At 46.2% G+C, this 115343-nt stretch carries 117 protein-coding genes, 1 tRNA gene and 1 other RNA gene (2 of these 119 cut by a window edge); 39 read left to right on the top strand and 80 right to left on the bottom strand.

All coding sequences use genetic code 11. The features are described 5' to 3' along the window. The 8 genes from ligA to AC5EF3_RS03590 all read right to left on the bottom strand — a co-directional run. A protein-coding gene (gene ligA, locus AC5EF3_RS03625; RefSeq protein WP_493547054.1) for an NAD-dependent DNA ligase LigA crosses the window boundary here: on the bottom strand, nt 1-845 show its 5' portion. The gene continues 1525 nt to the left of window position 1, outside the view; the window shows 845 of its 2370 coding nt (coding positions 1-845); the start codon lies at nt 843-845; the stop codon falls past the left edge of the window. A 21-nt stretch (nt 846-866) separates the two neighbouring features. Then, nucleotides 867-2570 (bottom strand): DNA repair protein RecN, encoded by a 1704-nt coding sequence (gene recN, locus AC5EF3_RS03620; protein WP_493547053.1) that lies wholly within the window; start codon nt 2568-2570, stop codon nt 867-869. Nucleotides 2571-2649: 79 nt separating this feature from the next. Beyond that, complete coding sequence (locus AC5EF3_RS03615) at nt 2650-3432, bottom strand: outer membrane protein assembly factor BamD (protein WP_015826260.1); 783 nt, start codon at nt 3430-3432, stop codon at nt 2650-2652. A 138-nt stretch (nt 3433-3570) separates the two neighbouring features. Next, the gene (gene lpxC / locus AC5EF3_RS03610) at nt 3571-4527 is read right to left on the bottom strand and encodes a UDP-3-O-acyl-N-acetylglucosamine deacetylase (RefSeq protein WP_493547052.1); all 957 of its coding nucleotides are present in this window, start codon (nt 4525-4527) and stop codon (nt 3571-3573) included. A gap of 213 nt (nt 4528-4740) precedes the next feature. Beyond that, nucleotides 4741-6147, bottom strand: a complete 1407-nt coding sequence (gene ftsZ / locus AC5EF3_RS03605; protein ID WP_015826258.1) for a cell division protein FtsZ — start codon at nt 6145-6147, stop codon at nt 4741-4743. A gap of 222 nt (nt 6148-6369) precedes the next feature. After that, nucleotides 6370-7665 (bottom strand): cell division protein FtsA, encoded by a 1296-nt coding sequence (gene ftsA, locus AC5EF3_RS03600; RefSeq protein ID WP_015826257.1) that lies wholly within the window; start codon nt 7663-7665, stop codon nt 6370-6372. 2 nt (nt 7666-7667) lie between these two features. Next, entirely contained in the window at nt 7668-8549 is an 882-nt protein-coding gene (locus tag AC5EF3_RS03595) for a cell division protein FtsQ/DivIB (protein WP_015826256.1), read from the bottom strand. After that, nucleotides 8537-9445 carry a D-alanine--D-alanine ligase gene (locus tag AC5EF3_RS03590; RefSeq protein WP_015826255.1) on the bottom strand — a complete coding sequence of 303 codons (909 nt, stop codon included), beginning with the start codon at nt 9443-9445 and terminating at the stop codon, nt 8537-8539. Before AC5EF3_RS03590 ends, AC5EF3_RS03595 begins: the two co-directional genes overlap by 13 nt. A 412-nt stretch (nt 9446-9857) precedes the next feature. On the opposite strand from AC5EF3_RS03590, the gene AC5EF3_RS03585 reads away from it, so the two are divergent. Continuing rightward, nucleotides 9858-11909, top strand: coding sequence for a TonB-dependent receptor (locus AC5EF3_RS03585; protein WP_493547051.1), 2052 nt, complete (start codon nt 9858-9860; stop codon nt 11907-11909). Between the two features lie 213 nt (nt 11910-12122). Next, entirely contained in the window at nt 12123-12584 is a 462-nt protein-coding gene (locus AC5EF3_RS03580; protein WP_493547050.1) for a glyoxalase superfamily protein, read from the top strand. Between the two features lie 21 nt (nt 12585-12605). Here the strand turns inward: AC5EF3_RS03580 and murB are convergent, their stop codons facing one another. Continuing rightward, complete coding sequence (murB, locus tag AC5EF3_RS03575; protein ID WP_493547049.1) at nt 12606-13523, bottom strand: UDP-N-acetylmuramate dehydrogenase; 918 nt, start codon at nt 13521-13523, stop codon at nt 12606-12608. A 332-nt stretch (nt 13524-13855) separates the two neighbouring features. Between murB and rsgA the strand changes: the two genes are divergently transcribed. After that, entirely contained in the window at nt 13856-14932 is a 1077-nt protein-coding gene (gene rsgA / locus AC5EF3_RS03570; protein ID WP_493547048.1) for a ribosome small subunit-dependent GTPase A, read from the top strand. Nucleotides 14933-14999: 67 nt separating this feature from the next. Here rsgA and AC5EF3_RS03565 read toward each other — a convergent pair whose 3' ends face one another. Beyond that, nucleotides 15000-15560, bottom strand: a complete 561-nt coding sequence (locus AC5EF3_RS03565) for a carboxymuconolactone decarboxylase family protein (protein ID WP_493547047.1) — start codon at nt 15558-15560, stop codon at nt 15000-15002. A 162-nt stretch (nt 15561-15722) separates the two neighbouring features. Here AC5EF3_RS03565 and AC5EF3_RS03560 point away from each other — a divergent pair, with 162 nt between their 5' ends. Beyond that, nucleotides 15723-16166 (top strand): hypothetical protein, encoded by a 444-nt coding sequence (locus AC5EF3_RS03560; RefSeq protein ID WP_493547046.1) that lies wholly within the window; start codon nt 15723-15725, stop codon nt 16164-16166. Nucleotides 16167-16172: 6 nt separating this feature from the next. Here the strand turns inward: AC5EF3_RS03560 and AC5EF3_RS03555 are convergent, their stop codons facing one another. The 27 genes from AC5EF3_RS03555 to AC5EF3_RS03425 form a co-directional block, all read right to left on the bottom strand. Then, the gene (locus AC5EF3_RS03555) at nt 16173-17114 is read right to left on the bottom strand and encodes a hypothetical protein (RefSeq protein ID WP_493547045.1); all 942 of its coding nucleotides are present in this window, start codon (nt 17112-17114) and stop codon (nt 16173-16175) included. Nucleotides 17115-17188: 74 nt separating this feature from the next. Continuing rightward, on the bottom strand, nt 17189-17749 hold the full coding sequence (locus AC5EF3_RS03550; RefSeq protein WP_493547044.1) for a GNAT family N-acetyltransferase: 561 nt from the start codon (nt 17747-17749) through the stop codon (nt 17189-17191). 38 nt (nt 17750-17787) lie between these two features. Continuing rightward, nucleotides 17788-19212, bottom strand: a complete 1425-nt coding sequence (gene murC / locus AC5EF3_RS03545; RefSeq protein WP_015826246.1) for a UDP-N-acetylmuramate--L-alanine ligase — start codon at nt 19210-19212, stop codon at nt 17788-17790. A gap of 73 nt (nt 19213-19285) precedes the next feature. Further along, nucleotides 19286-20404, bottom strand: coding sequence for an undecaprenyldiphospho-muramoylpentapeptide beta-N-acetylglucosaminyltransferase (gene murG, locus AC5EF3_RS03540; protein ID WP_493547043.1), 1119 nt, complete (start codon nt 20402-20404; stop codon nt 19286-19288). Next, nucleotides 20404-21540: an FtsW/RodA/SpoVE family cell cycle protein gene (locus AC5EF3_RS03535; protein ID WP_015826244.1), complete on the bottom strand. Its 1137-nt coding sequence runs from the start codon at nt 21538-21540 to the stop codon at nt 20404-20406. The genes murG and AC5EF3_RS03535 overlap by 1 nt, the downstream gene beginning before the upstream one ends. A 32-nt stretch (nt 21541-21572) precedes the next feature. Beyond that, on the bottom strand, nt 21573-22997 hold the full coding sequence (gene murD / locus AC5EF3_RS03530; protein ID WP_015826243.1) for a UDP-N-acetylmuramoyl-L-alanine--D-glutamate ligase: 1425 nt from the start codon (nt 22995-22997) through the stop codon (nt 21573-21575). A gap of 7 nt (nt 22998-23004) precedes the next feature. Beyond that, a complete protein-coding gene (mraY, locus tag AC5EF3_RS03525) occupies nt 23005-24207 on the bottom strand; it encodes a phospho-N-acetylmuramoyl-pentapeptide-transferase (RefSeq protein WP_493547042.1) in 1203 nt (400 codons plus the stop codon). Beyond that, complete coding sequence (locus AC5EF3_RS03520; RefSeq protein ID WP_493547041.1) at nt 24207-25643, bottom strand: UDP-N-acetylmuramoyl-tripeptide--D-alanyl-D-alanine ligase; 1437 nt, start codon at nt 25641-25643, stop codon at nt 24207-24209. The genes mraY and AC5EF3_RS03520 overlap by 1 nt, the downstream gene beginning before the upstream one ends. Then, nucleotides 25640-27091: a UDP-N-acetylmuramoyl-L-alanyl-D-glutamate--2,6-diaminopimelate ligase gene (locus tag AC5EF3_RS03515; protein ID WP_493547040.1), complete on the bottom strand. Its 1452-nt coding sequence runs from the start codon at nt 27089-27091 to the stop codon at nt 25640-25642. Before AC5EF3_RS03515 ends, AC5EF3_RS03520 begins: the two co-directional genes overlap by 4 nt. Continuing rightward, a complete protein-coding gene (locus tag AC5EF3_RS03510; RefSeq protein WP_493547039.1) occupies nt 27088-28767 on the bottom strand; it encodes a peptidoglycan D,D-transpeptidase FtsI family protein in 1680 nt (559 codons plus the stop codon). The genes AC5EF3_RS03515 and AC5EF3_RS03510 overlap by 4 nt, the downstream gene beginning before the upstream one ends. Continuing rightward, complete coding sequence (gene ftsL, locus AC5EF3_RS03505; RefSeq protein ID WP_493547038.1) at nt 28754-29086, bottom strand: cell division protein FtsL; 333 nt, start codon at nt 29084-29086, stop codon at nt 28754-28756. The genes AC5EF3_RS03510 and ftsL overlap by 14 nt, the downstream gene beginning before the upstream one ends. Beyond that, on the bottom strand, nt 29083-30093 hold the full coding sequence (gene rsmH / locus AC5EF3_RS03500) for a 16S rRNA (cytosine(1402)-N(4))-methyltransferase RsmH (RefSeq protein ID WP_493547037.1): 1011 nt from the start codon (nt 30091-30093) through the stop codon (nt 29083-29085). Before rsmH ends, ftsL begins: the two co-directional genes overlap by 4 nt. Then, on the bottom strand, nt 30090-30569 hold the full coding sequence (locus tag AC5EF3_RS03495) for a division/cell wall cluster transcriptional repressor MraZ (protein ID WP_015826236.1): 480 nt from the start codon (nt 30567-30569) through the stop codon (nt 30090-30092). Before AC5EF3_RS03495 ends, rsmH begins: the two co-directional genes overlap by 4 nt. A 599-nt stretch (nt 30570-31168) precedes the next feature. Next, an RNA gene (gene rnpB / locus AC5EF3_RS03490) (RNase P RNA component class A) lies at nt 31169-31574 on the bottom strand. A gap of 40 nt (nt 31575-31614) precedes the next feature. Beyond that, on the bottom strand, nt 31615-32325 hold the full coding sequence (locus tag AC5EF3_RS03485; RefSeq protein WP_493547036.1) for an N-acetylmuramoyl-L-alanine amidase: 711 nt from the start codon (nt 32323-32325) through the stop codon (nt 31615-31617). Nucleotides 32326-32346: 21 nt separating this feature from the next. After that, a complete protein-coding gene (locus AC5EF3_RS03480) occupies nt 32347-32700 on the bottom strand; it encodes a hypothetical protein (protein WP_493547035.1) in 354 nt (117 codons plus the stop codon). A gap of 53 nt (nt 32701-32753) precedes the next feature. Continuing rightward, complete coding sequence (locus AC5EF3_RS03475) at nt 32754-33533, bottom strand: TerB family tellurite resistance protein (RefSeq protein ID WP_493547034.1); 780 nt, start codon at nt 33531-33533, stop codon at nt 32754-32756. A 95-nt stretch (nt 33534-33628) separates the two neighbouring features. Then, nucleotides 33629-34534: an ion transporter gene (locus tag AC5EF3_RS03470; protein ID WP_493547033.1), complete on the bottom strand. Its 906-nt coding sequence runs from the start codon at nt 34532-34534 to the stop codon at nt 33629-33631. Nucleotides 34535-34545: 11 nt separating this feature from the next. Beyond that, nucleotides 34546-34824, bottom strand: a complete 279-nt coding sequence (locus tag AC5EF3_RS03465; RefSeq protein ID WP_015826231.1) for a putative quinol monooxygenase — start codon at nt 34822-34824, stop codon at nt 34546-34548. 63 nt (nt 34825-34887) lie between these two features. Next, nucleotides 34888-35382: a DUF4440 domain-containing protein gene (locus tag AC5EF3_RS03460; protein WP_493547032.1), complete on the bottom strand. Its 495-nt coding sequence runs from the start codon at nt 35380-35382 to the stop codon at nt 34888-34890. Nucleotides 35383-35519: 137 nt separating this feature from the next. Continuing rightward, complete coding sequence (locus tag AC5EF3_RS03455) at nt 35520-36254, bottom strand: hypothetical protein (protein ID WP_493547031.1); 735 nt, start codon at nt 36252-36254, stop codon at nt 35520-35522. Nucleotides 36255-36261: 7 nt separating this feature from the next. Continuing rightward, nucleotides 36262-37005: a hypothetical protein gene (locus AC5EF3_RS03450; protein ID WP_015826228.1), complete on the bottom strand. Its 744-nt coding sequence runs from the start codon at nt 37003-37005 to the stop codon at nt 36262-36264. Between the two features lie 86 nt (nt 37006-37091). Beyond that, nucleotides 37092-39746 (bottom strand): methionine synthase, encoded by a 2655-nt coding sequence (metH, locus tag AC5EF3_RS03445; RefSeq protein WP_493547030.1) that lies wholly within the window; start codon nt 39744-39746, stop codon nt 37092-37094. 2 nt (nt 39747-39748) lie between these two features. After that, nucleotides 39749-40021, bottom strand: a complete 273-nt coding sequence (locus tag AC5EF3_RS03440; protein ID WP_493547029.1) for a hypothetical protein — start codon at nt 40019-40021, stop codon at nt 39749-39751. Between the two features lie 12 nt (nt 40022-40033). After that, complete coding sequence (locus tag AC5EF3_RS03435) at nt 40034-41086, bottom strand: homocysteine S-methyltransferase family protein (RefSeq protein ID WP_493547028.1); 1053 nt, start codon at nt 41084-41086, stop codon at nt 40034-40036. Then, entirely contained in the window at nt 41083-41955 is an 873-nt protein-coding gene (gene metF, locus AC5EF3_RS03430; RefSeq protein ID WP_015826224.1) for a methylenetetrahydrofolate reductase [NAD(P)H], read from the bottom strand. The genes AC5EF3_RS03435 and metF overlap by 4 nt, the downstream gene beginning before the upstream one ends. After that, the gene (locus AC5EF3_RS03425; protein ID WP_493547027.1) at nt 41952-42980 is read right to left on the bottom strand and encodes an ArsR/SmtB family transcription factor; all 1029 of its coding nucleotides are present in this window, start codon (nt 42978-42980) and stop codon (nt 41952-41954) included. The genes metF and AC5EF3_RS03425 overlap by 4 nt, the downstream gene beginning before the upstream one ends. A 230-nt stretch (nt 42981-43210) precedes the next feature. Here AC5EF3_RS03425 and AC5EF3_RS03420 point away from each other — a divergent pair, with 230 nt between their 5' ends. After that, on the top strand, nt 43211-43951 hold the full coding sequence (locus AC5EF3_RS03420) for an MlaA family lipoprotein (protein WP_015826222.1): 741 nt from the start codon (nt 43211-43213) through the stop codon (nt 43949-43951). A gap of 36 nt (nt 43952-43987) precedes the next feature. Next, nucleotides 43988-44659 carry an MlaC/ttg2D family ABC transporter substrate-binding protein gene (locus tag AC5EF3_RS03415; RefSeq protein WP_015826221.1) on the top strand — a complete coding sequence of 224 codons (672 nt, stop codon included), beginning with the start codon at nt 43988-43990 and terminating at the stop codon, nt 44657-44659. 91 nt (nt 44660-44750) lie between these two features. Here the strand turns inward: AC5EF3_RS03415 and AC5EF3_RS03410 are convergent, their stop codons facing one another. Both AC5EF3_RS03410 and AC5EF3_RS03405 read right to left on the bottom strand, forming a co-directional pair. After that, nucleotides 44751-45608: a response regulator gene (locus AC5EF3_RS03410; RefSeq protein WP_015826220.1), complete on the bottom strand. Its 858-nt coding sequence runs from the start codon at nt 45606-45608 to the stop codon at nt 44751-44753. A 184-nt stretch (nt 45609-45792) separates the two neighbouring features. Next, nucleotides 45793-46395: a glutathione S-transferase family protein gene (locus tag AC5EF3_RS03405; RefSeq protein ID WP_493547026.1), complete on the bottom strand. Its 603-nt coding sequence runs from the start codon at nt 46393-46395 to the stop codon at nt 45793-45795. A 224-nt stretch (nt 46396-46619) separates the two neighbouring features. Between AC5EF3_RS03405 and AC5EF3_RS03400 the strand changes: the two genes are divergently transcribed. Further along, entirely contained in the window at nt 46620-48374 is a 1755-nt protein-coding gene (locus AC5EF3_RS03400; protein WP_015826218.1) for a cation:proton antiporter domain-containing protein, read from the top strand. Continuing rightward, on the top strand, nt 48371-48865 hold the full coding sequence (locus AC5EF3_RS03395; RefSeq protein WP_493547025.1) for a DUF6841 family protein: 495 nt from the start codon (nt 48371-48373) through the stop codon (nt 48863-48865). Before AC5EF3_RS03400 ends, AC5EF3_RS03395 begins: the two co-directional genes overlap by 4 nt. Before the next feature lie 22 nt (nt 48866-48887). Here the strand turns inward: AC5EF3_RS03395 and AC5EF3_RS03390 are convergent, their stop codons facing one another. The 3 genes from AC5EF3_RS03390 to AC5EF3_RS03380 all read right to left on the bottom strand — a co-directional run bounded on the left by AC5EF3_RS03390 (nt 48888) and on the right by AC5EF3_RS03380 (nt 52052). Continuing rightward, nucleotides 48888-49766: an aldose 1-epimerase family protein gene (locus tag AC5EF3_RS03390; protein WP_493547024.1), complete on the bottom strand. Its 879-nt coding sequence runs from the start codon at nt 49764-49766 to the stop codon at nt 48888-48890. Between the two features lie 74 nt (nt 49767-49840). Next, on the bottom strand, nt 49841-51505 hold the full coding sequence (gene ettA / locus AC5EF3_RS03385; protein ID WP_493547023.1) for an energy-dependent translational throttle protein EttA: 1665 nt from the start codon (nt 51503-51505) through the stop codon (nt 49841-49843). Between the two features lie 79 nt (nt 51506-51584). Next, a complete protein-coding gene (locus AC5EF3_RS03380; protein ID WP_493547022.1) occupies nt 51585-52052 on the bottom strand; it encodes a hypothetical protein in 468 nt (155 codons plus the stop codon). 176 nt (nt 52053-52228) lie between these two features. On the opposite strand from AC5EF3_RS03380, the gene AC5EF3_RS03375 reads away from it, so the two are divergent. Continuing rightward, nucleotides 52229-52657 carry a hypothetical protein gene (locus AC5EF3_RS03375; protein WP_493547021.1) on the top strand — a complete coding sequence of 143 codons (429 nt, stop codon included), beginning with the start codon at nt 52229-52231 and terminating at the stop codon, nt 52655-52657. Nucleotides 52658-52666: 9 nt separating this feature from the next. On the opposite strand, the gene AC5EF3_RS03370 is transcribed toward AC5EF3_RS03375, so the two are convergent. Continuing rightward, a complete protein-coding gene (locus tag AC5EF3_RS03370; RefSeq protein WP_493547020.1) occupies nt 52667-53122 on the bottom strand; it encodes a thioredoxin domain-containing protein in 456 nt (151 codons plus the stop codon). A 203-nt stretch (nt 53123-53325) separates the two neighbouring features. On the opposite strand from AC5EF3_RS03370, the gene AC5EF3_RS03365 reads away from it, so the two are divergent. Continuing rightward, a complete protein-coding gene (locus AC5EF3_RS03365) occupies nt 53326-55647 on the top strand; it encodes a S9 family peptidase (protein ID WP_493547019.1) in 2322 nt (773 codons plus the stop codon). A 281-nt stretch (nt 55648-55928) separates the two neighbouring features. Here the strand turns inward: AC5EF3_RS03365 and AC5EF3_RS03360 are convergent, their stop codons facing one another. Both AC5EF3_RS03360 and AC5EF3_RS03355 read right to left on the bottom strand, forming a co-directional pair. After that, nucleotides 55929-57020: a YqiA/YcfP family alpha/beta fold hydrolase gene (locus AC5EF3_RS03360; protein WP_493547018.1), complete on the bottom strand. Its 1092-nt coding sequence runs from the start codon at nt 57018-57020 to the stop codon at nt 55929-55931. An 18-nt stretch (nt 57021-57038) separates the two neighbouring features. After that, nucleotides 57039-57533: a GAF domain-containing protein gene (locus AC5EF3_RS03355; protein ID WP_493547017.1), complete on the bottom strand. Its 495-nt coding sequence runs from the start codon at nt 57531-57533 to the stop codon at nt 57039-57041. Nucleotides 57534-57689: 156 nt separating this feature from the next. On the opposite strand from AC5EF3_RS03355, the gene AC5EF3_RS03350 reads away from it, so the two are divergent. Beyond that, nucleotides 57690-58208, top strand: coding sequence for an SPOR domain-containing protein (locus AC5EF3_RS03350; protein ID WP_493547016.1), 519 nt, complete (start codon nt 57690-57692; stop codon nt 58206-58208). A gap of 13 nt (nt 58209-58221) precedes the next feature. Here the strand turns inward: AC5EF3_RS03350 and AC5EF3_RS03345 are convergent, their stop codons facing one another. Continuing rightward, nucleotides 58222-58629: a MarR family winged helix-turn-helix transcriptional regulator gene (locus AC5EF3_RS03345; RefSeq protein ID WP_493547015.1), complete on the bottom strand. Its 408-nt coding sequence runs from the start codon at nt 58627-58629 to the stop codon at nt 58222-58224. Between the two features lie 137 nt (nt 58630-58766). Here AC5EF3_RS03345 and AC5EF3_RS03340 point away from each other — a divergent pair, with 137 nt between their 5' ends. Further along, nucleotides 58767-59711 (top strand): radical SAM protein, encoded by a 945-nt coding sequence (locus AC5EF3_RS03340; protein WP_493547014.1) that lies wholly within the window; start codon nt 58767-58769, stop codon nt 59709-59711. Between the two features lie 25 nt (nt 59712-59736). Here AC5EF3_RS03340 and AC5EF3_RS03335 read toward each other — a convergent pair whose 3' ends face one another. The 4 genes from AC5EF3_RS03335 to AC5EF3_RS03320 all read right to left on the bottom strand — a co-directional run bounded on the left by AC5EF3_RS03335 (nt 59737) and on the right by AC5EF3_RS03320 (nt 61926). Beyond that, a complete protein-coding gene (locus AC5EF3_RS03335) occupies nt 59737-59955 on the bottom strand; it encodes a helix-turn-helix transcriptional regulator (RefSeq protein ID WP_015826205.1) in 219 nt (72 codons plus the stop codon). Between the two features lie 5 nt (nt 59956-59960). Further along, nucleotides 59961-60404: a hypothetical protein gene (locus AC5EF3_RS03330; protein ID WP_493547013.1), complete on the bottom strand. Its 444-nt coding sequence runs from the start codon at nt 60402-60404 to the stop codon at nt 59961-59963. 1 nt (nt 60405) lies between these two features. Then, a complete protein-coding gene (locus AC5EF3_RS03325) occupies nt 60406-60816 on the bottom strand; it encodes a hypothetical protein (protein WP_015826203.1) in 411 nt (136 codons plus the stop codon). 72 nt (nt 60817-60888) lie between these two features. Beyond that, nucleotides 60889-61926 (bottom strand): 2'-deoxycytidine 5'-triphosphate deaminase, encoded by a 1038-nt coding sequence (locus tag AC5EF3_RS03320; protein WP_015826202.1) that lies wholly within the window; start codon nt 61924-61926, stop codon nt 60889-60891. A gap of 63 nt (nt 61927-61989) precedes the next feature. On the opposite strand from AC5EF3_RS03320, the gene metZ reads away from it, so the two are divergent. The 3 genes from metZ to AC5EF3_RS03305 all read left to right on the top strand — a co-directional run bounded on the left by metZ (nt 61990) and on the right by AC5EF3_RS03305 (nt 65182). Further along, nucleotides 61990-63195 (top strand): O-succinylhomoserine sulfhydrylase, encoded by a 1206-nt coding sequence (metZ, locus tag AC5EF3_RS03315; RefSeq protein ID WP_493547012.1) that lies wholly within the window; start codon nt 61990-61992, stop codon nt 63193-63195. A gap of 115 nt (nt 63196-63310) precedes the next feature. Beyond that, entirely contained in the window at nt 63311-63718 is a 408-nt protein-coding gene (apaG, locus tag AC5EF3_RS03310; protein ID WP_012778208.1) for a Co2+/Mg2+ efflux facilitator ApaG/CorD, read from the top strand. Nucleotides 63719-63733: 15 nt separating this feature from the next. After that, nucleotides 63734-65182, top strand: coding sequence for a TrkH family potassium uptake protein (locus tag AC5EF3_RS03305; RefSeq protein ID WP_012778207.1), 1449 nt, complete (start codon nt 63734-63736; stop codon nt 65180-65182). Here the strand turns inward: AC5EF3_RS03305 and hslO are convergent. The 5 genes from hslO to AC5EF3_RS03280 all read right to left on the bottom strand — a co-directional run bounded on the left by hslO (nt 65179) and on the right by AC5EF3_RS03280 (nt 70436). Continuing rightward, nucleotides 65179-66129, bottom strand: coding sequence for an Hsp33 family molecular chaperone HslO (gene hslO, locus AC5EF3_RS03300; protein ID WP_493547011.1), 951 nt, complete (start codon nt 66127-66129; stop codon nt 65179-65181). The two genes, AC5EF3_RS03305 and hslO, sit on opposite strands and share 4 nt — an antisense overlap. 65 nt (nt 66130-66194) lie before the next feature. After that, nucleotides 66195-67184: a cysteine synthase A gene (cysK, locus tag AC5EF3_RS03295; RefSeq protein WP_012778205.1), complete on the bottom strand. Its 990-nt coding sequence runs from the start codon at nt 67182-67184 to the stop codon at nt 66195-66197. A 169-nt stretch (nt 67185-67353) separates the two neighbouring features. Next, nucleotides 67354-68280, bottom strand: coding sequence for an ornithine carbamoyltransferase (argF, locus tag AC5EF3_RS03290; protein WP_012778204.1), 927 nt, complete (start codon nt 68278-68280; stop codon nt 67354-67356). Then, entirely contained in the window at nt 68277-69476 is a 1200-nt protein-coding gene (locus tag AC5EF3_RS03285; RefSeq protein WP_493547010.1) for an aspartate aminotransferase family protein, read from the bottom strand. The genes argF and AC5EF3_RS03285 overlap by 4 nt, the downstream gene beginning before the upstream one ends. Nucleotides 69477-69575: 99 nt before the next feature. Continuing rightward, nucleotides 69576-70436 carry an ABC transporter permease gene (locus AC5EF3_RS03280; RefSeq protein ID WP_012778202.1) on the bottom strand — a complete coding sequence of 287 codons (861 nt, stop codon included), beginning with the start codon at nt 70434-70436 and terminating at the stop codon, nt 69576-69578. A 258-nt stretch (nt 70437-70694) separates the two neighbouring features. On the opposite strand from AC5EF3_RS03280, the gene AC5EF3_RS03275 reads away from it, so the two are divergent. Then, nucleotides 70695-71228 (top strand): GcrA family cell cycle regulator, encoded by a 534-nt coding sequence (locus tag AC5EF3_RS03275; protein ID WP_012778201.1) that lies wholly within the window; start codon nt 70695-70697, stop codon nt 71226-71228. A gap of 119 nt (nt 71229-71347) precedes the next feature. Here AC5EF3_RS03275 and phoB read toward each other — a convergent pair whose 3' ends face one another. From phoB to AC5EF3_RS03260, 3 genes are all read right to left on the bottom strand, one after another. After that, nucleotides 71348-72094: a phosphate regulon transcriptional regulator PhoB gene (phoB, locus tag AC5EF3_RS03270; protein WP_493547009.1), complete on the bottom strand. Its 747-nt coding sequence runs from the start codon at nt 72092-72094 to the stop codon at nt 71348-71350. Beyond that, a complete protein-coding gene (gene phoU / locus AC5EF3_RS03265; RefSeq protein WP_012778199.1) occupies nt 72084-72767 on the bottom strand; it encodes a phosphate signaling complex protein PhoU in 684 nt (227 codons plus the stop codon). The genes phoB and phoU overlap by 11 nt, the downstream gene beginning before the upstream one ends. Nucleotides 72768-73024: 257 nt before the next feature. Beyond that, on the bottom strand, nt 73025-74437 hold the full coding sequence (locus tag AC5EF3_RS03260; protein ID WP_012778198.1) for a sensor histidine kinase: 1413 nt from the start codon (nt 74435-74437) through the stop codon (nt 73025-73027). A 333-nt stretch (nt 74438-74770) separates the two neighbouring features. On the opposite strand from AC5EF3_RS03260, the gene AC5EF3_RS03255 reads away from it, so the two are divergent. From AC5EF3_RS03255 to AC5EF3_RS03220, 8 genes are all read left to right on the top strand, one after another. Further along, a complete protein-coding gene (locus AC5EF3_RS03255; RefSeq protein ID WP_493547008.1) occupies nt 74771-76162 on the top strand; it encodes an efflux transporter outer membrane subunit in 1392 nt (463 codons plus the stop codon). A gap of 4 nt (nt 76163-76166) precedes the next feature. Then, nucleotides 76167-77669: an efflux RND transporter periplasmic adaptor subunit gene (locus tag AC5EF3_RS03250; protein WP_493547007.1), complete on the top strand. Its 1503-nt coding sequence runs from the start codon at nt 76167-76169 to the stop codon at nt 77667-77669. Further along, nucleotides 77669-80878 carry an efflux RND transporter permease subunit gene (locus AC5EF3_RS03245; RefSeq protein WP_493547006.1) on the top strand — a complete coding sequence of 1070 codons (3210 nt, stop codon included), beginning with the start codon at nt 77669-77671 and terminating at the stop codon, nt 80876-80878. The genes AC5EF3_RS03250 and AC5EF3_RS03245 overlap by 1 nt, the downstream gene beginning before the upstream one ends. Before the next feature lie 96 nt (nt 80879-80974). Beyond that, nucleotides 80975-83155, top strand: a complete 2181-nt coding sequence (locus AC5EF3_RS03240; RefSeq protein WP_493547005.1) for a M13 family metallopeptidase — start codon at nt 80975-80977, stop codon at nt 83153-83155. A 75-nt stretch (nt 83156-83230) separates the two neighbouring features. After that, entirely contained in the window at nt 83231-83761 is a 531-nt protein-coding gene (locus AC5EF3_RS03235; protein ID WP_493547004.1) for a hypothetical protein, read from the top strand. 106 nt (nt 83762-83867) lie between these two features. Further along, a complete protein-coding gene (locus tag AC5EF3_RS03230; RefSeq protein ID WP_493547003.1) occupies nt 83868-84386 on the top strand; it encodes a hypothetical protein in 519 nt (172 codons plus the stop codon). 56 nt (nt 84387-84442) lie between these two features. Continuing rightward, entirely contained in the window at nt 84443-85192 is a 750-nt protein-coding gene (locus AC5EF3_RS03225; protein ID WP_012778191.1) for a sulfite exporter TauE/SafE family protein, read from the top strand. A 49-nt stretch (nt 85193-85241) separates the two neighbouring features. Next, entirely contained in the window at nt 85242-85679 is a 438-nt protein-coding gene (locus AC5EF3_RS03220) for a hypothetical protein (protein WP_493547002.1), read from the top strand. Between the two features lie 352 nt (nt 85680-86031). Here AC5EF3_RS03220 and AC5EF3_RS03215 read toward each other — a convergent pair whose 3' ends face one another. Continuing rightward, a complete protein-coding gene (locus tag AC5EF3_RS03215; protein ID WP_493547001.1) occupies nt 86032-86178 on the bottom strand; it encodes a hypothetical protein in 147 nt (48 codons plus the stop codon). Between the two features lie 349 nt (nt 86179-86527). Between AC5EF3_RS03215 and AC5EF3_RS03210 the strand changes: the two genes are divergently transcribed. Next, nucleotides 86528-87148: a S24 family peptidase gene (locus AC5EF3_RS03210; protein ID WP_012778187.1), complete on the top strand. Its 621-nt coding sequence runs from the start codon at nt 86528-86530 to the stop codon at nt 87146-87148. Nucleotides 87149-87201: 53 nt separating this feature from the next. On the opposite strand, the gene AC5EF3_RS03205 is transcribed toward AC5EF3_RS03210, so the two are convergent. After that, nucleotides 87202-88821: a lysine--tRNA ligase gene (locus AC5EF3_RS03205; protein WP_493547000.1), complete on the bottom strand. Its 1620-nt coding sequence runs from the start codon at nt 88819-88821 to the stop codon at nt 87202-87204. 121 nt (nt 88822-88942) lie between these two features. After that, entirely contained in the window at nt 88943-90007 is a 1065-nt protein-coding gene (locus AC5EF3_RS03200; protein ID WP_012778184.1) for a CFI-box-CTERM domain-containing protein, read from the bottom strand. A 101-nt stretch (nt 90008-90108) separates the two neighbouring features. Between AC5EF3_RS03200 and AC5EF3_RS03195 the strand changes: the two genes are divergently transcribed. Further along, the gene (locus AC5EF3_RS03195) at nt 90109-90348 is read left to right on the top strand and encodes a (2Fe-2S)-binding protein (protein ID WP_233356721.1); all 240 of its coding nucleotides are present in this window, start codon (nt 90109-90111) and stop codon (nt 90346-90348) included. Between the two features lie 153 nt (nt 90349-90501). Then, complete coding sequence (gene bfr, locus AC5EF3_RS03190; RefSeq protein ID WP_493546999.1) at nt 90502-90978, top strand: bacterioferritin; 477 nt, start codon at nt 90502-90504, stop codon at nt 90976-90978. A 67-nt stretch (nt 90979-91045) separates the two neighbouring features. Here bfr and AC5EF3_RS03185 read toward each other — a convergent pair whose 3' ends face one another. Further along, a complete protein-coding gene (locus AC5EF3_RS03185; RefSeq protein WP_493546998.1) occupies nt 91046-92626 on the bottom strand; it encodes an FMN-binding glutamate synthase family protein in 1581 nt (526 codons plus the stop codon). Nucleotides 92627-92858: 232 nt separating this feature from the next. On the opposite strand from AC5EF3_RS03185, the gene AC5EF3_RS03180 reads away from it, so the two are divergent. Then, complete coding sequence (locus tag AC5EF3_RS03180; protein WP_012778180.1) at nt 92859-93362, top strand: SixA phosphatase family protein; 504 nt, start codon at nt 92859-92861, stop codon at nt 93360-93362. Nucleotides 93363-93388: 26 nt separating this feature from the next. Here the strand turns inward: AC5EF3_RS03180 and AC5EF3_RS03175 are convergent, their stop codons facing one another. The 4 genes from AC5EF3_RS03175 to AC5EF3_RS03160 form a co-directional block, all read right to left on the bottom strand. Further along, on the bottom strand, nt 93389-93763 hold the full coding sequence (locus AC5EF3_RS03175; RefSeq protein ID WP_493546997.1) for a dihydroneopterin aldolase: 375 nt from the start codon (nt 93761-93763) through the stop codon (nt 93389-93391). A gap of 3 nt (nt 93764-93766) precedes the next feature. After that, entirely contained in the window at nt 93767-94528 is a 762-nt protein-coding gene (locus AC5EF3_RS03170) for an SDR family oxidoreductase (RefSeq protein WP_493546996.1), read from the bottom strand. Further along, nucleotides 94525-95562: a calcium/sodium antiporter gene (locus AC5EF3_RS03165; protein WP_493546995.1), complete on the bottom strand. Its 1038-nt coding sequence runs from the start codon at nt 95560-95562 to the stop codon at nt 94525-94527. The genes AC5EF3_RS03170 and AC5EF3_RS03165 overlap by 4 nt, the downstream gene beginning before the upstream one ends. 299 nt (nt 95563-95861) lie before the next feature. Then, entirely contained in the window at nt 95862-96743 is an 882-nt protein-coding gene (locus AC5EF3_RS03160; protein ID WP_493546994.1) for a branched-chain amino acid aminotransferase, read from the bottom strand. Between the two features lie 100 nt (nt 96744-96843). Between AC5EF3_RS03160 and AC5EF3_RS03155 the strand changes: the two genes are divergently transcribed. The 3 genes from AC5EF3_RS03155 to AC5EF3_RS03145 are packed head-to-tail and all read left to right on the top strand — an operon-like array spanning nt 96844 to nt 99375. Next, the gene (locus tag AC5EF3_RS03155; RefSeq protein ID WP_233356720.1) at nt 96844-97344 is read left to right on the top strand and encodes a MarR family winged helix-turn-helix transcriptional regulator; all 501 of its coding nucleotides are present in this window, start codon (nt 96844-96846) and stop codon (nt 97342-97344) included. Then, nucleotides 97341-98015: a response regulator gene (locus tag AC5EF3_RS03150; protein WP_012778174.1), complete on the top strand. Its 675-nt coding sequence runs from the start codon at nt 97341-97343 to the stop codon at nt 98013-98015. Before AC5EF3_RS03155 ends, AC5EF3_RS03150 begins: the two co-directional genes overlap by 4 nt. A 34-nt stretch (nt 98016-98049) precedes the next feature. Beyond that, nucleotides 98050-99375 carry an ATP-binding protein gene (locus AC5EF3_RS03145; protein WP_012778173.1) on the top strand — a complete coding sequence of 442 codons (1326 nt, stop codon included), beginning with the start codon at nt 98050-98052 and terminating at the stop codon, nt 99373-99375. Between the two features lie 51 nt (nt 99376-99426). Here AC5EF3_RS03145 and AC5EF3_RS03140 read toward each other — a convergent pair whose 3' ends face one another. The 4 genes from AC5EF3_RS03140 to AC5EF3_RS03125 form a co-directional block, all read right to left on the bottom strand. Beyond that, nucleotides 99427-100095 (bottom strand): hypothetical protein, encoded by a 669-nt coding sequence (locus AC5EF3_RS03140; RefSeq protein ID WP_493546993.1) that lies wholly within the window; start codon nt 100093-100095, stop codon nt 99427-99429. Between the two features lie 72 nt (nt 100096-100167). Further along, nucleotides 100168-100998 (bottom strand): pyrroline-5-carboxylate reductase, encoded by an 831-nt coding sequence (gene proC, locus AC5EF3_RS03135; protein ID WP_493546992.1) that lies wholly within the window; start codon nt 100996-100998, stop codon nt 100168-100170. Between the two features lie 45 nt (nt 100999-101043). After that, nucleotides 101044-101547, bottom strand: a complete 504-nt coding sequence (locus AC5EF3_RS03130) for a type III secretion system chaperone family protein (RefSeq protein ID WP_012778170.1) — start codon at nt 101545-101547, stop codon at nt 101044-101046. Nucleotides 101548-101654: 107 nt separating this feature from the next. After that, a complete protein-coding gene (locus AC5EF3_RS03125) occupies nt 101655-101915 on the bottom strand; it encodes an accessory factor UbiK family protein (RefSeq protein ID WP_493546991.1) in 261 nt (86 codons plus the stop codon). Between the two features lie 126 nt (nt 101916-102041). Here AC5EF3_RS03125 and lgt point away from each other — a divergent pair, with 126 nt between their 5' ends. Together lgt and AC5EF3_RS03115 are read left to right on the top strand one after the other, a co-directional pair. Then, on the top strand, nt 102042-102995 hold the full coding sequence (gene lgt, locus AC5EF3_RS03120; RefSeq protein WP_012778168.1) for a prolipoprotein diacylglyceryl transferase: 954 nt from the start codon (nt 102042-102044) through the stop codon (nt 102993-102995). A gap of 5 nt (nt 102996-103000) precedes the next feature. Further along, on the top strand, nt 103001-104077 hold the full coding sequence (locus AC5EF3_RS03115; protein WP_493546990.1) for a class I SAM-dependent methyltransferase: 1077 nt from the start codon (nt 103001-103003) through the stop codon (nt 104075-104077). Nucleotides 104078-104138: 61 nt separating this feature from the next. Here the strand turns inward: AC5EF3_RS03115 and AC5EF3_RS03110 are convergent, their stop codons facing one another. The 6 genes from AC5EF3_RS03110 to sdhC form a co-directional block, all read right to left on the bottom strand. Beyond that, the gene (locus AC5EF3_RS03110; RefSeq protein ID WP_493546989.1) at nt 104139-104825 is read right to left on the bottom strand and encodes a DUF937 domain-containing protein; all 687 of its coding nucleotides are present in this window, start codon (nt 104823-104825) and stop codon (nt 104139-104141) included. A 161-nt stretch (nt 104826-104986) separates the two neighbouring features. Continuing rightward, complete coding sequence (locus tag AC5EF3_RS03105) at nt 104987-105772, bottom strand: succinate dehydrogenase iron-sulfur subunit (RefSeq protein WP_012778165.1); 786 nt, start codon at nt 105770-105772, stop codon at nt 104987-104989. A gap of 175 nt (nt 105773-105947) precedes the next feature. Next, nucleotides 105948-106721 (bottom strand): suppressor of fused domain protein, encoded by a 774-nt coding sequence (locus AC5EF3_RS03100; RefSeq protein ID WP_493546988.1) that lies wholly within the window; start codon nt 106719-106721, stop codon nt 105948-105950. Nucleotides 106722-106909: 188 nt separating this feature from the next. Further along, a complete protein-coding gene (gene sdhA / locus AC5EF3_RS03095; RefSeq protein ID WP_012778163.1) occupies nt 106910-108700 on the bottom strand; it encodes a succinate dehydrogenase flavoprotein subunit in 1791 nt (596 codons plus the stop codon). A gap of 52 nt (nt 108701-108752) precedes the next feature. Beyond that, nucleotides 108753-109151: a succinate dehydrogenase, hydrophobic membrane anchor protein gene (gene sdhD, locus AC5EF3_RS03090; protein WP_012778162.1), complete on the bottom strand. Its 399-nt coding sequence runs from the start codon at nt 109149-109151 to the stop codon at nt 108753-108755. Nucleotides 109152-109165: 14 nt separating this feature from the next. Beyond that, nucleotides 109166-109576 carry a succinate dehydrogenase, cytochrome b556 subunit gene (gene sdhC, locus AC5EF3_RS03085; RefSeq protein WP_012778161.1) on the bottom strand — a complete coding sequence of 137 codons (411 nt, stop codon included), beginning with the start codon at nt 109574-109576 and terminating at the stop codon, nt 109166-109168. Nucleotides 109577-109826: 250 nt separating this feature from the next. Between sdhC and AC5EF3_RS03080 the strand changes: the two genes are divergently transcribed. Continuing rightward, nucleotides 109827-110558, top strand: coding sequence for a glutamine amidotransferase-related protein (locus AC5EF3_RS03080; protein WP_493546987.1), 732 nt, complete (start codon nt 109827-109829; stop codon nt 110556-110558). Between the two features lie 35 nt (nt 110559-110593). Here the strand turns inward: AC5EF3_RS03080 and AC5EF3_RS03075 are convergent, their stop codons facing one another. After that, nucleotides 110594-110824: a hypothetical protein gene (locus AC5EF3_RS03075; RefSeq protein ID WP_493546986.1), complete on the bottom strand. Its 231-nt coding sequence runs from the start codon at nt 110822-110824 to the stop codon at nt 110594-110596. A gap of 210 nt (nt 110825-111034) precedes the next feature. Further along, nucleotides 111035-111119, bottom strand: a tRNA-Leu gene (locus tag AC5EF3_RS03070). A 198-nt stretch (nt 111120-111317) separates the two neighbouring features. Between AC5EF3_RS03070 and AC5EF3_RS03065 the strand changes: the two genes are divergently transcribed. The 3 genes from AC5EF3_RS03065 to AC5EF3_RS03055 all read left to right on the top strand — a co-directional run bounded on the left by AC5EF3_RS03065 (nt 111318) and on the right by AC5EF3_RS03055 (nt 113130). Next, complete coding sequence (locus tag AC5EF3_RS03065; protein ID WP_493546985.1) at nt 111318-111965, top strand: exopolysaccharide biosynthesis protein; 648 nt, start codon at nt 111318-111320, stop codon at nt 111963-111965. An 82-nt stretch (nt 111966-112047) separates the two neighbouring features. Beyond that, entirely contained in the window at nt 112048-112539 is a 492-nt protein-coding gene (locus tag AC5EF3_RS03060) for a disulfide bond formation protein B (RefSeq protein WP_493546984.1), read from the top strand. Nucleotides 112540-112587: 48 nt separating this feature from the next. Further along, nucleotides 112588-113130 carry a demethoxyubiquinone hydroxylase family protein gene (locus tag AC5EF3_RS03055; RefSeq protein ID WP_493546983.1) on the top strand — a complete coding sequence of 181 codons (543 nt, stop codon included), beginning with the start codon at nt 112588-112590 and terminating at the stop codon, nt 113128-113130. A gap of 37 nt (nt 113131-113167) precedes the next feature. On the opposite strand, the gene AC5EF3_RS03050 is transcribed toward AC5EF3_RS03055, so the two are convergent. Beyond that, the gene (locus tag AC5EF3_RS03050; RefSeq protein ID WP_493546982.1) at nt 113168-113686 is read right to left on the bottom strand and encodes a DUF2938 domain-containing protein; all 519 of its coding nucleotides are present in this window, start codon (nt 113684-113686) and stop codon (nt 113168-113170) included. Nucleotides 113687-113840: 154 nt separating this feature from the next. Between AC5EF3_RS03050 and AC5EF3_RS03045 the strand changes: the two genes are divergently transcribed. Beyond that, nucleotides 113841-114263, top strand: a complete 423-nt coding sequence (locus AC5EF3_RS03045) for a helix-turn-helix domain-containing protein (protein WP_493546981.1) — start codon at nt 113841-113843, stop codon at nt 114261-114263. A gap of 77 nt (nt 114264-114340) precedes the next feature. Here the strand turns inward: AC5EF3_RS03045 and AC5EF3_RS03040 are convergent, their stop codons facing one another. Then, nucleotides 114341-114940 carry an HNH endonuclease gene (locus AC5EF3_RS03040; RefSeq protein WP_012778153.1) on the bottom strand — a complete coding sequence of 200 codons (600 nt, stop codon included), beginning with the start codon at nt 114938-114940 and terminating at the stop codon, nt 114341-114343. Nucleotides 114941-115263: 323 nt separating this feature from the next. Between AC5EF3_RS03040 and AC5EF3_RS03035 the strand changes: the two genes are divergently transcribed. Continuing rightward, nucleotides 115264-115343: the start of a DMT family transporter gene (locus tag AC5EF3_RS03035; RefSeq protein WP_493546980.1), read on the top strand. 817 nt of this gene lie beyond the right edge of the window; 80 of the gene's 897 nt are visible here — the first part of the coding sequence; its start codon is at nt 115264-115266; its stop codon lies off the right edge, out of view.

The following is a 115343-nucleotide window of genomic DNA, read 5'->3' as shown; positions in this document are numbered from 1 at the left end:
ATCAATTGGCTTGCACTATCAGCACATTTCATGAGTGGATTGATCGAAAATCCCCATTTGGAAAATGCTTCAACAGCCCCCATCTGGTTGACAGAAAATTCTTTTGATGTGTCGCCCCATGCATAAGCGAAAAACCTGAGCGGACGCGATTTTGTGACCTCAACATCGAGCTGACGCAATGACCCCGCCGCCGCATTGCGCGGATTGGCAAAAGTTTTACGACCCGCCGCAGCTTCACGTTCATTCAATGCAGCAAAATCTGCATGAGACATGTAAACTTCGCCGCGAATTTCGATGCGTTCGGGCCAGTCATCCCCTTCGAGCGTATGGGGAATATCGGCAATGGTTTTAAGATTGGCGGTAACATCTTCTCCAACACGCCCATCTCCGCGCGTGGCACCGCTGATGAGAACACCATTTTCGTATAAAAGATTGGCCGAGAGGCCATCGATTTTGGGCTCAGCTGTCACGCGCAGCTCAACGCTATCATCCATGCCAAGATAACGCCGGATACGGCCCAAAAACTCTGAAACATCCTCGTCTGAAAATGCATTATCCAAAGAGAGCATTGGCTGTAAATGCGTGATTTTTGCAAAGCGCCCAGAGGGTTTGACACCCACACTCTGGCTGGGGCTATCTTGGGCAACTAATTGGGGAAATTCGCTTTCTAATGCCAATAAATCCTGACGAAGCGCATCATAATCCGCATCGGATAAGTGCGGGGCATCATGCTCGTAATACGCGCTATCGGCTTGGCGGATTGTCTCTGCAAGCTCTTCCCAGCGCTCGCGCGCTTGATCGAGTGTGAGGCTGGCAGGCGAAGAATCAGAAGATAAATTGCTCATACCAGCCATATACTATCCCGATTAAGCGCGCGCTAGCAGTCTTGTGGCAGCAGCGCGTGCTTCTTGTGTAATTTCTGCGCCAGCCAACATACGCGCGATTTCTTCCTGACGTTGATTACTTTGCAACACGTCAATCGCGGTTTCAATAGACCCTTTCTTGGCTTCACTTTTAGAAATACACCATTGCGCATCTGCCATTGCCGCCACTTGCGGGCTGTGTGTAATGGCCAAGACCTGACGCCCATTGGATAATTGCAATAATCGCTTCCCAATTGCCGCCGCCACCGCGCCGCCAACACCAACATCTGCTTCATCAAAGATGAGTGTTCCTGCCTGACCATCGCGCGCCAGACACACTTTAAGAGCAAGTGCAAAGCGCGCCACCTCACCGCCCGAAGCAATTTTATGCAATGGACCAAATTCAGCCCCCGGATTTGTACGCACTTCAAAGGCGATACGATCACACCCTGTCGGCCCAGCCTCTTCAGGTGCAATTTTATTCAGCATGACCCGAAATTCAGCTTTTTCCAGCTTGAGCGGCCCTAATTCCTTTTTCAATGCTTTGGATAAAGCATGCCCTGCTTTTGTACGCTTTACAGATAAATTCTCACTTGCAGCAATAAAGGCTTTTTCACCTTCAAATTCAGCTGTTTTTGCTTTGAGCAAAGCCTGATCGGAATGAACAATTTCATCCAATTGCATGCGCATACGTTCACGCACAGCGGCAAGCTGATCCACATCGACATCATATTTTCGAGCCGCCGCCCGTAAAGCAAATAATCGCGTTTCTGAATTTTCCAGATCCGATGATGAAAAATCAGATGCAGACCTCAAACGCGATACACTCTCATAGGCCTCGCTAGCCTCTATCAAGGCGCGCTCTAATGCATCCGCCGCCTCAGATAGTTGAAGTTTTAAGGGGGCGTCATCAGGACTTTCCACGACAGCGGGCATAGAAGAGGCTCGCCCTAAAGCGCGCGAGGCAGAAGATAAAACTTGCGCCGGATTGGATTTATCTAATTGTTTCAAGGCATCTTCGACAGCCTGAGCGACTTTTTCAGCTGATTGTAATTCAAGTCGCTCTTTCGCGAGCGCTTCAGCTTCGCCCTCATGCGGATCAAGCTTGTCTAATTCATCCACGGCAAATTCAAGATATTCACGATCAGCCTGTGCACGTAATAACCGACCCTCAACAGCTTTTCGAGCTGCGATTGCTGCACGCCAAGCATCCCATGTATCAGCACAAGCTTTGAGTTCTTTTTCCGTTTCAGCGAATGAATCCAATAATTTACGATGCTGCGCAACCGCCAAAAGGCTTTGGCCTGCATGTTGGCCGTGAACTTCAACCAATAATTCGGACAAGGACTGCAATAAACGCGCGCTTACAGGCGCATCATTGAGATACCCTTTGGCTGATCCAGAGCCGCGCAAAATCCGGCGAATAACGATGGCTTCATCGCTATCTACATCAATATCATTATCTTTCAGGATCTGACGGACCGGATGATTAGCCGGTGGATCAAAAGTGGCTATCACGGTGGAGGATTGGCATCCCGCCCGAATGGCCCCTTTCGCCGTCTTCGCGCCCAAGGCGAAGCCTAAAGCAGCGAGCAAAATTGACTTACCTGCACCGGTTTCACCGGTCAGAGCGGTAAAGCCCGTATCCAGATCAAGATCGAGGGTACGAACTAAAACAAAATCACGTATGGAAAGTGCTATCAACATAAGCCTATGGATAACACATCTGGAACAAAAACAGAACTAAAAATGTTCCGCTTTTGTTTCTTTTTTGCAGTTTTGCTGTTTAGCTCTGCTTAGAGCCGTATTTTTCCATGAGTTTATAGCTGTCTCTATACCAGCGGCTCGACGGGTAATTATGCCCTAAAACAGCGGCTGCAGCTTGAGCTTGTCCGACAAGACCAATGGATAAATAGGCTTCAACCAATCTGTGCAGCGCTTCTGGTGCGTGCGTCGTGGTTTCATATTCATCTACAACACGTTTAAAACGATTTATGGCAGCAAGAAATTCGGATGATTTGAGATAATAGCGGCCAACTTCCATCTCTTTACCAGCCAATTGATCCCGCACCATATCAATTTTCAGTTCGGCATCACGCGCATATTCTGTTGTTGGGTAACGGCGCACGACATCCTGAAGCGCACTTAACGCCAATTCAGTCCGACCTTGATCACGCCCGACATCTGTAATTTGATCGAAATGCGAAAGCGCAATCAGATAATAAGCATAAGCTGCGCTTTTTGAACTTGGGTATAATGCTGTGTATTGGCCGGCACTTGCCTCTACTTCTGCATATTGTCTGGATTTGTATTGCACATAGGCCGTCATAAGCATTGCGCGCTCAGCCCATTCTGAATATGGGTGCTGGCGTTGCACTTCCTGAAATTCGAGAGCGGCGCGGTCCCATTGCTTGCGATCAACACTGCGGCCGGCTTCATTATAAAGCTGCTCAACTGGTTTTTCGATATAAGCCAAATCTTTTTTACGGTCAGATGACGAACAGCTCGTCATTATCAATGCAGATGCACTAATAGTCACAAGCAAAAATGTGTTGCGTTTATTCGCCATCGTTCAACTCCATACAATCTGACGACTTGTCTACCCCACAGGCGCGCGCGCGCCAAGCTTTAGAAACAAGAGAGTGTGCAGTTTCTTGCTTGTCAGCCATTTATGGCAGAATTATAGGAAAAAAATACGGAAATAAAACTAGAAGACAGCGGGTGCGATCATGTCCGCATCAATTTTTTTCAAGCCAGCTGCATACATGGGTGCAGGTTCGGATACACGTACTTCATCGCTAACCCATTCCCAAGCAGATGTATCAGCCAATAATGCACGCACGAGCTTGTTGTTTATCGCATGTCCGGGACGGTCGCCCTCAAACACACCTGCGATTGCGCCACCTGCAAGGAAGATGTCACCAATAGCATCCAAGATTTTGTGACGTACAAACTCATCTGCGACATGCAAACCTTCAGGGTTCAAGATTTTGTCCCCTTCTAGCGCAACAGTATTATCCATGGATGCACCCCGTGCGAGGCCCATGGATTTCAATTTTTCAAAATCACTTGTAAATCCAAATGTGCGCGCAAACGCCAAATCACGTGCAAAGGCACCAGGTGTCAGTTTGAATGTATAGCTTTGCTCACCAATTGCGGCGCTATCAAATTCGATACGCACGCGCAGCTCGAACGGTGCGCCAACTGTTTTAGAAGGTATCAAACGTGCAAATTTATCGCCTTCGACAACTTCAATCGGTTTTAGGATACGCAAACGACGGCGCGGCTCTTTCAATTCTTTAATGCCAACATGCTTCATTAATTGGCAATACAGACTGGAAGACCCATCCATAATTGGCATTTCTGGACCATCGATTTCAATAACCAGATTATCAATGCAAAGACCTGAACATGCAGCAAGTAAATGCTCAACAGTGGATACAGTAACACCAGCTTCATTCGCCAAAGTAGTGCCCAGCTGAACTGTGGTCACATTTGTACCAATGGCTTTGATCTCATTATCTTTGTCAGTAATATCAGTGCGTACAAACACAATTCCAGTATTTGCTTTGGCAGGCTTAAGCACCAATCTCGCGCGTTCTCCAGTGTGTACACCTATGCCGGCACAAACGGCAGGTCCTGCTAGAGTTTTTTGATACGCCATACTGTAACCTTCTGGAATGTACTCTACAAAACACAGATTCCTCTGCGTCGATCCAAGAAGTACAATATTGTACTTGATCGCCCTAAACTCAATTAAACGATTGTTTCGGGATGTTGCAATTTATCATGTTTACATAAAAAAACGTCCTTATATCAATACATAAGGACGTTTCAAATTGTAATATTCACCAAGAAATTATAGCAAATTATATTTCTAGTTGTTCGCAGAACGCCTCAAGAAAGCAGGAATCTCAAGCTCATCTTCTTCATATTCATCTGCATCTTGCTTAGCTACAGCTTCACCTTCGCTCTTCTCATCGCCGCTTGAAGATTTACCCCATCCAAAAAGAGAATTTCTTCCACCTTTAGAAGCGACCTCACTTTGAGGCTCAGGCTCTTCTTCGGCTACTGCTTCATCATCAACGCTTTGCGTGTCGTCAAATTCTTCAGCGTCCGACGCATCGTCATCCGCATCATAACTTGGGCGGCGATTGATAATTGGAGGCGCAGCTTTTGGTTCTGCTTCATCTATATTTGCGTCTTCTGCAGCTTCTTCAACGTCCTCGACCGCAGGTGTTGCATCTAGAGCAGCAGAAATAGCATCAGCAGCTGTTGGTTCGTTTTCGATTGTGACAGGCTGCGCAAAAGGACGGCTTGGCATATCCTGCTTGCCATTCTCGTCATATGTAATGCCAGTTGCTACGACTGACACACGAATTTTACCTTCAAGAGAGTGATCAAAAGTTGATCCAAGAATAATCTGCGCGTCAGGATCAACTTCCTTGCGCACTTCATTGGCTGCTTCATCCACTTCATACAATGTCATGTCATAACCACCGGTAATGTTGATCAACACACCTTTGGCACCCTTCATGGACACATCATCAAGCAATGGGTTTGCAATAGCAGCTTGAGCCGCCTTCAAAGCACGATGTTCACCATCGGCTTCACCCGTTCCCATCATAGCCGCTTCCATGCCGGACATAACCGTACGCACATCCGCGAAATCCAGATTGATCAGACCCGGCATAACCATAAGGTCTGTCACACCGCGCACACCTTCATACAAGACTTCATCAGCCATGGTGAAGGCATCAGCAAATGTTGTGTTTGCATTGGCGATGCGGAAAAGATTTTGGTTTGGAATAATGATTAGTGTGTCGACGAAATTACGAAGTTCTTCAACACCCTGATCCGCAATCATCATGCGGCGCTTACCTTCAAAATCAAAAGGCTTGGTGACTACGCCAACAGTGAGCACGCCCATTTCCTTGGCAACACGCGCAATGACCGGAGCTGCACCCGTTCCGGTGCCGCCTCCCATGCCTGCTGCGATAAACGCCATGTGTGCGCCTTCAAGCTGAGCTTTGATTTCTTCGATTGATTCTTCGGCAGAGTCCGCGCCAACTGATGGTTTGGCACCCGCACCTAGACCTTCAGTCGTTTTCATTCCCAGCTGAACTTTGTGGTCCGCCTGAGATTGAAGCAACGCCTGACTATCGGTATTTGCTACGATGAATTCCACGCCCTGAAGCTTGGATTCGATCATGTTGTTAACGGCATTGCCTCCGGCACCACCGACTCCAAAAACGATTATACGTGGTTTCAACTCTACCGGCATGGTGCCGCACCTCGTCAGAAATATAGCCAGAACGATCCGTACCGATAAAGTATTGGCCGTCCATAGGGGATCTTACTCATCAAACTAAGCAAATATGCCTAAGTGCAAGTTAACCTGTTACAGTATTTCTGCAATAACTTTTACGTTTATCAGACGAGACAACGGGTATTATCTCCCAAAATTAGGAAATACTATGACGAAGCCGAAAAAATTTATGCGTTTCTAGAAATTTTCACGTAGCCAATTCGTGGCTTTTCGGAAAATGGATGCGCCAGTCGGTGCGACTCGCATCTTGCCTAGCATTGGCGCAACAGCACCTGCACCGCCACTCATTTCCCATTTCAGCAGACCTGAAACAGCAGAGAATGTTGGCACTTGATAGGTTTCACCAAGACCGGTCACCCGTGCAGGACGCGCCATACGAACAGGTGCGCGGAAGACTTCTTCAGCCACATCTCGAATACCCGGCATTTGGCTCGCGCCACCAGTAAGTACGATACGTCTCGGCAACGGCCGGTATTGTGCAGACGCTTTGGATAAGCGCTTTTCGAGCAATTCCAGCATTTCTTCAAAACGTGGACGCAACATATTTGTCAATTCAGCTTTTGACGTGGTTCCAGCTTCAAGCCGACCATCTTCACCCAACCTTGGCGCATCTACCACATCAAAGGCATGCACTTGGGTGAGCGCCACAGCGCCGTGTAGTGTTTTTAAACGTTCAGCTGCCGCAAATGTTGTACCTAAGCCTTGCGCCAAATCTGATGATGCACGTGACCCACCAACAGGAACACTGTCCAGATAAACAAGGTTTCCTTCATAGAAACACGCCGCACTGGTAACGCCGCCGCCCATATCAATGACAGTTGCACCCTGCTCGATCTCATCTTCGACAAGAACAGACAAGCCAGCAGCATAAGGAGAAGCCACGATAGACACAGGATTTAGATGTGCGCGCGTGACGCACTGCGCAATATTTTTCAGCGGTGCAGATGGACCAGACACGACAAGCATTGTCACCGTCAACCGTGTCGCAATCATACCACGCGGATCTTTAACACCGCCCGCGCCATCAAGGCCAAAGCCTAAAGGTGTGGCATGTAAAATTTGGCGATCAGGTGCTTGATAGGTTGAAAGTGCAGAATTTATCGCATCCCGCACATGCATTTGGGTGATTTCACGATTTCCAACATTCACACCGCCTTCAAGATAATTGCTCTTGAGGTTAGGGCCAGAAATCCCCAGCACAATATCTGTAATTCGAGTATCAGCGGCGCGTTCAGCTTGCTCGACTGCAACACGGATAGAGCGCTCAAGCGCATCCATATCCGTCACCGCGCCATTTTTTACGCCGCGTGACAGCTGATGCCCAGCCCCAACGACGTGGACACTTTTACTGCCTTCAGCATTCTTGGAAATCAAACATGCAACTTTGGAGGAACCAATATCTAACGCCGCCAAGAATGGCGGTTTGCCAGCAAGTTTATCTCGCATTGTTATTCGGCTAGCCAAAGTCGACATAATTAAGCCCCCCCGGACTTGTCATCTATTTGCGAACTCTGATCATAGGCAGCACGTGCTTCGCCTAAACCAACCGCAAATCTTTCTAAGTCTCTCGCATCAATACGCGTGACTTCTGAATCTTCTGCTAACACACCGGTGGCTTCATCTAAATTATAAACGGCAAGCAAAGCTTCATCGACTTGTGCATCTTCAGGCAAAGCAATTTCAAGACCGCTATCTAAACGCAGATCCCAACGGCGCCCACCAACACGCATAGCCACTTCCAGATGTTCTGAAATTTGCGGGTGTAATTTTAATTGTGCGAGCAATTCTGGAGCAGCATATCCACCTGCCGGTCCGACAACACGCGGTAGCTCGACATATTCAGCTGGATCTTCACCATCCATCGGTTTTCCAACCTGATCGACAACTTTCCACTCGCCATCTGTCTGCCAGAGCGCCAATGGACGACGATTTTCCGCTAGAATCCATATGTCATTGGGCCATTGACGCAGTACGCGCACTTCAGAAACATTTTCGACGCTCGCTTCGATACGCTCTTTAATAACGAACGGATCAGCACGGAACATGTTTGAATCAACAGGAATAGCGACCGCATTTAAAACATCTGCTTTTGTGCGTGGGTCTAATCCTTCAATCGAAATTTTCGTAACTGTAAATCCAGCAGATTTAGCCGTAGCGTCCAGTCCACCCTGAATACGTTCATCAATGGATGCTAAAGATCCGCCCATCCACGCCGCAACAGCAACCATGACGGCTCCAGCTGTGACTGTCCCGAAAGCATAAGTAGACAATTGTTCCGTCAATATCGTTGCCGGTACAACTTCTTGAGGCTTTGCCTGCCTCTTACCTTGTTGTGACTTGCTTCTCACCTGTGACATGAAGCGTCCTCTATCATCCAACGTACCAGCTTCTCATAACTAATGCCCTTATGCGCTGCCTGTTCAGGTACAAGCGAAGTCGGGGTCATGCCTGGCTGGGTATTTGTTTCTAATATTACCAATCTTTTTGTGTCGTCATCATACCGAAAGTCAGAACGTGATACGCCGCGACATCCTAATGCATCATGAGCGATAAGCGCGGCATCAAGCGCGGCTTGTGTCACTGCATCAGATATTTCTGCAGGAATTACGTGTTTTGATCCTCCCGCCTCATATTTGGCTGAGTAATCGTAATAATCTCTTAAAGTCGTGATCTCTGTGACCGCTAAAGCTTCATTTCCCATGACTGATACGGTTAATTCTCGTCCAGGAATGAATTGTTCGACTAAAACAGAGTCGCCAAAGCCCCATTTAGGATCAAGTAATTCTGCTGGTGGGCGATTAGCCCCTTCAGGCACAATCAACACACCAAAAGAAGACCCTTCTGCAATAGGTTTTACAACATAAGGCGGCTTCATCACATGTTCTGCGGCAACATCTTCTTTTGCATAGACGCCGCCCTCAGCGACAAGCAGCCCCATACGCGCATAAACATTGCGAGATTTGGCTTTGTCCATTGCTAAAGCTGAAGCCAAAACACCTGAATGCGAATAAGGTATCTCAAGAATTTCCAACAGCCCCTGTACGCATCCATCTTCTCCATAAGGACCATGCAGCGCATTCAACACGACGTCTGGATTTGCTTCTTTTAGCTGATTGGATAAATCACGCGTGATATCTATTTCAACAACGTCGAAACCTTCATTGCGGGCAGCTTGCGCCATACCACGGCCAGACGATAACGAGACTTCTCGCTCCGATGACCATCCACCCATTATGACTGCTACGCGATTCATTCTTTGATCTCCTTGGACCTCAATTCTGGCCTCTTAAGGTTAAACAAACCTGCGCGAAAATACATAAAATTTGATCTATTTTTCTAACCACATACTATAATTTATAAATATCATTAAAAATCATACTCTTAACAAAAAATTACATCCGCTTAAGAATTGCAAAACATTGCGATAAACACCTACAAAACACCATTTTTTGTTACGTCCGCCCCTCCTGATGGTTAAGAAACGCTCTTCAACACGAAATTTGACCTAAGCTAAGCCACAAAAAGTCAGGAAATTGTGAGAACTTGCGTTTTAGAAATTGTGTTCCGACCCAATATACATTACAGAAAATTAATCTAGTTGACAGAATCAAGCTACATGCGTAACACAGATGCTACTTAGATAGTTATTTCGCTAAAGGTTTCATATGTCCAGCTTCAAATATATTGCCGGTTTGGCAGCTTTATGTCTGACGACACCACACACCTTTGCGCAAAACACACCTGCCCAGCAGACCTCATCATCTATCTATAAATTATCAGATTTCATCCAATTTGCACCGCGAACTGCTAAAGATCTCATCTCGAATGTTCCCGGATTTAATATTGTTGAAGCAGACCAAAAACGCGGACTCGGACAGGCGGGTGGAAATGTTCTTATCAATGGAAAACGCATTTCAACCAAATCTAGCAGCCTGCAAGATATTCTTGATCAAATACCCGCATCGAATGTTATCCAAATTATCGTAGATGATGCATCCTACTTTAATATACCGGGCCTTTCTGGAATTATCGCCAATATCGAAACCCAATCAACGGGCTTTAAAACTCAATGGGAATGGAACCCTGTGTTTCGTAATCACCGAAGCGCTTCTCTGTCGGCTGCCAAAATGACAATGACAGGACAAAAAGGCCCTTTTGATTTCAATTTATCTCTAGAGAACGCAGCCAGTAGAAATAATAGCCGTGGCCCCGAAGAATTACGCGATAACAATGGTGTATTGTTCGAAAGACGCGATGAATATTTTCATTATGATGAAGATGCTCCTTCAATATCCACTTTCATCGGATATGAGAGCCCGACAGGAAACCTCGGCTCACTTTATATCAATTATGAAAAGGAAGACTGGGCTTTTACCGAATGGTCTAAACGCATACCCATAAATGACACCGCTTACCTACATATTTTCACCGAGTCAGAGCAAGAAACAATAGCTGAAATTAACGCTGATTATGAGTTTGAAATTGCTGGTGGACGGTTAAAACTCATTGGCCTTCATGGTATAGAAGAAAGCCCTTATTTTAATCAGATTCATACAGCCTTAAATGATACAGATTTTGAAAATGGTCGCGCTTACACAAACACCGACACAGAAACAGAATCCATTCTTCGCAGCGAATATTCTTGGTCTGTTGATGGAAATAAGGATTGGCAAATATCGGCTGAGACAGCTTTCAATACTTTAGAAAGCAACAGTCTTGAATATAGTCAAGCAGTGGACAGCCCCAAATTCGAGGCATTGGAAAACACGGCAACATTCGACGAAGTCAAAGAACAACGAGCTGAATTAAACATCACTTACGGAAGCCCGATCTCGTCCAAGATTAATCTACAATCTTCTTTGGGTGGTGAGTATTCACAGATCACACAAACGGGAACTGGCGAATCTGAGCGTTCATTCTTCCGCCCTAAAGGATTTCTAAATCTCAGCTATGTGCCTAAAGACGATCTGACATTCACCACGCGGTTGGAACGCCAAGTTGGTCAACTCAATTTTGGTGATTTCATAGCCTCTCGTGATATTGCAGAAGGCAATGACAACGCGACCAACACAGATATAGTGCCTGAACAATCATGGAAATTGATGCTAGAAATGACGAAACAGCACGGCCCCTATGGGTCTGTCACTTTGGTGGTTTCAGGTGAACAAGTTGAAGATATTGTTGAACAAATTCCCCTTGATGCTTTTAGCGAAGCTCCCGGGAACCTTGATTCTGCGCAACGTTTTGAAGCCGAGATATCTGGCACGTTTAAATTCGAGCCCTTAGGAATTAACGGCCTCAAACTCGATTACCAAGCAGCCGCATATGATTCCAACCTTAAAGACCCTCTGACCAATAATGACCGTCGCATTGGCGGACAAACAATGTCTGATGTCGAATTTGATCTACGCTATGATATTCCCAATACAGATTGGGCAATTTATGGAAATTACCATCGCGTCAGATCGACTTTTGACCCTCGCCTCAATCTAAACGTTCGCGAATATAACGACATTCCTTTCACAAAAATAATCCTCGAGCATAAAGACATATTCGGCATGCAAGCCGCTTTGGGTGTTCGTAATCTTGGAAACCAAGAAGAAAGCCTGTTTAAAGAAATCTATGTCGATCGCCGAGATGGGCCCGTCAAACGCACTGAATACCGCACGCGCAGATATGAGCCATATGTTACATTTTCTCTGAGGGGTGAATTCTAACGCATATTTGACAATCTAATATTTCCAAATTAAATGGCAGCAAGGTCCATGCAGCCTGCCGCTCGTTGGTTTATGCCATTGGTGAATTGCTTGGTCGGGTAACCGATCTTTTTCTTCAGAGCCTTTCCCGTTTTCGGGGCCTTTCATCAGGCGGTCTGTTGGTAATACGAGCACCAGCTTTAATTTGACCGCGTTTTAAAAGGATTTCGTCTCATGAAGACATCTTCTAAACGCCTACCCTCCACGATTTCTGGTGCAAAAGAGTTTGCCAAATCTTTGCGCCGATCGCATGCAGAAAACCATACACCCATTTCACATTCCAAAGCGCTGGAATTAGCAGCACAAAAATTGGGATTTGTTGATTGGAACACTGCAGCGGCGCGGCTGAGCAATCGACCTAAATTTGAACCTCAAATTGGAGATATGGTCGAGGGCAATTATCTAAAACAACCATTTACCGGCACGATTTTATCCGTTCGCATGATGGGCGGCGGTAGCCATTATCAAATCAGTGTACATTTTGATGAAGCTGTTGATGTGGTGAGTTTTGACTCATTTTCAGCCTATCGTCAGCGCATCAATATCACCCTTGATAGTGAAGGTATGAGTGTTCACTCTACAAGCGATGGCGAACCGCATATGACGATCCATAATACATTATCAGACGTGGTATAGACGCAATTCAGGCCGTGCTATTTATATAGCGCGGCCTATGCGTTTGATCTCCCAGCGCAGATCGACGCCGGAATTTTCTTTAACTTTGGCGCGCACCTTTTCGCCAAGCTCTTCAATATCAGCTGCAGTGGCATCGCCTGTATTGATCATGAAATTACAGTGCTTTTCAGACACCTGAGCACCGCCAACGCGCGCACCGCGCATGCCTGCTTCATCAATTAATTTCCAGCATTTGCGCTGGTCTGGCGTTCCGGGAGGGTCTGGATTGGCAAAAGTTGATCCGCCAGTCTTCTCACGGATGGGCTGTGCTTCTTCACGGCGTTTTTTTAAGGCTTCAATCCGCTCTTTGACAATGGCAGGCTCGATAATATTGCCCCGAAACAACGCTTCCACAAATATGAGATCTTCAGGGGCCTCACTATGGCGATAGGAATAACCAAAATCTCTGTTGACGAGTGTCACCCAATCGCCTTTGCGCGTGAGTGCAATTGCCTCGACCAACACATCAGCGGTTTCTTGTTCATAGCAGCCCGCATTCATACGCAAAGCGCCACCAATTGTACCGGGAACACCAGAGAAAAACTCAAGGCCGCTTAATCCAAACATCGCAGCCTTTTGGGATACTTTGCTATCAAGCGCAGCGGCACCTGCGACCAATTCATTGCCCTGCACACGGATTTTACCAAAAGCGGGCGTCAATCTAATCACAACGCCCTCTATGCCGCCATCGCGCACAATTGTGTTGGAAGCAGCACCTAGAACTGTGATGGGTATATCTTGGGGAAGCGCTTTTAGAAAATCAGCCAGATCATCTGGATCTGCTGGCAGATACAAGACATCCGCTTTTCCGCCCACACGAAACCATGTGAAGGGTTTTAGCTCTGCATCAGCAATCAATTTGCCGCGCACTTCAGGCATTTTAGAGATTAAATCAGTCATAAAAGGCCAATAGCGCGGTTTGCATTTGATGACTAGCTTTCATGATAAAATCCCAATTTTGATCGCATTTTTTATGCATTCAGCAAAATTAAATCGTCTTTGCAGCGATATGACTTACTTGAATTAAATCATGCATTATGCGAACTTGGTGTATCAGTTTGGAGATTTTATGTCCCGTTAAGGAAGGGAAGTATGAATGCTTCCCAATGCAAATTTGAATCACATGAGACCCTACCAACGATCGGTATCGGGATTGATCATTTGCAATCTCACCCTAAACGGACACGTATGCTCTGGCTATGCCAGCGGCAAACACATGAAAGCTCAAACGCATGACGCGTGATTATTCCCAATTTTTACCAAACCAATCCAAAGCCCAAAAAACAGAACATAAATTATCCACCCTAGACATATTAGGCTGGCAGCCTTTTTTTGCGCAGCAAGTGAGTGCTGAAGAAATATTAGAAACGCCGCCGGTGCGGATCATCGAAATCCATCGCAATAGTCTGCATGTGTTAGGTGAAGACATAGATACGCTCATCCCATCAGGACCGGATGCGACGGTCGGCGATTGGTTGCTTTATAATCCCAAATTACCAAATTCGAGCAAAGTCCTTGAACGCAAAAGCGTGTTTCAACGCCGCGCTGCTGGTACGGCATGGGATTTACAGCTCATCGCGGCCAATGTGGACACGGCCTTTATCGTCTCATCCTGCAATCAAGATTTTAATATTGCCCGCTTAGAACGCTATATCGCACTAGCGTTAGAGGCTGAGGTAACGCCAGTTATCATTTTGACAAAAATCGACCTGTGCGAGGATGCAACGCCCTATATTGAGCAAGCACAATCCATTTCTGATCTCGTCACGGTGGTTACCCTTGATGCGCGTGGAGATGAACCACAACAAAAGCTCGCGCAATGGTGTCGTCCGCGACAAACGCTTGTGTTTCTTGGTTCATCGGGTGTTGGAAAATCCACACTCACCAATGCCCTTGCGGGAAAATCAGATATAGCCACGCAAGCTGTTCGCGAAGACGATGACAAGGGCCGCCACACCACAACAACGCGGCAATTGCACATGTCCCCTCAAGGCTTCACGATTTTGGATACACCCGGCATGAGAGAGATACAGCTCACCGATGCTGCTGCTGGTGTAAGTGATTTATTTTCTGATTATCAAGAGATTGCACATCAGTGCCGTTTCAGGGATTGCAAGCATGAGACCGAACCGGGCTGCGCCATTCAAGCTGCGCTTGAGACTGAAGAAATAGACTCAGTACGCGTGGCAAGATGGAAGAAACTTGTCGCAGAAGAACAATTCAATTCATCCACTTTGGCCCAGCGCAAATCCAAAGATAAATCCTTGGGCAAGCTGATCAAACAAGTGAAAAAGAATAGCCGCAAATAAGATGAAGGCCGCTCCAAATTTCTGGAACGGCCTTTTTCAATTCTGAGTATTGAAACGATGGAGTGTTTTATCTTTCGTCTGGGTGAGTCCATGCAAACTTAGAAAAAGCATCGTCTACTGGTGTGTGAGCGACATGGTTTGTGTAGTTAGATAGCGTTTTATGCGCCAAGCCCAAAATCACATCCAAAACGGTTGTTGTGTCATAGCCATGCGCAAATAATGCTTGCGTTTGCTCGTCTGTAACCACGCCGCGCTGTGCCAGCATTTGACGGGTAAATTCTGCAAGGGCTTCAAGTTTGGCATCAGGAATAGTTTTACCTTCACGAAGCGCTTCAATTACATCGTCTGATACGCCTTGAGATTTTGCAATGCCTGTATGCGCTGGTACACAGTAATGGCAATTATTCTCATAGTTAATCACTTGCCAGACAACATTACGCTCATCTGTAGTCAATGAGTTGGAGCTGAACGCTTCTGCTAGGTATTTATAAGATTTTAAAAGCTCAGGGCTTTGCGCCATTGTCGCATATAAATTTGGCACAAAACCGTTGGCTTTTTGTGCTCCTTCCAAAATCTCTTTAGAGGCCTCAGGTGCAGTCTCTGCAGTGTGAAGTGTGTATTCAGTCATTATCGTCTCCTTAGAGAATATGAGTGCTGCCTCACTCATAGATAGTGTTGAATACTGTGGCTCAAAGCGGCGTCTTCCTCACTTTTGCGTGAAAATGACTCAAAGCTATGCTAGCCAATGGAATATCAAATAATCTCAACCATCTTATATGAGAGACATTTCATGAAACGTTCAGTGATAAGCCTGCTCACACCTTTCGCACTTCTTATTTCCTGCAACAGTCATGAAACACATAATTCAATGCCAAAATCACCTGCTCTGCCACCACCGCCTTTCGAAGCCCCAACAAACCCAGAAACCAAAGAAATAGATAATTTTTCTGAAAATGATTTGCTTGTCGGCGGGTATGCACCTGCTGATATCGAAGATGAAAGCGCAATTAAAGCAAAAGAAATGGTAATTGACGCGATTTATAAGAAATTTCCTACGCGGGCACTCGTCGACAAAGTTGAGATGCAGGTACAAGTCGTGGCTGGATTAAACTATAAATTCCGTATTGAAATGTCGGGTCCACAAGCTACGCGTGATGTTTTCTCTGGTGCTGTCTATAGAAACCTAAAAGACAGATTTGAATTGACCAGTTTGAACCAAATACATGGCAAATAATTCGTTTTAGGCTGCCACGGATACAAGCGTTCCCGGAATAGGCATGGCCGCTTTGACATCGCGTTCAAAGTCGATCACGTCTTCGAGCAATTCCTCAAACTCTTTGTCAGCCTCTTCAAACTCTTCACTTTTTTCTGCCTTATCTGGAATTGTGAAGACCGCTTTTTTCTTGGTGTGCTCAAACTCTAATTCGAGCAGTTTACTAAAACCTCGCACTTCATTGATGAAGTTCATATTGTCCATATAGGCAGCATATTGAGGTGAATCTTTTGCTTTCACCCATTTAATATCAACTTTTTCGACCTGTTCACTATATGCGGCCTGAGCGGCATTGCGTTGAGACGCCAGCGCACTGACAGAACTATCTGTTCCATCCATATTCTGCTCTGATAAGTCTACCCCGTTTTGAGCACTGCGTTCCGCATCTTCTACCGTGTTATCAATGTCATCTTTGGTTGGAGGCTGATCTTCTGCTTGTTCATCGGTTTCACTCGCGCTTGATATATTAGATCCCGCTGTCATAGTCGTCATGCTTGGAGCACTTTGACCGATTTCCCCCAAAGCTTTGGACGCATCAGAAAACATTTTCACGGCAGCTTTTAATTGCTTGGCAATTCGCCCCAATTGCCGCGCCATTTCTTTTGGGTCATTGGCCCATACTTCTTTGATAACTTTAAACTCTTCCCTCAGACGCTGTATATCTTCCCGCGCTTGGGTTTTCTTCCGTTGGAGCGCTATTTCTTCGGGATCGCCCTCAAGCTCACTCACGTCTTCATCCGTCTTGTTTGCATGAATTTGACTACGAATTATCGCATTAAATTCTTCTGGGGTTTTCTTGGAAAGTTGCGTTTGCGAAGTCTCAGAATTATTGGAATCACGTTCTTGCGTCTCGCCTATAATAGGCTGACGATAGAGGGTCGCATTCGACTGAACGATCAACAAACTCATAATAAACACTCACTTTGAATGTTTATCCAAACACATTTTGCTTAAATCCAGATGTAGCGCGAGCTCAAAACCGATTAACTCTTTGAGGAATTTGTTAACGATTGGCGATTGAGCGCCCATTGTTGTGCTGTTTGCCCCCAAACATTGACAGGTTCAGTATTGAGCGGAGCAGGTAGAAAAACGTCTCGCTTCATCAATACAGATCCCAGACGTTTTGCTAACTTTTCAGACGCCAAATTCTCACTGTCTATCGTATGGATAATTGTACTCCAGCCCAAATGCTCGACCGCATAATCCATGCTGATAGCTGCTGCTTCAAGCGCGTAGCCTTTTCCCTGAGCGGAATTTCGTATTCCCCATCCCACTTCAGTTCCGGGCCACCCCTCTGGTTGCCATGGACCGATGCGACCAATCCATTCATTGCTGGATTTTTCAATAACAGAAAACATGCCTATGCCGTAAGCTGACCAGCTTCCCATCATTATCATCATGGCACGCCAAGCGACTGCGCGATTCATCGCACCGCCTATAAAGCGCGCATCCTCTTCATCGGCCATAAATTCAGCCCAAGCATCAAAATCGTCTGCTATGGGAGGGCGTAGGATCAGTCTTTCTGTTTCTAATACATTAGACATGATGTTCCTTTCCCGCTAATCAAGCTTTAGGCAGCGCGCTATTTCTTCAGGTTTTCCGCCAGTGAATTTGCATAATTTGTGATGTCACCCGCTCCCAAACATACGACCATATCACCCGGCTTTGCATACGCTTTTATGGCTTCTGGGAGTGCTTCTAAACTTTCAAGAATACCAACATCTTTATGGCCATGCTGACGAATAGATTTCACAAGCGTCTCGTGATTTATGCCTTCAATTGGTGTTTCTCCGGCTTCATACACAGGCGGGATCAACACAATATCAGCCATATCAAAGCAGGTTGAAAACTCTGAGAAAAGGTCATTCAAACGTGAATATCGGTGAGGTTGCGCCACTGCGATTACGCCGCCTTGGCCTTGCATGGACCGCGCAGCCTTGAGCACAGCTTCAATCTCAACAGGGTGATGTCCATAATCGTCAATAATGCGAACAGGCTCTTTGCCTGCTTCGATTTCCCACTCCCCTGCCGGCGTGAAACGACGCTTGACGCCGCCAAAGCCAGAAAGACCTGCAAGGATTTGATCATCACTTGCACCAAGCTCTAGCGCAACTGTGACAGCAGCTAGAGCATTTTGCACATTGTGATCGCCCGCCATTGGCAAAGTTGCACCTTTAATCATGCGCGGTGTCGCAGAACCAGGGCGACGTAGCGCAATATCAAAATGTGCGCCTTTTAAATCTGTTCTTAGATTAACTGCACGTACATCCGCCTGACGGTTGAACCCATAAGTAATGCGGCGGCGGTCAACAATTCGCGATGCAAGCGCCTGCACTTCAGGATGGTCCGTACACAAAACAGCAAAGCCATAAAAGGGAATATTTTCAACAAATGTATCAAAAGCAGCCCGTAGATTTTCCATAGAGCCATAGTGCTCCATGTGTTCGGGATCTATATTCGTAACGATGGCAGCCGTTGGCGAAAGCTTGGTAAAAGTACCATCGCTTTCATCAGCCTCAAGTACCATCCAGTCACCTGCACCCGCTTTGGCATTTGATCCATAGGCGTTCACAATACCGCCATTGATAACGGTAGGGTCAATATCGGCAGCATCCAGCAAAGATGACACCATAGTTGTGGTTGTCGTTTTTCCATGCGTACCAGCGACACAAACGGTCCATTTCATACGCACTAATTCCGCCAGCATGTTTGCGCGGCGAACCACCGGAATCCCCGCAGCACGCGCCGCATCAACTTCAGGGTTTCCCGCTTTAATAGCTGAAGAAATAATCACCGCACCAGCATTAGCAACATTTTCCGCTTCATGACCAATGAAGATCCTAGCACCTTTTTTACGAAGACGATCCAGATTTGGGCCTTCCCTCATATCAGACCCTTGAACCTGATATCCCATGGTGAGCATGATCTCAGCGATACCGGACATTCCAATTCCGCCAATACCAACAAGATGTGCGGGGCCGAGGTCAAATGGTGATGGGTTTTTCATAGAAATTGATCTTCTGGTCTAGTGGTCTGTGTGTAGCAGTCTTCAATTGGTATCTTCCTGACAGGGAAATACGCTAAAGATTCGCTGCTTTTATGGCAATGTCGGCTAATTCTTCAGCTGCCGTCAATGGGCCTAATGCTTTGGCCGCTGCTGCGCGCAATTCAAGGTCACCTCCAGGGCCCAATAGCTCCTCTAGGACATGCGCCAAAGCCGACTTTGTAAACTCTTTTTCGAGAATAACTTCAGCGCCGCCGCCAGCCTCAAGGCTTTCCGCATTGGCACGCTGATGATCATCCATAGCAATACCAAGCGGGATTAAGATAGCGGGACGACCGGCTACGCAAAGCTCTGTCACTGTGCCTGCGCCTGAGCGGGCTATAACAAGATGCGTTACGGCAAGTCGCTGATCCATATCATTGAAAAATGGTGCTAACTCACATGTCACGCCAGCGGCATCATAAATTGCTTGCACGTTCGGAATTTGATCTTCCCTAACTTGCTGCACCATATGCAAATGGCTGCGCAGGCTTTCTGGCAATTGCTCAATAGCAGCGGGCACAACTTCACCAAACATTTTTGCGCCTTGGCTTCCACCCGTTACAAGTAAATTGATTTTAGTATCGGCAGTCACCGATGGATAAGGCAGATCACGGATCGCCAATATGGGCGCGCGCACTGGGTTTCCAACTTCAACGCGATGGCTTTCAGCTTCTTTGGGTATTCGGTCAAGACGTCCAAAACCAGACGCAACTGTAACAGCATGTTTTGCAAATAAGCGGTTCACGCGGCCTAAGACTGCGTTTTGTTCATGAATGATAATCGGAACATGCAACGCCTTAGCGGCAGATAAAGAAGGGAAACTTGGATACCCCCCAAAACCAGCAACAAGTGCAGGTTTTACCCGCTTCATGTGTTTTTTTGCAGCACCGATGCCTGCTTTGATTTTTAATGCAGACACAATCAGCTTGTCAGGACGTTTTGAACCAATGGTTGCTGCTTTTACCTGTTCAATCCATTCGGCTGGAAAATTCTCAACATATTTCATGCCGCGATCATCAGTGACCAGACCAACCCGCCACCCGCGCTTGACCATTTCAGTGGCAAAAGCTTGCGCAGGAAACATGTGTCCACCCGTTCCGCCAGCTGCAATTATCACCAATGGAGAAGCATCATTTGAAGGGAGATTTGTCATCAGGGAATAAACCGTCTCATCGAAATTTCAGGGCGTCGCCGCGTTAAGGCTAATGCGAACCCCAGAGTTAGCGCCGATCCCAATAAAGAGCTACCTCCCGATGAAATAAAAGGAAGCGTCATTCCCTTATTGGGTATAAGCGCAATATTCACACTGATATTAATCGCAGCTTGGATGCCAAACAATGTGAACAAGCCAACAGCTGCTGCTCGCGGATAAGGGTCTGGATGACGTGACGCAGTGAGTACGCCGCGTACTGTGATGACTGCAAATAAAATAATAAGCGCCACACACACAAACAAGCCAAACTCTTCGCCAATCACAGAATATATAAAATCTGTATGTGCATCAGGAAGATCATGTTTGATTTGCCCTTCCCCCATACCCGCCCCCATAAGGCCGCCACGTTCAATTGCTTCACGTGCTGTATCAATCTGATAAGTGTCATATTCAGAGGGGTTTATAAATGAATTCACGCGGTGACGCACATGCGGAAAAAATGTGAACAAACTTCCACCCAAGGCGACAAACCCAGCGCCCAAACCAAACACCCAAGACAAGGAAATCCCAGAGACAAAAAATGCAGCAAGGAAACCAGCTGTTAAAAGTGCCGATTGCCCCACGTCCGGCTGAAGCAATAAAAGTCCCATTGTTGCCGCGTAGAGAATAAACGCCACTAATGTCCACGGTGCATTGGGGAAGTGCTCACGCTGGGCCAAAAGCCAGCCAATAATCAAGACAAGAGCGGGTTTAACAATTTCCGAGGGTTGAAAAGTCGTTCCCGCGATCCGAATCCAGCGCTGCGCGCCTTTGGCCTCATGCCCAAAGAGCAGAATATAAGCCATCAGCAGAAACCCTAAGAAAAATACAATCCCCGCAACACGCCTCGCCCAAGGCGGCGTCAAAATCGACGTACCGACAAGCAATATAGCAGCACACGCCATAAAAAAGGCCTGCCGATACACAAAATGATAAGGATCTGAAAAGCCAATCCGTTCAGACGCAGCCGGCCCTGCTGCCAACGATACTAGAAGCCCCACGCCCATTAAGAGAAAAAGGCTGGCTAGCATCAATTTATCGACAGTTCTCCACCATTCCGCCAACAGTGATCTATCGGAACGCGCAAAGCTAGTCATGTATAGCCAATTCCCGGTTCTGTATCAGCCTATCAGGCGATGATTTTACTCTTTTTTTTAAAGTCCATTTCGATCGCGTGAACTTGGTTTTTAAAAGCATCACCACGCGCTTCAAAATCTTTGAACTGATCAAAACTAGCGCATGCCGGCGAAAAGAGAATAACAGGATCTTTGATACCTGATGCCAACGCATCTTTATACGCTGCAGCAACAGCTACATCCAAGGTTCCACAATTCATTGTTGGCGTCTTACCTTTCAGCGTATTGCTAAAATCAGACATAGCGTGACCAATCAAATAGGCTTTCTTGATACTTGAAAAATACGGCGCTAGCGCATCAATGCCATCATCCTTGGCGCGGCCACCTGCAATCCAGAAAGCATTGGGATAAGCGCGCAAGGCTTGCTCAGCTGCTTGTGAATTTGTCGCTTTGGAATCGTTGACAAAGGCGACACCATTGACGCTTCCAACGCTTTCAAGACGGTGCTCCAGACCAGGGAATGAATTCAAGCCATCAATTATTTCGGAGGCATCCAAACCAAGAGACTGACATGCTGCGTAAGCGGCGGCGGCATTTTGGTGATTGTGCTGTCCCGGCAATGCCCGCGCGGATGAAAGATCAACGGACGTTTCTGCATGACCAGAAAGACTGTCAGATAACATTCCTTCTAGAACTGATACACCGCGCCCTAGCGCCATCTCAGCAGATACCGGACAGACACGGCGCGTATTTTCAGCAGCTAAACGTGTGCATAATATCTGGGTACGCATGTCATCCACACCAATAACAGCCGTATCAGCAGATGTTTGGTTGCGGAAAATACGGTTCTTTGCCGCGACATACCCTTGCATACCACCATGTCGATCAAGGTGATCAGGAGAAACATTCAAGAATACAGCGACATCGCAACGTAAGCTATCAATCAAGTCCAGCTGATAGGAAGACAATTCCAATACATAAATAGAGTTCGCATTCATCGCTTTTAGATCAAGAACACCAACACCTATATTCCCCCCAACGCGCACATCGCGCCCAGCACGTTCTAGAATATGACCTATAAGAGCCGTTGTTGTTGATTTTCCGTTCGTGCCAGTAATTCCAACAATTTTCGGGCGTGCATAAGCGGGCAATTCTGCCACAGCACGCGCAAACAACTCCATGTCGCCGACTACAGGGACACCAACCATTTTTGCCATTTTCACAACACGGTGTGGCTCTGGGTATTTGAACGGAATGCCCGGAGATAGCACTAATGCTGAGAATTTTTGCCAGTCCATTTTATTGATGTCAGCAATTGTCAGACCTGCTTCTGCTGCTTTTTCACGTGAGATCTCATTGTCATCCCATGCATGAACACGGGCACCACCTGCCATAAGAGCACGCGCCGCAGAGATTCCTGTCCGGCCCAAGCCGAAGAGAGCAACATCTTTACCTTTGTATACGGAAACGGGGATCATGCTGCCATTACCTCAGTTTCAACGTGGCTAGGCCCATCAGCGCAAACACCGCTGATAAAATCCAGAAACGCACGACAACGCGGGTTTCGGGCCAACCATCTTTTTGGAAATGGTGATGTAAAGGAGCCATTTTGAAAATGCGTTTACCTTCACCGGTCAATTTACGAGTAAGTTTAAAATATCCGACCTGCATCATCACTGACATCACTTCTAATACGAATAAGAAGCCAATAATCACCAATGCAAACTCGTGTTTTACCGCAACAGCAACAACACCAAGTAATCCTCCCAATCCGAGAGATCCCGTGTCGCCCATAAACACTTTTGCTGGAAATGTATTATACCAAAGGAAGCCCATTCCAGCGCCAATAAGGGCAGACAATAAAACAGCCAACTCACCCGTTCCCGGCGTGAATTGAATTCCCAGATATTCGGCAAACACGAAGTTACCCGTTAAATATGCAATCAGTGCATACGCCATTGCCGAGAAAATCGTGGGAACGATTGCAAGCCCATCAAGGCCATCTGTGAAGTTCACTGCATTTGCGAATCCAACGATCACAATCATGCCAAAAGCAATAAACAAACCACCAAGCGGGAAGAAATAATCATTCACAAATGGAATAGCGACGCCGCCTGCAAAACTTTGAGGGTTGGGGTCTGCACTTGTGTGCGGCGCTAATGATGCAATCGCTTGAGATAATTCATTGAAACTACCCCATTCGGCATAACCAAGCGGTGTGTGAGCGCCGTGAAGGCCCATGATAAATGCACAAGCAATCGCGGCGACAACGAACTCAACGCCCAGCCGCACAAGGCTAGATACACCATCAGTCGATTGCTTAGCGACTTTTGCGTAGTCATCGAGAAACCCCATCAAAGCAAATGATAAAGTTACAAACAACACGACCCAAATATAGGGATTGGTAAGATCGGTCCACAAAAGCGTACCGATAAGCATAGACAGCCAGATTATAAATCCGCCCATTGTCGGTGTGCCCTGTTTCGACATTTGCGCTTCAAGGGAGAGATCGCGGATAGGTTGCCCTTTCCCCTGACGGGACCGCAACCAGTTGATCATTGTGTCGCCAAACAACACACCAACCAACAAAGCTGTAAGCAAAGCACCACCAGAACGAAACGAAAGATATGTGAATAGGTTCAAAAACCCAAAGTCTTCAGCTAGAGGCGTTAAATATAGATAGAGCATTACTCGCCTCCTGTGATTGCAGCTGACATTTTTTCGTTTCTCTCTTCAGGCCCTTGGCTGAGTGCTTTCAGGGCATTTGCGACACTCGCTATACCGGATGCATTCGAGCCTTTTATCAAGACGACATCACCACTTATTAACGACTTATTAACCATTAAAACTAGTTCTTTTGAGGTTGACGCCCAGCAAACCCCCGGTTCGTTCTCATTATTACTGCAACTGTCACGCAATGGTAATAATCCATCACCGGCCAAAAAGAGCTCTGACACCCCCGCTTTGAGGATAGGATCTTTCAAATCTGCGTGTAATTTATCCGCGTCCGGCCCCAGTTCTCGCATCTCTCCGAGGATTGCTATTTTACGACCGGAACGCTGCCCCAATGCAGCAAGACCAGCGCGCATGCTTTCTGGGTTTGCATTATAGGAATCATCGAGCAGTGTAATTTCGCCAAATGGCATTTTCAGTATTTCAGCCGCACCGCGACCAGCTGGCGGTGTATAACCTTTCAGGCCGTCTGCCGCTTCTTGGGCAGACATACCAGAGAGGCGACCAACCAAAATAGCAAGAACTGCATTCATGCCCCAATGATCACCAATTGCATTTAGCTGGAAAGAAACAGTCTCGCCCAGAATGTCTGCAGTGCCTTGCGAGCCATTTCCCTCTGGTTCAAAACTTAGCAAGCGCGCATCAGCTTCACTTTGAGCACCACCAAAAGACAAAAGCGAGGCTGTCGGCTGGCAATCAAAGACACGTGCCTTCATGTAATCAAAAAAATCATCTTCACGCGGCAGAATGGCTACACCATTAGGTTCGAGGCCACAAAAAATATCTGATTTTTCGTCAGCAACGGCTTCAATCGTTCCCATACCCTCAAGGTGAGCACCGGCAATTTTCGTGACCATAGCAATCTGCGGGCGCACCATTCTAGATCGAGGTGCGATTTCTCCAGGCGTATTCATCCCAATTTCGAAAATCGCGCGCTTTGTATCACGCGGCATCCGCGCCAAAGTAAGCGGCACACCAAAATGATTGTTGAATGATTTCACATTCCAATGCGCTTTTCCTTTGGAGCGGAAAATTTGCGCGATCATTTCTTTCACGCTGGTTTTACCCACCGAACCAGTGATAGCAGCATGGATGGCTTTTGAGCGCGCACGTGCAGCTAGACCAAGATTTTCTAAAGCGTGGAGCGTGTTATCTACGTTCACACATGGCACATCGCCACAATCGCTAGAGATCAACGCCCCGGCAGCACCTTTTTCGATGGCGGAAGACACATATTCATGTCCGTCACGCAGGTCTTTCAGCGCAACAAATAGATCACCTTTTGCAACTTCACGGCTATCAATGGAAATACCGGATACTTTCCAGTCTCTTGTCATCTCGCCTTTTGTGGCGGCAGCTATTTCTTTTGAGGTCCAGAGAGATTTATTCACTTTTCAGCGCCTCCCTCTATCTCAGCTAAAGCTGTCAGCGCAGCTTCATGATCAGAGAATGGGAATGTTTCACCTTTGATAATCTGACCTGTCTCATGACCTTTACCCGCAATCATGAGAACGTCACCCTTTTTCAAACGGGAAATACCCTGTTTGATCGCAGCTTCACGGCCATCAATTTCCGTCGCATTGGGAGCGCCTGCCATTATTGCCGCGCGAATGGAAGCTGGATCTTCTGAACGGGGGTTATCATCTGTAACAATAACTTCATCAGCATATTTTGCTGCTATTTCACCCATGATTGGACGTTTACCTGCGTCACGGTCACCGCCGCATCCAAACACACAAATCACACGTCCAGCTGCGTGAGGACGCGCCGCACGTAACAATGTATCCAGTCCGTCAGGCGTGTGAGCGAAATCTACAAAAATTCCTGCTCCGTTTTGGGTTTCAGCAACCAATTCAAGCCGCCCCTTCACACCCTTTAGCTTCTCCATAGCGGCAAATACCGCCATTGGATCAGCACCAAGAGACAGCGCAATACCAGCCGCAGCCAACGCATTGAGCGCCTGAAATTCACCGATCAATGGAAGATTAACGATTGTTTCTTTATCACCCTCAGGCGTTTCCCACTGCAATTGCAGCTTCTGTCCTGTATTGCGAGGTGAAATTTCATCAATCCAAAGATGATCACCGCGCCAACCAACAGTGAATGGCTTTAAATTTGCGGCTGTCGCAATCGCCAAAGCTTTATCTTTCATATCGCTGTCAGCATTGATTATTGCTGGTGCGCCTTCAGGAAGAAGTTCGGAGAACAGCTTCATCTTAGCAGCAAAATAGTCTTCAAGATCTTTGTGATAATCCAAATGATCTTGTGAAAGATTCAAAAAACCACCCGCAGCCAATTGGACGCCATGCATACGATATTGCGCCAAGCCATGAGATGAAGCTTCCATTGCACAATGGGTGACACCTTCATTCGCCAAAATCGCTAGAGTAGACTGCACAGCCACTGGGTCTGGTGTCGTGTGACCCAGCTCAACAGCACCGGATGGGCCGACGGCTCCCAATGTTCCAACAGATGCTGAAACATGTCCAAGCTCTGTCCATATTTGACGCAAGAAATCAACAGTGGACGATTTGCCATTTGTCCCCGTCACAGCAACCATGACTTCGGGCTGTTTATGATAAAAAGCGGCGGCAGCTTTCGCAAACGCCAAACGTGGCTCCGCGACTTTAATAGCAGGAATTTCCCATTCCCCATCACGTTCATCCGTCAAGACAGCAATCGCACCATTATCAATAGCTGCTTGAATGAAATCGCGCCCGTCAGACACTGTGCCTCGCAACGCTGCGAACACAAAGCCTGGTGCCACTTTTCGGCTATCACACGTCAGACCTGTGAATTCCCAATCTGGTGCATTGTCAAAAATTTGGCTTAGTTTCATAACGCCCTCTTATCTGAGACGGCGCGCACGCCAGACGAATTATCGGATGTCGAACGACGTTTTTCCAAAACTGGAGCAACATCTAACATTGGCGCTATCCGCGCGATTAATCGCCCTGTGAGAGGAGCCGCGTTCAACGCAGCTGTTTTTCCTTCACCTTCCAACGCTTCAGGCTCATCCAATACGATTAAAACGACATATTCAGGGCGAGATGTGGGAAAGAGCGACACAAAAGAACAGATATTTCTGTGAGGGTCATAACCATCGGGTCCCGGTTTCTCGGCAGTGCCCGTTTTTCCGCCAACTTCATAACCATAAACGTCTGCTCGCGTACCTGTTCCGTCCGTGACTGTACGGCGCATCATGTCCGTAATTAAACGTGCAGTCGGCGCAGAAACCACACGCGTACGCGCAATCTCATCTTCAGGCTCCGGTTCTACAAAGCGAGGACGAACCATCTCTCCATCATTTGCAAAAGCTGTATATGCAGCCGCCAATGCCAACGGAGACACAGCAAGCCCATGCCCATATGAAATAGTAGCCCCAGTTAACTCATCCCATTCTGCTGGCAAGATCGGCGCAGCAGCCCCCGGATAAACAACTTGCGGACGCGACAACAAGCCTACTCTGTCCAAGAATTCTTTGTGTTGACGCAGTCCCAATAATTGCTCGATTTTCACCGTGCCCACATTGGAAGAATGCACAATGATATCCGTCACACTCGCAATTGAGCTGATTGGATGACGATCACGTACAGTCACAGCACCAATTTGGATATTTTGAGCAACATTGAACGTTTCCGATGGACGCAATACACCCGCATCAAGAGCAGCAGCAACAGTTAGTGGTTTAAAAACAGAACCAAGTTCAAAAACAGCACCCATTGCACGATTTAAGCGCTGATCACCAGTCATATCGCCGGGACGATTTGGATCAATGGCTGGCCAAGATGCAATCGCGCGAACCGCACCGGTTTTCGCTTCAATAACGACTCCGGCCGCGCCTTTTACGTGAAAAGCTTCAGCCGCAAATTTCAATTCATCTTCTAAGGCAAATTGTACCCCGGTATCGATGGTCAACTTAAGCGGCTTACCACCCGCCGCTAAGCGATCTTGATGAGCAAGCTCCAACCCAGCAATGCCTTTTGAATCGACATTCGTGTAACCGATTAAATGCCCAGCGAGCGCGCCACCAGTATAGATACGTTGCACTTCTTTTTCAAAACGCAGACCTTCAAGCCCTAAATCATAAACAGCCTGACGCTGACGCGGAGATACTTTACGGCGTATCCAGACAAATTTGCGGTTGGGGTCCTCTAAACGGGCAACCAATTGGTCGACATCTAAATCTTCAAATACTGTCGCAAGACCTTCGGCCACTTCGCGCGCATCCCAAATTTCCTGAGGTGCTGCGGCAAGGCTATCAATGGTCAACGAAGTTGCGAGCAACCCTCCATTTCGGTCAACAATATCAGAACGCTGAGCCGCAACATGCACACTTTTCTCAGCGACGCTTGCTTCATGTGTTCCGCCCATTGCAACCACAGAGGCGCGCCATGTGACAACACCAAACATCAACGCAATCACACCTGCAACCATAATGGCCCGCAGCGCAGCCCAACGATCGCCTGCACCATCAAGATTAAGAGAATGAAGGAAGGAATTACTCAGCCGCATCCTGCCCCTCCACTAATGCAGCTGCATCATCACTCGCGCTCTCGGCAAGCGTTGCTTGCAGCGCCGCTTCACCCTTTAATTGCTCAGGACGCACAGGCCCCATTCCAAGTTTTTCTGCTGCCAATGGCCCAATACGCTCAGGACGAGACAAGTGCGCCTCTTCCGCTTTCAGCACGCGCAATTCTTCTTTTGCCGCCGCTATCTGCTGCTCAAGGTTCTGGATTTTAATTTCAGATGCTTGCGCCCCTTCTTTTGCCCGGTAAACCGAAACAGCCAGAAGAGCGATAACGACAAAGGAAATTGCAAATAAGCGCTTCATTCTGCTAGCAGCGCCTCCAATACATCTAATGAAGGGATACGAGAATTTAAGCCACTTTTCTCCCCCCATGTTGGTGCATCTGTTCGAATCGCCCAGCGCAATTTAGATGATCGCGAACGAGGGTTGCCTGCGACTTCCTCATCCGTTGGGTCTATCGCTTTGCGCGCAACAAGCTCAAATGTAGGTGATTTTCCAGCAGGCGCTTCTGGCGCATGACGAGAGCCCCCCCCCATTGCACCGCCGCGTTCCCGAAGGAATGTTTTAACTATTCGGTCCTCAAGTGAGTGAAATGTAACAACCACCAAACGACCGCCTGACGTGATTATTTCTTCACTGGCGACCAGTGCACGCACCAACTCACCAAGCTCATCATTCACATAAAGGCGCAGCGCTTGAAATACACGTGTTGCGGGATGTGTCTTCTTACCGCGACGACCACCCACACTAGATTCAATCAAGTTTGCCAAATCTAAAGTGCGTGTAAATTTTTCTTCGTCCCTGCGCTTGACGATAAACTTTGCAATGCGACGAGAAGCCGGCTCTTCACCATAAAAGTGGAAGATAGATGCAAGATCTTTTTCAGATAGCAAATTCACAGCATCTGCAGCTGAAGGGCCGCGCTGTTCCATTCGCATATCAAGAGGACCATCGCGCATAAAAGAAAAACCGCGTTCGGCTTGGTCTATCTGATAAGATGAAACACCCAAATCAAGCATAACGCCGTCAACATATTCATGACCGGCTGCACGGGCCGCTAGATCAAGTTCTCCAAAACGTCCCGGAGCGGGCTTCAATCGAGGGTCCTTACCCGCATGATCCCAAGCACGCTGCATCGCATCTGGATCTCTGTCCACCGCCAAAACGGTACAATCCGCAACAGCCATCACGGCACGCGAATAACCACCGCCACCATAAGTGCCATCGATATAAACACGGCCATCTGTTGGAGCCAAAGCTTCGACAACAGGCTCAAGCAAGACAGGAATATGAGTACCTTCTTGGGTCACGCCACATCCTCATCATCAAAGTCAAAATCAATATCGGCCGCCTCGATCAAATCGCCGCTTTCCGCTGCAAGCTCCATAAATTCAGCCCGCTTCTCTTCTAAGCGCTCTTTTGACCAAATCTCAAAACGTTCTCCAAGACCAACAAACGCAACTTCCCCAGTAATACCCGCGGCATCTACGAATTTTTGAGGGAGAACGACGCGGCCACCAGCCCCATCAAACTGAAGCTCTTTACACTCCCCGAGAATACCATATTCCAGCGCCTGACGACGCGGATCCATCGGCTTCATCTTACGGATTGATTTGTAAAGGCTATTCACCAGTTTTTTACTCCCGCCTTCTAAACAGTTTTTACTCTTACCAAATGACGGCCAGACGCAGATGAAATCATCACCACCCAAAGCTTTACGAAACGAAGCGGGTACGGATACCCGATTTTTCGCGTCGATCTTACTTTCATAGGTGGAAAGAAACATGCCCCGTCGGTAGCCCTGATAAAGTGATAAAAATTTGCTCTTATACGCGAGCGGTACTCATCACTTCAGGAACAACAGCCCCGTCCCAAAGTGATGCATAGGGATACCATGGGAATTGTTGGGACGTCGACCCTCTAAACCATTTATTAACTTTATTTAGCGCAGAACATTACACATACATAATGAGAACACGTACTATTATCTGTGAATAGCTTGTGAAAAACCGGTCGAGCAACGTCAAAACCAAACCCAAATTCTCATTTTGAAACACTCTGGCAATGAAAGTGAATTCAAGACAAACAGCTCGCCTAAAAGAAGAAAAAATCAATATACATAGCAATTTTATACAAAAAACCACTACATACAGTAGAAGGCGTGCTCCACACCCATACACACTTCTACATCACCCCACACATTCCCATAAGAATTCCCACAAAATCCCAACACAATAAGAATGTTCTTATTTTAAATTTCCAAAATATTTTAAGAAAATGCAGCTTGACTCATGTGCGAACAAAGCTCTCCAATCTGAACATTAAAGAGATGCACATAAATTACTCAGCAACAGCCCCGTTACCCCCTATGGCGACGGCTAATTGCTGACTAGATGGCCTATAAGCCGGGTTCTGTCCCCCAACCCAAATTTCTTTGGAATGAGTGAGCGACCATTCATCTAGGATGATCTTTGCAGATCACCTCATGCGACCAACCCGAACAGCACGCAGAAACGCATGTGGAGACTAAACTCCTTCTGTTCCTATTCGGTCTTGCTCCAAGCGGGGTTTACCTTGCCAGTCTTGTTGCCAAAACCGCGGTGCGCTCTTACCGCACCCTTTCACCCTTACCATCAGCCAAAGCATCCGGCGGTTTACTTTCTGTGGCACTTTCCCTCAAGCCAAACACCAATGTGCATATAACTTGGGCGGGCGTTACCCGCCGCCTTGTTTCTGTGGAGCCCGGACTTTCCTCTCGCAATAAATTGCCAGCGATCGCTTAGCCACCTAGTCAGATGGCTCTGTTACCAAATGCATTTTGGAAAAGCTAGCTAAATTGTATTCTCGCGATAGATGCTGGCAATCTGAGCCACGCGACACAAAGTCTCTAAGCACGGCTCTCCCGTGACGTTATCCTGCATCCACCTCTGTTGGAACGCCCTTATAACGCAAGTAATTTCTTGATCAGAAGGAGAAGCATTTAGGCCGTAACCAATTTCAGAGAGAAGCTCAACACTCCCAACACTTAAGGCCTTTTTGCTTTCATCAGGCCATAAACCAATACCGGCATGCGCCAATTTTTCCCAAGGAAATTTTTCACCTGGGTCATCTTTACGCCCCGGCGCAATATCGGAATGCCCCACAATGTCAGACTGTAATATTTGATGACGAGACAACACGTCTCGACAAAGAGCGATGACAGCATCAATCTGAATTTCAGGGAAATCTGGCAAACCATAATCATGGCCGCCATTCACAATCTCTATTCCAATGGAGCGCGAATTTATATCATCCAAGCCTCTCCATGTCGCAACACCGGCGTGCCAAGCTCTTTTGCTTTCATCCACTAGCTGAAAGATGCGGCCATCTTCCTCAACCATATAATGCGCAGCAACTTTCGCTTCAGGATCACACATACGCTCTAAAGCAGCCTGCCCTGTTTGCATGCCAGTATAATGCAAAACGAGCATCGACAATGGTTGTTGACGCTCGTCAAAATTGACACTTGGTGCCTGTATTATTGTCTCACGAACTAAAGCCAAAGCCAGTTAGCCTTATAATTCTTAATCAGGCTCGATAACCCAGCCATTTGCTGTTTTATGTGCTTCCAGCGTTTCGCCAGTTGCTTTGGAATTTTTTGTCCGTGTTGCCCCTGTGAATATCCGCTCAGTACCACCAGTTTTAGGTCCTGTGTTTTGGTGCTGATATTTAGATCCACGCATGATGCGCACACCAAAATTTAGAAACAATGCTGCCACTGCAATCAAAACGCCAATGACTGTTGTCGCAAGCAACGCAGCGCCAGCGGCAAAAACAACAAAAAAGCCAAATCCCGCACGTGCGAACCACGCACTAATACGTCGGATGTAATAAGCTATTTTTGAGAAGAAATCATTGTTTGATGCAGATAGGGTCATTTATGGTCTCTGAGTTGGGGATACAGATAAGATGTGTGCTCAAAGGCAGTTCGTCAATCGGGGCTAATGAGAATTCCTCTTTCTGCGCGAATTCTTGCAAAAGCAGAAGTAATTGCAGCCGCTTTTTCATGCGCAACTGCCTCATAATCATCAGACGCTTTCTTTGTGGCAACAATACGATCAGGATGATGATCCATCATTAATTGTCTATAAGTTTTTCTGACCTCATCGTAATCGGCATCATGCGTAAGCCCAAGCACAATATATGGGTCATCTTTTTCGCTACCCATGTGAGTTGCCTGAATACGTCTGAAGTCATCATCAGAGAAGCCAAATGCATCTGAAACAGATTTTAGATACTCAAGCTCTTCTAGCGTCATGATTTTATCAGCGAGCGCTATTTGGAACAGTCCGTCTAATATACCTTCGAGCAAACAAGGACGATCACCATAACGCCGCGCGATCTGCTTGGCATAAGATTCATAACCACGCACAGTCTGCCGCGCGAGATTGAATACACGCCTTACAGAATCTTGATCTTCTGGAGCCGCGCGGAAAACACGAGAAAAAGTCTCCACTTCATCCTCAGTTACCAAGCCATCAGCTTTTGCCAATTTTGCGCCCAATCCAACGATTGCTGCTGTAAAACTAACATCACCCGGATCAGGTCCGCACACCGCATCAGCGCGCATAATCGCTTTTCCAGCAGTATGGCTCTTTGCGGGTTTCATATTTCCACATCGAGCAAGCGCCATCGCTCCTGAACTGGAAATGTTCGACGTAGGCGCGAATAAAGTGTGGGCTATGCTCGCTAGGCGAGTCCAAATACTCATACTGTTAGTATGCCTGAATTTTGCAAACTATTGAAGGGGTGCTCACGTTTTATTGATAAACGAGATGTCGCACCCTAAAAGCGATAGTGTAACGCTTACTTTTTAGGTATCCTAACACTCCTCAGAGCCTCTGCATTATCAGATACAGCATCTTTTAACTCTGCCATTTCCTCACGCATGGATTTTATCAACAGCACAAGCTCATCATGATCTAGCTGAGCTTCATGCTGGCCTTCTCGCAACTCTTCAGCGGCATCCTCAATCTCTTGCACCTCTTCACGAACATTCTCGTTCAATGATTCAACAATAAGCGCCATAAACAAATTCAAGACCGCAAAACTAGCCAGAATAATATATGTCAGGAAAAACACCCACGCATAAGGATGGCCCGCATCCATGACAGGCTGCACAACTTCCATGCGCCAACCATCCATTGTCATCACCTGAAACAAAGACAAAGCACTCTTTGGAAGGGAACCAAAAAGATCTGGATTGGATTCAGCATAAAGCGTCGTCGCCATAACGGCGGCCACATAAACCATCAATCCAAGCACGGCGAGGATCGCCCCCATGCCCGGAATTGCCTTCAACAAAGCCTCGACAATACGGCGCAACATTGGCACCACAGAAATCAGGCGCAAGACACGCATGACACGCATTGCACGCAAGACTGACATTGCACCCGCGCCAGGGAATAACGCGACCGACACAATCAACAAATCAAAAACATTCCAGCCGCTTTTAAAGAAGCGCCAGCGATACGCGATTAGCTTTAGTCCGATTTCTAGTACAAATACGCTGGTCACAGCACCATCGAACAAAATCATGGCGTGCATCATCGCAGGTGGCCAGACATCATATGTGCCCATACCAAGCGTAATCGCATTCAATACGATAACTGTCGTGATGAAAGGCGCAAACCATTTATGCTCAACAACAGAAGCCGCCCACTTACGCAGACCTATCAAATTGTCATCCGCAACCAAATCTTCGCCGTTCATTTAATAGAAACTCACTCTACTGGATTAGTTGTTGCGACACGCTCCATGCCCGCAATTAATGGTCGCCCCTTACCGATCGCAGCCTGAACAGCCGGAAGCTGCAAGGAAGCTTCATGATTGCTTTTATCCAACCAAACCTCTGTAATCCAGAGCAAATCACTCTCTTCTGTGCATTTTGCGATCGTATAGCTCACACATCCCGGCATATTTTTAGTGCCCTCTACAAGAATGCTCGCCAATTCATCACTTTTACCCGCCACAGCGGTTATTTTGCCAATCAATCCGTACACGTCCAACACCCTATAAATATGTATGACAGCCTTAATTGCTTTATCAAAACCAAAATAGAATTTTTACGATGTATGATCAGAAACCACCAGCCATTTTCCATTTTGTTTCTCTAAGATGAGCGTAAATAACCCGCCCGCATCGCCAACTTCAGGGCGGGTCAGATACCAACGCCCAAAAACAGTCGCATCAGTTTCAGTAAACAGCTTGAATTCTTGAATTTCTAGAGAGATTTTTCCCATTTTTTCAGGACTGTCATAACGAGATTTATATCTTTCAAGTGTCTCATTATATCCCCAAGTGATATTGTCACCGGATGCAAAACGTAGATCTTCTGACGGCAAATAACCTTCCATAAAACCGTCAATATCTCCCTTATTCCAAGCAGCATCCTGCTTAGCAAGCAGAGCGCGAATATCATATTCGGCTTGTTTTTCAATTTTCGCGAATGCGGCCAAGCGCTCTTGCTCAAGCACAGCAGGGTCAGGTGCAGATGCACATCCGCCTAATATAGCAAACCCTAGAAAAATTGACCCCAAAATCAAAGATGCACGCTTCATGAAAAATCCCCTCTTTACATAATAAAGAGAGGATAAACGGAGTTTGGGTATAAAGGCTAGCATTCAATCTATTTTTGCCGACCAGTAGAATTTATCGCTTCACAAAATGCCATGCAACAACACGTAATGATATACATTTATTCAATTCGCACTTTCAGGCCATAACGTTCTTGAACAACTGGTTTTCCATCTACAATTTTAGGTGCAAACAACATTTTCGGAATATGTTTGATCAGAGAAGCCTGCACTTCATTCTGATCGCATTTCGCCTCCACTGAGATCGGTTGACCATATTCACTAATAGCAAAATTCACTTCACATAGTGTCGTTGGAACTTTTCCAGCATAATTTCTATTGTCAATAAAATCCTTATACACGTAGTGTAATGTTCGGTCCCGTATAGCAAAAGCATCTCTGTCAGCTACTTCAATATCAGTATCATGCGCGGCTTTATTTTCATCGACCCATTGGATTAATCGATCAAAAAAATTAACATCTTCTCCCTTTTTCTTGAGATGCTTACGCATCACAGGAAGAAACCCCTGAGCGCTAGAAAAATCCCTCAAGGCAACTGCTGATTTATAACCGATATCAGCAATTTCATAACGTTGCTGACAACCTAATTTGTTATCCATCAACTCACTCGCCAACGCATTGGCGCCTTTAAAGTCTTTGCTAGAATGCGCCTCCTTAAGCGCATTTTCAGAATCCTCGATATCTTTATTGGAACTAAAATTCATACATTTAGATTTCGACCAATCCTTCGTCACTGCCTGATTATTTGCATCAGCAACAGCCTCAGACTCTATTCCCATTACCAATATGGCAGCACTCATTCCAATACAAAATAGTAACTTCATATCTCCCCCCACAGAACACTTATTGGTTCATAACCAACTCAAACGGATACATCACTTCTTTTGTTTTAACGGCAACGCCACCCTCATAGCGCGGCGAGAAACGCACGCTGGCTAATGCTTCAACCATAGCTTCTTCAAACTTATCGAAACTACATTTCGCGACTAAGTTCTCCGGCTTCCCTTCCTCCGTCAAATCAAGAAAAACATAGCACATTGCATTTCCAGAGTAAGAACTTGCCGTTCTTTTGAGTTTCCAAACGGAAGGCTTCTTTATTTCGTACTCATCTCGATCAAGTGCGCCAATCAAAGCATCCGCCTTAGCTTGAGCATCTCTCTCGACATATGATTTATACTGCCATTCACCTGCGAGTAATTTTGTTTTGAATTTTGAGATGCTCTCAATTTGATAAGGTTTTAACCCTTTAAGGTTCAAGGACTTATCTAAAATTTCAACAGCCGTATCTATCTTCCCCTCGCTTGCGAAAATGACAGATTTATATCTTTGTAAAGTCAACCATTCCCAACAAGTTGCTCCAAAGCCTTCCAAAGGTGCGGTTGCATCATAAGCACCTTGCCAGTCTTTGGCCTCCAGCTTTTCATGAATTTTTCCAAGTTGATAAATAATTTCCCAACGCGCCAAATCAGGACTACAAGTTTCCTCAAAGGCCATCTTGGTTACATCTGGCTTCTGAGACTTAGCTGCGTATGCAACATTTCCCGAAAAGCAAACAATGCTAAAAAACAAAGTTATTACAAATTTCATTTTATGCCCTCCAACCAATCTCAGCCGAGCATTACACACGCAGAAATGGCATTCAAGCTGGAAGGCAGTTTTTTTAATCCATGCGTTTAAAGCGCATTTGCATCATAGTTGAGGATAGGGCCCAGCCAACGCTCGGCTTTGGAAAGGTCCCAACCTTTACGCTCGGCGTAACTTTCAACCTGATCTTTCTCGATGCGGCCAACTGCAAAATAAGCACTTTCGGGATGCGCAAAATAAAGACCAGACACAGACGCAGGCGGGTTCATTGCGTAAGATGTCGTCAACTCAACACCTGCTCGCTCTGTTGCCTCCAGCAAATTAAAGAGCGTCTCTTTTTCAGTATGATCAGGCTGAGAAGGATAACCAGGCGCTGGACGAATACCGTCATATGCTTCTTTAACCAACGCTTCATTGTCGAAGGCTTCATCGGGTGCATATCCCCAAATAGATTTACGCACACGCTCATGCAGCATTTCGGCGAAAGCTTCGGCAAAACGGTCTGCTAGAGCTTTGACCATTATGGATGAGTAATCATCACCGGCATCGACAAATTCTTTGGCTTTTTCAAGTTCGCCATGACCGGCAGTCACAACAAAGCCACCCATCCAATCAGCGCCCTCTCCCTGAGGTGCGATAAAGTCAGAAAGTGCCGTTTGGCCGCGATCATTATCTTTGATCATTTGCTGACGGATAGAGAAGAAACGCGCGGCTTCTTCGTCACGCTCTTCTGAATTCCAGACGATAATGTCATCACCATCAGCATTGGCAGGCCAAAGCCCGACAACGCCTTTACACGTGAGCCATTGTTCTCCGATCAAACGCTGAAGCATTGCCTGCGCATCTGCCCAGAGTGTGCGGGCTGCTTCGCCGCGTTTTTCATCTTCCAAAATTGCAGGATAAGAGCCTTTCAAATCCCAACTCATGAAAAATGGTGTCCAATCAATATAACGCGCCAATTCGGCAAGATCGACATCATCAATTGTTGTCAAACCCGGCTGAAGCGGTTTAGGCGGCTTATAGCTAGACCAATCAATCTTTGTGTTATCCTTGCGTGCATCTTCGATCGGCATACGCGGTTTAGCTTTGCCACCAGAACGGCGCTCGCGAATGCTTGCGTATTTTGCTTTTGCTTCTTCCCAATAAGCTGGACGATCATCATCGGACAAAAGCTGGCCCACAACCGGCACGGCGCGGCTGGCGTCAAGCACGTGAATAACTGGCGCACGATTAAATACTGGCTCAATCTTCACAGCCGTGTGCGCTGGACTTGTCGTTGCCCCACCAATCATGAGCGGTAAACTCATCTCGCGGCGCTGCATCTCCGCAGCCACAAATACCATCTCATCAAGTGACGGCGTGATCAGTCCCGAAAGCCCAATAATATCAACTTTCTGCTTGATAGCTTCCTCAAGAATTTTCTCGGCTGGCACCATCACGCCAAGGTCAATAATCTCATACCCATTACAGGCAAGCACGACACCCACAATATTCTTACCAATATCGTGAACATCACCCTTAACGGTCGCCATCAAGACCTTACCGTTGGACTCATCTTGTGTGCCAAGCTCTTCTTTTTCTTTTTCCATAAAAGGAAGCAAGTGCGCGACGGCTGCTTTCATCACGCGAGCAGATTTCACAACCTGCGGCAAGAACATTTTACCAGCACCAAACAGGTCACCCACAACATTCATCCCGTCCATTAATGGACCTTCAATGACATGGAGCGGACGATCAAAACCCAATCGGGCTTCTTCAGTATCTTCAACAATAAATTCAGTGATACCGCGTACCAATGCGTGCTCGATACGTTTTTCAACAGACTGCTCGCGCCAAGACATATCTTTGACGACTTCCGCACCTTTTTGTCCGCGATACTTTTCAGCAAGATCAACAAGACGTTCCGTACTATCAGCACGGCGGTTTAATATAACATCTTCAACAGCCACGCGAAGATCAGCATCTATATTATCATAAATATCAAGCTGGCCTGCATTTACGATCCCCATATCCATGCCTGCTGGAATGGCGTGATATAAGAAAACAGAGTGCATTGCGCGGCGCACTGGTTCATTTCCACGGAAGGAGAATGATACATTCGAGAGACCACCCGAGATGTGACAACCCGGACACTCTTTACGAATCCGACGCGTTGCTTCAATAAAATCAACAGCGTAATTATTGTGCTCTTCAATACCTGTTGCGACCGCAAAAATATTAGGGTCGAATATGATATCGTTTGGATCAAACCCAACTTTTTCGGTCAGAACTTTATAAGCGCGCACACAAATCTCGACCTTACGGTCTTCTGTATCAGCCTGCCCCACTTCATCAAAAGCCATGACAACAGCAGCAGCACCATAGGACTGCACTTTGCGCGCCTGCTCGATGAATTGAGCCTCACCCTCTTTCAAGGAAATCGAGTTTACAACCGCTTTGCCCTGCACACATTGAAGGCCCGCTTCGATCACATGCCATTTAGACGAGTCTATCATGATAGGAACGCGCGCAATATCAGGCTCAGCGGCGATCAGATTAAGAAATGTCACCATAGCCTTTTGGCCATCAAGCATTCCTTCGTCCATGTTGATGTCGATGATCTGCGCACCGTTTTCAACTTGCTGGCGCGCAACATCTACTGCCGTCGCATAATCATCATCTAAGATGAGCTTTTTAAAACGGGCAGAACCAGTCACATTGGTACGCTCACCAATATTGACGAAAGTGGCTGTAGTATCGGTCATATTTATTTCTTCTCAATTTCGTCATCGGGCTTATCAGAAGAAAGCTTATCTTCCGGCCCATAATTACCTAGCGCTTGAACAAATGACACCAGCGCCATGACTGCCGCAAAACCAGCGATGATCACTTTCATCGTGTATGAAATATCAAATTTCTCGGCACTCGTATAAACTGCAATGGCTGCAACAAACCAAGCGAGCGCAACCATCATTCGAAAAACGAAACGACCGATTTTAGCTTCACCAGATTGTAAATTGTCCGATTGTTGATCAGTCATTTCAAATGCTCTCTAGGCCAAAACAAACGGCTCAAGTCCAGACAAACGCATAGCCGGATCAATACTTGGTATTTTTCGCGGCGCGCTCGATTTTACGGCTTTTGCAATTGCTTCAATGTGTGCAGGCGTTGTCCCGCAACATCCGCCAAGAACATTGACGATACCATCTTGCGCCCAAGCTTTTAGGTGTACAGCTTGCTCGTCCGGTGTCACATCATACTCCCCAAATTCATTGGGTAAACCAGCATTTGGATAAGCCAACACGCGTGTATCAGCGACCCTAGAAAGCGCGACCACATACTGACGCATGAGATCAGCACCCAAGGCACAATTCAATCCAATCGCCCACGGTTTTGCATGACGCACAGAATACCAGAATGCTTCCGTTGTCTGTCCCGATAATGTTCGTCCTGAGGCATCTGTGATCGTCCCTGACAACACAATCGGACGACTCTCACCAGACTCAAATTCCCAATCTTTCACCGCTTTGATAGCAGCTTTTGCATTGAGGGTATCAAACACCGTTTCAATCAAAAACACATCTGAAAACTCAGCCATTGCGGCGATCTGTTCCTGATACGCTTTAGCAACATGTTCAAACGTGACTTCACGAAATCCTGGGTCATTCACATCAGGAGAAAGTGACAATGTTTTGTTCGTCGGCCCAATCGCCGACCAGACAGCTTTGGGCGCATCTTCAGTTTCAAATTCATCTGCAACTTCACGCGCAATTTTCGCACCTTCACGCGCAATTTCTGCAGCAAGGGATTCCAATGCGTAATCAGCTTGCGCAATTGTGGTAGCTGAAAATGTGTTGGTTTCCGCTATATCCGCACCCGCATTAAAATAACGGCGATGCACTTCTTTCACCACGTCAGGTTTTGTTAAATTCAGTAAATCATTATTTCCTTTGAGGAAACGATCGACATCCTTAAACTGCTCACCACGAAAATCTTCTTCAGTCAGCTTAAATGTCTGAAGCTCTGTTCCCATTGCTCCATCGAGAATAAGCACACGCTCATTCGCGATTTTGGTGATTTTTTCTAATCTTTGTTCGCGATTCATGCGCTTATGCCCTTGCTTGGCTTCACACCTAATAGACGACATGTCGCCAAAGACAGTCCCGCCCTATTCATGGTGTAAAAATGGAAATCTTTAACGCCTTCATCAACCAACTTATTGCAAAGTTCGGCCGTTAAGTGAGCGGTCACCAAATCTCTTGTTTCAAGATCATCGTCTAACCCTTCATATAGTTCGGCATATTTGGGCGGCAAATAGGCACCGCACATTTCAGCCATACGCGCCAAACCCTTAAAGTTGGATTGCAACATAATGCCCGGCACAATTGGCTTATCCATACCAGCAGCTTCTGCTTTATCCCGAAAACGCAAAAATGTTTCTGGTTCGAAGAAAAATTGCGTGATCGCACGGTCAGCGCCCGCATCAAACTTGCGTTTAAGATTGGTCAGCTCGTCCTGCAAACTGCGCGCTTCAGGGTGAGACTCAGGATAGCAACCGACGGAAATATCAAAATCTGCAATTTCTCTAGCGCCTTGAATGAGATCAGATGCATAAGCATAACCATCTTCATGAGGGGTATATTTGGCACCAATGCCTTCAGCAGGATCTCCTCGCAATGCGACGATACTCGTAACACCGCGCTCCCAATAGCTTTGCAGAACTTCATTCACTTCAGCCTTGCTGGCTGCCACACAAGTAATATGGCCTGCTGCTTTGATGGAGTGAGACGTGTCAGCAGCGATTTTGCCAACGACATCTAGTGTTCGCTCACGCGTAGAACCACCAGCGCCATATGTCACCGATACAAATTTAGGCTGTAAGGGCGAAAGCCGGTGAACAGAATCCCATAACCGGTTTTCAACCGCATCTGATTTTGGCGGAAAAAATTCAAAAGATATATTGAGATTGCTCACGCGTTTAATTCCTTAGAGTCCAAATGTTCAGTAGGCATAATTGGAACGATTGGTGATGTTGATTTATTTGCAGTCCAAATATTAACCGCAATTCCTGCTTGTTCTTGTTTCAATGTCGTAGTCGGAGGATCAAATCGTCGCGTAGGACCAACAATCAATCCGGCCCCTTCGCACCAATCTGCGAAATAATCGTCAGAGAAACCCAAATGACGATGAGCCTGATCTCGTCGCAAATACTCCAAATCATGTGGTGCAAAATCGACGACTAACAACAATCCATTCGGCATTAGTAATCGACTTGCTTCTTGAATCGCCCTTTCTGGCTCATCAAGAAAATGCAGAACTTGGTGAATAATGACGAGGTCCGCACTATTATTATTAAACGCGGTTTGCGTTGCATCTCCATGCCGGACATCGACATGAGAAAATTTCTCATCTGATAAATTTGAGCGCGCTATGGTCAACATTTGATGAGACAAATCTATACCATCAGCAGACTTCGCAAATGGCGCAATCAATGACAGCATACGTCCCGTACCTGTGCCCATATCAATGATGTGCTCAAATGGTCCTTGGCCAATCTCGTCTAATACGGCTGCTTCAATATCCGCTTCAGGATAATGCAATGCGCGAATAGCGTCCCATTCTTTGGCAGAACGTTCAAAGAATTCACCGGCCTCTTTTTGACGAGCCGCACGAATTTCTTCAAGACGCACAAAATCTCTTTGTAGTCCATCACCTTCTAGATCAACAAGCTTCAATATGGAATCAACGAGATCTCGCCCTACACCTTTGCGAGGCAATTTATAAAATACCCAAGCTCCTTCCGGCATACGCTCGACAAGACCGGCGGAAGTCAAAAATTTCATGTGGCGCGACAAACGGGGCTGGCTCTGCCCGAGAACTTGTGCAAGTTCTCCAACCGACAATTCCCCACGGCTAAGCAGTGCCAACACGCGCGCGCGTGTGGTTTCACCTGCAGCCCTAAGGCAATCCACCATATTATCTATGTATATTTTATCCATATGATCATATAAACATATCTTTATATGATCATTCAAGCGATATTATTGGTTTTTACAAAAACAAAATTGTATCGCGCTTGCGTTTTAACCCACCAACAACTATTTTAGAATAATCGTTCTATTTATTGTGACCTTTATGAAACAACGTGAGAAGAGATGCAGTTAAGACTATTGAATTTCGATATCAATAGACTCATATGCGAGCCTAGATGTGAGGGGAATTTCGCGAAATGAATAAATATGTATGCGTTTCAGCCTTAGCGTTCATTGGAATAACAGGCTGTGCATCTGCGGATGGCAATTTATCATCAGACGCAAATGACCCATTCGAGGGCTTTAACCGTAAAATGTTTGAAGTCAACAATACGTTAGACAAAGCTATTCTGGAACCGGCCGCCAAGGGATATCGGGCAATCACAACAGAAGATATTCGCGAAGGTGTCTCAAACGCACTGTCTAATCTACGAGAACCTGTCACATTCGCCAATGAAATTCTACAAGGCGACCTCGTCGCAGCCGGCGAAACAGCGGGGCGTTTTGCCATGAACTCCACATTGGGCGTCGCAGGCTTTGTAGATGTCACAGGAAGCTTTGGCGTCAAACGTACAAAAGAAGATTTTGGTCAAACTTTGGGTAAATGGGGCGTTTCAGGCGGCCCCTACCTTGTATTGCCGGTCTTAGGGTCTACCAACCCTAGGGATTTGTTTGGAAAAGGCGTTGATAGCGCATTGCAACCTCTCAATTATGCACAATTTGAGGGTGATTCAGAATTTAGAATAGCCAAGTCGGTCATTGGTACAGTGTCAGCACGAGAAGCTTTCATAGAAACTATTGATGAGCTGAAAGAACAACAAGCCGATCCATATACTGCTGTAAGGCGAATTTATGACCAAACTAGGGATGCTGCGATAAGAAATGGGCAAGAAAACCCCAATGCATACGAAGATTTGCCTAGTTATGATGAATATTAAAGATACACACAATTGAAGGCCTCCGGGAGGGCTGCAATGCATATACTAAAAAAGATCACTACGATCGCACTCGCCACGACTATGTTCGTTGGTGCAGCGTGGGCTGACGCAAACTCCGAAGCCTTTGTTGAAGAAAATGCGAACGCTGTTCTTCACACACTCAACCAACCAGAATTGACTGAGGCCGATCGCACAGCTCAATTCAACCTCTATATGAATACATTTGCGGACATGGACAAAGTCGCCCGTTTTGCTGTTGGCCGCTATGGGCGACAGTTTTCGGATGCTGAATTCAAGGCCTATTCTGATGCCTTCATTACATATGCACTCGCTGTATACGAAGTTCAGCTCGACCGTTTCCGTGGTGAAGAAATTGAAGTAGTAGGCTCTGTCGATCTTCGTCCAGGTGATTCAGTTGTTAAAACACGTATATTGGCAACAAATGACAATAAGAAATTCAATGTCGAATGGCGTGTACTGAAAGATAAAGATTCAGCGAACTATCAAGTCCTAGACGTTGCTCTCAATATCGAAGGCAGCCAAATCTGGCTTGCCCAAGAACAAAGAGCGCAATTTGTGTCTTTGCTGGATAGATCCAACGGAAACGCGGAAGTCCTCATCGAGCGTATCAATTCGATGACCGAAAAACTGAAAAATGAAAAAGAATTGGCTAAGAACCAGCTAAAGCTGACGGGTGATGAAAGCTAACAAAAGCCAGTCATAGCTCTTACCAGCTATAGATCTATCTCGATCTAAAACATTAGCCTTCGCAATTTTTATTTGCGGAGGCTAATTTATATTAGATATCTAAATACACCTTGTTACGGTTGTCTACTTTCGGCTGTAAGCCACCTGGAAGCGGTGTAACTTTCTCACCATAAATCTCTTTTTGAGCTTCCAATGCATGGCGCACTGCAGCTAGCATTTCTTCAGCACCATACGGCTTGTACAGCAATGCATTTGCACCATGACTCTTAGCTGTTTTCAACTCGCGTCCGGCAATATCAGACCCCTCTGTACCGCCTGTCATGGCAACTATCGCAACATGGGGCCACACATCTCGGACAAGCTTGATAACTTCATGTCCATTAGTGCCCGGCATAAAGAGATCCGTAATGACCACATCTACGTGATCGTAACTTAATCGACCTATTGCATCTTGAGCGTTATCAAAAACAGTCACACGATAATCATTGGGACGTAAAACGCCTGCCGCGACTTTCCCGCATGTTTTACTATCATCAATCACGACAGCGTGAAGCCGCACCCCTCCGCCGGCCAAAATTGATGCGACATCGGAAACAGCTGAACGCGCTTCTTCAAGGCCAAACGGCTTGCGCAGAACAAGCTTAACGCCTCTTTCACGTGCCTCAACCAAACCACTATAATTATCTGTTGAATCCGCTGTCATCACACCCACAACAGCTTTGGGCCAACGCTTCTTCACATCACCAATTAATTCAAGGCCAGATATACCGCCATAATTAATATCAATCAGAACAAGATCAAATTTAGCGTCGAATAATTCCGGCTTCCCTTTGTACTCACGCACAGATAGAGCGACCATACATTCACAGCCGGCCTGCTTCAGAATAGAAGACATAATTTTAGCTTGTGTAGCACTATCTTCTAACAATAAGCACTTGAATACTTGCATAGCTTAGCCCCGAGACGTTTGCTAATTCCACCCTCTTTGGAGGAATACTATTCCAATTGCCCTAATATACCCCTAACCAATTCTCAAAATACGCTTCCAGCCGGCACTAATATTTATAATTAAGAAAAAATGAAGATTAGACAACGTTGTAAACAGTAGTCACCAAGCAAGTATTCTATAAATACTATCTATTAGGCATAGTCGACTTAAAGCTAGGTCGCGTACTTCGTTCATCAAACCATGCCGACAATTTAGGTCTCATCTCACGCCACCGCAATTTGGGTAAACGCAATTCAATATATCCAATAGCAGACATAAATGAAATTTGTCCCAGATCAAAAGCTTCACCCAAAGCTGAAATCTGATTTTCCATTGCATTCAATGCACGATGAATAGTGTCGATATTTCTATTGACCAACACCTTAGGCAAAGCCTCTCCAGAATGCTTTTCAAATGCAACCATCGCCACAACAGCATCCATCAAGCCATCTGCTAACGCCTGGTTTCTCAAAACCACAAAACGCGCATTTTTAATCTGCGGAATTAGCTCAACCACGCCGCTCAGCGTATCAATGAATTCACAAATGACAGGACTGTCAAAAACCACCTCTCCCTCGACGGTAATCAGTGCCGGCACCTTTCCTAGAGGATTAATAGCTCTCACAATCTCCGCATCTTGCTGAGTATCGACTTCTTGAAACGTAAAATCACCTTCCAGCTGTTTTTCTAGGATCGCAATGTGGACTTTGCGGGCATAAGGAGACGTCTTTGAATAAATAAGTTTCATAATCCTATTCAGTTATCTTTCTCAAAACAGACTTGCTTCTCACTCAAGCATCACTCTGAGGGAGTGTGCTTCATATTTCGAACTTTGTGTAGAAAGGTTAACCAAAAATCTGTTTTTATTCATATGTTGTAGAGAAAAAACAGCATAATTATGTACTTATATGGACAAGTCATTCACGAACATCTCATAGTTAACATTGTCAATGCCATAGGAGCTGCTTCCACATGCAACATGCCGGTCAGGAAATCTTGATTAAAGATGCGATCGTTTTCCTTTTCGCTGCTGGTCTTGTTATTCCTGCATTACGCTATTGTCGCATCCCCTCAGTTCTAGGTTTCATTCTAGCCGGAATTGCACTTGGGCCAATCGGGCTTGGTTCCCTCACACACCAATGGCCCTTTCTCAGCTATTTAACGATGAGCGACCCCGCAGCGGCAGCACCCTTTGCCGAATTGGGCGTCCTGTTCTTGCTGTTCCTACTCGGACTTGAACTTTCATTTAAAAAGCTCTGGGAAATGAGACGACTTGTCTTTGGGGCCGGTGGCTTGCAGGCAAGTATCAGCGCTGTCCTGATAGGCATTGTCGCCTATATGATCGGCCTGACAGCGCCTGCCGCCGCGCTTATCGGTCTTGCACTTGCATTATCATCTACTGCAATCGTGATGCAGCTTTTGATAGATGATCACCGCGCAACATCTCCAGCCGGCAGAACAGGACTCAGCGTCTTATTATTCCAAGACATTTTGGTTGCACCCATTCTTATTCTTGCAGGCTTTTTATCAAGAGATGCAACACCGGCTCTTTCAGGAGCCATTCTTCAGGCCGCCTTTAACGGATTTGCCGCTTTGGTCGCCATTCTATTCATAGGGCACTTTCTGCTTCGCCCTCTTTTCCGACTTGCAGCAACAACAGGTGGCCGTGACTTTATGATCGCGACAACCTTGTTAACCGTGGTCGGAGCTGCCGTTATTACCGCAAGCGCTGGTTTATCTTTGGCGTTAGGCGCTTTTCTCGCAGGCTTAATGCTTGGTGAGACCGAATTTAAACACCAAACTGAAGTCGATCTAGAACCATTTAAAAGCCTTCTACTTGGCCTATTCTTTATGACTGTCGGTATGGGCCTAGACCTTCCAACAATGTTTAAATATTGGCCTATTGTCATTCTAGGGTTGATCTTGCTTCTTGTTATCAAGCTGGCCGTTGCTATCATTGCCTGTCGAATATTTACTGGCAAAATGTCGACTGCATTGGAGGCTGCTTTCCTTCTAGCACCAGCGGGCGAATTTGCATTTGTGGTGCTGGCCGCAGGCAGCGAAGGCGGTGTCGTCACCCCCAAGGAAGCCGCATTAATTACTGCTATTGCCGGCCTATCCATGATGATCACACCCCTTATGTCTAAAATTGGCCAGATATTAGCAAAACGCTTTGATGTTGAAGGCGAAGAATCCGCAGAAGGCATAAACAATTACTCAGACCTTGAAGGTCATGTCATTATTGCCGGATTTGGCCGCGTAGGTCAGACAGTTGCGCGCATTCTGGAAGCAGAACAAACAAGCTTTGTTGCATTGGAAAGCCGACCTAAACGCGTCAACATCATGCGCAAAGAAGGTTGGCGAGTTTATCTTGGAGACGCGGCCCGCAAAGAAATTCTGGAAAAAGCCGGTATTCAAGGCGCTGCAATGGCTGTGCTCACCCTTGATGATGCAGGTTCAGTGGAAGCCATTGTCAGAACAATGCGCACCATTCGTCCACAAATGCCCATTATCGTTCGCGCAAATGACGCCATACATGCACGTGAATTATACGCGGCAGGCGCTGATTTCGTCGTACCCGAGACAATCGAAGCCGGCCTTCAAATGGCATCACGCACGCTGCAAGAATTTGGATATGACAGCGAAACAAGTCGCGGTATCATCGCGCATGAACGCGACAGGGAATACAAACTCGCAACACAAGATGCAAAGGCAAATTCTTCATGACAACGGGCAACCTCCCTACAGAATCCTCAATATCCAATGAGGTGAAAGACGAGATCCAGACCTATTTTAATGATTATGCGGATGCATTCGCCAGCTATGACTTCAAAGCCATTCGAAATATGTGGTCGCTGCCATGCCTTGTGACATCCAACAAAAGAAACCTAGCTTTCTCTGACCCCACGGAATTTTTGGAAAGCCTCACAAAGCTCGGTACGTTCGGCAAATCCGTCGGCATGACAAAAATGCAGAAAATCGTCGCCGAAAATTGCGAAATCGCCCCCGAAACTGTCAGCGCAATAACCAAGGATACGATATTCAACGAAGATGGTGAAGTAATCGTCAGCTGGGAACAGACATACATTCTCCAGCGCATTGATAATCAATGGAAAGCAATCGCAACCATCTCAACAGGCGAAGTCACAAGCTGGGCAGCAATGGGAAGCAAGCTCGCTGTAAAGGCAGCCAGCTCCGACAATATCTATATAGACTAGCTTTGACTAACGCGTGTGATTATCAGTTTTCAGAAATGAGTACACTGTATTGAAAGCTCTGGCTTTGTCCTGCCGGTAATACAAATGTTGACGGACGATCCATTATATCAGTCCCTTTGCCATCCACACCCGCCATACCATGCCACGGCTCAATGCAAATATAAGGCGCACCCGGCTTTTGCCACAGCGCGAGATTTGGTAAATTCTCAAATTCAAAATGCAGTTTAGCACCCGCTTGCGTGCCATAGCTTAACTTCGAACCTGCCCCAGCCGGAAACACCATCGCATCATCTTCATATTGAGAATGATCAAGCTGCACTTTCCCGTCTTTAAAGGGCGATGGCAAAAGCGCTTCAGCAAACAAAGATGTTTCGTTGAGACGCATCATTTGAGGCTCTGCGCCATTTTCCAGCGTGATAAAATGCGGTTCATCCGCACTCGCCCCCGGCAGTGGCCAGTTAAATGCAGGATGGAAACCCACACCAAAAGGCATGTCTTGATCATCTTGATTGATAACCTCAAGCGCGTTTGTCAGCTTCGCCCCATCCAGAATATAAGCTGCCCGCAAAGTAAACTTGAACGGATAAACGCTTAGCGTGGCATCAGTCCATTCAAGCTCAAACACACAGCTTGTCTCTGTTTTCTCAACCAGCTTAAACTCGCTTTTGCGGGTAAAACCATGGCGTTGAAGCGTATAATCATTGCCATTGATAGACACTGTGTCATTGAGGGATCCACCAACTATTGGAAACAATAATGGCGCGCGCCCACTCCACCATGCTTCATCACCATTCCACAGCCATTGCCGTCCATCTTTGGAATTGATGGATTGAATTTCGGCTCCAAAAGTCGAGATTTCAACAATAAGCGCTTCGTTTTCAATTTTGATGCGTTCTGACATGATTTAAGCTTGAACTGGTTTCTGATTATACGAACATAAGGCAATAAAAAGGCCTCCAATGGAGGCCTTTAATTCTAATCGCGAGAGAATTTTTGGAAAGTAGGACGCTTTGGAGTAGCCCCTTCTTCACCCAAACGTTTCTTCTTGTCTTCAAGGTAGGAAGAGAAATCACCCTCAAACCATTCCACATGGCTATTGCCTTCAAACGCAAGAATGTGGGTACACATACGGTCAAGGAACCAGCGATCGTGCGAGATGATAACAGCACAGCCGGGGAAGTCATCCAAACCAGCCTCAAGCGCTTGTAGTGTTTCCACATCAAGGTCGTTTGTCGGCTCATCGAGGAGAAGCAGGTTTCCACCTTCTTTAAGCATTTTGGCAAGGTGCACACGGTTACGCTCACCACCTGACAGCTTACCCACGATTTTAGACTGGTCAGTCTTGCGGAAGTTGAATGCAGACACATAAGCACGTGAGGACATTTCCACACCGCCAATGTCGATATAATCCAACCCGTCAGAAATTTCCTGCCAGACATTATTATCGTCATTCAAACTGTCACGAGATTGGTCGATATAACCCATCTGCACAGTATCACCGACCTTGAATGTCCCCTCATCTGGAACTTCTTTACCTGTGATCATTTTAAACAATGTAGTTTTACCCGCACCGTTTGGACCGATCACACCCACAATACCACCAGGCGGCAAACGGAAGCTTAGATCTTTGATCAATAAGCGGTCGCCATAGCCTTTGTGCAAGCCTTCAGCTTCCACAACCACATTCCCAAGACGCTCGCCGGGCGGAATGCGGATTTGCGCTGTTGTGACTTTTTCTTTTTCAGCCGCTTGTGCTTTTTCATTATATGCAGACATACGCGCTTTTGATTTCGCCTGACGCGCTTTAGGCGATGAACGTACCCATTCAAGTTCTTTGTTCAGTGTGCGTTTACGGCCTGCTTCTTCGCGCGCTTCTTGCTCCATACGTTTGGCTTTTTGCTCAATCCACGCAGAGTAATTGCCTTCATATGGAATACCCTGACCACGATCTAGCTCCAGCATCCATGTGGTGATTTGGTCAAGGAAGTAACGGTCGTGCGTCACGAGGATCACACAGCCCGGGAAATTCATCAGATAGTTTTGCAGCCAATCCACAGTTGTCGCGTCAAGGTGGTTGGTCGGTTCATCCATCAATAGCATGTCAGGCTTAGACAATAGAAGCTGACAAATCGCGACACGGCGTTTTTCACCCCCAGATAAAGGCGCAACCAATGCATCGCGAGGCGGACAACAAAGCGCATTCATCGCCATCTCGATCTTGGAATCGATATCCCAAGCATCCATTTGGTCCACTTTTTCTTGCAGAGCCGTCATTTCTTCCATCAATTCGTCTGAGTATTCCTCAGCCATTTTCATGGAGATTTCGTTGAACTTGTCGAAAGCTTCTTTTTCAGGACAGCCAACAATCACGTTTTCCCAAACAGTGTCACCATGACTAAGCTGTGGCTCCTGTGGAAGGTAGCCGATTTTCGCGCCATCAGCCGCGCGTGCTTCCCCGCCATATTCTTTATCCACACCCGCCATAATGCGCATAAGTGTCGATTTACCCGCACCGTTAGAACCCACAACACCAATTTTCGCATCTGGCAAAAATGATAGGTGAATGTTTTCAAATACTTTTTTGCCACCCGGATAAGTCTTGGACAAACCTTGAAGCTGGTAAACGTATTTAATAGCCATGTGCGCTGATAACTCTTCTAAATGGGGATGAATTGAGATCAGAGTTAATGCCGGAAATGAGCACGGAAAGCAAGTGTGATCAATGCGCCAATGAGAGGTTGAAGGAAACTAGAAGCACTAACCCTCCCACAATAAAACATCCTGCTGAACCGAAAAACAATTCCAGCCCAACCTTTTTCATATTTTCCTCCATCCCTACGAAATCAGATCGTGCTTTTTCACTTGTTGTTTTGTTTAGCGAAACGCTAGCTACAAGATCAGTCGCCTGAACTATAGCCTTGGAATTCATATTATATAGCCTACCAGCAGACCCGACTGTAGCCACAACCCCCAAGGCAAAAGCGCCCAAGCTGATTTGAGTAAGTAATGAAAATGAAATTCTTAAATTCACAACGCCATCTAGAATGAACATCGCCATTACGCCATTGCCGACAACCAGCCAGATAACTAACTGAACGGCAATTTGGTGACTGTATTTAACACCCTCCAAAATTCCCGCGTACAATAATTTAATTAATTCAGATTTTTCTAAGTCTATGTCAGTCATTAATCCCCCCAGCGCATATCAAATGAAACCACAATATCTCTTCATCTTCTCTAAAAATCAGCCATTAACCAAAACTCTCACAACGTTTTTTAACGGCATGTAAAACACATTCTGACAGAACTATTCTCAGATTATTTTTATTATTCTATTTTTAAAGTGTTGGGGAAGACAATAAAATGTCTCGGGTTCAGCGGATATTTATTGCTATAAGCATTGCGCTTGCTCTAGGCGCGGCCGGCGCTGCATTGCTCAATAAGAACACGCATATGGTTTTCCATTCCGTGAAGGTGAAACCCCAATATTACATGCCACCAGATATCCAACCCAATTGCGTCAATGAATTTGGTTGTAATATTAAAACCCGCATACCAGTCTGGCTACAAAAACACCTCACTGAGGTAGAAATCACAAATCAATCCCAGCAGCATGTCGTGATCGTTGAAACGAATGTCGCCGTTTTAAAAAGTCTTGCTTATGGAACATTTGTCGGCACGCTTATTTATGGCTTTTTGTTCCTCACCAATCTAACCATTCGAGCGATATACAGACACCGCAAATTAATCGTCAGCTATCTACGATCTCAGTTTGCTATTTCAAGAGCTTAATTTTAAGCCTTAAGAAACTTGCTGAATGGAATTTTTCAAAACCTGCTTCATTTCATCAGCAGATAGTTTCACTGTCAGCTGATCTACAATCTCACCGGAATCAGCATTAAGCAGAAGCGTGAAACCCGTTCCGCCTTTATATTTTTCATAAACAGATGAGAAGTTATTCTCAGCTGCAATTTCAGCCGGCCCACTGCCTTGACCTAAGCTAAAATCCAGCTTCACAAATTTCACAGGTTTGTTTGCAAATTCCGGTGCCACTTGCGCCAATTTTGGCTCCAAAATTTTGCAGGCTGAACACCAAGCTGATGAGAAAGTTGCAGCAATTATTTCAGGCTCGCCATCATAGACATATTCAGATTCAGAGGCCGTTTTACTCAAAAAACCCATACCGTTGAACGCAGCAAACCCACAGACTGCTAACACCATCACAACAGCGAAGCCGTATTTTTTAAGCAATTTCATATCATCTCACCTTTATTTATAAGCAGATTTCATATCCCACAGCCTAAAATTTGGGAATGACACCAAATCACACAAAAGCGTGTTCAAGGGTCTCTCTGAGACAAATTCTCTTGGGTTTCTTTGAACACTTGCCTCAAAAGCGCATTAGGATAGATTGCCCTAAATATCTAAAAACGAGCATATCTCGGGGTCAAAATCATATCATGCTGAAACAAGTTTCTCTTCTCGCGCTTAGTCTCGGGCTAGCAAGCGCCTGCGCATCTCTTCCTGCAAGCAACCAAACAACATCACCAATTGATGCGCCAACAAATAGCGCTATTGATGGGACACCCACATCAGCAGAAGCTAAAACTCAAATGAAACTTTTGACGCCTGAACGCATTGCCGGTTCCCCTTCTTTGACTGGCCCTTCTCCCAGCTCCGTAAAATATTCGCCCGATGGCTCAAAACTCACATTCTTACAAGCGCGCGAAGATGATCGCCAACGCCAAGACCTTTGGGCCTATGATGTCTCCACCGGCCAAGCGACCATGCTGGTTGATTCCCAATTGCTAGAACCAGAAGGCTTTGAACTTTCCGAAGAAGAAAAAGCCCTGCGCGAACGCAAACGTATCGCCGGAACCACGGGTATTGTATCCTATGATTGGGATAAACGCGGCGAACAAATTCTTATCCCAATTGGCGGCGACCTCTATGTCGTCAAACTCACGGGTGCCACACCAGAAGTTCAACAGCTCACAGCCACAGAAGCCTTCGAATACAACGCAGAAATCTCTCCATCTGGAAACACGGTCTCCTTTATCCGTGACGGCGCACTCTATGCAATCAACCTCGCCAGCGGCGAGGAAAGCCAAATCTCTCCAGATGCAGATCCAGACAATGCTATCTCTTATGGTGTTTCTGAGTTTGTCGCCCAAGAAGAAATGAGCCGTTATGTTGGCACGTGGTGGTCACCTGATGACAAACACATTGTCTACACACGTGTTGATGAAAGCACTGTGGATATAATCCCGCGTTTTGATATCGCAGCCAATGATGTGACAGTCATCAACCAACGCTATCCGCGTACAGGTCGCCCAAACGCAATCGTTGATGTGTTTGTCAAAAACACACAAACAGGAGACGTTGTTCAGGTCGCGCTTGATGCATCACCCGACACCTATCTTGCGCGCGTCAATTGGGCAGGCAATAATTCTCTCTTCATTCAGCGCGTCAACCGCGACCAAACTCGCCTTGAAATGCTGCAAGTTGATCTTAAAACCGGCAGCGTGCGCGAAGCCTATGTTGAAGAGCAGCCAAACTGGATCAATTTATCAAAAGACTTCAACGCGCTTGAAAATGGTGGTTTCATCTGGACCACAGAAGAAAGTGGTTACCGCCATATCACGTTTCACAATGCAGATGGCTCAAAAGCGCATCAAGTCACAAGCGGTGAATGGGTGGTCAAATCCATCGAAGCTGTGGATGAAACAAACGGCTATGTGTATTTCTCTGCCAATAAAGATACCCCGATTGAAACCGGCCTTTACCGCGCCTCTTATAAAGAAGCCAACAGCCCAATTGAACGCATCACAGAACTTGGTGGTTTGTGGTCCATCAACATGGCGGCAGATGCACAAACTTATGTTGGAACTTTCCAATCCCCAACAACACCGCCGCAAACTGCTTTGTATAAAGCGGACGGATCTCGCATCGCATGGGTTGAAGAAAACGCTCTTGATGAAACGCACCCCTATTTTGAATATCTAGACGCACATGTCACACCAGAGTTCGGCACTATTACCGCAGAAGATGGACAGATTCTGCACTATTCTATCACAAAACCTCATGACTTTGATGCCACTAAAACATACCCAGCCATCGTCGAAGTGTATGGTGGGCCGCACGTACAGCGTGTAAATAAGCAATGGCTACTCTCTGATGTGATGAGCGCACAAAAGGGATATGTCGTCTTCCGATTGGACAATCGCGGCACATTCAATCGCGGCAAAAAGTTTGAAGATGTCATCTACCGCCTGACAGGTGAAATCGAAGTGCGCGACCAGCTTCAAGGTGTAGAATATCTTAAATCCTTACCCTTCATCGATAGCTCTCGCATTGGCCTGAATGGTTGGTCATATGGTGGCTATATGGCCCTAATGACCACGCTAAAAGCACCCGAAGGCACATTCGCGGCATCGGTTTCTGGTGCGCCAGTCACAGACTGGGCTCTGTATGATACATTCTACACAGAACGCTATATGGATACCCCTCAAGACAACCCAGAGGGCTATGAACAATCCTCAGTTTTCCCTCACCTGAAAAACCTCAACTCTCCCATGCTGATGATACACGGCATGGCGGATGATAATGTTACATTCGACAACTCAACCCGCGTTTATGCAGAACTTCAAAAGCTAAAAAAACCTTTTGAAATGATGACTTACCCCGGCCAACGCCACGGTGTCCGCGATACAGATATGAGCATCCATTTGATGAATACTCGCTATGCTTTCTTGGACCGATATTTGAAACCAGGTGAGTAAAGACTGGCGTTTCTTCCCCGACTTTATAATAGCCTATTGCAAGAAATAAAAACCTCTGACACACTCAAATCAGGTTTAACGTATTGAAAGGAGGTGGTCCGATGTCGAGCATTTTAACTGGTCAGGTTGGGTCTTTGTTGAATGGTAAACTTATGGGGCAGTCTTCATAAGCAAGCCATAAACCGGATTCTCATTCAGCAATATGTTGATGATATTGCGAGACCCCTCCGGATTTTTAAATGCGAGGCCGCTTCTTAATTGAAGCGGCCTTTTTATTTGCGTCAATCTGGAATTTGATTTGGCCCAATTTTACCAATCACAATCCTTGCTTTCTCAACATAAGTTCGAGCAATTTGTCTTTCAGGGTAACGAACACGCGCCAACTCTGCGAGCGACAAACACGCCTGATATTGGCATGTTAGATAATTATGCTTGATAATCGCTTCCATCATTTTTTGCGGGGTTGAAGGCTGCCCCATGCGGCGCGATAAGGTGGCAAATTCAGTCGGCAATATGCGCGGCAACTCAATATCAATCTCATCGCACAGCTCAACATATTGTTTGATCAATCCCCATGGTGTCATAAACGGATCATGTCCGGTCCTGATTTTTATCAGATATTCAATCTCAATGCGCGCAGCAGCTAAATCGCCATGATTTAAAGCAGCCTCCGCCTTAGCGCGGCGCGGCAGTGTAAACGCGCTGACATCAATCGCATCCTCCCCAAAATCTCCCGACCTTATAAACCCCTCAATACAAGGCCCCAGCATATTGATAGCGTTAAGTTGTTTGAGAATAAAATGACCAGCCCCATTTAGCGTGATCAATCTGGTATTCTTTCGTCCCGTCAGAAAATAAGACACAAATTTAGAATCTGCTTCATCTTCAGGATCAAACACAACAAGCACGCTATTTTGCATACTATATATTTGATTAAGGTCCGTATGCAGAAGTTCAATGTCGGGATGATAAGAACGCAACCCTTCCATATAGCTATGGATAGGCAAACGCGGCGCTATCGCTAATATGCGTGCATTGAATAAACTTCCAAAGTAAATGGCAGCATACCCGCCCAAACTTGTTCCATAGATTACAATATCTGTATGTAGCGCAATAACCGAACTCACGGCCTGCAAAAAGCTTTCTCGTGATAAGCTTTGAAAGAAATCTTTGGGTGAGCAAGCAACATTTATCTGGCTAATATTTATAGACTTGAAAAAATGTCGTCCAAAGTCGTCCTCTAATATCTGGCCCATAGAATTGAAGGTAATGACGAGTTGATCAGACCCTCTGTCAAAATAAGAGATCCTATAGTGAGAAGCATCCAATAAAGTCTGTCCTGCTTCATCATTCAGCTTTGCAGATTGATCCATAAAATCAGATCATTCCCTTTAAATCACCAATAGCTTCGCGCATAATGCTTCAAGCTTTTCTTTGTCTATGTCATCAAAAGAAGCGTGCTGTTCTGAATCAACATCCAGCACCGCTGCCAAGCTGCCATCTGCATTCAACACAGGCACCACGATCTCTGAATTTGAGCGGCTATCACAGGCAATGTGTCCGGGAAATGCGTGCACATCTTCAACCACTTGCGTCTCGCGCTTTGCGGCTGCTGCCCCGCAAACACCCCGCCCAAATGGGATGCGCAAACAGCCAAGTGTGCCTTGATACGGGCCAACGACTAGTTCATTTTCTTTAAGCGGATCAACTACATAAAAGCCAGTCCAGAAAAACACTGGAGTAAAAGCCTGCGCAAGCAGACAGGCGGCCGTTGCATAACGTGCTGTCACACTCGTCTCACCAGAGACTACGGACAAAATCTCAGCGCACACCTCATCATATTTGGTGGCTTTATCGGCTGAATATTGCATTGGCGCATGAGACATGGGGTGGCATCCTAGAAATTGATCTATGCGTGTACATAACAACTCTGCTGCAAAAACCAATATCCCGTCATCAACATGCCGCATTCTAAGCCAATGGTTAACCAATTCCTGCGTTTATTGTAGATGTTTGCGTTATAGTAGTAAGGGCCGAATGCCATGTCCGTTTTCAAAAAATCCACTCTGATTTGCGCTGGTTTTGCAGCCCTCTCCTTTAGCGTGATGAATGCCGCTTTCGCCCAATCCCTGCCTGTTCCTATGCCAATTGAAGAGCAAAGAGAGCTGGAAGATGCACGCCTACGTCAAAAAACAGATGAAGAATATGCAGGGCGCACACTGACCTTCACACAAGGTGTTCCCCTGGGTCGAAGCTCCGTTGCCTCCAGCCAAATCAATCCAATTTCGCGATCCAACACGCCCCAATTGCAGACCTTGCCATCCAATGCATCAGGTTACACGATTAAAGCCGGTTCATTTCAGTCTTTTGAAAACGCTCAAAAATTACATGCCAAACTATATGCGATAGGGTCTTCTAAAATTATTCCGCGCCGTGCCAATGGCAAGGATTTTTACGGTGTCTATCTTGGCCCATGGGCCACAGAAGCTGAGGCATTTCAAGCCTTTACGCTAGCAATGGATGCCGGCATGCAGGACGGTCAAATCCTAGATCCGCAATAGCAATATCAATGTTTCAGTCCTCAATTAGTTTTGTATGAAGATGCTTTAGCGTTGCTTCAAACACAGTCTGCTGGTCTTGCGGCAAGTCTTTCAGTATTGTTTCCACGCGTTTAATCGGGTCATTTTCTAGTGCCGCTATGCCGGATTTAGAAAGCCGCATACGACGTTTGCGGCGGTCATCTAATCTCACCTCGCCAATCACTAAACCTTTCTCTTCCAAGGCTGCCAATGCACGTGAGGCTGGTCCTGCTGTGATATTTAAATATTTAGCTACACCGTTCAAATCGCTTGCTTTTTCATCTGCTCCAGCGAGAAAACGCAGCACAGCCCATTGACCGGGATGCATGGCATTTGGGCCGCGTTCTTTATAGATCGCGCGCGCTGTTGCTTCTAGCATTTGAGCTGTTTGCGAGAGGTCCATATGGCTTTTTCCTTTGCTCATCTGCTCTTTATTCAACTTTTCATTCAGGCGCAAAATCTATTCTTTTGAATTTATTCTCACATGTCGTAACGGCAAAGTGACTATGAAAATAGTAAAACATCTCTAAAACGGAATTTATGGAACAAGCGCTCTATTCTTTGAAAAAGTTCGACGATCCCCGTATCACAGCGAAGGGTGAAACGCGGGCAATTGTGCCTTTTTCTGGCATTAAAACTCTGTGGTTCAACACAGGTACGCTTTGTAATATTGAATGCGCGAATTGCTACATTGAAAGTTCACCCACCAATGATCGACTCGTCTATCTTACGCTTGCAGATATCCTTCCCTTTTTTGATGAATTGGAAAGCGAGAATGAGTGCGGCGTTGAGATAGGTTTTACTGGCGGCGAACCTTTCATGGCCCCGCAAATTATTGATATGCTAGAAGAATCTCTGGTTCGTGGGCACTCAGTTTTGGTTTTAACAAATGCCATGCAACCCATGATGCGCCCCCGCATTCAGGCCGGACTTATCAACCTAAAAGAACGCTTTGGAAACCAGCTCACATTGCGTGTAAGCCTCGACCATTTCACCTCAGATTATCACGATAAAGAACGCGGTACAGGCAGTTTTGAAACCGCGATGATGGGATTGCGGTGGCTATCAGGGCATGGCTTTCAAATCACAATAGCAGGGCGTGCTCTGTATAATGAGTGTGAACACACAGCGCGAAAAGGCTATGCGGAATTGTTTGATATTGAAGGATTTTCTATCAATGCCAACAATCCGATATCACTAGTATTGTTTCCTGAAATGACGCCTAATTCTGACCCACCAGAAATTACAACAGCATGCTGGGGCATTTTAAATAAAGACCCCAAAGACATTATGTGCGCCAGTCAGCGAATGATCGTCAAACGTAAAGGGCAGACGCATACAACCGCATTGCCCTGCACATTGCTGCCCTATGATACGCGCTTTGATATGGGCCAAACACTTCAAGATGCCCGCAAACCTGTGCCACTAAACCACACTTATTGTGCGACTTTCTGTGTGCTGGGTGGCGGGTCTTGTTCAGCCTAGTGTGCCTAAAATGTTGTGTTGGTCTCTATTTAGTGTCGGCCAATTGTTGATCTGCTTCGTATTCAAATATTTCTTCAATTGGTACTTCGAAAAGGCGTGCGATTTTAAATGCGAGAGGTAAAGAAGGGTCATATTTGCCCGTTTCGATGGCATTGATAGACTGACGCGACACATCTAGTAAGTCTGCAAGAGCCGCCTGACTAATTTTTCGATGTGCCCTGAAAACCTTGATATGGTTTTTCATATAATTCAGTCCATATCCTGTCGAAGTTTTCGTTCTTGAAGATGGATCATACCAGCTGCAAATCCAACTGCTAATGGTGGCAACACAAACAACAAACTCACAGTATTTTCATACGGTGCCATATTCATAGCCATATGATAAGCGGCCATAAAAAACACCCAACTTAGTCCAAAAAACAAAGCTGACGCTAAAGCCTTAAAAACCATGATTGACTGAAGTTCGTCCATCCGTTTCATTCTAGTGAATATAACCTTCATTACGGCTAGCGTTAAAATACCAGATATTAAGGCCATTCCAGCAGCAAGGAATTGATGAGATTCTGGTTTCAAAAAGAAAAAAGCCAATACCACCTGTAAGACCGCCCATAGAAGTACGAAAAGATAATCAAAATCTTTCACAATGCGTTGTTCAATCATAATCGCCTCTTTTGCGTTTATCGACATATCCATTCTAAGCCGCGCTCTTTTCGAACAAATGGCGAGCACACGACACTATCCCCTGACTGGCAAAGAACATCGGAACAACGAGGAATGTCCACATGTTTGGGACAACTTCAAACAATTCGAGAAAGCCCCAAAGCATGCAAATTGAAAAGGTGATACCTGCGCCTAAAACAATCGCTTCGGTTTTTCTAGCTCGCGTATATTCATCCGTTTCCCGCAATAACCGCCAAGTAAGATAAAACACACCAATGACAGGTGCCGCCGTTAGGATTGAAACTAAAACCGCCATCCAAACTGGTTTTTCAGGAAAAGCACTAATTAGGAGCGGCCCAGCGAAACAAGCCACCACATAAAAACACATCAAAATCGCAAAATCACGCTTATAGCGTTTGTTTGCTAGGGAATAAGAATTTGCCACGATCAACCTCCATGTAAAGCTCGCTTTACATGTAAGGCTTCATTGTCATTTAGTCAAGCTAACTTTACAAACCTATTTCATTCCGAAATGTTTTGAGAGCTTAAGGCCCTGCCCTTGATAGTTTGAGAATGATCCCGCAGCCCCGTATGGTACTTTAGGATTTGCGACCATTGGCTCAAATACCAAACGCCCCATTGGCTGGCCATCTGTCAGGATGAATGGCACTTCGCGAGAGCGAACTTCTAGCACAGCTTTGCCTTCCAAACCTTCCACCCCAAAACCCGGATCAAAGAAGCCAGCATAATGAGCACGAAACTCACCAAATTCGGGCGCAATGGGTGCCATTTCAGCTGCTTCATCTACAGGGATGACAACTTTTTCTTTGGAGGCAAGAATATAAAACTCTCCCGGATCAAGCACGAGTGCGCCATTATAAGGTCGCACCGGTTCCCAAAAATCTTCGATTTTGTGTCCGTTTATATTTTTTAGATCGAGGACGCGAGAATGCCGCTTGGCACGATAACCGGCAATATCATCATTGCCCGGTTTTAGATCTATAGAGAAAATTTCATCACGAATGGTTTTCTGCTCGCCATTTCTTAAACGAAGCTGGAGCAAGCGATCGCCTTCTCGCGCAAGAATAGAGAATGTACGCGGTGAAATCTCAACATAAAGAGGACCAGAATAACCTGCTCGTGCTGCATCGAACCTATCAGAACCATCGGTAATCATGCGAACAAACACATCGATACGACCAGTTGAACTTTTAGGGTTTGCCGCGCCGGATAAACCTTCAGGAAGATTGAGAACTTCCTTCAATGGCACAAGATAAACACACCCTGTTTCAAGCACTGTGCCTTTCGTAAGGTCCAGCTCATGCATCACCAGATCGTCATTAAAGTAATCGCTTACTTTTTTACCCAGCCCAGGCAAAAAACTGGCGCGCATTCGATAAGCTGTTTTCCCTAACCGTAAATCTATGGAAGCGGGTTGAACTTGATCATTTGCAAGTCCATCTACCGAAGAAATCACTTCAGAGTCACACAATGACTGAATTTGGGTATCTGGTAGCACTCCAATGGGAGTTTTTTCAATTTTGCGTCCGGTCATGACTTGACCCTTTGTAATTATCAAGATCCCTATGCAGACCGAACAAGAAGGAAAGATCCACCTATGGCCGACAAGAACGAACAGTCAAACCGCGACTCTGCTAAACTTGCAACAACTTTAGTACATGGCGGACGTATGCGCTCGGAATTTTGTGAGACATCCGAGGGCATGTTCCTGACATCTGGCTATTGTTACCCGAATGCAGAAACGGCTCAAGCGCGCATGGCTGGTGATGAACCCGGCTTTGTTTACTCACGCTATGCAAACCCAACAATCCAGATGCTTGAAGACAAGCTTGCCCTTATTGAAGGTGCTGAAGCATGTCGCTGTACAGCCTCAGGCATGGCTGCGATTTCTGCTGCATTGATTGCACCTTGTCAGCAAGGCGACCGCATTGTTGCTGCCAAAGCGCTGTTTGGATCATGTACGTGGATTTTGAAAAACCTAATGCCAAAATTTGGTATTGAGGTGGAATTTGTCGATGCCGTGGATATGGACGCATGGAAAGCAGCGCTTTCTAAGCCGACGCGCCTTGTCTTAATCGAAAGCCCATCAAATCCTCTTCTTGAAGGCGCTGACATCAAAGCCATTGCAGACCTTACTCACGCTGCTGGCGCTGAACTTGTTGTCGATAATGTATTCGCTACGCCAATGTGTCAGAAACCGCTTGAGCTAGGCGCAGATTGGGTTGTCTATTCCTGCACCAAACACATGGATGGACAAGGGCGTGTATTGGCCGGTGCTATCCTTGGTAAAAAAGAAGCCATGGACGAAATATTTGATGGATATCTTAAACACACGGGTCCCGCGATTTCCCCCTTCAACGCTTGGGTAGTTCTTAAGGGACTAGAAACAATGGAATTACGGGTCGAACGCATGGCAAGCACAGCTGCGAAAGTGGCTGACTTTATTGCAGATCACCCTGCCATTGCTGAAGTGCGCTATCCGGGCCGTAAAGATCATCCCCAATATGACATCTTCCAGAAACAACAAACTGGTGGCGGAACGCTAATTGCACTTTCATTTAAAGGTGGCAAAGAAGCTGCTTTCAAGGCGTTCAATGCATTTGAAATCGTCACGATTTCTAATAATCTCGGCGATGCGAAATCGCTAATCTGTCATCCAACGACGACAACTCACCGAACTTTATCTGATGAGGAAAAAGCTGAAGTGGGTCTAAATGATAGCTGGGCGCGTTTGTCTATCGGTTTAGAACACCCTGATGATTTGATTGCCGACTTCTCAAATGCCCTCGATAAAGCACTATAGTTTTACAAGTTTTATGCAGATATAGAATTTAGCAAGAAATAAAGTGGCATGTCTGCTGCAATACGGTATCACTTAGTCGAAATGTATTTCGTCCATGATCAGGAGTGCGGCAGGCATGAGCCAAGCCCATACATATGAGTTAGAAACAAATGGTGTCATCGTTCGGGTGACGCCGCGTTTTCTGGATGCCGAATCCTCTCCCAAGGATCATCGCTATGTCTGGGCCTATTCCATAGAGATTAAAAACCTCAATGATCATCCAGTTCAACTCATGACACGTTATTGGAAGATTTCTGATCGCAATGGCGGTATGCAAGAAGTTGAAGGTGAAGGCGTAGTCGGAAAAACGCCGACAATAGAACCTGGCAAGACCTTCCAATACTCATCTGGTGCACCGCTAACCGCTCCATCTGGTATAATGCAAGGCCAGTTTACTTTCGACAATGGCAGCGGCGAAGATATGTTTGTCGACATTCCAGCTTTCTCCCTAGATAGCCCTTATGACTCATCGCGACCCAATTAGAGCAACATATTAGATATGAAACTCAGGCCATTATTATACGCCATGGGATTGATGACGCTGGGGCTTGGCCTGTTCATGCTGCCCTGTGTTGTTGCCGACCTTGAAGCAGACCGGGACGAATGGCGAATATTCTTTCTTCTCTCTATCGCCTCGATCACGCTTGGCGGTGTTATGGCCTTATCTGCTCGCGTCGAGAAAGTGCCAATTCGAACGCATGATGCCTTTGTATTGACGGTATTATTATGGGTCGTCCTTGTGTTTGTTGCTTCCGGCCCATTCTTTATTGGCTTTGGTATGAGCTTCACAGATGCTGTTTTCGAGAGCATGTCTGGCCTGACAACCACCGGTGCCACCATCATGACTGGGATTGAAAACTACCCACCCAGCCTGCATTTATGGCGATCACTTCTGCACTGGATTGGCGGTATTGGAATTATCGTCACGGCCATCGCCATTTTGCCGTCCCTTCGCTTGGGGGGAATGCAGTTATTTCACCTTGAAAGTTCGGATACATCAGAGAAATTTCTGCCTCGCATTGGAGAAATCGCCCTACAAACAACCTATGTTTATCTGGGACTTACGGTAATATGCGCGGGGCTTTATCGCCTGACTGGTATGAGCGGATTTGTGTCTATCACCATGGCGATGTCCACAGTATCTACGGGTGGTTTTGCTGTCACCGATGCTAGTTTTGCACCATATGTTGAAGGTCATGCTGATATTGTCGCGATGATTTTCATGTCGATTTGTTCCATGCCATTCGCATTAATGGTGATTGCACTTCATGGAAAATGGAAGCTTGTGATCAAAGATCCCCAGCCCTTGGTCTGGTGCTGTTTTGCAATAGCAGGTTCGGTCATTATGGCGATGTATATTGCCTACCATCAGGAAGTTGAGGTCGGGCCTGAAGGCACGCTAAGAATGGTGGCGTTCAATGTCATTTCTATTCTCTCAGGCACAGGATTTGGGACTGAAGACTTCAATACATGGGGGCCTTTTCCAGCTACTATATTTATCTTAATGATGTTTTTGGGTGGAACTGCTGGTTCAGCATCATGTGGATTGAAAACCTTCCGCGTTCATATCGCCTTTAAAGCCATGATTTCCTATACCAAGCAAATGATACGGCCTAACCAAATTTCTCCAGTGCGGTATGCTGGAAAACGCGTCGAGGAAACGACACTTCAATCCATTATGATTTTCGTATTTCTGTTTTTGGCATCTTTTGCAGTGTTAACCTGCGGGCTCGCCATGACTGGATTAGACCCACTCACAGCCATTTCAGCAGCAGCAGCGACGATATGTAATGTCGGCCCTGGGCTGGGTGAAATCGTTGGGCCAGCAGGAACTTTTCAGCCCCTGCCGGACGCCGCGAAATGGATGTGTATCACCGCCATGCTACTTGGACGATTAGAACTCATCTCCATTTTTGTTATTCTCTCGCCTTCATTCTGGCGAAATTAAAGCTGAAGTTTAAGCACGTCTTCGGTGGGTATCCGGTAGATACGGCCGCAAAACTGACAATCAGCAACAAGCTCATCCTCATCCTTTGCAAGATAAAGCACTTCAGATTTTGGCATGGCTGCTAAAGTGGTTTTAAACCGTTCAGCAGAACATGGGCATTTATCCTGAAGTGTGATTGGCAATTCTAGGCGCACACCTTCTTCATGGAATAAACGATACAATAATCCAGAAGAAGCTAATGTTTCGGACGTAAGCTCTTCATCACTTAAGGTGTCGAAATAGGCACGCGCTGTGTCCCAATCCTCTTCAGTATCGCCCCTTGCATCATCTCCAGCAACTTTCTGGATAATCATACCACCAGCACGCCAGCGAACAGTTCCACCTTCTTCTGCAATTTGCTCAACAGCAAGTCGCACGCGTGTTGGGATTTGTTCTGACTGATTAAAATAATGCTGCGCACATTCAGCCAGCGTATCACCTTCGATCGGCACTATACCCTGATAAGGCGTTGTGTTTTCCTGATCTTGAATGATGATCAGCCCCATAACACCCTCACCGATAAGATCAGGAACTTTAGGCTTTTCGTCCTTAAACGTCTCGACAAGCGCGGTCCACTTTTCGTCATTCAGGCGCACATAGCCGCGCACATCACCATCCGTGCGTGCTTCGGCCACCAGCAATTTAATGGGGCCATCGCCTTCAGCTTGCACCATGATCCGGCCATCAACCTTCACCGTGGCTGCTGTCATCACAGCTAATGCTAACGCCTCACCTAATATCTGCGCAGCCCATAACGGATAATCATGACGCTTTAAAATGCTGTCAATTGTCATATCACCAAGCTTGGTGACACGACCGCGAACCGTCGCGTTTTCCAACTGGAAGCTAGAAACGGTATCTATGTCGCCAGTTGGCGACGCAATATGTGTTGAAGTAAATTGAGTCATTGAGGGCAGATAACACTTCACTCACCCCATTTGCAGGGGTGAGGCCTTATTTTTTTCATTTCGACTTAAACGTCAGGTGTTTCAAACAATACTGTTGATAGGTAACGCTCTGCAAATGAAGGAATTATAACGACAATCGTCTTACCCTTCATCTCTGGACGTTTTGCAACTTCAAGCCCTGCTTTCACCGCAGCACCGGATGAAATGCCAACTGGAACACCCTCAAGATGTGCTAAGCGACGCGCCATTCCAAGTGCATCTGCATTCGCGACTTTAACAACGCCGTCCATCAAACTCGTGTCCATATTGCCAGGAATAAAGCCGGCACCGATACCTTGAAGGGGGTGCGGGCCAGGTTCGCCACCTGACAAGACAGGACTTGCTTCAGGTTCAACGGCAAACATCTGAACGCTTGGCTTTTGCGCTTTCAAATAACGCGCACACCCAGTAAACGTGCCTCCAGTTCCGACACCAGAAACGACCGCATCAACGGCACCATCTGTATCACGCCAGATTTCTTGAGCTGTTGTTGCTTCATGGATGGCTGGGTTTGCGCCATTGTCAAACTGGCTAGGCATAACTGCGCCTTCAATGCTTTCAACCAGCTCATTAGCTTTGGCAATCGCCCCGCCCATGCCTTTTTCTTTTGGTGTCAACACTATTTCTGCACCAAGAATTGTTAGCATTTTGCGGCGCTCAATCGACATGCTCTCCGGCATTGTCAGAATAAGGTGATAACCTTTAGATGCCGCCACAAATGCAAGCCCAATACCTGTATTGCCCGATGTTGGCTCAACCAATGTCATGCCCGGCTTTAATTTTCCCGTCATTTCCATATCGGTAATCATACCCAAAGCAATACGGTCCTTCACGCTCGCCATCGGGTTAAAAAACTCAAGCTTTAGAAGAAAATCACACTCAAGACCTTCTGCTTTTGAAAGGGCTGGGACACGTACCAGAGGCGTGTTTCCGACAGTTTCAAGGATTGAACCATATATGCGGCCTCGGCCAGCTTCGTCCAATGTGACACCATTATAATCGCGTGTACCTGTCATGGAGTTTTCCTCACTATATAAGAGTATGTGCACAATATTTGGTAACAATTTACCGCGATTACAAGCGAGTGAACAGTAGCAGTTGGGTAAACTCATGCATTAGGGAATATAGGCACAAAAAAAGCGCCGATTTCTCAGCGCTTTTCTAGATTATTATTATGAAAGATGATTAGCTCTTCAAACACCATTCAAGCACGGCTTTTTGTGCATGAAGGCGATTTTCCGCTTCATCAAAGATAAGCGAGGCGGAACCATCAATAACCTCAGCCGCCACTTCTTCACCACGGTGAGCTGGTAGACAATGCAGGAATTTCGCGCCGCCATTGGCTTTATCCATCAAGTCTTGCGTGACTTGAAAAGGCATTAAATCCTTCAGGCGCTTATCAGCATCCGTGTCGCCCATAGATACAAATGTATCAGCGACAACAACATCAGCGCCTGCAACAGCTTCGGCAGGGTCATTGTAAATATCAATGCGGCCTTGTTCTTGACGCCCACGCTCAATATCTATTTCTGGAAGCTCATACCCTTGAGGCGTACCAAGTGCGAGAGAGAAGCCAAATTTCGGCGCAGCATGCGCAAAACTCGCCGCAACATTATTGCCATCGCCAACCCAAGCAATACGAGCGCCTTTAAGATCAAGGCCATGCTCTTCAAGTGTCTGAAGGTCAGCCATGATCTGGCAAGGGTGAGATGTGTTCGTCAGCCCATTAATGACAGGCACATCAGAAACAGCAGCAAATGCTTCAACATCTGCATGACTGTTTGCACGGATCATCACCGCATCAATCATGCGCGATAACACGCGTGACGTATCTTCAATTGTTTCCCCACGCCCAAGCTGCATGTCTGCTGCGTTAAGTACAATAGATGTCCCGCCAAGCTGACGTATGCCCATATCAAAAGAAAGACGCGTACGTGTCGAGCTTTTTTCAAAGATCATAGCTAATGTGTAGCCAGCCAACACAGCATCAGGATCTACACTGCCTTTAGGCATACCAGCGCGCGCATTTTTACGTGATTTGGCATTGTCCAAAATAGCACGAAGCTCAGAAGCGGGAAGCGGGAATATATCTAGAAAGTGGCGAACGCTCATGACGAACTCTCCCCTTGTGTGTCAGCCTGCACTTCAGCCAAACATTCATCAATCAGGCTAACGGCCTTCAACACGTCTTCATCTGTTGCGATCAATGGCGGCGCAAGACGCACAACATTGCCGCCTGCGGTTCCGATAATCAGTCCTTTTTCCAATGCCTTTTTGCGAATGGCCATTGGATCAATTTTAAGCGCAATACCGCGCAACAGACCTTTACCACGCAGACCATCAACAAGATCAGGATAGCGATCAATTAGGCTAGACAAGGATTGCGTCAACACACCAGAAACACGCTGAACGTTTTCTAGAAACCCATCACTTGTCAGCTCATCCCAGACAGCATTACCAACGGCCATTGCCATTGGGTTTCCGCCATATGTTGAACCATGTGACCCCGGTTGCATGCCTTTGGCAGCTTCTTCTGTTGTTAGACAGGCTCCCAAAGGAAAACCACCACCGACACCTTTGGCAACAGTTACGATGTCGGGCTCAACATCCGTAAACCATTCATAAGCAAACAATTTACCGGTACGGCCTGCACCGCACTGAACTTCATCATAGATAAGCAATGCGCCAAACTCATCGCATTTTTCACGAAGGAGTTTCAAGAATGCCTCTGGCACTTCGCGGCAACCGCCCTCGCCTTGCACAGGCTCGATAAGAACAGCAGCGACATCATCGCCCATAGCTTCATTGAAAGCATCAACATCATCAAATGGCAGATGCGTGAAGCCTTCCATGGCAGGACCAAAACCTTCACGATAATTTGGGTTAGCACCCGCATTCACAGCACCAAGTGTGCGTCCGTGGAATGAGCCCTCAAACGAGATAATACGGTATTTGTCTTCTTTGCCGCTCACATATTGATATTTGCGCGCTGTCTTAATCGCACATTCAACAGCTTCTGTTCCTGAGTTTGTAAAAAACACACGATCAGCAAACGTATCAGCAGTATAGCGCTCAGCTAAACGTTCCCCTTCGGGTACGCGGAACATATTTGAAATATGCCATAGTTTTTCAGATTGTTCCTGAAGGGTCTTTACAAGTTTTGGATGCGCATGGCCCAGACAATTAACCGAGATACCTGCAATAAAATCTAGATATTCTCGTCCCTCTGATGAGTATAGTCGCAAGCCTTCGCCGCGTTCGAAAACGACTTCAGGGGGAGCATATACGGGCATCATAGCTTCACGCATTGGGGTGTCCTCTTGCGTTTGGAGGGAAAAAACCTACGGAAGCTCATGGTCTATGAGCATCCGTAGGCAATATGTCAATGTCTGAAATAAAAGGGGCGCTTAGGCTTTCATCTTATAGCCAGATCGCAGAACAGCCCAACACACACCACAAAGCACCACTGCAAGCACTAAAGAAGCCACTATCCCAACCATAAGAGAGCCATCCGATGAGCCTGTGAAGGCATAGCGAAAGCCGTCAATCAAGTGGAAAAACGGATTAAAATGCGACATGGTTTCAAATGGCTCAGAAAACACGGTAATAGGGTAAAATGTACCCGAAAGCATAGTGAGCGGTAAGATAACAAAGTTTGTAACCGCTGCAAGATGGTCAAATTTTTCTGCCCAAATTCCGCCCAGCAAGCCAATAGCCGCCATCATAAATGATGCGGTCACGGAATAAAATAGAAAAGCGGGAATGGAATGCAGAGAGATATCAGCAACACCAAGCAGACCAATACACACCAAAGTCACACCGCCAACCAATAGCCCACGAGAGGCACCACCGGCCAAAAATCCAAGTGCTAATTCTAAAGAAGAAAGCGGTGCCATAAGGAAATCAGTGGTATTTCCTTGAACTTTCGCAATCGTAATTGAAGAGGATGTATTCTGAAATGCATTATTCATGATCGCCATCATGATAATACCCGGCGCGATAAAGTCTCCAAAAGGAACACCACCAACATCACCGCGATCTGGAAAAGCTAGTTTGAAAATAGCCATAAACAAAAGCGCCGACACCACAGGGGCCAAAAGCGTCTGCATACCGACTTTTAAAAATCGACTGACTTCTCTTTTATAAAGGGTTTTTAGACCGATCCAGTTAAAAGCACCGAACTGACGAGGGCGCGCAATGACGCCAGTTTCCGCCAAATTCTGAAACTCTGCACTCTTATTCTCAACAACAGCTACGTTATCTACCATGACAAACAGCCTCCAATTACTATCCATTTAGAAACTGATGCCGAATTTGAAAGGCCAAAAACAAAAAAAATATGGGTCAAACCATGAACATTCGATTTATCCCCACCTATATCTAGAATCAGCTGTGAATAACCCTCACGAGATGTTGTGTGTAATGATTTGTTAACTACAATATCTTGGAAACTAGGGCGCGACTTAGGCGAGTGAAAACAATATATTGATTCACCTATTTCGCTAGGGCTGATGGAGAAAAGACTAATGGCGTGGACAGAAGAACGTGTAACTGAGCTAAAAAAGCTTTGGGCCGAAGGTCACAGTGCAAGTCAAATAGCGAAACAATTGGGCGGCGTAACGCGCAATGCTGTTATTGGAAAAGTACACAGATTAGGACTTTCAGGACGAGCAACACCTTCACGCCCAGTTAAGCGTCCACCACGTTTGGCGCGTCCAAAGCCACAAGTAACGCAACCGATTGCAGCAACAGCAAAACCGGCAAGCTCACCAAACAGAACTCCAAAAGAGTCTCTACCTGCCCTACCTTCACGTATGGCACCAGCAGCTTATGTGAAACCAAAACGCCTTGGAAATGGCGACATGGTCACTGTGATGACTGTATCTGACTCTATGTGCAAATGGCCAATCGGGGACCCAGCAGATCCAGATTTTGGTTTCTGCGGCCACTCTTCAGATGGTGATTCACCTTATTGCTCAGAACATGCAAAGCTTGCTTTCCAACCATCAAAGCGCAAGCGCACTAACACGTATGGACAAGCCACTCGCATGGCTGGCTAGTCCACCCAAACTATCTTACCCAACTTAATAAAAAGCGGCGCTTCAATTACACCCAGAAGCGCCGCTTATTTTTTATAGATGTCGATTTCAATACGTGCAGTCAGCCCAATGTAGGCGCGTTATTTTTCGCCCGCATTCAGCGCATAGCCAGCAGAACGTACAGTGCGAATAGGGTCAACTAACCCCTCCATTTTCAATGCCTTACGCAAACGCCCAACATGCACATCAACAGTTCGCGCCTCAACATAAATGTCAGAGCCCCAGACCGCATCCAATAACCGCTCTCGCGAGAAAACACGCCCAGGGTGCTGGATCAAATAATCTAGCAAACGAAACTCTGTTGGACCCAAGTGGATTTGCTGACCAGCACGCGCAACTTTATGCGCTGTCCGATCCACTTCCAGATCACCAACTACAACTTTATCTTCTGTTAGACCTGGTCGAATACGGCGCATAACCGCACGGATACGCGCTTTTAGTTCAGTCATAGAAAACGGCTTGACGATATAATCATCTGCACCTGTATCAAGGCCGCGTATACGATCAGCCTCTTCTGTGCGGGCAGTCAACATAATGATTGGTAGATTTCCCGTGGTGTCGCGACTACGCAACCGACGACAAACTTCGATACCCGATAATTTTGGCAACATCCAATCAAGCAGAACAATATCTGGCTGGCGCTCTTCAACCATGAGCAACGCCATCTCACCATCCATTGCAACGCCAACTTCATAACCTTCACTTTGCAGATTATATTGAAGCAATTGAACTAGCGCCTCTTCATCTTCAACAATCAAAGCATAAGGCGTTGTAGAAGAATGCTTATTCCCAGAAGCTTTCGGAGTCTCGTTAAAATTATACGTCATCTATTGTCGGCCTTTCGGTCGCTGGATAGTCGCCCGTTTCAGAATAGTGAATAATTTCAGCTATCTGAGAACAATGATCACCAGCGCGCTCAAGTTTCTTGGCCATAAACATAAAGTGCGCACACGCACCAATTTTACGACCATCTTCTATCATATACGTCACCATGATGCGGAAGATTGAATTGTAAAATTCGTCCACTTCCTCGTCACGTTCACGCACATCAAGAGCAGTTTCAATATCCTGCTCGCTATAAGCATCCAGAACGCGTTTCAATTGAGATGAAACCAGCCGCCCCATCCGTGCAAGTGATTTGGTCTGATCTGAACGTTCATAATCTTTTAGGTGGGAGGTACGTTTAGCAATGCTGCGAGCCAGATTTCCGATACGGCGCAATTCAACCGCGACCTTCATGCCTGCGAGAGCCTGACGTAAATTCTGTCCTTTGAGCTGTCTGCGCTCAATCAGATCAAAAATACTGCGTTCTACCTTCGATTTAAGCAAATCTAGCTGCGCGTCTCTATCAACAACTTCAAGTGCCAATTCGACATCATAGGTAATCACAGCCGATAGCGCATCACTGAGCATGTCTTCAACAAGACCACCCATGCCTGACAATTCGCCTGTGAGCAGCTCCAATTCATTGGAGATATTTAATACAGTTTGGCTATTCATAACACCCTTAATACATGCTTGCCGCGCTAAATCCAAACCTCAACATCGCACTTCAGCCGACTTTCGATCCCCCCCATCAGGGACAACAAATTCAGTACACTGAGAATTTACGACCACATAATTCAAGATCGCGTTACCATGTTTTTGCGACGGTTTTGTTGCATTAACGCGTTAACACGGAAAACACGTCCGTAAACGTTCATTTGAATGCCAGATAATGAACAAAGCGATTATATGTTAAATGCCAGTAAAAGGAATTAGCTTCCTGTCGCTTCCTTGGGCACATTTTTACGAAAGGCACGCTCTTCCAGCAATTGATCCAGATCAGACAATTCCTTGTCTTCATGTGAAAGCGGAAACAATACCCCAAACGCCGTTCCTACACCCAGCTCACTCTCGACAAGAAATGCGCCGCGATGCCGGTTCATAATGTGCTTGACAATGGCAAGCCCAAGACCTGTCCCTTTTTTAAGGCCACGACCAGGATCAATGCGATAGAAACGCTCAGATAGACGCGGCAAATATTTACGGTCCATCCCCGGACCATTATCGCGCACACGTAAAACGGCATATTTTGTCGCCGCGCCGCCCAAACTATTCGTGATAGAAAATTGCGCCGCGCCATCCATACGCCGCCCTGCTTTTTCCAATGCTTCGTCTTGGCTCAGCCCTGTCAGCACTTCAACTTCAACCACATCATCAGGTTCGGAATATTTAATCGCGTTATCTATGAGATTTTGAGCAACTTGGGCCAATTCATCACGCACCCCCATCACTTCAATTCCATTGGCCTGCCCTGTAATGTTTATTTTCACCTGCTGACCATCAGCAACAGGCAATAAAGCGGCCCCCACCTCACTGACAACAGCAGCCAGATCCGCATTCGTTGACGGACGCCTGTGCTCACTCAACTCAATCCTAGATAGAGAGAGCAAGTCATTGATCAAGCGGCGCATCCGCTCAGCTTGCCCTTCCATAATTTCAAGGAAATGATCCCATGCTTCGCGGTCATCTTTTGCAGGCCCACGCATGGTTTCTATAAATCCAGCCAAAGATGTCAGCGGTGTTCTAAGTTCGTGGCTTGCATTCGCGAGGAAGTCTGCACGGGCCAATTCCGCACGCTTAACAGCTGTCAGATCTTCCATTGTAATCAGTACACCAAGCCCAGAATTTGTTTTGACAGGAGCAGCCACACACGCATATGTGCGATCGTATTCTCCGCGTTCAACAAAGGCAAAATCCTGCGGTTCTTTTTCACTAAGCGCATCTTCAACAGCACCCAACATTTCAGGCCGGCGCACGACAGAAGACAGGATTGGCATTTCACCACGGAACCTAAAATTCTGACGCGCTGCTTCATTAGCAACCTCAACACGCCCTTCAGGATTTACAAAAATACACGGCTCAGTCATTGCTTTAACAAGAACAGAACGGAATTCTTTATTGGTCAATTCACCGCTGTGTTTAAGAGTATCTGGCAATTCTTCACGACCAAGATAGTGCGTAATTACACTTCGTCCCACGACCACTGCCACAAAAGCACCAATACCTATTAATGCCGGCAACAATTGTACTTCACCCAGTAGATACAAACTCCCCAGCACAATAACAGCCGTGCCGCAAACCCACATAAAAGTCGCACGTTGCGCACGCAAGCTCTCAATTAGCATCTTAAATTTCAGCTCTCTTTCCCTCAAAACCGCCAAGTCGGCTATTTTTATTCTCTCAACACTTAAGCTGACATGCTCCAACGCAAAATTCATGCATCAAAGACAAAGTTATGTAGTTTTTCTTTCCATTAAGCCGAAAATTACAGCGACAATCCTATTTTATCCTAAACGTAATGTCACTTTAATGTCAGACGCACAAAAAAGTCTGCCAATCATGCAATTATTGTTTTTCGATAATTATTTGTTGACTTTCGTGACATATTGAAAGATATATAGCTCAAACTCGCGCTGCCAGCGCAAGCACTTTTCTAAAAGACACGGAAAACAATTCGCATGAAACATTACTCAGCGTCAGCAATTGCAATCTTGGCCAGCGGCTGCGCCAGTATAGGTGGTGGCGATATTGCGGCTGATTACACTTTAGCGACAACTTCCATTCCAAATGAGTGGGCTGTAACACTCCCTTCTCCAGCCTCACAATCTGATTGGACAGCCCAATTTGATTCAGACGTTATGAATGGTCTGATTACGGAAGCCATCCAAGCCAATCCAAGCTTATTGGCAGCCCGCGCCAGAGCTAGCGCAACATATGCAACATCACGCGCAGCTCGGGGTGACAGATTGCCCGACCTTTCAGCGTCCTCCACTCTAGGACGCGTGGGCTTAGGACAAACTGAATCTGACACAGCTTCCATTTCCCTTACAACAAGCTGGGAAGTTGATCTTTGGGGACAGGTTTCCAAACGGATTGCCGCCTCTGATGAAGATTTCAATGCGAGCCAAGCTGACCTAGATGATTTACGCCTCTCTATAGCTGGGCGCACAGCAAATGCATGGATAAGCCTATCCAATTCACGCGCTCAATTGACCTTGGCAGAAGATGAACTTGCCGCCAGAAAGCGCGCCAGAGAATTAACCGAACGCCGTGTCGGAACAGGTCTCGCAACGACATTAGACGTAAGACTAGCCCGTTCCGCTGAAGCCAGCGCAGAATCTTCCATTGCACGCGCACAACTAGACGTATCAGATTCAGCACGTGCACTAGAAGTTTTACTTGGTCGTTATCCAGCCGCTGAAATAAATGCGCCAGAAACACCACCAACTTTAGGTCCTATGGCTGATGCAAACATCTCACCGATGGACCTTCTTGCCCGCCGCCCAGATGTTGCAGCATCTGAAGCGCGTATGGCTGCGGCTGGTTTAAGAGCAGATCTGGCCAGAATCGCAATGCGCCCCTCACTGAGCCTTTCAGCTTCAGGCACAATAGAAACCACTGAAATAGGTGATTTACTTGACGTAGATCAACTTGCCGGTCGCGTCCTAGCAAACATTGCATCCCCAATCTTCAATGGTGGGAAACTAGCTAATCAAGCAAAATCTGCACGATTAAATGCTGAAGCTGCAGCCGCCAATTATGCGAGTGTTGTGCTTGCTGCATGGCAAGAAGTGGAAGGAGCGCGCTCAGCCGATCTTTCACTAGAGCAACAAGAATATGCATTGCAGATAGCCATGGAAGAAGCCCAAGCAGCTGAGGTCATCGCTGAACGACAATATCAGCAGGGCCTGATTTCAATATTTGATCTTATCAATGCCCAAACCCGCCGCATCAGTGCGAAGAGCCAGCTTATCGCTGCGCGCGCATCTCGCGGCATCAACCGTATTAATTATCACCTTGCGTTGGGCGGCGGAGACGCGCCAGTGATCAACGCCCCTGCAGGAAGCTAAAACAATGAAAATAACAACTATCGTCAAATTTGTTGTCATACCCGTCGCTCTTTTAGGTGTTGGAGTTGTCGCTCAAGGCACACTTGGTGCCATGAAACCGCCTCCCGAAGTTAAAGATCGCGGCCCTATTGGTCTGGCTGTGTTATCCGAACCAGCCGTTCTGGCGAATGTTTCTCTTTCCGTGGAAGCACAAGGCGTTGTCAAACCCAAACGTCAGGTTCAGCTGTCACCGCAAGTGTCTGGACGCGTAAAATATGTGTCTCCAAACCTTGAAAATGGTGGTTTTGTCAAACGCGGCGAAGTGCTGATCCGTCTGGAAGATGCTGACTACCGCCTTTCCGCAGTCCGTGCGGATTCAACTGTAGCCAGCGCGCGCCAAGCCTTAGCCACAGTTATGGCGCAGGCGGAAGTTGCCAAAACTGAACTCAAAGAGCTCGGAATAGAAAACCCAAGCCCACTTGCTCTACGTGAACCGCAACTTGCCGAAGCACGTGCTGCCCTAGCTGCCGCTGAAGCACAGGCTGAAGATGCTGATCTCCAACTTCAACGTACTGAAGTGCGCGCGCCATTTGATGGACTTGTTGAACAGAAAAATGTTGAGTTGGGACAATTTGTATCACCAGGAACGCCAGTCGGTGTCGTATTTGCGAAAGATGCAGTTGAAGTTGAACTTGCCATTCCAAATGACGAAATGGGTGACCTTGGTCTTCCAATCGCATTCAATGCTTCTAAATCTTCACTTGGCCCTAAAGTATCTTTCACTGCGGATGTTGGTGGAAAGCCACGCAATTGGACAGGATATGTAACGCGTACAGGTGCTTCAATTGACTCACGCACCCGCCTTGTCTCTATCTTTGCTCAAGTCAATGATCCATTTGGAGAAGGTGCAGATGGAGACACGCCTTTAGCTCCCGGCCTGTTCGTTTCAGCTAATATCGAAGGGCGTGTCCTCAATGATGTTATCCGCGCACCACGGGCCGCATTACGTGGACTAGACACTGTCTATGTCATTAAGGAAACTGAAGAAGAGATAGAAGACCGCGAAACCCGTCTGGAAAATGAAAAACAACATGAAATTGCTGAGGCACGCAAATCTGTAGAGCGTACAAAAACAGAGCTGGGATATGATATTCCTGCTGATGCAATCGACAAGAAAATAGCGGACATCAACGCAAAATACGAAAAAATTGCTCAAGAAAACAAAAAACAAGATGCTGAAAAAGCGAAAAACGGTGCTGCAAAAAAAGAACCAGACGCCAAATCCCAAATCATTCAAACACTCGAAATACGGACAGTGGATGTGCTCCGCTCAACGAAAGAGTTTGTATATATCGAAGCAGGTTTAAGCGACGGCGAACGCGTGATTATTTCACCAGTACAAGCTGCGATGACAGGCATGCGTGTGCGTACATTCAATGCAGATGCAACATCTCAACCCCTATCAGAGACAGATGAGACTCTTGCGCTTGCCGCTGATTCTAAAGATTCTAACGTTGGAGCAAACTAATGGGTGGCATAATATCCTTTTGGGCACGCAACTCAGTTGCCGCCAATTTGCTGATGATTTGTTGTATTGTCGGCGGGCTATTTGGTTTCTCACGCCTTGAACAAGAAGTGTTTCCCGGCGGTGAATTTGCAGGTGTATCTGTAACGATTGCTTGGCCTGGCGCTTCCCCTCAGGATGCTGAGGAGCAGCTTGTTTTGCGCCTCGAAGAAGCTGTATCAGATGTCGACGGTATCGATCGCATCACATCCATTGCCTATGAAGACGGTGGAACAGTCAACATCGCAGCACTAAATTCGGTGGATACACAAAAATTCCTTGATGAAATCAAGCTACGTGTAGATTCCATCAACAACCTCCCCCCTTCTGCATACAGACCTCAGGTACAGCAGTGGAAGCAAAATAACGAATATTTCGGTCTGGTTGTCGCTGGTGATATCGGCACACGCGAACTCAAGCATATTACAGATGAAATCCGTGATGAGATTGCACGTATTCCCGGTGGTGAATTGGCAAGAGTTCAAGGCACTTTATCAGAAGAAGTCACGATTGAAGTCTCGGAATCTGCTATGCGTCAGTACGGACTCACTTTTAGTGATATTGCGTCCGCTGTACAAAGCAGTTCCATCAATGGAAGCGGCGGCCAAGTCCGCACTGACACGGGTAATGTATCTATCCAGACACGTAACCTCGCGGATACTGCAGACCAGTTTAACAATCTTATTGTCAAACAAACTGCAAATGGCGGCGTTATCCGTGTAGGAGATGTAGCGCGCGTTATTGATGGTTTTGTCGATGCTGACTTACAAACATCTTTTGAAGGCAAAAAAGCTGCTTTCATTATGATGCGTCAAACAGAAAAAATGAACTTGCCTCAGTATTCAAAAGCGCTGAAGCAGTACATGGAAGAGAAAAACGAAACTCTCCCAGAATCAATCACTCTAAATTTGTTATGGTCAGACCATGACTTTATGAGCAAGTTGATATCAATCATCACCAACTCAGCCATTACTGGAACAATACTTGTTCTTATTGTCCTATTGCTGTTCTTGCGTCCTATCGTGGCGTTTTGGGTTGCGGCTGGAATTATGACGGCATTTGCCGGTGGCTTCTTCCTACTCCCCATGATGGGCGTATCTCTCAACATTCTATCACTCTTTGCCTGTTTGCTGGTGATTGGAGTTGTCGTCGATGATGCGATTGTAATTGGTGAAAGCATTCACACCGAAGTAGAAAGCGGACGCCGAGAAGGTGTTGAAGCGGCCATACATGGTGCAAAAGCGGTCGCCAAGCCTGTGCTATTTGGTGTTATCACAACAATGATTGCTTTCGCGCCTTGGGCTATGATCTCTGGTGGAGCACGTCAATTTACACAAAACTTCACCTTAACGGTGATTGCCGCCCTAACATTCTCATTGGTTGAAGCTTTCCTCATTCTGCCCGCTCACCTTGCACATTTGAAGAAACAAAAAACCGAAGGTGGCGAATCCCTTAAATCCAGAATAGGGGCAAAATTCACACGCTTCCAACGTATTATTGCTGACAGCCTGCTTTGGGTCGCCCGCACAATTTACATGCCGATTTTGAAATTTGCGATTAAAATGCGCTATGCAACAGCAGCTGCTTTCATTGCTTTATTCATGTTTGCACTTGGTCTTGTTCAGCACGGATATGTCCCCTTCAAATTCGATCCTGAAACAGAAGGTGATTTCATATTCGTACAGATCGAAATGCCCGATGGTACGCCATTCAGCCGTGTCGATCAGGTTCGCGCACAGCTAAATGCAGGTATTCAGGCGTTGAAAGACAGCCAAAACGAAAAATGGAGTGAACTCGATTTCGATATCGTCCGTGATGCATCTATTGTTGCTTCAGAAGGTGAAGTCATGTCTTGGATCGGGCTTGCCGCTCCAGAAATTAGACCACGTACTGTTTCAACCAAAGCACTGGCAGAAGAACTTCGTGATCTTACTGGAGATATTCCGGACGCTGAAGATGCCCAGTTTGCATTCTCATTCAATGACAATGACCCACGGCTACGTTTTGCTCTGAACCACCCCGACTTAGACGTTCTTCGTAAAGCTGCCGATGAATTACGCACCCATTTGGGAACTTATGCCCAAGCTTATAATGTAGGAGACAATTTTTCAGCCGCTGCTCAAGAAATTCGTCTAACGATGAAACCGGGTGCTGAAAGTCTTGGACTAACATTAAGAGACGTCTCCAGTCAGGTACGTCAGGCTTATTACGGGATTGAAGCGCAACGCCTACCCCGTGATGGTGATGATGTTCGCGTCATGGTGAAACTCCCTCAAGAGGCACGCCGTTCCCTTGATAGTTTGGATCAATTCCGTATCCGCACAGCCGATGGCCGCGAAATTCCACTTATGGAAGTTGCCGAAATCGAGTTTGCACCAGGAATAAACCGCATTTTACGCCGTGAACGCCAGCGTTCAGTGTCCGTATTTGCCGAAGTTGCTGGAGAAGCGCAGCGCGAAATCATTCAAGCCGTCAACAAGGACTTCATGCCAAGTTTGCAAGAAAAATATCCTGGCCTGACGTCTGGAGCACTTGGTTCAGCAGAACGTGAAGCTGAGTTCTTCCAAGAAATCATTGGTCTTCAGCTTGGTGCGTTCTTTATGATGTATTGTTTGCTAGCGATTGCTTTCAAATCCTACTCACAACCGCTCCTCATCATGTCAGCTATTCCATTTGGGTTTGCGGGTGCTGTATTTGGGCATGCCCTTTTGGGTGTACCCATGGCGATGTTCTCCATCTTTGGGATCGCGGCAGCAGCCGGTGTCGTCATCAATGATAACCTCGTGCTGATTGACTACCTCAATAAACGGAGAGAGCACGGAGTGGGCGCATTTCAGGCGATTGTAGAATCAGGTGTGTCCCGTTTCCGTCCCATCTTGTTGACGTCCATCACAACATTCATCGGTATTTTGCCGATGATAATGGATCGCTCCATGCAGGCACAATTCCTAAAGCCAATGGTTGTCTCGCTTGGGTGCGCTGTGATCTTCGCTCTCTTCCTCAGCCTACTTCTTGTGCCATCCCTGTATGCAATTGGTGTCGAAATCGGCCGTATCTCTGCGCGAATCTTTAAAGGCAAGAAATATCAACCGATTGGCCACACATTTGATGAAGAGACACTCGACATTTCTGGTGATGCAGATGCAGAGGGCTTAGCAGTCCCGGCTGAATAAGTCGTATTCTTAACAAACGTACAGAATAATTTTGTGCGTTTGTTTACTTTTCAGAGTAGTGCGTATTAGCTCTTGCGCATATCTTAGGAGAACCACATGCTAAAACACTTAAAACTAGCAACATCAGTGCTAGCTCTTTCTTTAGCGGCGGCGTGCGCAAGCGTTGAGCCGGCTATCGAAGACACTAACGCTGCAGAACAAGCCGTCACTGAAGTCACGGAAGTTGTTGAAGAGGTCAAAACTGCAGTCACACCCAAAACACCAGACTTTGGCGCATTTGGTCTAGACCTGAGCGCAATGGATGAAAGCGCTGCTGCTGGTGATGACTTTTTCCGTCACGTGAACGGGAAATGGTATGACACGTTTGAAATACCAGCCGACAAATCACGTTATGGCTCATTCAACCTACTTGCTGACCAATCAGAAATTCAAGTTCGTACAATCATTGAAGACCTTGCCAAATCCACGCCAGATTTGAGCACATCTTCCGGCAAGATTGGCATGTTCTACAAAGCCTTCTCCGACACAGATGCAATCAATGCAGCCGGCCTCACACCTGCCCAGCCTTATCTTGATCGCATTAGTTCGTTAAACAGCCTAGACGACCTTGCAAACATCTTCGCGTCCGCAGGGTTTGCGTCTCCTTTTGGTGGATATGTCTTTGCGGATCCAAAAGAAACAGATGTTTACATTTTCCAAGCTGGACTTTCTGGACTTGGCCTGCCTGACCGCGACTATTACTTCAAAAGCGATGAGAAATCTGTCGAACAGCGTTCCAAATATGTGGAATTCCTGACATTCCTTCTCACAGAAGCGGGCTTTGATTCTCCATCGGAAGCCGCAACACAAGTGATGGACCTTGAAACGAAAATCGCTGCAGCACATTGGGATCGTGCGATCTCACGTAATCCTGAAATCACCTACAACAAAATCTCTGTTGAAACTTTAGAAGCTATGGCCACGCAATTTCCTGTTGCCACTTTCCTCGATGGAATCGGTCTAGCAGGACAAACAGAACTTATCGTAGGCGAAATCCCGCCAACTCAAGAAGAGCTTGATGAAGCTGGTTTATCAGCAGAAGACGCAGCAAAATTGGGCGGCGGTTTCCCTGAAGCTTTCCAGGTTATAGAAGACACACCACTGGATGTCTGGAAAGCTTATCTTACAGCGCATTTCTTATCAGATCACGCCAGTGTACTTCCATCAAACATTGATGACGCAAACTTTGATTTTTACGGCAAAACTTTGCGTGGCCAGCCAGAACAACGCGCACGTTGGAAACGCGCTGTTGGTGCCACAGAAAATATTCTAGGTGAAGCCATCGGGAAAGAGTATGTTGCCCGTCACTTCCCTGAAGAAAATAAAGTGGCAATGGATGCACTCGTCGCAAACCTACGCCTTGCAATGGCGGAAAACCTCAAAGAGCTTGAGTGGATGGGCGATGACACAAAAGTCAAAGCCAAAGAAAAGCTCGACACATTCAACCCGAAAATTGGATACCCAAAAGAGTTTGAAACATTCGACACTCTTATTGTAACAGACCATGCCTTGGACAACAAAATCGCAGCATCAGACTGGCAGTGGAAAGACAATATCTCGCAACTAGGCACTGAAATGGACCGTGATGAATGGTTCATGACACCCCAAACAATCAACGCTTATTATAACCCACTCTTTAATGAGATCGTGTTCCCAGCAGCAATTCTGCAACCACCATTTTTCAACATATCAGCCGACCCGGCCGTAAATTATGGTGCCATCGGCGGTGTGATCGGTCACGAAATCGGGCATGGTTTTGATGACCAAGGATCAAAATTCAGTGCTGACGGATCTTTATCCAATTGGTGGACAGAAGATGACCTCAAAAGTTTCCGCTTACTTACCAAAGCATTAGTTGCTCAATACAATGATTTTTGCCCGCTAGACGATGGTGAAACATGTGTAAACGGCCAACTCACTCTTGGTGAAAACATCGGGGATCTTGGTGGTTTGTCTTTGGCGTATAAAGCCTACAAATTGTCCTTGAATGGCGAAGAAGACAAAGTCATTGATGGCCTAACTGGCGATCAACGTTTCTTCATGTCTTGGGCACAAGTTTGGCGGTCTAAATACCGTGATGAAGCGACACGCCAGCAACTCATCACTGACCCTCACTCCCCTCCATATTACCGTGTAAACGGCCCCGTGCGTAACCTAGACGCTTGGTATGAAGCATTTGGGATCACCGAAGATCACGCTCTCTATTTACCACCAGAGAAACGCATAAAAATCTGGTAAAACAAACGACTAACAGCTCTCTCCTGATATTTTTATGGTGTCAGGAGAGAGTTTTACCAATTAGGAATCTTTCAAATGTTGACCCCAAATCTGATTCGGTCCTGCTTGGCAGGAACCGTCGCCATTACAGCTTTGTCCGCATGTACATTTGCTGAACAAACCAACACCATCACAATGAGTGTACAGAAGCCGGACGTCATCGCATTTGAATCTTCCGTGGCAGACATGGAATCCGCCCTTAAAAACAAATGCTCATCATTGGAGATTCGGGAAATTGATCCACCACGCATCCCTGATGTTAGCAGCCAAACTCAAATTGATTGCGAAGGATTTGGTTATTTTGGCGCGCCACGCAAGGCTGAATTTGTGTTTGTAAATAATGCTCTTATGCTCACATGGATTTTGGTAGAAGCAGAAGAAATTCCGGCGCTGGAAGTGGCTTTCTCAAGTCTTTTTGGCGAGCCAACCTCTTCAAAAGACACAATATTAGCGTATGCCCATAATTTTGCGGCTGTTCGCAACGATACGCCTGAAGCGCTATATTATAGCCAAACGGCAGCCCCATTTGTCATTGATCGCGTCAATAAATTACCTGACCGAGATTAAGCTTAATAGAAACAATTATATCAAAGACTTGGTTTAACGAAATCATTGAGTGATACTGGCATAATTGAAGCTTCCTATCTGAGTTACCAGCAAAAGGAATGTTCGAATGCTAAATTCAAAACGCCTTCACATCGCTGCAATTGGTTTGCTCGCTGCTCCCTTTTTATCGGCCTGTAATCTTCCCCGCGATCCAATGTCGGTTAAGAAACCAACCGTTATCGAATTTGCTAGCCGCATGGGGTCAATGGAAAATGACCTCAAAGGCAAATGTGACGCCACCGAAGTTATTCCTTTCGACATGATTGATAGCCCGGATGTCACATCTCAATTTCAACTAAATTGCTACGGATTCAAATATTTCGGACAGCCTCGTCTTGCCGAATTCCTCTTCGTGAATGATGCACTTGCCGTCACGGTCATCAATGTTGAGCCAAATGAAATTCCAGCTCTGGAAGCTGCATTTATAGATACTTTCGGCCCCCCCACACACAGCAAAGACACCGTCCTTGCTTTTGCCGATAATTATGCCGGTGTTCGCAACGATCCAACACAAGCGGTTTATTTTGCTGAATTTGCAGCACCTTATCTTATAGATGCACTAGAAATACGCCCTGACCGCGAATAATTCAGTTTAGCCAGATAGATTTTGACATATTTCAAACTAAGCGATACCGCGTCTGAATGACCCCCGACATTCTCTTCTATATTTGTGCCGCTATCGCTGTATTCTTTACCGGATTATCTAAAGGTGGATTTGCTGGCATAGGCGCGATCGCCATGCCGATAATGGCATTGGGAGGAGATCCTATTGCGGGCGCAGCCATTTTACTCCCTATTCTAATCTGTCAGGATGCAGTCGGCATATGGTCCTATCGTAAAACCGTCGATAAGCGCATTGTCTTCATCATGCTCCCCAGCATGACATTGGGTGTCTATATTGGATATCTTTATGCAGACATGCTCTCACGCGATGCCATTATGGGTGCAGTGGGTGCAATTTCGTTATTTTTCGGACTTCATAATCTCTGGAAAAAATTCAAAGGCAAAATTCAAATCGCAGCCAGCTCTAAACTAAGCTCAGGTTTGCTTTTTGGAACTATAACAGGATTTACCAGCCAGATAGCCCACGCAGGTGGACCGCCCTTCTATATGTGGATTTTACCGCAAAAACTTCAGCGTGATGTTCTTGTGGGCACCAAATCAATCGCGTTTGGATATGTTAATTGGATCAAAGTTCCAGCATTCCTTGCCCTTGGGCAGATGACAACACAAAATCTGAAAACATCCGCAATTTTATTACCTCTCGCCATCATCTCCACATTCATTGGGGTCGCAATTGTAAAGCGGATAGAAACCGAAAAATTCTACCTGATTATTTATGTAATGATGTGCCTGCTAGGCGCAAAACTATTATTTGAAGCGATTTATTAAAAGAAACGCCCCAAACTACTAATGGAATAACGAAACTGGGGCTTAATCCATGAAACACTCAATACTTGCTCTATATTTTGGCATATCCAGCTTCGCTCTGATTGCATGTCAGAATGAAACTCCCCCTCAAGCACTTTCACCTGAAGCCACAACAAACGGCACAGCCTTCTCTGATAAAAATCTAGAGAAAATTCAGCTAGCATCCGGCACCACGACAGCCAGCATGTTATGCATGCAAAATATGCAACGCAAACAAGATTATGAAACAATCAAAACAGCTCATGATGCATACACCAAGCGCAACATGCTGAAACTGGCTAGCATAATGAAACTCAACTTGAATGCGACCCAAAACAAAGAAGCTAAAAAGCAGATTGATGCCGAAAGCTATAAAATAGCCATGGAATTAGTGCGCACGGATAAACCAACTGCCATTCGTTGTAATGGATTAGCGAAACGCCTGAATGCGAAAGAGTTTGATCTATAGACAAAGAAACACCCCGTCAGGTCCCTCGCCAATCGATCTGGCAAAACCCTCTGGCGGGGTGCATATTGGCTTTAAAAATCCGCCGGATATGGCTTGTAAGCAAGCCCTACTTCTCACCTTAGCAGGTGGGCACTGGCAATAAGTGCCGTCAGTCTCCGACCAAGCCAATGAAGCTCATCATTCTATTTTGTATGCCCTTAGGTTAACACAATTTTGAATAGATTTGAAGGGGTATAAATTTTAGTGGAAGTAGGCTGTGCAGCGTGTAGCAAATCGTCGCGAAGCATTAATGCTCTAAAGAGCGAAAAGTACTCTGCAAAAATTCATCAACAGAGTACTTTTCATTTTATAATTAATCCCCCAATCCATGTCCAGGTAATGGAAGCCGCTCCACTACCGAACCTTTTTTATCTTTTCGGGCTTTTTCAATAGGCACAAAACGTCCTGTTCCAGCGTCCCGACCTGCGAGTCTAGATTTTCTTGGCTTTGATTTAGACATATTAAGTCTCTTTCTTAAAAAACGAAGAGACCGCTTGACTGACGCGCTATTAGTGATTCATATCAAATCACTCTTTAACCAGAGCTCGTTTCCTGCGCAGTCCCTTCTAATGAGATTGCAGGTAAACGATAAGGTCTCTCGTGGGTTGGCGCTTATGGGAGGCCGAATCGTTCGATCACTTTAGATGTTGAGCGTACTCAAAGATCAAGTCTAGCGAAACTTATCCACAGAGCGACATTTTTAGTGAAAAACCCAACCTCAAGCAGAACAAAATAAAAACATTTAGGTTTATCTTCCTTTTTATATAGTATATAGTCCTACCATCTCACGACGACAGGACATAAAACATATGCGACATAGCGATATCTGGAATGGTATTGATGCGCTGGCGGCGCGTCATGGATTATCTGTCTCAGCCTTAGCGCGGGCGGCGGGCCTTGATGCCACGGCATTTAACAAATCCAAGCGCGCAAGTGCAGATGGCTCCAAACCGCGTTGGCCTTCTACCGAAAGTCTATCCAAAGCGCTTGCTGCCGTTGGCACTGGCTGGGAAGAATTTGCAGATATGGCGCAAGGCCGCCAAGGGCGCACAATACCGTTAATCGGGTTGGCGCAAGCTGGTGATGGCGGTTTTTTTGATGATGCAGGTTTTCCCGTAGGCGCGAGCTGGGATGATATCCACTTCCCCGATATGGGCGATGAAACCGTCTATGCCTTGGAAATATCAGGCGATTCAATGGAGCCCGTTTTCCGCGAAGGTGATCGCATCATCGTCGCGCCCGGCATGGATGTACGTCGCGGTGACCGCGTGGTCGCCAAGACAAAAGAAGGCGAAGTACTGGCTAAATTCCTTGGCCATTTATCAGCTAGCCGCGTTGAGTTGATATCTGCCAACCCCGCCTACCCGCCTCGCGAATTTGCCGCGAGCGACATAGAATGGATTGCTCGCATTTTGTGGGCTAGTCAGTAAAAAGCCCGCCAGATTGCTCTAACGGGCTTTTCAAATTCTATTTCACGGGCAGATTAACCCAGCTCACCCGCTAGACCTTTGCGGACGAGAATTGCTGTTTCTCTGACGCCGTAAAGCGCGGCAAATCCACCAAAACGCGGGCCTTGAGATTGGCCAAGCAAAACTTCATAGATCGCCTTGAACCAGTCACGCAGGTTTTCAAATTCGTGCTCTTTACCAACACTGAAAACCAATGATTGAAGCGCCTCTCCTGTTTCTTCACCGTCATAGCTTTCAAGGCTTTCGGCAAGGCTTTCAAGCGCAGCACGCTCTTGGTCTGTTGGCGCACGATATGTCTTTGTCGGTTTCACGAAGTCTTGGTAATATTCCATAGCAAAACCAACAAGATGATCTAGCAAGGGTGTATTCTCAGGTGTCGCATCAGGTGCATATTTAGAGATGAACCCCCACAACACTTCCTTTGTGTCCGCATTGGCAGCCGACACAAGATTTAGAAGCAAGGCAAACGAGATAGGTGAGCTTTCCGTTGGCGGGTTACCCGAATGAATGTGCCAAACAGGGTTTTCCACCTGACGCGCAGGCTCTTCCTCTGGGAATTTTCCAAGGAAAGTCAGATACTCATCCACAGCCTTAGGAATCACATCAAAGTGCAATTTCTTGGCTGTACGTGGCTTTTGAAATTGGAATAAGGCCAAGCTTTCTTGCGGCGCATATTGCAGCCATTGCTCCACCGTGATCCCATTTCCTTTAGACTTGGAGATCTTTTCACCCTTATCATCTAGGAATAGCTCATAGACATATTGTGTCGGTGGCTCATTGCCCAAAATTTTACAAATACGCGAATAAATGGGTGCATTGGCTTGGTGATCTTTTCCAAACATTTCAAAGTCCACACCCAACGCCGCCCAGCGCATACCAAAATCCGGCTTCCACTGAAGCTTGACGTTTCCGCCAGTCACAACAAGCGTTGTCTCTGTGCCATCTTCATCATCAAATGTGATTTCGCCTTTTTGCGCATCGACATTTTTCATCGGCACATAAAGCACGCGCCCTGTTTTAGGAGAGATTGGCAAGAAAGGTGAATACGTCGCCTGACGCTCAGCCCCCAGTGTTGGTAACATCACTTTCATGATGTCATCAAATTTCTCAGCCGCTTTTAAAAGCGCGGCATCATAATCACCGTTTTTATAAAATTTCGTCGCGGAGTGGAATTCATATTCAAAGCCAAAGCTATCAAGGAATGCACACAAACGCGCATTCATGTGGTCACCATAGCTGTCATGCGTGCCAAACGGATCAGGGATAGCTGTTAGCGGCTCCTGCATGTGCTGAGCTAGCATGTCTTGTTGGGGCAAATGCGGTGGCACTTTGCGCATCCCGTCCATGTCATCAGACACACAGATAAGCTTGCTTGTGTATGCACCAGCCGTTAGCTGATCAAACGCAGACATCACCATCGTGGTGCGCACGACTTCACCAAAAGTACCGATGTGCGGCAAACCAGATGGACCATAGCCTGTTTCAAATATAACCGGCTGATCTTTAGAACGACCCTGTTTTTCCTCTAGCTTCTGGATACGTTTAAGCAAAGCGCGCGCTTGCTCAAAAGGCCAGGCTTTTGCCGCTTCAGCAAGCGGCGTAAGGATATCTGCTGATAGAACAGGGTTTGTCATTTTAGATTTTTTCTCCAGTTAGAACATGGCAGTTAGCCTTGCTCTAAGCGTGGGTCAATATTGCGATGTTGAATACATACTCAACACCGCTCAAATAGGTCTCAATTTTAAGAATGAAGCGTTAAACCGCTAGTTTTTGCAGTTTCTTGGTCATACTGAAATAGATAGACCGCGCAACGGAATTCAATCCAAATTTTGCAGCAATAGCCGCTGGAACAATTCCAAATCCCCATGTGCGCCGCCATATATCAGCTGCATCTGATCGCGCATTGATACGATCCACAATATCAGGTGCAATGTCATAATATTCTTTGACCAACAAACGTCCTTTTAAGGTCGTCTTCAACACATTATCTCGGAATTTACGAAGCGTCTGCAATTCCCAACAATCATCTGCCAATCCAATCGCACCAACTGTTGCTGTCGTTAAGAAACAACCTTCTTTTTCTGGTGGCAAGAAATCAGGTTCAGAAGGGATTGAACATTCCATTTGATTAGCCGCCAGCGCAGCCACGCGTTCTTCAGCAACTTTAACAGCAGCCTCAAGTCCAGCTTGGTCCACCATATTCCCGATAGCGATCGCATTTTGATCCGACCAGTTGGGGACATATAATTCCAACCGCAAAGGCGTATGTTTATGGGCCAATGCATGTGCAAATGCTTTTGCAATCTTTGGCTTCTCCAAATCCATCTTCGTGCTGAATTGTCCATCAGAAGGATACCAGAACTCATTTTTCTCTATCCAATAACGACGCGTCCCAAATCCGACTGTACGGTGGTAGGAATGCCCCAACTGGTTTCCGAACACGAAATAAGGTTCTCCGTGTGAACTGGCTAATTCTATCTCCGGCACATTATACCAAACTTTGGTTTCATCCTGATAGACATAACCACCCGCAGTCCGGCGCTGTTTATTAACTTCAATGAAAAAACCTGTCGTAACAACCTTATCCAAAGTTGTCGCAATCATCCACTCAATCTCGGTCGTGTCACTCATCACCCGCCATGTCGCGGCATCATATTCAATAAGCCATGATCCCACCAATTCTTTTCCACATGTGATGACTTCATCTTCGGATTCTTCGTCTTTTTTTTCAGACTTAGATTCGCCCGCAAATGCAGATGGACTCACGCCCGCCAAAAGCATAGCAGCAACAAGACGGCGGCGATTTAAAGAAACTGGCACGTTTGGCTGCCTCCCATAGCAAGACGATATATTTCGTCCACTTTTTCATTCAGTCGTTAAAAAAGAACAACTGTCGACCAAACCAATTCTAAAAAAACGTAGTGAATGAGCTTGACAATCATTCGCAACGCTTGCAAATAATTCTTATGATCGTTTGTATTTGCCGCCGTCTTAATGAGAAAAAGATAACCGAAGCCATCGAGGCCGGTGCCGATTCTGCGCCTGCGGTTATGAAACATCACCAAACACGCTTCAATTGCGGCCAATGCCGCCATGATATCGCAGATATGATCTCAGAGCGCCAAGGTTCTGAAACATCTAATGATATTGCTGCTGAATGATTTTCATTCGCATACCGAAGTAATTCACATTCTCAAAAGCTACTGATTAAATTAGATTTTTTTGAAAATTTCGTTGCTTCGTGCACCAAATAAAATTAGTGTTGCCGCAAATTTCAGGCTCGCCCCTTTGGGCTGCAAAAAAAGGATACGGCCATGAAGGGCGATACTAAAGTCATCGAATTCCTCAACAAAGCTTTGAAGAATGAACTCACAGCGATCAACCAGTATTTCTTACATTCACGTATGTTGAAAGACTGGGGCGTTTCTGTTCTAGCTGAAAAAGAATACAAAGAATCTATAGAAGAGATGCAACATGCCGATTGGCTCATCGATCGTATTCTCTTTTTAGAAGGACTTCCAAACCTTCAAGATCTGGGAAAATTGCGCATTGGTGAGAACGTAGAAGAAATTCTTGAGGCTGACCTAAAACTAGAACATGACGCTATTCCACTTCTAAGAGACGCAATCGAATATAGTGATAGCATTCGTGACTATGTGTCTCGTGACCTATTCAACAAAATCCTAGAAAACGAAGAAGAGCACGTCGACTGGATTGAAACACAGCAATCTCTCATCGAAAAAATGGGTATTCAAAATTACGTCCAGCTGCAAAGTAAATCAGCCGAATAACACCCGTATAAAAGCCCAGCTCTCTAAGTATATGTAGAGAGCTGGCTGCTACCTAATACAAATATTTCTAATGGAACACATGCGGGTTCGCTTTAGCCCAATCCTTAGCAAGATAAGTCTCTTCAGGCGCATTCAGCAGAATATCATTTTCTAACAATTCATAATATTCAGATGCCGGAACCGACTTCAAATTTGCCTCTCTAATCATCAAACGATCAGGTTCCAATTCATAAGGGTGGCTCGCACCAGCAGCTGCAATCACCTCCGCCAGTGCATGTAATGTGTTGTGATGGAAATGATAGACATATTCCGCCTTTTCAGGGATTACCAAACCACGTTCTCGACTTGGGTCTTGCGTCGCAATACCCGTGGGACAAGTGTTGTCATGACAATGCAAAGACTGAACACACCCAAGCGAAAACATGAAACCACGTGCTGAATTAATCCAGTCAGCGCCCAACGCTAACGCTGCCGACATACCATAGCCAGACACTAATTTACCTGATGCTGCAAGACGTATCTCATCCTTCAACCCAGCACCAATTAGAGCATTCCTTGCTAAAATAAGCCCATCTCGCAATGGCGATCCTATGTGGTCTTGAAATTCCATTGGTGCCGCACCCGTCCCGCCTTCTGCGCCATCAACAACGATAAAATCAGGTTTGATACCTGTTTCTAGCATCGCCTTGATAATCGCCAGAAATTCATAGGCCGGCCCCATACACAATTTGAACCCAACAGGCTTACCGCCAGACAAATCCCTCAATTTTTCTACAAACTGTAACAACTCGACAGGCGTTGAGAAGGCTTTATGAAATGGTGGTGAAACAACGGTTTCACCAATAGGTACACCGCGTGCCTCAGCAACAGCTTCTGTTACTTTCGCACCCGGAAGCAGACCACCATGTCCAGGTTTTGCACCTTGAGATAATTTAATCTCAATCATCTTAATCTGATCAAGTGCCGCTGTATCTTTGAATTTATCCGGATCAAAATTTCCGTCCGCAGTGCGACATCCAAAATATCCAGATCCCAATTCCCAAACAAGATCACCACCGCCCGCTTTATGAAAACGTGATACCCCGCCCTCACCTGTATCGTGATAAAAGCCTCCCTTTGCAGCCCCGCGATTTAAAGCTTCAATCGCATGTCCACCAAGTGACCCATAACTCATGGCGGAAATATTCAAGACACTCGCTGAATAGGGTAATTTACAACTCTTCCCGCCGACTTTGACCCGCAACGTCTCAATTGGTGCGGGTTGGACGGCACCAATTGAGTGCGCGATCCATTCAAAACCAGCCCTGTCATTATCAACATGTGACCCAAAAGGCTCCACACTACTGACATTCTCCGCCCGCTTATAGACCAAAGCACGCTGTTCATTATTGAAGGGACGCCCTTCTGTTTCACTTTCGACGATGTATTGGCGTAAAAATGGACGCAGCCAGTAAAAGAAACTACGGAAACGCCCAGTCACAGGATAATTACGACGCACGGCATGTCGCACCTGAATGAGATCAGAAAAACCAATCCAAACCAAAATAGCGAACGGTAAGGCAGCGATCCATACCCATTTTGAGTAAAAGCCCGCAGCTAGCGCCACCAGAAAAAATAAACAACTCAAAATAAACGGAAAAAATCTCATCTCGATTCAAGCTCTTTCAAATTCCAATTTGCTTAAACCCATAACCGATGCTCAGAAAATTACACCCTTGCTCGACACAAAAAAATGCTTAGAGCTAATAAGAAACACCTATTGCACTATATTTTTTAAACGAAGTGCGTCCCCTAAATGAAGAATGCGCTAGCCAGCTATGACAAACACAGAGTATATCTTCTTAAAAATTAAATGACTCAAAGACTTCGCAGGGCATATTATGATCGAGTTCATTCTGTTTCGTCACGCAAAAACTCAACCTGCTAAACATGGCCAATCTGACCATGATAGACGTTTAACACCACGCGGTATTAACGATGCGAAACTTGTCGCAACCAAATTATACAGTCTTGGCGCGCGACCAGATCTTATTTTACATTCTGACGCGCAGCGCTGTTGTGAGACTTTGAACGCAGTGCAATCAATTTTTAATACACCGCCAGCCAGCTCAATACCTGAACTCTATTTAGCAGAATCACATGTCGTTATGGCGCAGGCTAATTTGATGGCAGCGACGACAGACTGCAAGAGCATCCTTCTCATCGGCCACAATCCCGGCTTACAATTACTAGCGATGGATTTAGCCAATGGTCAGGAAGAAAACGACATCCGCATTCGTATGGCCTTCCCGACGTCTGCTGCAGCATTTTATCGAAGAGAAAATGATCAACAGGATTGGGCGTTGAATACATTCATCACACCCAAAGAATTGAAGCACGGATAAGCAATCCAGAGCGTATCCGCCCTCACTTATCGTGTGCGATATATGACCGCTCCAGCGCATTCAGCTCCAGCTATAGCTTCAGGCTTTTCCGCTCTAAACTCAGCCGCCACAATCTGTGAATTTTTCATCACTTTATCAGCCAACGCGTTCAGAAAAGTCTCCACCAGATCGAAGTGCTGATTGTCAGCTAAATAACGCGCAGAATCCGAAAACAGATTGTAATCGACTGTTTCAACTAAATCATCATTCACTGGTGCGACCTTCGCCCAAGCCCGCATACTTAGAATAAGCGGTTGCGTTCGTCCTTTTTCATGTGTGAACACACCCAATTGCGCCCTAATCGTGAGACGCTTCAGAAAAATTTCAGTATATTCAGGGTTACGCTCATATGAAATCGTCATAATCTATTCCACAACGCCATCTATATCTGGCGTCTTCCATACTAAATGCTGACCGCCATCCACTGCAAGCATCTGCCCCGTCACTGCTTCTGCGTCCAGAAAATAAAGCAAGGCCTTACATATTTCTTCTGGTGAAGAACCTTCGCCTGTTAAAGTCGCATCAACTTGTTGCTGAAAATCTGCAGTAGACTGACGTTCATTTTGCAATGTCGGCCCCGGACCAATCCCGTTGACACGGATATTGGGCGCAAGCGCTTGTGCCATTGTCTGAGTTGCCGTCCATAAAGCAGATTTTGACAAGGTATAGCTGAAAAATGTTGGATTAAGTTTCCACACGCGCTGATCAACCAGGTTTACAATCAAACCTTTCGCGTCTTTATCAATCTGCGCTGCAAACGCCTGAGATAAAGCTATCGGCGCACGCAGATTTATAGCCATATGTTTGTCCCAACTTTCAAAAGTATGGCTTTGCAGTCCATCTTCTTCAAAAGCCGATGCATTATTTACCAACAGACCTAATGGCCCAGATAATAAATTTGATGATGTTTGCACCAAAGAAGCCAGATCCGCTTCACTTTGCAAATCAGCTTGCACAATAGCGCCAGCGCCACCGGCTTGACGAACAGCATCTAAAGTTTGCTGCGCGCCTTCTTTGGATGAGCGATAATGGATAGCAACTTTAAACCCGCGCGCACCAAGGCATGTCGCCATAGCTTGGCCAAGCCGCCGCCCCGCCCCCGTTATGAGCGCCCGCTTCTCTATCACTGTGTAACAGTTTCAATCGCTGGAGGCTCAACAACGAGGTCCGGTAAATCGATAAACGAAAATCCATTCACCAAGCCGATGATATAGGCAATGTATGTCGCGAGTAGAATTACACCGACAAAACGTCCGATTTTCCATTTAAAAGCGACAAATATCGTCACTGCGATTGTAGCTGCCCCCATAACCCAATGGCTATAATCGTGGAAACTATTACCGATTGACTGTGTCTTCACCAATGCCACCGCACCACCTGCTGCAAACAGGTTGAACAGATTTGACCCCAAGACATTCCCCAACACGACATCAGTGTGCTTACGCATTGCAGCAGCAACACTTGCACCAATTTCAGGAAGGGATGTTCCTACAGCCAGCAAAGTTAGACCAATTAAGGCTTCAGATACATTCAACTCACGCGCAATGAATACACCTGAATTGATGGTCAAGCGCGCACCTAGAGCCAGCCCGAGCAATCCGATAAGCAGAAAAGTACAAACTTTCCAGACAGGCATGTCTTTATCTGCTTCATCAACCTCTTCAGGAATCTCATCATGATGAACACCTGATATACCAACTTGCTTGCGACTGGATTGGATTAAAAAGACGATATACACCATCAATAAAGTTAGGAAGACCGCCCCCCATATCGGACTGAGTCCAAAATAGTATGTGACGAAAATCCAGAGAAACGTTGCAGCCAGCGTCATAGCAGCAGAACGCCCTGTCCCAAGAGCATTTGTCGCAACAGGTGCAAAAATAGCCGTAAAACCCAACACCAGCATTATATTTGCTATGTTAGAACCTACGATATTCCCATGAGCCAGATCCTCAGCACCGCTAATCGCTGCATCAACAGATACAAGAACTTCAGGTAAAGAGGTTCCAAATCCGATAACCACAATACCAGCAACAAGTGGAGACAGCCCCACTTTTAATGCCGCTGCAACAGCGCCACGCACAAGTGCATCACCGGCGAACAAAAGTAAGCCTAAGCCGCATAACAGCCAGACGATTTGCATAATCATGTCAGTAGACAACGGTATTTCCTAACAGAAGGAGGAAGAGACTAGTCGAGCCGCTTGTATTCTAGGATGTTGAGAATAGCGAATACTAGGAAAGTACCGACGAGTGCGTAAACAGCTGTCATAAGAGTTTCTCCGAAGAAAACCAAAACATAAAAGCGCTGAGGCCAAAAGCGCAAAAATAAGCCTGTCTGTCCTCAGACATAGTGTGTTCCAAGCAATTGAGCAATCACCTCACACTAGTCTGATAGGATGTTTCAACACATACCGTACTGAAACACCCTATATGGATCAATATTGTGTCAGCTAAGACATTATGAAAGTGTCAATTGGCCGCGTACCAAAGCGTCATAATCAGAAACCAAAGCTTCTGTGATGCTACCCGGCTTGTACATATGACCAGCAAGCTCCGATACCGGCGTCACTTCAGCAGCTGTCCCAGTGATGAAACATTCAGAAAAATCAGATAATTCTTCTGGCTTGATATGACGCTCAACAAGCTCAAACCCACGCGCTTTAGCAAGATCAATTACTGTGCGGCGTGTAATCCCATCAAGGAAACAATCTGCAATCGGAGTGTGAATAACATTATCTTTGATCAGAAAAATGTTTGCACCGGTTAATTCAGACACATATCCGCGATAATCAAGCATCAAAGCATCGGCATAGCCTTCTTGCTCTGCTGCATGTTTTGACATTGTACAAATCATGTAAAGGCCAGCTGCTTTCGCAGCTGATGGAATTGTTTCTGGTGAAGGACGTTTCCATTTTGACATAGTCACACGGATCCCCTTCATCTTATCAGCAAAATAATTGCCCCATTCCCACATAGCGATTGCAAGATGGATTGTATTTTGCTGCGCAGACACACCCATCATTTCAGAACCGCGCCATGCAAAAGCACGGATGTAACAGTCGGTGAAACCCATTTTTGCCATTAGGTCTTTTTTGGCAGAATTGATTTCGTCTTCAGAGTACGGGATTTTGTAATCCAGCAACTCAGCAGATTTGTGGAGGCGTTTTGTGTGCTCTTCTGATTTGAAAATCTGACCTTCATATGCACGCTCTCCTTCAAATACTGAAGAGCCGTAATGCAAGGAGTGTGTTAGAACATGGACCTTCGCCTCACGCCACGGCACATAGACACCGTCCTGCCAGATCCAGCCATCGCGATCATCATAGGGCAGAATAGACATGAGAAATTCCTCGAAAAATTGAAAAACTAACACCCAACGACTTGAGTTCCTTTGGATGTCAATCCATTCTCTTAGAGTGATTAGACCTGTCAATCAATCCATGAGTCGCCCAGTTTCTCGAGGCGCTAGCAATTCGGCTGAAGAGTCGCGTCTGTATTTGCGCGAGTCCGATCTGGATCAGGGTGCTTCATTGATCCGTCAATCAGCTCGAAAAATCCGGCACATGGTCGGAAGTGTCGCGCAAGAAGCGGGGCTATTAGAGGCTGAACTGGATACATTGATTGAATTGGTTGAAATGGAAGGCTGTGACATTTCCGAACTGCGGGCCCATTTATTTGCCCCAAAGCAATCGCTTGCCCGCAATCTAAATGCGTTGGAGAAATCTGGCTATATAGAACGCGTCCCTTGCCCCAAAGATGGTAGACGGCGCTTATTAAACCTGACAGAATCTGGAAAGGAAGTTATTTCCAAGGCTGCCAATGGTTGGCGAGATGTGCTACTTGAAGCCTATCGCGCTTCAGGACCGGAAGTCGTCGCAAATGCCAAAAAACTGCTTCAACACGTCGCGAAATCTTCGCCAGAGAAAGATGAAGACTCATGACCGAAACTGCTCACATCTTAGCCATTGATGATGATGATCGCATTCGCGATTTGCTAAAGCGCTTTCTTGTGTCTGAAGGGTATGGCGTCACTACAGCATCTGATGCAATTAATGCACGTAAAATTATGAAATCCATGGCATTTGATCTCATAATTCTAGACGTCATGATGCCCGGTGAAGATGGATTTAGTCTGTTAAGCTCAATTCGAGAAACAATTGATACGCCCGTCATATTGCTCACAGCAAAAGATGTCGCCATTGACCGTATAGAAGGCCTTCGCCGCGGTGCTGATGATTACGTCACCAAACCTTTTGAACCTGAAGAATTGCTTTTGCGCGTAGCGGCCATTTTGCGCCGCTCTGCTCCACCCGAACCAGTTGAAGAGGTCAATCTGTCCGGTCAAATTTTTCATGTGACAAAAGGTGAATTACGCCGTGACGGACGTATTATGCGCCTAACAGAAAATGAAGTTCAACTCCTTCGAATCCTTGCTCAGCGTTACGGCGAACCAGTATCACGTCAAGAATTGGCAAACCTGACCTCAGCCGGTGTTGAGCGTTCTGTCGATGTGCAGGTAACGAGATTACGCCGAAAAATAGAACAAGACCCTCGCGAACCCATTCATCTTCAAACAGTTCGTGGCATTGGCTATCGCCTGATTGGCGATTAGTATTTGCATTAGACGTCCGCAGAAATAATAAAATATGAGACTGTCCCGCTTTTTCCCTCGTGGCTATCTGGTTCGCTCCTACCTGATCGTAATTTTACCTATCGGTCTTTTAATAGCTGCAATGACGACCATGTTCTTTGCTTCGCACGTCAAAGAAGTTAACCGGCGTCTAGCACTCTCAATTAGTTCAGAAATCGACGTCCTCATTTCCGCTGCAAATTCTGACAGAGACTTATTCCAAAAAATAAGCACACAGTTTGACATTGCCGACCTCATGCAGACACGGATCACCTCAACTCCGCCGATTATGTCAGTAGATTCATCCTGCTGCGGCGTCCTTAAAGACACACTGGAAGACACACTCCCCAATAGATTCAATATCGAACGCCTTCCAGACAATGGTTTAATCCGCATTCAATATGCTCTCGATACGCCTGAAGATAATATTGGCGAAGTATTGGTCATCGAGTTCCCGCGTAAACGTGCTGTTATGATTACAGCGCATATTTTTATTTTCTGGACCTTTATTCTCTCTGGCGTTTTGCTGCTTATCGCACACGGATTTTTGAGAAACCATGTGCGATCTATCTTAAACCTTGCCGATGCCGCCGACGCCTTTGGTCGCGGAGAAGATGCGCCCCATTTCAAGCCATCTGGCGCAAGAGAAGTACGCAAAGCGGCTCGTTCGGTCATACGAATGCGCAACCGTATTCACAGATATGTAGATCAACGTACGCAAATGCTGGCCGCTGTATCACACGATATCCGAACACCGCTGACTCGCTTAAAGTTAGAACTTGCTTTGCTCAAAAACATTAAAGGCGTCGATCTAACTGCCGCCAAAGCAGACATTTTGGAAATGGAACAAATGCTGGATGGATATCTCGCATTTGCGCGCGGCGAAGCTGACGAACCCACAATAGAATTTGACGCTGTTGAATTGGTCAACCAAGCGTTTCATGCGGCCTCAAATCGCGCAAGAATTACTTTAAACGCTCCCGAACATTTGCTTATGCGCGGACGTCCCCTAGCTCTAAAACGAGCTATTGCCAACCTCGCCAATAATGCAGCAGATCACGCCGATACAGTATATATCCATATCACACAGGCACCCGGGCTTGTGAAAATATGCGTAGAAGACAATGGTCCTGGCATAGATTCCGACAATTACAATGAAGCACTAAAACCATTTGGTCGGTTAGATGCGGCCCGTAACCAAAACAAATCCGGTGTCGGTTTAGGTCTCAGTATTGCCAATGATGTCGCACAAGCGCATGGCGGCTTTCTAAAACTAGAACGATCAGAGCTAGGTGGATTAAGCGCCGCGATGAATATGCCAACATCATCTCGCAGATTATAATGAATTACACATGCAGAACAAAACTGAACTAATCAGTTTGCAAGAGCGATCTTAAACTTCTTCATCCTTAGAATGACGCCCGCGTTTCCAAGCATTCTTCGTAAAGCTTGAAAAGCGATCGTGAAAGTTCTCGGAGAAACTAACAATATCCTGTTTCCAGCCCCGCACTTTGCTTAAGTCTTTTTCTATCGCTTCCGCTGTTTTATCGTGAGCATCTTCATCTGCTAACCAAACGCGCATGCCGCGTAGTAAAATAGCCGTTAGCCCCAATGCTTTGGTTCCAATTGCTTTCTCATCTACACCCGCCACAAACAAAGCCCATTTAGCTGTCTTCGTGCGTCGCATTCCCGCCTTTGCCAATTCGGTTGGTGTTTTGGCGTAAAAATCTTGAATATTTTCAATCGCTAATCTGTGATTTTCCATAGCATCGAAACGCTGCATAATCACATGCAATAAACGTTCTCGCCGATCATCCTCTGATGCGTCCGGCAGCAAGAGCGATAAACCCTCCCCCATGACACGATCGAACATGCTGTCTATTTCAGCCAGTAATACGGGTTTTCCACCCAAATCATATATATCAGCGAGCTTCAGGTCCGCCGTATTGGCGATATCCTGCACATTGATTTTTTCCCATGCAGTAGACCCAGCTAACAGCAATGCTGCTTTTGCAGCTGCTTGCAATGGTGGATTATCGGCTCGATTTTGATTAAAAAACATAAATCCCTTCCAATCTCCCATTATGTCCAGTCTACCGCAAAAGCGATAACTGGAATAGGGTAGATATAGGGACTATGTTCCCTTAGACAAGGCGATGGAGCGGTCTCTAGCGATTCTTAATGCCTCTTTCGTGACATCAGGAATGCCACCCTCAGCCATCATCACTTCAACTGCTGCTTGGGTTACACCATTGGGAGACATAACAGCCTTACGCAAATCTTCCGCCGAAGTTGGATCATTTTCCATGAGGACACTTGCACCAATAACTGTCTGACGGGCCAGACGCTGTGCCATCCCCTCTTCAAGTCCAAGTGCAACACCGCCTGCCGCCATAGCTTCAACCAATAAAAACGCATAAGCAGGACCACATCCAGACACCACGGTCACGGCATCCATTAGGCTTTCTTCTAGCGGACCTTCAACAGTTCCCAAAGATGCCAACAACGCATTTACCTTAGAGCTATCAGCTTCATCACACGCATCAGAGACACAAAAAGCTGTCACACCAGCACCAACAGCACCGGGTGTGTTAGGCATAGCACGCACAACTTTGCGCGCGCCTGTTTCTTCTGCCAATCGCTCAATCGTGATGCCCGCCATGACGGAAATGACCAATGTATTTGGCCCAACCCATTTGGCAGCATCGGCTGTCACTTTAGAAAACACCTGCGGTTTAATAGCAAGAATAAGCACATCAACCGGCCCAGGAGCTTCAGGATTTAATACAGCGCCTGTTTTACCGCTCAACTCACGCAACGCGTCTGAAGGTGTCGGGTCCACAATGTTGACGCTTTGCAATCCAGCCGCATCCAGATTGTTCAACCAACCTTTCGCCATAGCGATACCCATCCGCCCCCCACCAATGAGTGTTGCAACAGATTTAGATTGTAATGCGGTAGACATAAAATTCACCCGATAAATTATAGTGGCAGGATAAAGCTAAAGTTTCTAAGCCTCACCCAAAGTGTCAAACAAGGCTGCCTCTAAAGCCTGTTTGGGGGATTTTCCAGCCCATATAACAAAGTTAAAGGCTGGCAGAAAACGCTCAATCGCTTCAGCAGATGCATGCATAACAGCTTCCACTTCGCCTTTTTCCGGCGCTTCACGGTATAATAAAGGCAATGTGTGACGATACATGATAATGCCTTCGTCACTCCAATATTCAAAATGGCCTATCCACAAGCGTTCATTCACCATGGATAGCAATTCAAGAACAGCAAACCGGCGCGTATTTGGAGCACGCATATCTACTGACAAAGAAAAATGCACAGCACGTGGTTCATCTCTAAGAACAAACAATCCACCGCACTCGCCCCAGCGCGTCGGAGCGGCACAATTCACGCTCTTTTCATCAGAACGTTCGGCACCCCACTCGGCAGACGTCAAGCATTGTTCAATGATCTCCATTGTATCATCATTTGCTTCATGTTGGTGAGACGAAAGAGCCGTCATATAGGCACCCTTTTAAAAATAAGCGGACAAAACAGCAGATCGCTTTAAACGGCGTTAGCGCCATACACAACAGCGGTAAAGTTAACCTCTGTAAATATTTTTGGCTTCTAGCCTTCAATCTCAGTATTAAGGCGATTCTCTAATGTTTGAAGGCGCGCTTCCAATGTTTCGACTCGCTTCTGAGAAGCCAGAAACATCTCTTTCAAAACATCATATTCTTCACGACTAACTAAATCCATTTCCGAGATCACGCGGTCTGTCTGAGCACGCAACAATCCCTTAGCTTCATCGCCTGCTGCTTGTGCAGCGCCCATTGCACCTGTGACAAATTTCGCTGCTTCGTCAAAAATTGGGTTTTTTGTTTGCATTTCTTAATGTCTCGCCTCTGGACCCGGCGACCTCGCCGTGGCACTGCATGCTCTACACATAGTGGACTATGAGCGCGCTTGCAAAGGCGTTTCTCAAAAGAGCTTGGTTTAAAAGGACGTGACAGCATGTTTGTGGCAATACCTTTTCCGGAAATAGATCCGGCAGTATTCACAATACCCGCATTATCGCTTGGTGATTTTACACTCGGTCCATTCCCATTGCGTTGGTACGCCCTATCCTACATTGTTGGATTGCTGCTCGCATGGAAATATGCAGGCTACCTCATATCCAAGAATAAACTCTGGTCGGCAGCTAATGGCAAAAGCCCGCTCTCTAAAGATGACCTAGATGATTTTGTGTTCTGGGCCATGATGGGTGTGCTTATTGGTGGTCGCCTTGGTTATATTCTATTCTATCAGCTTCCCTTTGAACCAGACCGCATATTCAACGATCCGCTCATGATCTTCAAAATGTGGGAAGGCGGCATGTCATTCCATGGAGGCTTGATTGGTGTTGCTTTTGCGATGGCCTACACGGCCCAACAACGCAGCCTTTCATTGCTAAACCTATCCGATATCGGTGCAGCGACAGCCCCTATCGCACTATTCCTTGGGCGCATTGCAAACTTCATCAATGGTGAATTGTATGGCCGCCCGACAGATGTTCCGTGGGCGATCCGTTTCCCAGCTTATGATTTTGGATCTCATCAATGGTATTATAATTCTCTTGGTGCACCAGTAGGATCAAAAGTGCCAGTTCACCCCAGCCAGATATATGAAGCTGCTTTGGAAGGACTTTTACTCTTCTCAATCGTGTCTTTTGCAATCTGGAAATTCAAAATCTATCGCAAACCAGGCATGGCAACCGGTATTTTCCTCATTGGATATGCATCTGCACGTACAATCGTCGAGAATTTCAGAGAGCCTGATTCACATATCGGCTTCTTGCCGGGCGGCGTCACCATGGGCATGCTGCTGTCAGCACCAATGATAATTGGTGGTCTCTATCTTATCAATCGGGCTAATAAACCCAATGGCGGCAAGAAGAAGCCAAACAGAGACCCAGCCTCTCAATCGTGAATGCCGTGTCTAAGCAGCCAACATTAGAGGAACGCCTAAAGTCTCTCATTCAGACTGATGGACCGATCTCACTGTCAGTTTTCATGCAGCTTGCTTTGTTTGATAGAAAACAAGGCTATTACGCCACGCGTCCAGGCCTCGGCAAAGATTTCACGACAGCACCTGAAATCAGTCAGATATTTGGTGAAATGCTTGGTGTTTGGGCTGCTCATGAATGGCAACAAATGGGTTGCCCATCCCCCTTCTATCTTATCGAGATGGGCCCCGGACGCGGTATCATGATGAAAGATATTTGGCGTGCCACTGCAAAAATTGCAGGCTTCCACGACGCTGCCCGCCCTTATCTTATAGAACCTTCGCCATCTCTACGAAAAATACAGGCAAAACGATTATCAGCTCTAAAAAACCCCCAATGGGTGAATGAGCTAACGGATATTCCAAATGGCCCATCCATCATCCTAGCCAATGAAGTGCTCGATTGCTTGCCCATTCGGCAATTTATTCGCCAAGACGGCGCGTGGTGTGAACGTAAAATCGGCTTGGATAAAAACGGAAACTTTATGCTTGGCATATCTAGTCCGATAAGTACTGAGACCGAAAACACACCCGATAATCTGTCAGACATGGTGCAAGATGTCGTTGAGATATCCTCGGCTTTGGATGCATTTATTGAATTAATTTCAGACCGCCTCAAACATGGCAATTCGCGTGCCCTTTTCATAGATTATGGACCAGCCAATTCAACACCCGGAGATACATTGCGCGCCTATTCAGATGGCAAACAAGTTGATCCCCTTTCAAATGTTGGAAATGTCGATTTAACAGCAGATGTTGATTTTGCTAAAGTCGTAAAATCAGCAAAAACACACGGTTTAGAAATTGCTGGCCCAAGCCCTCAAGGATGGTTTTTAAATGCACTGGGCGGCGTCGAGCGCGTTAACGCACTCATCAACCAAAACCCTGATAAAATTGACGAAATTTCTGAAGGAGCCATGCGCATCATGGCACCGGATCAAATGGGAGAGCGCTTTCAAGCGCTATGTTTATCTACGAAAGACTTGCCGCCGCCAGCAGGATTTTAGAACACAAAAAAACCGCCCTTCTCAGAGCGGTTTTCATTAAAATATCGATGAATAAAGCCGATTAGCGGCGCTTCATAACCATTTCAAAAATATCATCCATAGCGCTGCCATCTTTGTCGGCATCAAGCAGATTACCAATCATACCCATAGCACCACTATTTGCAGAGGCTTGTTGTTGCTTACCACCGCCCATAAGGCCGCCCAGTAATCCACCAAGAAGGCCACCGCCAGATTGGCTTGATCCGCCACTCATAGCTGCTGCACCAAGTGCTGCTGACGCAATGCTACCAAAATTACCCATTAGGTTTACCGGTACATCTGGATCCTTTGATTGCTTTGCAAGTGAACCCATAGCCATCGTCGCAACCATTGGCAGCAATTGTTTCATAAGATCAGTTGATACACCTGCACGCTCACTGGCTTTAGCGGCGACTTCACGGCTCACTTCTTTTGAACCAAGAAGATGACCCAGAATAGCATTTCCATCATTGACGGATTCAGCTGTATTTAATGTTTCAGGCTGCTCAAGATATTTCGCGTGATCACCATTTTGCAGAGCACCCATAAGCGCTTCTAGGCCGCCGGGTTGAGCGACATTGCGCTTCAATCCACCGGAAATCGCTGGCAATAGCGCTTTTACCGCTGATTGTGTTGCGCTTTCATCTAGCCCAAATTGCTTGCCTAATTGACTAAGAGCACCTTGGCCTGCACCAGATGCAAGCATGTCCATTAAATTCAAACCAGCCATAACAGCCCCCTTGATAATTGAAATCGTTAGCCGATTATTAACACAGCTAACCTGAGTACACTATGAACAGATTAGAACGCAAAGAAAAACGAGCAAGACTTATCATCTTGCTCGTTTCTTATTTTTGAATTTGAACTGCAAGATAACAGCCAAATAATAATTTAAACGCGACGCTCAACCATCATTGTCTTGATGCTAGCGATTGCTTCAGCTGGGTTTAGGCCTTTCGGGCAAACCTGCGCACAATTCATAATCGTGTGACAACGGTAAAGCTTGAACGGGTCCTCAAGATCATCAAGACGCGAACCTGTTTCTTCATCGCGGCTATCAATCAACCAACGGTAAGCTTGAAGCAAAGCTGCAGGGCCAAGATATTTGTCACCATTCCACCAGTATGACGGACAAGATGTCGAACAGGATGCACACATGATACATTCATAAAGACCATCAAGCTTTTCGCGCTCTTGTGGTGTTTGTTTCCACTCACGCTGAGGCTCTGGTGTTGTTGTTTGCAAATATGGCGCAACATATGCGTGCTGTGCGTAAAACTGAGAAAGATCTGGCACAAGATCTTTAATAACTGGCTGGTGAGGCAAAGGCGAAATTGTGATTTTGCCTTTAAATTCATCATGGCCTTTCGTACAGGCAATCGTGTTGCGACCACCAATATTCATGGCACATGATCCACACACACCCTCACGACATGAGCGACGGAATGCCAAAGTTGGGTCAACTTCATTCTTGATATAGATCAATGCATCAAGAACCATTGGTCCAAATAATTTGGTGTCTACTTCATAAGTATCCCAACGCGGGTTCTCACCAGTGTCTGGATCGAAACGGTAAATCCGAAAGGTCTTAAGTGAGGAAGCACCTTCACTTTTAGGGCCAGACCAAGTCTTACCATTTTTAACTTTAGAGTTCTGCGGAAGCGTTAGCTGAACCATGATGTCCACAACCTTTTTTATTTATTTATCGGCAATCTAACGAGCTAATCGTAAATGCCTAGTGTGCTTCAGTCTTTGGTAGCGCTAAAAACAAGAAAAATTTTCGCACCTGAAAATCATTCTCAATGTTTTTCGGGTTTTTCAGGATATTTCTATGTTTAGAATAGTTTATTGGCTAATCTATGCCAATCCAAGACAACATTTTATCCCATATCGTTTTCTTGGTTTCTCTCTTATTGGGTGTCAGAGAGACAGCGCTTGCAGGCGCAATATTAGCACGTTTTAAATCGATCATTTCAGTAATACCGGCCTGAACCAATTTTGCGCAAAGTACATCCGGCCCTTGCTCAGAAGAAATCTCCATTTCCTCTTTATACAAAGGGATAGGCGCAACAAAATGCACATAGCTGTTTTCATCGCCCTCTTCGGAATGCATGCATTCAAACCCCACGCCGGGTAATAGCGGTTTAGCAAAACCAAAGCCACAAAAATCTGCACCCTCAAAAACAGGCTGTGGTTTTTCAGAAAACATGACTGTTTCCCCTTCCTCTACAGCAACCCCGTTTATATGCACGAGTTTCGCAAATTGGCGCACAGTGTTCGCAGCCAGATTTAAGGCCTTTAAGTCATCTTCGTCATTGCCATTTTGCTGGGCCGCCAGCACGAATTCGACACGCTTCACAATTTTTTGTTCGCTATATTGTTTGGATGGAAGCGGCGCGAAAGAACACCCAAAACTCGTCACATAAGCAAACTTGCGTTCACCGTCGGGCGGCACAACCAAAACATCAATAGGTGGTCCGTCCTCGGACGAATTTCCAGACCATCCATCTTCATCAGTAAAAACTGTCTGAAACTCACCAATATTACGCGCCAGATGGAGGTCCAGCGCGTCACGCATGTCTTCGCTCGACATGCCAAAATCAGTTTCCGGTCCCCATATATTCATCTCTCAGTTTTAACGCCCCAGACAGGATTGGGTCAATCAATACTCAGAAACTTACTGTATTTTTATTCAACTTGTTTTTTAGATTTTTGCCCAAAATCAACGCACACGCTAGTTTTGGAGCGCAAATAAAAAAGCCCACACCAAGCATTAAACTTGACGCGGGCTTTCTTTTTTATACTTAGAAAACGCTAATAGACGCGTGCTTTTGGCACAATGTATTCAATGTCATCAGACATTGTATATTCGTGCACCGGACGGTAATCGATTTTCACATTCCCTTTATCGTCACACCAAGCCAATGTGTGCTTCATCCACTCTGGATCATTCCGGTCTGAGAAGTCCTCACGTGCGTGCGCACCACGACTTTCTTTACGGTTAGCAGCACCATTCACTGTCACAGCTGCCTGAGCAATCAGATTATCCATCTCAAGTGTTTCCACAAGGTCTGTATTCCAGATCAAGCTTGTGTCAGTCACGGCTAGATCAGGCATGCTTTCATAACATTCAGCAATTTTCGTCACACCCTCTTCCAGTGTTTCACCCGTACGGTAAACCGCACAATTAGACTGCATGACTTTTTGCATTTGCAAGCGCAATTTAGCAGTTGGTGTACCGCCTTTAGCATTACGGTATTTGTCCAAACGCTCAATTGCGTTGTTACCAGCATTCTTTGGAAGCTCTGGCTGACGGCCATTCACTTCAAGCTTCTCACCACAGCGTAAACCAGCCGCACGGCCAAACACCACAAGATCGATCAATGAGTTAGACCCAAGACGGTTTGCACCATGAACAGACACACATGCCGCTTCACCCACAGCCATCAAACCAGGCACAACCGCATCAGGATCATCACCCTTCTTGGTCAGAACTTCACCGTGATAGTTTGTTGGAATTCCACCCATATTATAGTGAACTGTTGGGATCACTGGGATTGGCTCTTTGGTTACATCCACACCGGCAAACACGCGCGCGCTCTCAGAGATACCCGGCAAACGTGCTGCCAAAATATCTGGGTCGAGGTGATCAAGGTGCAAGAAGATGTGATCCTTCTCAGGACCAACACCGCGACCTTCACGAATTTCCATTGTCATTGAACGAGACACAACATCACGCGATGCAAGGTCTTTTGCAGATGGCGCATAACGCTCCATAAAGCGCTCACCTTGAGAGTTTGTGAGATATCCACCTTCACCGCGCGCACCTTCAGTAATCAGACAACCTGATCCATAGATACCTGTTGGGTGGAATTGAACAAACTCCATGTCTTGAAGAGGAAGGCCAGCACGCAATACCATTGCGTTCCCATCACCCGTACATGTGTGCGCTGATGTACATGAGAAGAATGAACGCCCATATCCACCTGTCGCCAAAATCACGCGTTGCGCGCGGAAACGGTGCATTGTGCCGTCATCTAGCTGCCATGTTGTTACACCACGACAAGCACCCTCATCATCCATGATAAGGTCCATACCAAAGTGTTCGATGAAGAATTCAACATCATACTTTAGAGACTGACCATAAAGTGTGTGAAGCATGGCGTGGCCAGTACGGTCAGCCGCCGCACACGTACGTTGCGCAGGCCCATTCCCGTATTCACGCGTCATTCCACCAAAAGCACGTTGGTAAATTTCACCCTTATCAGTCCGAGAGAAAGGCATTCCCCAATGCTCAAGCTCATACACAGCATCTGGTGCGTGGCGTACAAGATATTCAATTGAATCTTGGTCACCCAGCCAGTCAGACCCTTTTACAGTGTCATACATGTGCCAGCGCCAGTCATCGCCGCCTTCCATGTTACCCAGAGAAGCAGCAATACCACCCTGAGCCGCAACTGTGTGAGAACGTGTTGGAAACACTTTAGAAATACACGCTGTTTTCAATCCAGCTTGAGCAGCACCAAGAGCAGCTCGCAAACCAGAACCACCAGCACCAACAACCACAACGTCAAATGTGTGATCTACCCATTCATATTCGCTCATTTCGTCTTGCCTTTCATGCGCCCGCGCCAAATATTATGGGGGCGATCAAAAATTATGCTACTGCAACTTTAAATACGGAGAACACAGTCGCAGCGATCAACGCGAAGCTGAGAAATGTGTTTAGCATCAACAAAACGATGCGGGGCATGTGACCTGAGATATAATCCTCAATCACAACCTGCAATCCAAGACGCATGTGATAAATTGTGCCACAAACGGCTAGAAGCACCAAAATGGCATTCAACGGCTGAGAAAGCCAAGCTTCCGCGTTCGCAAAACGCTCAAGTGTATTATCACCGCGCGTTGCGCCCAAAAGAGAAATCAGGAACCAAGGTACAAGGAATACGAGAGCGACGGCTGAAACGCGTTGCCCAATAAAGTGACCTGCACCATCACGAGCAGAACCCAGACCGCGAACTTTACCAAGTGGTGTGCGCATAGAGTTAGACATAATAAAGCGCTCCCTTAAATCGCTATGCCGGGCACAAGCCCCGCAAAGATCCAGACAGCGACCGCGCCGAGTAGACCAAAAGCTATTGTGAAATATGACCAGAAGTTAGCGACGGCAGGTGTAAAACCTTTACCTGCATCCCAAAACAAGAAACGAATGCCTTGTCCAAGGTGGTACATGACTGAAACAGTAAAACCAAACAAGATGATCTTGCCGAAGATAGATGTGAAGAACACATCAAAGCATTTAAAAACATCGCTGCCCGATGCTATTGCGAACAACCAACCGACGATTAACACAACACCGATTGCATTTCCAACGCCAGTAATACGTTGTAGAATCGACGTTAACATTGTCGGGTGGAATTTCCAGACTTGAAGATGCGGCGACAATGGACGCTTGTCTGCCTCGACCTGATTGGCCATGAATGCCCCTTTTCCGCGTAAGAATTTGCGAATGCTGTTTCATCATTTTTGTCTACTGTAATTAGACGCTCTTAAAGAGGTGTCAACGTGTTCCAAAGTCACAGAACCAAATAGTCTTCACTATATTTCATGTTATAGCGCTAACATTTCTCTACTTGCGGATCATTCTTAAAAACTCCATCTTTTCAAAGGCTAGCCGCGCCCTTATCTACGAAATCTCTGATCGTAAATTATTATCTTGGGAATCGTCATGAAAATCGCAATTATTGAAACTGGACTACCTCCTGAAGATATTCGTGCAGATTTCATTTCCTATCCAGAAATGTTCAAACAGCTTATTGGTTTAGCCACTCAAGACGTAGAATTTGAAACATTCAGCTTTTGTCATCATGAATTTGAGCAAAGCGATATTCCAGACATTGAAGCCTTTAATGGCTTCCTGATTACAGGTTCTCCTGCTGGCGTATACGAAGACTGGCCTTGGATGCAGCCTCTATTCACATTCATTCAGGAAGCGGCAAAAGCAAACAAACCTCTTATTGGGGTCTGTTTTGGGCATCAGGCCATCGCGCAAGCACTTGGCGGAGAAGTTATCAAATCTCCCAAAGGCTGGGGAATTGGCCGCCACCATTATAATTTTGTACATAAACCAGAATGGTTAAATACAGATGCAGAATCTTTTAGCTTATCTGTCAGCCATCAAGATCAAGTTGTCGCGCTTCCCGCAAACGCCCAGCTCATCGCACTATCTGACTTTTGTGAATTAGCCGCCGTTTACTATCCAGATGCTCCCGCCCTCACATTTCAAGGTCATCCAGAATTTAGTGATGAGTATGCTGCCGCACTCTACAATATTCGGCGCGGAACTAAATTTGATTCAGATATGGTAGATGAAGCCCTCATCTCCCTGAAGGACACAAAAGAAGACAACGCGAATGTTGCGCAATGGATGTGGGCATTTTTACAAGCAAAAGCAAACTGAAAATCTTCAGCCGACTAAGTCTTATTCCAACTCAGTTAAATACGGGATATAAACTGCTCTACTTGCAAGGATAATTTGTGCAAGCCTTGCAACTCATCCTCCAGCTTGTCTCTGTTTAAATAGACAAGCGTCGACACAAAACACAATCCAAAGACGACAAAGATAGTTTTAGACATGCTCCGCTTTTGTGCACCGAAACGCCCATAATCTTTTGGATTTGATTGGCCATAACCAGACGCATAAAATTGTCGATCGTGAAAATTCATTACCACACCCCCAGATTGCAACATAACAATCTGAAAAGCAGCAATTACCGTGCCACCTTCGCAATATTGAAGCGGCATTCATCGAATGTATAGAAAACCAGCACCGAGCTAACAAAAGATCTGCATTCAAGACACAAAAGAATGGCACCAGCTCGACACTAACTCGACAGCTTGATCACACGACATCAACACAAATTTGAGAATTTCGCTTGGTACCTCTGGCCCGAGTCGAACGGGCACTTCCGAAGAAACTGGATTTTGAATCCAGCGCGTCTACCAATTCCGCCACAGAGGCAACCTAAGCGAGGCGGGAAAATGGCAGAGACATGCTCAAAGGTCAAACTATTTTATAGACTTTTTTTTATTTATGCTTAGGGGTCATATTTTAACAGGTAATAAGACCTTTAACTTTCTCTTGTCACAATGATGTTTTAGTCCTGTCGACAAGGGGATTCTCGCAGTGAATCCTAACTTCCAGTATGAGTATCAGGCGATGACTAATTTAGCTTCAGACACGACATCAAATACCACAACTGAAGACACTCTTCACAAACCTAGTCTTATTGAAGCGATTGAAAAACTAGCCGAAGAAGCGCCCGAGGAAGGGATCTCCCTCAAAGAACTCACCCATGCTTTAGGTGATCAAGCATTTGGCGCGGCGCTTTTCATTCTGGCTCTACCTTGTTGTATTCCTTTTCTTTATGGTGTCCCTCAAATTGTATCATTGCCGATGGCAGCCATTGCTGCGCAAATGGTTATGGGACGCAAACAACCTTGGCTTCCTTCAAAATTTGCAGAACGCAAAATTTCAAAAGAAGGCTTAGAAAAAACAGCCAAAGGCGGACGCAAATATTTTGGTTGGGTTGAAAAACTCTCCCGCCCACGCCTAACTTTCCTAACTAGCTCCAAACTCGAACGCGTTATTGGCCTTGTTTTGATGGTATTTTGTCTCTCTATCCTTACACCTTTGCCAAGCACAAACACAGTTCCAGGGTTTGCTGTTGCGATGGTTTCTTTTGGTATGCTAGAGCGAGATGGCCTATTAACGACAGGCGGTCTGATTTTAGGTTCCGCTTGGATTGCCATATTACTGACTGTCGGAACCGCCGGAATTAAGCTCTTACTAGGTTTAGGCGGCTAAGCTTTTGCGATATTCATCACGTAAAATCACAATGCCAACATAATGCATTGCGTTGTTTGGCATTTGCAATAAAAACTATCTCATGATGAATTCTATTCTCTCACAGCGCACATGGGTTTATGTATCCCTTTTGGCCAGCATATTCATGTTGGCTAGCGCTCATGCCTTTGAAACTTTTGGTAAAATGTATCCTTGTGATCTGTGCCTCAAGCAAAGAGAACCATACTGGGTTGCGATTTTTATTGCGCTGTCTGGTATCATCCTCGCCCGCGCTAAACCCAGCTGGCCAATGTTTAAAACAACATGCATTTTGCTTGGTTTCACCTTCCTTTATGGAACTGGTTACGCGCTCTACCATTCCGGGGTTGAATGGGGCATTTTCCATGCAGGATGCCAGAGCGTGGATTTTGATCCATCACAATCATTAGCGCTTGATAGCCCAATGGTTGTTGGCAAATGTGATGAACCACCGCTTGTTATTATGGGCGTCACTATGGCCAATATGAATGCAATCGGATCAATGCTATTAATGCTCACCTCTTTTGTTTGCGCCTTTCGTAAGCAAAAAAATTGATCTAGCTTTCATATGCTAACGCAAAACCACCAGCTGGGAGTGAACACAATGCCTCGCAATCGCCCTCTTCCCAAACGCACAGAAGAAATGGTGCGTGTTGACCATGCTGGTGAATATGCCGCCGTCGCTATTTATCAGGGCCAACGTGCTGTTTTTGAAAGGCTTCACGGCAAATCCCGTATCGTTGAACAACTCACCGAGATGGAAGCTGAAGAACAACACCACCTCGCAGCCTTTGATGAACTCATCCAAACCAAAGGCGTGCGCCCAACAGCGATGACGCCCATCTGGGGCGTTGCAGCATACGGGCTAGGCGTTGCAACCGCATTGCTCGGTGAAAAGGCCGCTCACGCCTGCACTGAAGCGGTCGAAACAGTCATCGAAAAGCATTATGATGATCAGGTCAAAGAATTAGAGGCTGAAGGAGAAACAGAGCTTTCTCCCATGTTTGCACAATTTCGAGATGAAGAAGCCGCCCATAAAGACTTGGCCGTCGAAGAAGGTGCCCACGAAGCTCCAGCCTACCCACTTCTCTCAGCCTTCATAAAAGCAGGTTGCCGAGCAGCGATCAAAATCTCCGAGAAGGTTTAACCCCTCAACAAGGATTTTCGTGGGGTTTTGAAACCTTTTACACCACACTGCTGATCAGCAATGCCGCCCCATATATACCTAATCCGAACACAAAATGAGAAGTAACACTTTTTACTCTCACAAAAAGTGGATTTGGTGTTTTGCTGCCTGCTATTCCCATTCCAAAACAAGGCTGCATCACGAAAAATGGGACAGTAACTGTCGCCACACCGACAATCACTCCAGGCGTCGCGCATGGGGTATCTATCCACGCTTCTCCCCATATAAGCACAACAATTGCAGCATATATAATCCCGATCACATAATGCGCCGTCCAGCCGATTACGGCTTCTCCTGATATTTTAGGACTATTGCCAATACTTTGATGCATAAATTTTCCGCTCGGCATATGCGCCAACCAGCGTCCCACCAATGCAAAATCCAACCCTCTGATATTAAATGCGCACCTTAAAAAAAACGTCCACAAATCCATAATAGCAGTCGCGCCAATACCTATAAAAATGGCGTGCCCCATCAACTTTATAAATAAAGACAAAATCTCAAAACCATCCAACACCCTCAATCTCCTATTTTAATAATAACTAATTATTTCAATATGTTATTGTAAATTTAAGGCTCAAGAAAATTATCTTTATTTTCTCAAATTCATTGCGTAGGATGCACTCTACAAACTCAACCACACTTGAGGTCAAATGATTTAGGAGCTGTATATGTTAGATACTTCACAAGTAGCAAAACTATCAGGCTTGCCGGCCTCAACTCTGCGCTATTATGAAGAAAAAGGCCTTATCCAATCCGTTGGCCGCAAAGGCATTACGCGTCTGTTTGAACCCAATATTATTGAGCAATTGGAATTTATCGCACTGGCCAGAATCGCTCGATTTTCTCTTGAAGATATTGCCGCTATGTTTTCAAAAAACGGATCATACCAAATCGACCGCTCATTACTGAAAGAAAAGGCCCAAACACTAACAGATGAAATCAAACGAATGACAGCTGTCCGCGATAGCTTGACCCATGTCTCAGAATGCCAAGCACCAAGCCACATTGAATGCCCTAAATTCCAAAAACTCCTGCGCCTAGCAGGCAAAGCACAGTCCAAAGCCAAACAAAAAGGCAAAACAAAGCCATAGCTTTATCCACCCTTATTGAACAAAAACTGAGCTTTCCATCATACAAAAAGAGCCTCATTTCACAAAGGAAACGAAGCTCAGCTTTTTACTTGTTCATTGGCCATATTATTGGGGTCATTTTGAAGCTCAATATCCCAATAAAGGTAATCCAACCAAGTTGAATGCAGATGGTTTGGCGGGAATTTCCGGCCCATTTGCTGAAGATGATATGTATCTGGGCAAGACGGCGGAGGACTAATAACCATGCCCGCTTCAGAAGGCATACGCCCGCCTTTTCGCAGATTACAAGGACTGCACGCCGTTGCAATATTTTCCCAAGTTGTCCGCCCACCTTTATGGCGAGGAATAACATGATCAAATGTCAAATCATCTGGTGAACCGCAATAAACACACTTAAACCCATCCCGCAGGAACAAATTAAATCGTGTGAATGCCGGTGATCTGTCTTGTTTCACAAAATCACGAAGTGCAATCACCGAAGGCAACCGCATTTCAAAAGAGGGTGAATGTACGACGAAATCATATTCGGCCACAACATCCACCTTTTCCAGAAACACAGCTTTCACTGCTTCCTGCCAAGGCCAAAGCGATAAGGGAAAATAAGATAACGGCCTAAAATCAGCATTCAAGACCAGCGCAGGTGACGACGCAATTTGTTTAGTTAGAAACTCGGCCACGACGATCCTCCTTTACTAGAGGCCGCTTCGCCGCGTTTGCGGCTAGCAGCCGAAAACCATGCAGAAAACAGATAATTGCTCTCTGTCTCCTTAGATGTAAACGATTCTTCACGACACTCTGGTGACAATCAAGAGAAAATATTAATTTTTATAAGAATAACCCAAATATGCGGACTTCATTAGGCGGCATAAAATCACTTCGCAAAAATATTAACTACCACTCATTACTTGAGTCTATAAATCTTATACATTGCTGAAAAGCGAAATACATGAATTAGCTCTCACCAGTCTTTTCCATTTTTCGTGTTTGAAAATAATACCCTATGCAACTCACAAACAATAAAACTGGCGCAGTTGCGCAATCACTTAAAATTCAAGACAATGTCAAAGGCCCGCTCGTCCT

It is taken from the genome of Hirschia sp., assembly GCF_058892565.1.
This window is presented reverse-complemented; position numbering and strand designations above follow the sequence as displayed.

Coding starts and splice junctions, on each gene's coding strand:
- recN (WP_493547053.1), bottom strand. CDS start 2,570: ATGTTGATAGCACTTTCCATACGTGATTTTGTTTTAGTTCGTACCCTC.
- AC5EF3_RS03615 (WP_015826260.1), bottom strand. CDS start 3,432: ATGGCGAATAAACGCAACACATTTTTGCTTGTGACTATTAGTGCATCT.
- lpxC (WP_493547052.1), bottom strand. CDS start 4,527: ATGGCGTATCAAAAAACTCTAGCAGGACCTGCCGTTTGTGCCGGCATA.
- ftsZ (WP_015826258.1), bottom strand. CDS start 6,147: ATGCCGGTAGAGTTGAAACCACGTATAATCGTTTTTGGAGTCGGTGGT.
- ftsA (WP_015826257.1), bottom strand. CDS start 7,665: ATGTCGACTTTGGCTAGCCGAATAACAATGCGAGATAAACTTGCTGGC.
- AC5EF3_RS03595 (WP_015826256.1), bottom strand. CDS start 8,549: ATGTCACAGGTGAGAAGCAAGTCACAACAAGGTAAGAGGCAGGCAAAG.
- AC5EF3_RS03590 (WP_015826255.1), bottom strand. CDS start 9,445: ATGAATCGCGTAGCAGTCATAATGGGTGGATGGTCATCGGAGCGAGAA.
- AC5EF3_RS03585 (WP_493547051.1), top strand. CDS start 9,858: ATGTCCAGCTTCAAATATATTGCCGGTTTGGCAGCTTTATGTCTGACG.
- AC5EF3_RS03580 (WP_493547050.1), top strand. CDS start 12,123: ATGAAGACATCTTCTAAACGCCTACCCTCCACGATTTCTGGTGCAAAA.
- murB (WP_493547049.1), bottom strand. CDS start 13,523: ATGACTGATTTAATCTCTAAAATGCCTGAAGTGCGCGGCAAATTGATT.
- rsgA (WP_493547048.1), top strand. CDS start 13,856: ATGACGCGTGATTATTCCCAATTTTTACCAAACCAATCCAAAGCCCAA.
- AC5EF3_RS03565 (WP_493547047.1), bottom strand. CDS start 15,560: ATGACTGAATACACACTTCACACTGCAGAGACTGCACCTGAGGCCTCT.
- AC5EF3_RS03560 (WP_493547046.1), top strand. CDS start 15,723: ATGAAACGTTCAGTGATAAGCCTGCTCACACCTTTCGCACTTCTTATT.
- AC5EF3_RS03555 (WP_493547045.1), bottom strand. CDS start 17,114: ATGAGTTTGTTGATCGTTCAGTCGAATGCGACCCTCTATCGTCAGCCT.
- AC5EF3_RS03550 (WP_493547044.1), bottom strand. CDS start 17,749: ATGTCTAATGTATTAGAAACAGAAAGACTGATCCTACGCCCTCCCATA.
- murC (WP_015826246.1), bottom strand. CDS start 19,212: ATGAAAAACCCATCACCATTTGACCTCGGCCCCGCACATCTTGTTGGT.
- murG (WP_493547043.1), bottom strand. CDS start 20,404: ATGACAAATCTCCCTTCAAATGATGCTTCTCCATTGGTGATAATTGCA.
- AC5EF3_RS03535 (WP_015826244.1), bottom strand. CDS start 21,540: ATGACTAGCTTTGCGCGTTCCGATAGATCACTGTTGGCGGAATGGTGG.
- murD (WP_015826243.1), bottom strand. CDS start 22,997: ATGATCCCCGTTTCCGTATACAAAGGTAAAGATGTTGCTCTCTTCGGC.
- mraY (WP_493547042.1), bottom strand. CDS start 24,207: ATGCTCTATCTATATTTAACGCCTCTAGCTGAAGACTTTGGGTTTTTG.
- AC5EF3_RS03515 (WP_493547040.1), bottom strand. CDS start 27,091: ATGAAACTAAGCCAAATTTTTGACAATGCACCAGATTGGGAATTCACA.
- AC5EF3_RS03510 (WP_493547039.1), bottom strand. CDS start 28,767: ATGCGGCTGAGTAATTCCTTCCTTCATTCTCTTAATCTTGATGGTGCA.
- ftsL (WP_493547038.1), bottom strand. CDS start 29,086: ATGAAGCGCTTATTTGCAATTTCCTTTGTCGTTATCGCTCTTCTGGCT.
- AC5EF3_RS03495 (WP_015826236.1), bottom strand. CDS start 30,569: ATGTTTCTTTCCACCTATGAAAGTAAGATCGACGCGAAAAATCGGGTA.
- AC5EF3_RS03480 (WP_493547035.1), bottom strand. CDS start 32,700: ATGACCCTATCTGCATCAAACAATGATTTCTTCTCAAAAATAGCTTAT.
- AC5EF3_RS03475 (WP_493547034.1), bottom strand. CDS start 33,533: ATGAGTATTTGGACTCGCCTAGCGAGCATAGCCCACACTTTATTCGCG.
- AC5EF3_RS03470 (WP_493547033.1), bottom strand. CDS start 34,534: ATGAACGGCGAAGATTTGGTTGCGGATGACAATTTGATAGGTCTGCGT.
- AC5EF3_RS03460 (WP_493547032.1), bottom strand. CDS start 35,382: ATGAAGCGTGCATCTTTGATTTTGGGGTCAATTTTTCTAGGGTTTGCT.
- AC5EF3_RS03450 (WP_015826228.1), bottom strand. CDS start 37,005: ATGAAATTTGTAATAACTTTGTTTTTTAGCATTGTTTGCTTTTCGGGA.
- metH (WP_493547030.1), bottom strand. CDS start 39,746: ATGACCGATACTACAGCCACTTTCGTCAATATTGGTGAGCGTACCAAT.
- AC5EF3_RS03440 (WP_493547029.1), bottom strand. CDS start 40,021: ATGACTGATCAACAATCGGACAATTTACAATCTGGTGAAGCTAAAATC.
- AC5EF3_RS03435 (WP_493547028.1), bottom strand. CDS start 41,086: ATGAATCGCGAACAAAGATTAGAAAAAATCACCAAAATCGCGAATGAG.
- AC5EF3_RS03425 (WP_493547027.1), bottom strand. CDS start 42,980: ATGGATAAAATATACATAGATAATATGGTGGATTGCCTTAGGGCTGCA.
- AC5EF3_RS03420 (WP_015826222.1), top strand. CDS start 43,211: ATGAATAAATATGTATGCGTTTCAGCCTTAGCGTTCATTGGAATAACA.
- AC5EF3_RS03415 (WP_015826221.1), top strand. CDS start 43,988: ATGCATATACTAAAAAAGATCACTACGATCGCACTCGCCACGACTATG.
- AC5EF3_RS03410 (WP_015826220.1), bottom strand. CDS start 45,608: ATGCAAGTATTCAAGTGCTTATTGTTAGAAGATAGTGCTACACAAGCT.
- AC5EF3_RS03405 (WP_493547026.1), bottom strand. CDS start 46,395: ATGAAACTTATTTATTCAAAGACGTCTCCTTATGCCCGCAAAGTCCAC.
- AC5EF3_RS03400 (WP_015826218.1), top strand. CDS start 46,620: ATGCAACATGCCGGTCAGGAAATCTTGATTAAAGATGCGATCGTTTTC.
- AC5EF3_RS03395 (WP_493547025.1), top strand. CDS start 48,371: ATGACAACGGGCAACCTCCCTACAGAATCCTCAATATCCAATGAGGTG.
- AC5EF3_RS03390 (WP_493547024.1), bottom strand. CDS start 49,766: ATGTCAGAACGCATCAAAATTGAAAACGAAGCGCTTATTGTTGAAATC.
- ettA (WP_493547023.1), bottom strand. CDS start 51,505: ATGGCTATTAAATACGTTTACCAGCTTCAAGGTTTGTCCAAGACTTAT.
- AC5EF3_RS03380 (WP_493547022.1), bottom strand. CDS start 52,052: ATGACTGACATAGACTTAGAAAAATCTGAATTAATTAAATTATTGTAC.
- AC5EF3_RS03375 (WP_493547021.1), top strand. CDS start 52,229: ATGTCTCGGGTTCAGCGGATATTTATTGCTATAAGCATTGCGCTTGCT.
- AC5EF3_RS03370 (WP_493547020.1), bottom strand. CDS start 53,122: ATGAAATTGCTTAAAAAATACGGCTTCGCTGTTGTGATGGTGTTAGCA.
- AC5EF3_RS03365 (WP_493547019.1), top strand. CDS start 53,326: ATGCTGAAACAAGTTTCTCTTCTCGCGCTTAGTCTCGGGCTAGCAAGC.
- AC5EF3_RS03360 (WP_493547018.1), bottom strand. CDS start 57,020: ATGGATCAATCTGCAAAGCTGAATGATGAAGCAGGACAGACTTTATTG.
- AC5EF3_RS03355 (WP_493547017.1), bottom strand. CDS start 57,533: ATGTCTCATGCGCCAATGCAATATTCAGCCGATAAAGCCACCAAATAT.
- AC5EF3_RS03350 (WP_493547016.1), top strand. CDS start 57,690: ATGTCCGTTTTCAAAAAATCCACTCTGATTTGCGCTGGTTTTGCAGCC.
- AC5EF3_RS03345 (WP_493547015.1), bottom strand. CDS start 58,629: ATGGACCTCTCGCAAACAGCTCAAATGCTAGAAGCAACAGCGCGCGCG.
- AC5EF3_RS03340 (WP_493547014.1), top strand. CDS start 58,767: ATGGAACAAGCGCTCTATTCTTTGAAAAAGTTCGACGATCCCCGTATC.
- AC5EF3_RS03335 (WP_015826205.1), bottom strand. CDS start 59,955: ATGAAAAACCATATCAAGGTTTTCAGGGCACATCGAAAAATTAGTCAG.
- AC5EF3_RS03330 (WP_493547013.1), bottom strand. CDS start 60,404: ATGGATATGTCGATAAACGCAAAAGAGGCGATTATGATTGAACAACGC.
- AC5EF3_RS03320 (WP_015826202.1), bottom strand. CDS start 61,926: ATGACCGGACGCAAAATTGAAAAAACTCCCATTGGAGTGCTACCAGAT.
- metZ (WP_493547012.1), top strand. CDS start 61,990: ATGGCCGACAAGAACGAACAGTCAAACCGCGACTCTGCTAAACTTGCA.
- apaG (WP_012778208.1), top strand. CDS start 63,311: ATGAGCCAAGCCCATACATATGAGTTAGAAACAAATGGTGTCATCGTT.
- AC5EF3_RS03305 (WP_012778207.1), top strand. CDS start 63,734: ATGAAACTCAGGCCATTATTATACGCCATGGGATTGATGACGCTGGGG.
- hslO (WP_493547011.1), bottom strand. CDS start 66,129: ATGACTCAATTTACTTCAACACATATTGCGTCGCCAACTGGCGACATA.
- cysK (WP_012778205.1), bottom strand. CDS start 67,184: ATGACAGGTACACGCGATTATAATGGTGTCACATTGGACGAAGCTGGC.
- argF (WP_012778204.1), bottom strand. CDS start 68,280: ATGAGCGTTCGCCACTTTCTAGATATATTCCCGCTTCCCGCTTCTGAG.
- AC5EF3_RS03285 (WP_493547010.1), bottom strand. CDS start 69,476: ATGCGTGAAGCTATGATGCCCGTATATGCTCCCCCTGAAGTCGTTTTC.
- AC5EF3_RS03280 (WP_012778202.1), bottom strand. CDS start 70,436: ATGGTAGATAACGTAGCTGTTGTTGAGAATAAGAGTGCAGAGTTTCAG.
- AC5EF3_RS03275 (WP_012778201.1), top strand. CDS start 70,695: ATGGCGTGGACAGAAGAACGTGTAACTGAGCTAAAAAAGCTTTGGGCC.
- phoB (WP_493547009.1), bottom strand. CDS start 72,094: ATGACGTATAATTTTAACGAGACTCCGAAAGCTTCTGGGAATAAGCAT.
- phoU (WP_012778199.1), bottom strand. CDS start 72,767: ATGAATAGCCAAACTGTATTAAATATCTCCAATGAATTGGAGCTGCTC.
- AC5EF3_RS03260 (WP_012778198.1), bottom strand. CDS start 74,437: ATGCTAATTGAGAGCTTGCGTGCGCAACGTGCGACTTTTATGTGGGTT.
- AC5EF3_RS03255 (WP_493547008.1), top strand. CDS start 74,771: ATGAAACATTACTCAGCGTCAGCAATTGCAATCTTGGCCAGCGGCTGC.
- AC5EF3_RS03250 (WP_493547007.1), top strand. CDS start 76,167: ATGAAAATAACAACTATCGTCAAATTTGTTGTCATACCCGTCGCTCTT.
- AC5EF3_RS03245 (WP_493547006.1), top strand. CDS start 77,669: ATGGGTGGCATAATATCCTTTTGGGCACGCAACTCAGTTGCCGCCAAT.
- AC5EF3_RS03240 (WP_493547005.1), top strand. CDS start 80,975: ATGCTAAAACACTTAAAACTAGCAACATCAGTGCTAGCTCTTTCTTTA.
- AC5EF3_RS03235 (WP_493547004.1), top strand. CDS start 83,231: ATGTTGACCCCAAATCTGATTCGGTCCTGCTTGGCAGGAACCGTCGCC.
- AC5EF3_RS03230 (WP_493547003.1), top strand. CDS start 83,868: ATGCTAAATTCAAAACGCCTTCACATCGCTGCAATTGGTTTGCTCGCT.
- AC5EF3_RS03225 (WP_012778191.1), top strand. CDS start 84,443: ATGACCCCCGACATTCTCTTCTATATTTGTGCCGCTATCGCTGTATTC.
- AC5EF3_RS03220 (WP_493547002.1), top strand. CDS start 85,242: ATGAAACACTCAATACTTGCTCTATATTTTGGCATATCCAGCTTCGCT.
- AC5EF3_RS03215 (WP_493547001.1), bottom strand. CDS start 86,178: ATGTCTAAATCAAAGCCAAGAAAATCTAGACTCGCAGGTCGGGACGCT.
- AC5EF3_RS03210 (WP_012778187.1), top strand. CDS start 86,528: ATGCGACATAGCGATATCTGGAATGGTATTGATGCGCTGGCGGCGCGT.
- AC5EF3_RS03205 (WP_493547000.1), bottom strand. CDS start 88,821: ATGACAAACCCTGTTCTATCAGCAGATATCCTTACGCCGCTTGCTGAA.
- bfr (WP_493546999.1), top strand. CDS start 90,502: ATGAAGGGCGATACTAAAGTCATCGAATTCCTCAACAAAGCTTTGAAG.
- AC5EF3_RS03185 (WP_493546998.1), bottom strand. CDS start 92,626: ATGAGATTTTTTCCGTTTATTTTGAGTTGTTTATTTTTTCTGGTGGCG.
- AC5EF3_RS03180 (WP_012778180.1), top strand. CDS start 92,859: ATGATCGAGTTCATTCTGTTTCGTCACGCAAAAACTCAACCTGCTAAA.
- AC5EF3_RS03175 (WP_493546997.1), bottom strand. CDS start 93,763: ATGACGATTTCATATGAGCGTAACCCTGAATATACTGAAATTTTTCTG.
- AC5EF3_RS03160 (WP_493546994.1), bottom strand. CDS start 96,743: ATGTCTATTCTGCCCTATGATGATCGCGATGGCTGGATCTGGCAGGAC.
- AC5EF3_RS03155 (WP_233356720.1), top strand. CDS start 96,844: ATGAGTCGCCCAGTTTCTCGAGGCGCTAGCAATTCGGCTGAAGAGTCG.
- AC5EF3_RS03150 (WP_012778174.1), top strand. CDS start 97,341: ATGACCGAAACTGCTCACATCTTAGCCATTGATGATGATGATCGCATT.
- AC5EF3_RS03145 (WP_012778173.1), top strand. CDS start 98,050: ATGAGACTGTCCCGCTTTTTCCCTCGTGGCTATCTGGTTCGCTCCTAC.
- AC5EF3_RS03140 (WP_493546993.1), bottom strand. CDS start 100,095: ATGTTTTTTAATCAAAATCGAGCCGATAATCCACCATTGCAAGCAGCT.
- proC (WP_493546992.1), bottom strand. CDS start 100,998: ATGTCTACCGCATTACAATCTAAATCTGTTGCAACACTCATTGGTGGG.
- AC5EF3_RS03130 (WP_012778170.1), bottom strand. CDS start 101,547: ATGACGGCTCTTTCGTCTCACCAACATGAAGCAAATGATGATACAATG.
- AC5EF3_RS03125 (WP_493546991.1), bottom strand. CDS start 101,915: ATGCAAACAAAAAACCCAATTTTTGACGAAGCAGCGAAATTTGTCACA.
- lgt (WP_012778168.1), top strand. CDS start 102,042: ATGTTTGTGGCAATACCTTTTCCGGAAATAGATCCGGCAGTATTCACA.
- AC5EF3_RS03110 (WP_493546989.1), bottom strand. CDS start 104,825: ATGGCTGGTTTGAATTTAATGGACATGCTTGCATCTGGTGCAGGCCAA.
- AC5EF3_RS03105 (WP_012778165.1), bottom strand. CDS start 105,772: ATGGTTCAGCTAACGCTTCCGCAGAACTCTAAAGTTAAAAATGGTAAG.
- AC5EF3_RS03100 (WP_493546988.1), bottom strand. CDS start 106,721: ATGAATATATGGGGACCGGAAACTGATTTTGGCATGTCGAGCGAAGAC.
- sdhA (WP_012778163.1), bottom strand. CDS start 108,700: ATGAGCGAATATGAATGGGTAGATCACACATTTGACGTTGTGGTTGTT.
- sdhD (WP_012778162.1), bottom strand. CDS start 109,151: ATGTCTAACTCTATGCGCACACCACTTGGTAAAGTTCGCGGTCTGGGT.
- sdhC (WP_012778161.1), bottom strand. CDS start 109,576: ATGGCCAATCAGGTCGAGGCAGACAAGCGTCCATTGTCGCCGCATCTT.
- AC5EF3_RS03080 (WP_493546987.1), top strand. CDS start 109,827: ATGAAAATCGCAATTATTGAAACTGGACTACCTCCTGAAGATATTCGT.
- AC5EF3_RS03075 (WP_493546986.1), bottom strand. CDS start 110,824: ATGAATTTTCACGATCGACAATTTTATGCGTCTGGTTATGGCCAATCA.
- AC5EF3_RS03065 (WP_493546985.1), top strand. CDS start 111,318: ATGACTAATTTAGCTTCAGACACGACATCAAATACCACAACTGAAGAC.
- AC5EF3_RS03060 (WP_493546984.1), top strand. CDS start 112,048: ATGATGAATTCTATTCTCTCACAGCGCACATGGGTTTATGTATCCCTT.
- AC5EF3_RS03055 (WP_493546983.1), top strand. CDS start 112,588: ATGCCTCGCAATCGCCCTCTTCCCAAACGCACAGAAGAAATGGTGCGT.
- AC5EF3_RS03045 (WP_493546981.1), top strand. CDS start 113,841: ATGTTAGATACTTCACAAGTAGCAAAACTATCAGGCTTGCCGGCCTCA.